Source organism: Bacillus sp. FSL W8-1143 (genome assembly GCF_037965155.1).
Classification (GTDB): domain Bacteria; phylum Bacillota; class Bacilli; order Bacillales; family Bacillaceae; genus Bacillus; species Bacillus pumilus.
This window is the reverse complement of sequence record NZ_CP150182.1, coordinates 692,057-807,399: the sequence shown is the minus strand read 5'-3', so window position 1 is coordinate 807,399 and position 115,343 is coordinate 692,057. Positions and strand designations below refer to the sequence as shown.

Genomic DNA, 115,343 nt, shown 5'->3' with positions numbered 1-115,343 from the left:
ATACCGATTAAATTCTTGATGCAAGGCTGTCAGCTCTGGAGATTCTAATGTCATATGATCACGGTTTCCATCCATTCCGTTTGCAAGCCTGCGGTCAAACGCATAAGCACCATCAGGATTGATTCTCGGGACAATGATGATATTGACATGATTGAGTATACGCTCTCCTTCTTCACCAGCTAATCGTTTTGCGATGACGAGAGCCGATTCACCGGAGGCTGGTTCATTTCCGTGTATTTGTGCTTGAAGCCAGATCGTTGGCTTTTTTGAAAGTGGAGAAATATGACGATCCTTTGTAAAGTAGAGGGCTGGAATGGACCGTCCTTCAATGGATGTTCCAATCTGCTTCTGCGTAGCGTAAGGACTTTTGCGGACAATATCACGTAAGAATTGTTGAAGCTCTTCTTGTGTGGTGAAGGCTTCTCCTTTTTTCTGAAAGGCAGGGGTGACGAACGTCTCGTCAGGCTCAGGGTATAGCTTCTTCACTGAGGCTGGCTGTTCATAACTCTTTCCATAATAAGGGGTATCTGCATGAGCTGAAGCCGGGCTCATCATCGACAAACTTCCTGCTATGAGACATACAGCAGCAAAAAGAATCGTGCCTTTTCGGTTGGACATGCTATCCTCTCCCTTCGTTGATTTGCATTATAAAGAAAAAAACAGTAAAAGTGTCAGTATTTTTCAAAAATATATCTTTTGGAGGAACAAGAGTGTTTTTGTATAGGGCAAATGAATTGAGCTTGCTCGGCAATATGACCTAAAAAAAGTGCCTGCTCACGTAGCAGACACTCTTTTATTTACCAAATGGAGATGGCCCCAATGAGTACCGACATGACCGTCATGGCGACAACTGCAAGCACAGCCCATTTCATGCCAAACTTCTGATGCTGATCCAGTGATACTCCAACAAGTCCAACAAGTAAATGAGTGGATGGAACAAGTGGGCTTAACATATGAATCGGCTGGCCAATAATAGAGGCTCTCGCGATTTCAATTTTATCAACACCGTATGCTGCCGCTGTTTCTGATAGGATCGGCAGGACCCCGTAAAAGTATGCATCATTCGGCATAAAGAACGTAAAGATTCCGCTCGTTAACGCCACAATGACTGGAATGAAGCCGCCAAGCTGCTCTGGAATGGCAGATACAATCGAAATCGCCATTTCATCGACCATTTTTGTGCCTGTTAAGATGCCTGTAAAAACCCCTGCCGCAAATATCATGGAAGCAATCGCTAAAACGTTGGTTGAATGAGCCGCAATCCGCTCACGCTGCTGTTCAAGGTTCGGATAGTTCACGATAATTGCCACACAGAAAGCAAGAACAAATAGAACCGTTAAGCTGACTTTTCCAGAGACAAGAAGGAGCACCAATAACAACGTAAGCGACAGGTTAAACCACCAAAGTTTCGGCCGCTTGATGTCGTCCTGTAGTGCCGCTGCCATTTCATTTGCATGAATCGGCTGTTCGAGCTCAATGACACCAAGACGCTTTCTTTCAGACTTCCCAAGAAAATATGCCACCACAATCATGCTCAAAACCCCTGCACCAATGACTGGAATCATCGGACCAAATAAAAGTGATGGATCAACGCCAAGTGCACTCGCCGCTCTAGGTGTGGCTCCTCCCCATGGAATTGTATTCATAATCCCCATGCCAACTCCGGCAATTCCCGCTAAAATAATCGGTCGGATGCCAAGCAGCGTAAATAACGGAAGCATCGCTGTTGTTGTAATCATGTACGTTGTGGTTCCGTCACCATCAAGTGCAACAAGCATAGTCAGGACAGCTGTTCCGACGACAATTTTTAATGGATCGCCTTTGACGATTTTTAAAATTTTCGCCACCATCGGATCAAATAAACCTGCATCAATCATAATGCCAAAGTACAAAATCGCAAACATGATCATGACCGCTGTCGGTGCGACTTGCTGCACACCTTTGACAATCATGTCTGAAATTTCAGTAAAATGAAAACCTGCGATAAGAGCAAATGCAATTGGTGTTAACACCAATGCCGTTAAAACAGACATACGTTTCGTCATAATCAAAACCATAAATACAACCATCATAAGAAATCCTAAGATTGCTAACACTTTGTTCACCCCTTATGTTGTATACGCTTTCATTAAATGTTGGTATCCCATTTCCAACCCTTTCTGTCATGATATCTGACGCCTGAATTGAAGTAAATATTATGAATTTTAATTCTTTTTCGGTCGATAAATGCTTTTTGTTCATTTTGTTCAAACCTTGGTTTTGATGGATTCCATGAAAAAAAGCGGTCTCACTCGACCGCTTGTTCTCCTTGAATAAACTGCTCATATCGCCTTAATTGCTCTTCCATAAAGATCTTTGCCTCTTTGCTGTTCATATAACGACTTGTCCAGCCCTTTTGCTTTAATTGCTTTTTCCAGGAATTCGTTTGTGTCATTTTTTGAAGAAGCTGATCCCATTCACGAATCTCGTGCTGATTCATTTGCTTGGGTCCCATGACACCACGCCAATGAGAAAAGATGAGCGGGATGCCTTGCTCTTTCCAAGTAGGCACATCTTCAAATCCCGCTAAACGCTGATTGGTTGTGGTCGCTATGAGTTTTAGCCTCTTCTTTTCATAATCATGACGAACCTCTGTAATCGTTGTTGTTGCTGCATCCACCTCATGGTCAATGAGCGCCTGAAATAAATCATCTGCACTGTCAAATTTCAAAAATTGAATACGGTATGGATCAATTCCTGCCATTTCTGCCGCTCGTGCGAATGAGATTTGATCATCATTTCCAAAGTCTGGGGCAAATCCAATTTTTAAGGAATCCGGTTTCTTCTTTAGTGTGTTTAATAGCTCCTTCCCATTTGAAAAGGGAGAATCCACTGGGACTGCGACGACCTGCCACTCTTCCGCAAGAATCGCAAGTGGCGTGACATCATTCATTGTCATGTTACTGCTGCCAAGCAAATTACGGCTTAACAATAAGCTTGAATTTAAACTAATATAGTTGGTATCTCGCTCCAGCATATATGTCCATCCTTTATCCACCGTTCCGCCTCTTTGATAAAGGATATTCACCGGCCGCTTCACCAGCTTTTCCTTCTCGAGCACTGATTTCATCACTTGAGCTGTTTGGTCAAATCCGCCGTCAGGGACACCAGACACCACGATATATAATGGGCTGTGCTGCAGGAAAGAGTCACCTCCCTTTTTTTCATTAAAGGTGAGCGGCATACAAAGACATATTATGATCACGACAAGGCATTTTGCTTTTTTCATCTTTTAAGACTCCGCTTGCTTTTTGGCAGGATAATATTTTCGCTCTGGTCTGCCAATGATTCCGTACGCAAGCTCTGCCCGGCATTCTCCAGTTGTCACGAGATACTCAACATACCGTCTCGCTGTTGTACGTGATGCCCCCATCTTTTCTCCTAGTTCTTCTGCTGTAATTCCATTATTCTCTGATGCCATCAATGTTTTCACCTTGTCCAAAGTCAGCGAATTGATGCCTGTAGGCAGGTCTCTGTCATCCTGTTCCTTTGGCTCTTCCTGCATCTGTCCAAAAAACAAATCAATCATCGTTTGATTGACTTCATCCTTGGAATTGATGATGTCTTTCTTCTCTTTATATTCAGTTAAAACTTGCGCAAACTTTTGTGCGGTCACTGGTTTGATTAAATAATGAACCACTCCGTATTGAAGGGCATCTCTTAAAAGTGTCGTTTCCGTAGCCGCTGTGATAATAATCACATCTATTTCTGGATAGCGTTCTCTTAAAAGCGGCAACAGGTTTGTGCCGAGCTCATCGGGCATATACACATCAAGCAAGATGAGGTCGACTTGTTCCTTTTGAAGCGCCTCCCACATATCCTTTGCACTCTTTGCCTTTCCGGCGACTTGAAATCCTTCTATTTGTTGTATATAAGATGCATGAATGGCTGCGATTCGAAAATCATCCTCCGCAATGAGTACCTTCATCACCATTTATTCCCCCTTTGTGCCTTTCGGTATGTATGCAGTGAAGATGGCACCGCCTTCTTTTTGGTTCGTTATTTCAATCCAGCCCCCAAGTTCGTCCAGCACTTCTTTGACATTGGCGAGTCCATAGCCTCGTCCTTCTCCCTTTGATGAATGTCCTCTTGTGAAAAGTTGTGAAATGGCTCCTTCATTGACACCATCCCCTGAATCAGACACCTCTATGATAATATCAAATCCAATATCTGTGATGAACAAGCTTACTTCTCTTTTCTCCTTATTCAATACAGCCTCAAACGCATTGTCTACGAGATTGCCGATGATGGTAATAAAGTGAGATAGACTTAAATGTGCTGGTAGCGGCTCCAATGAACTATTTTCATCGATGTGGAAATGTACCTTCTTCTCAGAGGCTTTCCCTAGCTTGCCAAGTAGGATGGCTTGTATTTTAGGAGATCGTATTTGCTTCATCAGTAAATCGTGCTGACGGTTTTGCAGCGTATATTCTTCCTTTATTAAGTCAATGGCTTCATCCACTTGCTTCAGCTCAAGCAAACCTAAAATGGCGTACAGCTTATTTGAAAATTCGTGCGTTTGTGCTCTCAGGTCTTCTGAATATTGGCTGACCTCTGTTAATGTATCCAACAGCTTCGTCAGCTCTGTTTTCTCCCTGAAGCTCACAATCCCTCCAAAGACACGGTTGTCCTGCACCACTTTTTTCACATTTAAGACATAGGTTTTATCATTGACAACGGTTTCGATGTTCGGTTCAATTGTCTCTGCCTTTAAATAGAAAAGGAGGTTGGCTTTTGGCAAGACTTGATCAATATGAAGCCGCAGCTCGGATGAAACGCGCAGCATGTGTTCAGCAGATGTATTCATCATCGTAATCGCGCCTTTGCGGTCAAATGCAATAATCCCTTCTTTTATCGCAAGCAGCATCGCTTCTCTTTCTCGAAATAATGAAGCAATTTCATGCGGTTCAAGACCTAATGTATCTTTACGAATACTTCTTGTTAAAAAGATCGCTCCGAATATACCAGGCAGGAGGACAAGAAGAGCAATATAGCTAAGCTTGAATAGTTGATGGGCGGTCGCTTGATCGATTTCCTTTTTTAAAAATTCGACAGTGACTGTGCCAATAATTTCTTCATGCTTGCCTGTTTCTTTCATAATCGGGGCACTGCCTCTGACAACGGTTTCACCATTAGAATCACCCGATGATATGGAGGTTCCCCCAAAAAGCAGGGTACTTCTTCCTCTAAATACACTGATGGTTTTTCCTACATTCTCATGGTTCGTATGAAAAAGGATCTTCCCTTTTTGATTGGTAATGAAGATGGCATGTGCTCTAACTTGATCCTTCATTTGCTCAAGTACTACCTGTTCTTCATTTTTCGATGCAGATGTGGCCACCGATGTTTTAATGGGCGGCATATATGAGATTGTTCTAGCGGTTTGCACCGCCAGCTGTTCTGCTTGCCGCTGCCTTTCTGAGGTCTGCAAAAAACCAAAACAAATGGTCAATAACGCAATGACAACAAGCAAAAGCCCGATTATTAATCCCAAAATTTTCGTTTGTAAAGTGACTTTCCTTTTGCCCATCCTCACCGCCACAACCCCTAATCCAACTAAATTCATCGAATAAGCTCTAAGAAAATCATATCATTTTTTCTTGCGAAGTTAAGAGAAAATTCATTCAAACAAAAAAGGACGACTCAAATTGAGTCATCCCTGTTTCAATTACGTGATGGATAAGCCTGCACTCGCATAGCCTGCTACGGTGTTAATTAAAGATAAGCCTGTTGCAGTCGCAGAGAAAACAACCAGTAATCTTGTTTCTGCTGTAACTGGCACATTCAGACCAGTAGCGATGCCGTTTGAAATAGCACCTATCGATAAAATACCTGTTAAGTCTGGAGCCAATGTGACGCTCGCTACTTGAGTGAAGCTGTTATCTGGTGTCGGTGAAGCAAATAAGCTAGCTGTTACTGTAATATTCGTGCCGACTAAAGCTAATGCTGCCGTGGTACTAAAGTATCCGGCAAATGAAGTAATAGTACCATCTCTTGGTACAGAGAATGCCATATTTAAAAGCGTACCTGCTGCACCTGTTAAGTCGATGATACCACCAAGTATGCTAACGCCTGTTGCAGAGCTACCAAAGCCGACCAAACTAGATGTTCCAACAAGACCGCCTGCAATTGTAGTCAAGACAGCAGGGGTACCTGATGCAAATGGAATAATCGCACTCGATCCAGTTGCTCCGGTGACTCCAGTGGCTCCGGTATCTCCTGTTGCTCCCGTTACTCCAGTCGCTCCGGTGGCTCCGGTGGCTCCGGTGGCTCCAGTGACTCCAGTGGCGCCGGTATCTCCTGTTGCTCCCGTTACTCCGGTCGCTCCGGTGACTCCAGTGGCGCCGGTGTCTCCTGTTGCTCCCGTTACTCCGGTGGCGCCGGTATCTCCTGTTGCTCCCGTTACTCCAGTCGCTCCGGTGGCGCCGGTATCTCCTGTTGCTCCCGTTACTCCGGTCGCTCCGGTGACTCCAGTGGCGCCGGTGTCTCCTGTTGCTCCCGTTACTCCGGTGGCGCCGGTATCTCCTGTTGCTCCCGTTACTCCAGTCGCTCCGGTGGCGCCGGTATCTCCTGTTGCTCCCGTTACTCCGGTCGCTCCGGTGACTCCAGTGGCGCCGGTGTCTCCTGTTGCTCCCGTTACTCCGGTGGCGCCGGTATCTCCTGTTGCTCCCGTTACTCCAGTCGCTCCGGTGGCGCCGGTATCTCCTGTTGCTCCCGTTACTCCGGTCGCTCCGGTGACTCCAGTGGCGCCGGTGTCTCCTGTTGCTCCCGTTACTCCGGTGGCGCCGGTATCTCCTGTTGCTCCCGTTACTCCAGTCGCTCCGGTGGCGCCGGTATCTCCTGTTGCTCCCGTTACTCCGGTGGCGCCGGTATCTCCTGTTGCTCCCGTCGCTCCGGTGGCGCCGGTATCTCCTGTTGCTCCTGTGACTCCAGTGGCGCCGGTATCTCCTGTTGCTCCCGTTACTCCGGTGGCGCCGGTATCTCCTGTTGCTCCCGTTACTCCGGTGGCGCCGGTCGCTCCGATATCTCCTGTTGCCCCCGTTGCTCCGGTCGCTCCGGTGGCGCCAGTATCTCCTGTGACTCCGGTGGCCCCGATATCTCCTGTTGCTCCCGTTGCTCCGGTGGCTCCGGTATCTCCTGTTGCTCCCGTTACTCCGGTGGCGCCAGTATCTCCTGTGACTCCGGTGGCCCCGATATCTCCTGTTGCTCCCGTTGCTCCGGTGGCGCCGGTATCTCCTGTTGCTCCTGTGGCTCCTGTGATCCCGGTTGCTCCGGTAACTCCAGTCGCACCTGTATCTCCTGTCGCACCGGTCGCTCCTGTACCTGTTGCTCCTGTGGCTCCTGTGATCCCGGTTGCTCCGGTAACTCCAGTCGCACCTGTATCTCCTGTCGCACCGGTCGCTCCTGTACCTGTTGCTCCTGTGGCTCCTGTGATCCCAGTTGCTCCGGTAACTCCAGTCGCACCTGTATCTCCTGTCGCACCGGTCGCTCCTGTACCTGTTGCTCCTGTGGCTCCTGTGATCCCGGTTGCTCCGGTAACTCCAGTCGCACCTGTATCTCCTGTCGCACCGGTCGCTCCTGTACCTGTTGCTCCTGTGGCTCCTGTGATCCCGGTTGCTCCGGTAACTCCAGTCGCTCCTGTATCTCCTGTCGCACCGGTCGCTCCTGTACCTGTTGCTCCTGTGGCTCCTGTGATCCCGGTTGCTCCGGTAACTCCAGTCGCACCTGTATCTCCTGTCGCACCGGTCGCTCCTGTACCTGTTGCTCCTGTGGCTCCTGTGATCCCGGTTGTTCCGGTAACTCCAGTCGCACCTGTATCTCCTGTCGCACCGGTCGCTCCTGTACCTGTTGCTCCGGTTGCACCCGTTTCACCAGCAGCTGCTAACAATGTATAATCTGGTGACGTACCTGGCGTACCTGTTGGCGGCGCTGAATTCACCACATACGTACTTCCATCGAATGTCACGACTTGACCTACTGGATAAGTTGGGGCTACCGCTGGATCAAATGCCACGATGCCAGTTAAGCCTACTCCCGTTGGACCTATCGGGCCTGCTGGGCCTACTGGACCTGCTGGACCTGCTGGACCTCTTCTGCCTGGCCGACCTTGAATGACACAAACACAAGGATCTTTTCCGCAGCAAGGATTTTTCACTGGTTTTCCTGACTTTCCTTTCTTACAGCTATCACATTCCCATCCATCATCCTTATACGCATCATACCAGCTTCCTTTTTGGTAATGGCCTTTAGAATGAGAGGGATAGGTTTTTCCGCATTGTCTACATCTTTTCATAGAATCACCCCCATCCATCGTATTCAACCTCATAGTGAAAGGTGTATGTACATTTTTATTTTTATTTGGAAAAGTTGAGAAGACCTTGCGCTCCATACACAAGGTCTTTGTTTCATTGAAATCTCATCGTCATTTTTAAATCTTTTCCTACCATACTATATTCAATATCCGCTGGACGGATCGCCTCTTTTAGTTTTTTCACACCCTCTCCTTCAAAGAAAGTAGGTGCGTCTTTCCCTCCGATCAATAAAGGCGCCATATAGATAACGGCTTCGTTCACAAATGATGCTTCTAAAAATGACGCACTCACACTGCCTCCTGCCTCAACAAGCACTGACATCACAGAGCGCTTCTTCAACATGTGTAACACATCCTGAAGATCTGTCCGATGTTCTCCGCTTGTGACAAATACTTGATGTCCTTTTTGTATCAGCTGATGATACTTTTTTTGATCGTAGTTTTGTGATGTACAAATAATGGTTTTCGCCATGTGATCTGTTAAGCATTTGGCATGAAGCGGAATTCTTAATGTGGAATCTAAAATGACACGAATGGGCTGGGTCATGATTGAATCTTTCACAATAAGACCTGCATCATCTTGAATAATCGTTTCGACACCTGTTATCACAGCATCTGCTTCTTGGCGCAATTGCTGCACTTCTTGCCTCGCTTCGGTTCCTGTGATCCATTTGCTTTCAAGTTGAGCTGTAGCAATTTTCCCATCTAATGAAATGGCTGATTTTAAGATGACGTAGGGAAGGTTTGATTGAATGAAATGAAAAAAAGGCACATTTAAGCGATCCGCCTCCTGTTTACATATTCCTTCATCTACTTCGATCCCTGCTTGTTTCAACACGGTAATCCCTTTCCCTGCTACAAGCGGATTCGGATCTTGCGTCGCAATGACTACCCGTTTCACACCACTTTTGATAATCGCTTCGGTGCAAGGACCCGTTTTCCCATGATGCGAACAAGGTTCGAGCGTTACATACAGATGAGCTCCTTCTGCCTTTTCTCCTGCCATGTGCAGTGCATGAATTTCAGCATGAGGTTCGCCCGCCTTCATATGAGCACCCATTCCAACAATTTCACCTTGCTGCACAATGACTGCACCGACAAGCGGGTTTGGGGAGGTTTGCCCTTTCATTGCCTTTGCGTTGGCAATCGCCAGTTTCATATAAAACACATCGTCTTTCATGTGAGTCTCCTTTCTTCTCTTTCAAGGGAAAGAACTCCTTCAGGAAATGAAGGAGTTCTATTCTCATATTTTTTCCATCCGTTTCTTTTCAGAACGATCATAGTAAGGCAAGGAATAAAAAAGTTTATATGATGCTCGTTGTTTACAAAAACAGCATTTGCGACATTCATATTTATTAATGAGGAGCACATGCGGACAATTGAGTACAGTCAGACCTTTTTTCATATGTTCCTTGCAAACACTTATCATGAGAATCCCCCGCTTACATTCTTTTTCTTAATGAGAGATTACTTCTTTTGGAAATTGTTCAAATAAGCGCAGTACTTCGGTATACGTGCCATCTTCTCGAATATGATAAATCCCACCATCATACGAGCTTGCGTATACATCATTGCCTAATTGTCTGATGGCACTAATTCCATTCTTGGCAATTCTAATTGGGCCGGTATTGACCCCGAGCTCTGGATTCCACACAACGATATAGCCCCAATAATCTCCGCTCACAATATAGCCAGAGTCTGTGACAGAGACCGATTTAATCGAATACTGGTGTTCATTATGCTGGTCTAAAATTCTTCCTGTATGCAAATCAAACAATCTCACATTCTTGTCACGGCTGACAATGGCAATACGATCTCTTTTGCTATCAATGAATACGTCATTTAATAGCTCAGTCGCCCCGATATATTTCGCTTTTAAAGACAAGCTCTTCTTATCTAAAAGACAGATGGTTCCTTCTACCGCAGCTGTGATGATATGATCTCCTTCTACTTTTAGTGCTTTCACAGCACAATCGTGTGCTTTGGAACGGCCAACTTCCTTTAAATGCTCCGTCGAAATGACATGTACATAGCCGCCGTAAGTTCCAATATAGAATTGCCGATCCTCCTCGTGGAAATACACACTGTTGACCGGCCCTGTATTGAGATCAAACGAAACCATTTGCTGTAATGATTCATGAACAATATGCACCTGACTTGCATGATCTCCCCAAGCATAATAGCTTCCATCTCGTGCGACAGCCACTCCATTTGTTAAAACGCCTGTCGATTTAGCGATTTCAATCCCATTCTTTCTGAATTTTCCGTCATCTGATGCTGTGATGATATCTCCCGCATCAGTCAGTGCAATATCATTAATAGATGGTGTCGCCATTTCGATCTCATCTGATACCACTTTCCCCTTTTCAATAGACCATTCACAATACGTTTTTCCAAAGCTGGCTCCTAGGATGGATTTCTCATCCTCCGTCCAGACAAGCGAGCGCTCCCACTGATATTTATGAGGGAGAAGAGTATCAACCAAATCCCCTGTTTCGTAATTCCACAGCTTAATTAAATGGTCATAGCCTGCTGTCAGCAAGTAATTGCCGCTTGGAGAAAAGTTCACACGCTTGACGCCCTGTAAATGAGCTTTGATGATTTTTTTCTCCTGTAAAGTCACCGCATCATAAATAATAACGGTGCCATCGTCTCTGCCAAGTGCGAACACTTCTTTTTGATTGCTGCCGCTGATTGTGTCCAGCTCATAATCAAACGGACCGATCTCCCCTACAATTTCTCCTGTATCATACAGCCACACAAGAACATAGCCATCATCACCTGTTGTATAAGCTTTATCGCCATGTATCCATACAGCTAATACATCCTTGCTATGTCCATGAAATTCTCTTAGGATGGCTCCTGTTTCGATATCCCAGACTAAGCATCGTCTATCTCTAGATACCGATACAAGCAACGTATCCTGCTTCGCAAAAGCAACGGCTTCTACATCATCCGCATGACCAAACAGGGTGCGAATTTGAGTATGAGTACTTGTATCAAACAATTGAATGGTATAGTCTGACGATGCACTCGCTAAATACTTTCCGTTTTCAGAAAGAGATAAAGAGTTAATGATATGCTCGTGACTTCCAATAAACGTTCCTTCTCCTGTCGCCCGGTTCCACTGATAAATACAGCGGTCATAGCCGCCAGTGTAAACAATTTGGTCCTGCTGAGTTGATAAAACAGATGTAATTGGTCCTCTATGCATAGTTTTACACTCCCACCTTTATATGTTGTTTTTGACGAGTCATTACACGAAAGCCAGTAAATCGAAAAACAGGGTCTGGGTGCTTTCCGTGTCTTCTGGCGACTCTGCATAAATCTCCGCCTCTTGCAAAGGAGCCGCCTTTTAAAATGTAGTAATCACTGCCAAGCGTTTCCGTTAAATCATCTACGACCTCAATGCCGCCTTCGTACACATGATATTTGGTGTTGACCCATTCCTCGACGTTGCCCCCCATATCATAAAGACCGAATAAGGATCTGCCCTTTTCGTAATGGCGGACAGGCGTCGTTTTTTCGATATTTGATTCGTACGTATTACAGGAAGAAGGGTCAAACTCATCTCCCCATGGGTATTGATTTCTCGTGTTACCCCGGGCAGCATATTCCCATTCTTCTTCAGTAGGAATCGACACGTCTATCCCAAGTTTCCCGCTCAGCCACTGACAGAATGAGAAGGCTTCCTCAATCTCCATTCCCCACGCCGGATGATCTTTCCCGCCGCCAAGCTCTTGATTCGTTAAGCTCTCCGGGTACGACTGGCCTGTTTCATCACAATAGCTTTGATACCATTCATTGGTGACGACCGTATCTGAAATGAAAAATTCATTGATATACGACTGATAGGATGGAAATTCTTTATACAGCCATTTTTGAAATTTTTTCTCACGGCCGTAAGTTGGATTGAGAAGCTTGTCCTTCCAGAATTCTGATGCCTTTTTCATATCTTCTTCATTACTTCCGATTGTTGCATAGCCGCTTGGGATTTGAATCCAATTGATTTCAGGTTTCACGCTTTTCTCCCGCCTTCTTTAAAGTAAACTCATCTACTGATTAATTAATTTTTTCTCATCGACCATATGCCCTGAGGCTGCTTTTGCTTTTAAATAGGCTTCATTATAGAGAGAGGCTTCGACCGTATGATCAAACCGTAAAACAGGAAGACCGTAAGCAGCAATGGAATCGACTTTATCTGGATTGTTCGTTAGGAGATGCATTGGTTTCCCTTTGTTTAAATAGTGCAGAACAGCCGCTGCCTCCTCGTAATGCCGATCATCATCGCCGCAGCCAATCAGGCGGTTGGCTTCAAAAGTATCCAGCTGCATTTCCTGTAATTTATACGTCAATGCTTTCGCCATTAGCCCAATTGACCGCCCTTCTTGATTGGCCATATAGACGAGCATGCCTTTTCCGTAATCGGTGATTTTCTTCAGCGATAACGCAAGCTGTGGACCGCAGTCACATTTCAGTGACCCAAACACATCCCCTGTTTGGCAGACACTATGAATTCGCACAAGCGGCGGCATTTCATTTTCAAAGTCGCCAAATAAGAGACAAGAGGAAAAGGTTTGCTGCGCGGTACTCATTTGGACAATAGATTCGATCGTTGGTTTTGTCTCCCCTTCAACAGGTGCGAAGGCATACCATTTAAATGGCACTTCTTCATGTTGAATGGAGATTGGCAGGTTCACTGGCCCCACGAGCAAATAGTTTTTTTCTTGAAAGGTAAAATGATGAATCATTGATTGCAATTCATCTACAAACTTGTTCATTTGTCTCCCCCCTATTCATCGCTGCACCCAAATCGACTCCGGTAGCGCAGTGATGGTGATGAATATGTGCCTGCACTAATAGCTTAAAAGAACATGGATGTGCGTTTCCTCTCATCGTTCAAACCTTGATTCCACCTATTCTAGCGATATGTCAATCTAGGTCTTTTCCAGTACAAAGGAGCAGAATTCTTGGTTCATAACGCCTTTCCCTTACATGTTGCGCACAGGCTGTTTCTTAGAATGAACACCTCTGCTACGTTTGAGTGTTCACCTTTGTACTAGATTTTGACGGCAATGACATGATGCTGGCTAATGCCGGCTTTTGCTTTTAATGGTGTAATCGATACAAGCTCCAGACCTGATGAACAAATTCTTTCTCCAAGCTGAGAGTCTGAAAACGAAAAGTGGAAACGGCCATCCTCTCCGATTAATCCTGTTCTCCACTCTTCTCCCCATACAACAAGTGAGAAGACGCCGCCTTCATGAAGCAAAGAGGAAACCTGTTTTAAATAACGCTCATGATCATCAGGGTGCTGGTGATGAAAGCAGCCATGATCTAAAATTAAATCAAACTGCATCCCTCGACCCTGGCCCATCGACCAGGACATAAAATCTTGATGAACAAAATGGACAGGAACCGTTTCTCTTTTCTGTAATCCTACCCACTCCTCATGCTCATACAGGTCGATGCCGACATATGCGGAAAGCCCGCTTAAATGTTCAAGTGCCCGGCCGTTCCCGCACCCGATATCCAGCACAGAAGCAAGTGCATTCTTTTCCCTTGAACGCCATGCCTTTAGTGACACCACGGCTGCATCTGTTAAAGATGGATCAGTAGACCACATATCTGTTCTTTTCTCATAATGTTCTTGAAATGCCATTCGCATTTTTTCTAGATACAACCCACTGTCTTCATGGTATAAAGCCTTTTTCATCACAGGACCTCCTTCTATTTAAAATCGACTTTCCGGGCAAAGGTCATTTTCAAGCCAAACACCTTATGTTAAAATGAAAGATGGATTTTTTAGGAAATCTATTTTCTGAAAAAGGAGAGAAGCATCCCACATGTTCACTCTTCTTTTTCAGCATGCATCCTCATATGCAGCCATTTGACAGCTGCAGCGCCTCAGCTTGTTCTCTCTTTTTTTCATATGAGTTCACCTCCTTCACCGTTCGATCAACTCACTGCCTTTCTTGAAAACGCTTTCTCTATTGTGCAGGAATACGACGTCTTTTAATTATCTCTTGCAAAGTGATCATATTAGAAAGATCATCTACTGTTTAAATCGACTATCATTTCTTCTTCATGTAAAAAACCATTTTCTTGTGTTTTAGTAGAAATTTCCCGAGTGCTTTTACCTTGGTTTTATGCCACCACCTATCACTAGAGTGTGCCTAGAATAAACCCATCAGAAATTTAACAACTACTTCCATAACAACTGGAATAAGCCAAATATATTGTTTTTAGATTATTTTGTCAACAAATTATTTCCTAAACATTAAAATGAATTTTCTAATTGAAAATACAGGTATTTTTCGTGGTTTTTTGACCTCAAAACACTTATTTCTACATAAAAACACAACATAAACCAATAGAACTAAGAAATTTATCTACTAAATTACACAAGATTCCCATTACATTTTGAAACAAAATTGAAAGATACAATAATTATTTCCCGAATAGATTTTTGTGATATTTTGACTATTCCTTTCTCATTTCCTATCATTTTCTTTGGTATATCTGCATTTTCAATTAGATGATTTACTGTTTATTCCAATCTGCTGTTTTTTCTTAATATAGTAAAAAAGATGCATCCTCTCCTTCAGAGATGAAGGCATGAAAAAAAGCCCCTTACGAAAGTAAGAGACTTTTTTCAGTTGGCGATTATGCCCAAGTTTTCACTTTTTCATGGTCTGTCACAAAGAGAAGGACTTTCCCTTCGTCTAAATGTTCTTCAAATGTTTCAGCTTCTTCTTTAGAGAAACCAATTTCATGGATTTTATTTCGGAGCTCATCGCCCTTTTTACTAAAGATGTTCCCAACAGCATGTTTCAGTCCAACTTCTCTTGGACCTATCGTATTGGCATCTGCGTTTCCAGCAATACGCTCTGTACGATCATCGTCATGGGACAGAACATAAATGTCCTCTCTTGCAACACCGAGTGATTTTAATTGCTCTACATCTCTTTGAAGTGTTTCATCATTTGAATACTCTCTTACAACAGGTTTCATTTTATATTCCTCCTTTAGCGTCTTACGAATCTTTTACCCGTCACTTTTATCATTAAACCTTCCTTGAGCACATCCATTTTACATTGTGTACTAGCCATGCCTATTGACTTATTTTTGACAAAAACCCTGTAAAAATGACTAAATTTTCAGAAATATTATGTTCATCCCTGCTATTTTGGTGTACAATTCTTGTACTGGAGGCTAGAAATGAGGTAGAGCTGATGTATTACTTTTCAGCGGAGCAGCAGTTTAATGCTTGGGTTGTCAGTGATTTGGTGAAACAGCTTTTTCAAAAGTGGAATCCTGAAGAAGCAAAAGCAAAGCCGCTTACATTGTTTGCTGAACAGCACTTTCGCATCTCCATTGATTATCTCTTTTCCATCATTATTAACATTGGAGATATCGAGTCAATTGAACAAGATCCACAAGACCTGTTGTCCTCATACTTGAATATCCTTTTTCCTTTTGTGACGCGCGATATGATGAAAGCCTCCATGCAAAATGCGAACGAATATTTATTAAAAGAACGTGATGCGGACGTGTATCAGCTGTTTGGCTGTCTGCCACCGCTCCTCTCTGTTGACTTCCAAAAAAGTAGTCCTCATCTCTGAGATGGCGGCTGCTTTTTTGTATGTGCTTGAAATAGACCGTATGTTTTGAATGAAAAGAAGCATCATGTTAATGTAAATCTAGGTTGCAAGTGAAAGGGAGGATTTGACATGAGTCAACAAAAGCAAATTCAATTAGCCAAACGTCCACAAGGATTACCTACAAAAGATGTTTTTCATTTTGAAACAGTCGATATACCTGTGCCGCAAGATGGTGAAGTCTTGATTCAAACGAAATATGTTTCTGTAGATCCTTATATGAGAGGACGAATGCAGGATACAAAATCCTATACACCTCCATTCAAGCTAAATGAAGTGATTCAGGGCGGTGTTGTCGGAGAAGTTGTCGAGTCTAAATCGTCTCAATTTGAAAAAGGTGATTTTGTTCTTGGATTCCTTGGCTGGCAAGAATATTCTACAGCCAAAGCTGAATCTCTGACTAAAATTGATCCATCCATTGCGCCATTGTCCTATTATTTAGGCATTTTAGGCATGCCAGGACAAACCGCTTATTTCGGTCTTCTTGCGATTGGTCAGCCAAAAGAAGGCGAGACCGTTGTCATTTCTGGGGCCGCAGGTGCTGTTGGTTCCGTTGTTGGGCAAATTGCTAAGATCAAAGGCGCTCACGTCGTTGGGATTGCGGGATCTGATGATAAGCTGGCTTATTTAAAAGAACTGGGTTTTGATGAAACGATTAATTATAAAACAACAAATGACTTAGATGATGCTATTGCAAAGGCATGCCCTAACGGCGTCGATGTGTATTTTGACAATGTAGGCGGCGAAATATCTGATGCTGTGATGAATCATTTGAACCGCTTCGCACGTATTCCAGTGTGCGGCGCGATTTCGTCTTATAATATTAGCGCAAGCGAGGACATCGGACCGCGTGTGCAAACAAAACTCATTAAAACAAGCGCATTGATGCAAGGCTTCATTGTTGCCAACTATTCAGATCGTTTTGAAGAAGCAGCAAGAGATCTCGCACAATGGGTAAAAGAAGACAAACTGACTTACAAAGAAACAATCATTGAAGGCTTTGACAACATTCCTGATGCATTCCTCGGACTATTCAAAGGGGAAAATGTCGGAAAACAGCTTGTCAAAATTTCATAAAAAGAAAGGACCCTCCATGTGGAAGGGTCCTTTTTCTATGCTTGCTTTGGCGCAAGATGCAGCTGGCCTTGCTTATAAACAATTTCCTGAAGCGAAAGATTCAGCTTTTTCGCCATTTTTTTCAGCATTGATTGCTCTTGAGGTGTGACAAGACTGATGACAGCCCCTTCTTTTCCTGCGCGACCGGTTCTGCCTGAACGGTGGATATAGCCTTCTTCGTTTGGCAGGTCGGCATGGATCACATACGGCAGATCGTCAATATCGATGCCTCTTGCTGCGATATCCGTTGCAAGAAGAAGCGGGAATTCACGCTGTTCAAATTCCTTTAAGATGATAGCACGCTCTGCTTTTTTCGCTTCACTATGAAGGACACCGAGGTCGACATGGTGATATGCTAATTTCTCTGCATAAATGCTTAAATTCGTAATATCACGCACAAAAACGAGCGCCTGCATGTCCTCAAGCCGTGATAGCTTTTGCAGTAGTTTCACTTTGTCACGCTGGTCACATAACAGATAATAGTGTCCTACTTTCTGCGCTTCTTCCTCGCTTCTGGCAATTTTCAATACTTCTGGTTCAGTTGTCATTTCTTTAATCAGTTGAACCGTTTCGTCTTTCAGGGTTGCAGAAAAACAAAGAATTTGTCTTTCTTTTAATGTGGATTTAATAATCGCTTGGATCGTTTTCATATGCTCTGGCACAAGAAGCTGATCTGCTTCATCTAGCACGATCGTTTTGACTTCGTGCATTTTCAGTTTCTTGATTTTGATTAATTCTTGTACACGGCCAGGTGTTGCGACAACGATGTTCGGGTGTTTCTTTAGTTTTTCCTGCTGCTTTTTAATGTTCGCTCCACCAATCAAGGAGATCGCTTTGATGTCTGATCCTTGTTTGAACTCTTGCACGACATCAAAAATTTGCATCACAAGCTCTCTTGAAGGTGCCAAGATTAAGACTTGCGGGTGCTTGATATTCACATCGATTTTATTTAAAAGCGGCAACACATACGCCAGTGTCTTCCCCGTTCCCGTAGGCGATTCTGCAATCACATCACGCTTCTCCGTAATCCATTCTGCTGTTTTTTCTTGTATAGCTGTTGGTTTTTCAAAGCCAGCCGCTTGGAAGTTCTCTTGTATAAATGGCTTTGCTTCTTTCAAAAATGCCCAATTTTCTATCATGTCGATCTCCTTTATCCTCATTCAATCTATCCTTTAGTATCTCAAAATCAGCTTTGAAACGCAATTTTTCTTTTGATGCTTTTATCGAGCCGGACAGTTCGATATAATCATGAGAGGCACTAGCCGTTTTGAATCTATTTGAGGTGTAAAAAATGATATTATCTGTTAAAGATTTAAGCCATGGCTTTGGCGACAGAGCCATTTTTCACGAAGTCTCCTTCCGTTTATTAAAAGGCGAGCATGTCGGCTTAATTGGCGCCAACGGTGAAGGAAAGTCAACGTTTATGAATATTATTACTGGCAAGCTGGAGCCAGATGCAGGAAAAGTCGAATGGGCAAAAAATGTCCGTGTTGGCTACCTTGATCAGCACACTGTGCTAGAAAAGGGCAGAACGATCCGCGAAGTCCTTCAGGATGCATTCCACTATTTATTTTCCATGGAAGCAGCGATGAATGACATTTACGGCAAAATGGGTGAAGCCGATCCTGATGAGCTGGAAAAGCTGTTAGAGGAAGTGGGCGTTATTCAAGATGCGCTCACAAACAATGATTTCTATATCATTGATTCCAAGGTTGAAGAAATAGCCAGAGGTCTTGGGTTAACGGATCTCGGGCTAGACCGTGATGTGACGGAGCTGAGCGGCGGGCAGCGTACAAAAGTATTGCTTGCGAAATTGCTGTTAGAGAAGCCAGAAATTCTCCTTCTCGATGAGCCGACCAACTATTTAGATGAGCAGCATATTGAGTGGCTGAAGCGCTATTTACAGGAATATGAAAATGCGTTTATCCTCATTTCACATGATATTCCGTTTTTAAACAGCGTCATTAACTTGATCTATCATGTTGAAAATCAAGAGCTCACGCGCTATGTTGGTGATTATGATCAATTTAAACAAGTGTATGAAGTCAAAAAGCAGCAGCTTGAAGCAGCTTATAAAAGGCAGCAGCAGGAAGTCGCTGAATTAAAGGACTTTGTTGCAAGAAACAAAGCACGTGTCAGCACAAGAAATATGGCCATGTCCCGTCAGAAGAAACTGGATAAAATGGATATGATTGAACTCGCAGCAGAAAAGCCAAAGCCTGAATTCCACTTTAAGACGGCACGGACTTCTGGGAAATTGATTTTTGAAACAAAAGATTTGGTCATTGGTTATGATGAACCGCTCTCTCGTCCATTAAATCTGAAAATGGAACGCGGGCAAAAAATTGCGTTATACGGCGCTAACGGGATCGGAAAAACGACATTGCTGCGAAGTCTCCTTGGAGAAATCTCGCCAATTTCGGGTGAGGTGGAACGCGGAGAATTCCTTCATATTGGCTACTTTGAGCAAGAAGTAAAAGAGCAAAACAGCAACACCTGTATTGAAGAGGTATGGGGCACCTTCCCTTCTTACACGCAATATGAAGTGAGAGCCGCTCTTGCAAAATGCGGATTAACGACAAAGCATATTGAAAGCCGCGTGTCTGTATTAAGCGGAGGAGAAAAAGCAAAAGTCCGTCTTTGCAAGCTGATCAACGAAGAAACCAACTTACTTGTTCTCGATGAGCCGACCAATCACTTGGATGTCGATGCAAAAGAAGAACTAAAACGTGCATTAAAGGAATACAAAGGGAGCGTCTTATTGATCTCTCACGAACCTGAATTTTATCAAGATGTAGCCACTGAAACTTGGAATTGCGAATCTTGGACGACCAAAGTATTATAGGCTTCAGATTGTTGACAAAGGGCTAAAATGATCTTTATTTTAGCCCTTTGTCTTCTTTTCAGCATGATAGAAAACCTTTGAAGTCTAGGAAGGACGAGTACCGGAGTGGAGCGAATTGAACATTCGTGAGCACCGGAACGCAGTCCTGACAAAGAATGCGAGGGTTTGTCTACACGCTGAGCCATAGATGCAGATATATGGCTTTTTCTATTTAATGACCTGCTTGAATATTGATGAGATGCTTACGACCAATCAGCAGGATGATCATGCCTAACAGAACGACAGCCGCCCCAACATAGTAAGGGGTGCTTGCTGTATAAGATTCAGCAAGTACGCCGGCAATCCAAGGAGCAATCGCGCCCCCAATAAACCGTACAGCACTGTAAGAGGATGAAGCAATGGAACGCTCAACCGGTGCTGATCCCATCACAGCGGTCGTGAGCACAGTATTGATCATGCCAAGAATACCCCCAGCAATGACAATTCCGCAGATGACGACGACTACATGTGAAGTCCAGATCCCAATACCGAATAAAATCACAGCAAACGAAGCAAACAGAACCACAAGAGAAGTCAATGTCCCAAGCTTGCGATGAATGACCGGCGCTGAGAAGACGGATGTCACAGCTAAAAATAGTCCCCATCCAAAAAAGACATAACCAAGACCATGCTCATCCAGATGAAGCACAAATGGCGAATATGCTAAAAGCACAAAGAAACCAAAATTGTATAAGAAAGCGGCAGATGCCATCGTTAAAAGCCCTTTATATTTTAACGCCCCGACAGCCTCGAATAATTTCACCTTTTTCTGAGGTTTTTGCATCGGTGGAAGCATAAACGTAATGGCTAAAAGAGCAACAAGCATTAATACCGCAACGCCAAAGAATGGTCCGCGCCAAGAGATCGTCCCAAGCTCTCCGCCAAGCAGCGGTCCAACCGAAATCCCAAGACCTAGTGCAGCCTCGTATAAAATAATGGCCTTCGCACTTCCTCCAACAGACACGCCAACAATGACAGAGAGAGCCGTTGAAATGAATAAGGCATTCCCAATGCCCCATCCGCCTCTAAAGCCGATTAATTCGTTAATCGTTGAAGAGGTACCGCCTAAAGCAGAAAAGACAATAATAAAAATAAGTCCGATTAATAACGTCCATTTCGCACCAATCCGACTAGAGAGAAAGCCGGTAAAAAACATCACAAAGCCGGTCACAAGTAAGTAGCTCGTAAATAAAAGAGAGACCTGACTTGGAGATGCATCTAATTGTGATGCAATGGCCGGCAAAATCGGGTCCACAAGTCCTATCCCCATAAATGAAATCACACATGCAAAGGCAACAGCCCAGACGGCCTTCGGCTGTCTAAGCAGACTTGTACGCTGTTTTAACACTTCTTCTTCCTTCATTCCATCAGAACCTTTCCTTCAAATGTTGACAAAATAAAATAAACACACAGAGGTGTTTATTTTTGTAATTGCTCAATTGCATGAGCCGCTTTATCTTTCATCGTTTCAAGATCCTTTTTAAAGGATTGAATCGTTTCAAGCTTTTTTGTAATCAATTGATGCTGCACAGTCAGCTGCGCATCCATATCTAACAGCTTCTCTAATCGTTCCTTCGGATCAAGCGACAGCAAATAGCCTTCTTTATTTAGCTCTAGCTGTTTTCCTATTTCCATAAACGATTGAAGCTCTTGTAAAGAAAAGCCGAGTACCTCTTTTGCCTGCATCACTTTCTCTAGTTCTTCCATGTCGTCCTCTGAGTACAGTCTGACACCGCCCTCTGTCCGCTTTGGTGCTGATAATAAACCAATCTCTTCATAGAAACGAATCGTCCGTTTCGTCAGCCCGCTTCTTTTCGCCACTTGATCAATTTTCATCCATTCCATTGCCAGTGCCTCCTGCTCATCAATTCATGATTTATTATACACCTTTATAACCTTAACGTAAACGTAAATGTTTGAGTTCTTGATTCTCTCGTATTTTGATGTAAAGCAAAAAACCTGTAGAATGTTCTACAGGTTTCATATTAGGATTAACCCTCTAATTCCTCAATCATGATCGACAGTTCTGTCCAGCGGTCCATTGCTTGTTCTAGTTCTTCAGCAACGGCTTTTTGTTCGTCCATCAGTTCTTGAATTTTCCCAAAATCACTGCCTGCTTCTGCAATGCTGGCTTCAAGCTGCTGATGTTTTTCCTCTAATGCCTGAATCCGGTCTTCAATTCCGTCCCATTCAAGCTGATCTTTATAAGAAAGTTTTTTTCTCTTTTTAGGCGCCGCTTCTACTTGTTTCTCAGCAGGCTTTGTCTCTGTCCGCTTCGCCTCTTTTTCTTGCTCCATGTAATCGCTGTAAGCACCTTGGTAGTGTGAAATGCGGCCATTTCCTTCAAAGACAAGCAGACGGTGAACCACTCGGTCTAAGAAATAACGATCATGCGATACGGTCATGACAACGCCAGGGAACTGTTCTAAATAATCCTCTAAAATGCTAAGTGTCTCCGTATCAAGATCGTTCGTCGGCTCATCTAGAAAGAGAACATTCGGTTCTTCCATTAAGACTTTCAGTAAATACAGTCTGCGGCGTTCTCCCCCTGACAGTTTGCGAATAAACGTCCGCTGCATGGATCTTGGGAATAGGAACCGTTCCAGCATTTGCTCTGCTGTCACTATGGCGCCATCAGATGTCTTAACGATTTCAGCTGTTTCCTTGATGTATTCAATGATCGTCAGCTCTTCATCCATTTCCTTGTGATCCTGCGTGTAATAGCCAATACGAACGGTTTGTCCAATCGTCAATTGTCCTGAAGTCGGTTCAATTTTACCCGCTAGACAGTTGAGAAGCGTCGTTTTTCCGACTCCATTCGGTCCGATAAACCCAATCCGGTCGCCCGGTACGACTAAGTCTGTAAACCGCTCCACAAGGATCTGGCCAGCAAAGGAAATCGACAAGTCTTCTGCCTCTATGACTTGTTTTCCTAGGCGATGGGAACCGATGGCGAAATCCAGCTCTCCCTTCGCATCAGGCCCTTTTTGATCCATCAGCTCTTCGGCTCTGCCGATGCGTGCTTTCTGCTTCGTCGTTCTTGCTTTTGCCCCTCTTCTCAGCCATGCAAGCTCGCGTCTGAGTAAGTTTTGACGCTTCGTTTCTTTTACCTGAGCTTCGGCTTCTCGTTCCGCTCTTTTTTCTAAAAAGACTTCATAATTTCCTTTATACGTATAAAGCTGTCCTTGATTCAATTCATAAATTCGATTGGCCACACGGTTGAGGAAATAACGATCATGCGTCACCAGAATGACAGCACCGCTGTATTGACTCAAATATCCTTCTAGCCATTCAATCGTTGCATTATCGAGATGGTTGGTTGGCTCATCTAAAATCAGCAATCCCGCAGGCTGAATTAAATTTTTAGCAATCGCGACACGCTTTTTCTGTCCGCCTGATAAGGCATGAACAGAACGGCTCACATCTTTGACGCCAAGCTTTGTCAAAATCGTTTTGGCTGACAGGTTCGCATCCCATGCGTCTTCCTGATCCATTCGATTTTGCATGCGCATGAGCGCCTCTTGTTTTGCTTCATTTTGCGGATCATGCTCTAAATCAGCGAGTGCCTGTTCATATGCCTTCATCGTTTGAATCATGGGTGCTGTTCCAGAAAAAATGTAATCGAGAATCGTTTCATCCCCGTTCATTTCAGGGTCCTGCTCAAGAAATTCGATATCAAGTGTCCCTGCCTTCGTGATGTCACCCTCCTCAAACGATTCAAGTCCTGCAATGACCTTTAGGAGCGTTGACTTTCCTGTTCCGTTTGGTCCAATCAATCCGATGCGTTCCTTTGGTTCTATATGAAAAGAAATATGATCAAACAGCGTTTTCTCGCCATAGGTTTTATATAATCCTTCAACATTCAATAAACTCATTTTTATCAGCCCTTACATAGATTCTTCCTTTATTCTAAATCAGCCAGTAGCAGAAAACTAGTTTTAAAAAACCTGCTGCTGAAAAGAATGTTTCCTTTTGCTGCTCGATACACTATGAAGAGGTGATCTAAAGATGGTAACCATTAGCTTATGTATGATCGTGAAAAATGAAGAGGAGGTGTTAGCGGACTGCCTCTCCTCTGTTCAAGACATTGTCGATGAGATGATCATCGTTGATACAGGTTCAACAGATCGTACGAAGGAGATTGCTCACTCCTTTTCAGCACAGGTACTTGATTTCGAATGGGTTCAGCATTTTGCCAAAGCCCGCAATTTCGCTTTCTCACGTGCAACGAAAGAGTATATTTTATGGCTTGATGCAGACGATGTTCTGCTAGAAGAAGACCGTCAAAAATTTCTTCAGCTCAAAGAGACACTCGATCCTTCGGTAGATGCCGTCTCGATGTTTTATCATGTGGGATTTGATGAAGACGGTCGGGTGAATTTTAAATATAGAAGAAATCGCCTAGTGAAGCGTGCCTTAAACTTTCAATGGTACGGAGCCGTTCATGAGTATCTTCAAGTGTATGGCAACATCTTTCCAGCCGATATCGCCGTCACACACCAAAAGCGTAAGAAAACAACCGCTGGTGAGCCTGGGCGCAACTTGCGAATTTATGAAGATATGCTGGCAAAGGGAGAGAACATGACACCCCGTGATCTCTTTTACTTTGCCAATGAATTAAGAGATAACAAGCAGCATGTCAGAGCGATTCGTTTTTATCATGAATTTTTAGCGACAAAACAGTGCTGGATTGAGGATGAAATTCGCGCATGCCAATATTTAGCCGACTGCTATTATGCGGTAGGTTTCGAGGAAGCGGCTTTATCCTCATTATTACGTTCTTTCTTATATGATCAGCCTCGGCCAGAATTTTGCTGCCGGATCGGGGATCATCTAAAAATTCAAAATAAACATCAGGCAGCGATCTTTTGGTATGAGCAGGCGCTGAAGGCTCCTGAAAACGAAGCAGCCTTCACACTCACACAGTATAAAACGTGGTATCCTCACCTTCAGCTTTGCTATTGTTATTATCAGCTCGGCAATTTGGAGAAAGCCAAAACACATCACCTTGCCTCCGCCGCCCATAACCCCACTCATCCAAGTGTGCTGTATAATGAAAAAATATTTACTAAATAGACATAGACTATCTATCGCCACATCCGCCTTCCATCTCTTGGCGGATGTCTCTTTTTAAGCACAAATTCGATTGTGGCGTTTAATACTTTAGTGATTTAAAGCGTTCTCCAACCAATTGACTAAATTATCATTTAAGCATATACTAACACTCGTCTTACGAAAAGATTTATCCATTAGGAGGTCAACATGAGTTCTTTATTTCGAAAAAAGTCTCTCGACCAGCTCATGCTTGAAAGTCAAACGAAGCGGCTCAGCCGATCGTTAAATACGTTTGATTTAATCTTGCTTGGCATTGGCTGCGTGGTCGGGACTGGTATCTTTGTGATTACGGGGGTTGCTGCTGCGAAAGATGCGGGACCTGCGATTATTATATCTTTTATTTTAGCTGCGATCGCATGCGCCCTTGCTGCTTTTTGCTACGCTGAATTCTCCTCGTCCATTCCTGTGTCAGGAAGCGTCTATACGTATTCCTACGCAACACTTGGGGAATTTCTCGCCTTCTTAATGGGCTGGGATCTCATGCTTGAATATGTCATTGCGCTCTCTGCTGTAGCAAGCGGATGGTCGTCCTATTTTCAATCACTGCTCAGTGGATTCGGTCTGCACATACCGAAGGCATTATCAGCTGCACCTGGAGCCGCTGATGGAGCCGTCTTTAACCTTCCAGGCGCACTCATTATTTTGCTCATCACCTTTATCGTCTCAAGAGGCGTCAAAGAAAGCACGAAGCTGAATAACATCATTGTGCTGATTAAAATTGCCATCGTCCTTCTCTTTATCATTTCTGGCTTTGCTTACGTCAAACCTGAAAACTGGACACCTTTTATGCCGATGGGCTTTCACGGCGTGATTGCTGGAGCGGCGACTGTCTTTTTTGCTTACCTTGGATTTGATGCAATCGCTAATGCGTCTGAAGAAGTCAAAAATCCTCAAAAGGCGATGCCAATCGGAATCATCGGTGCGCTCGGTGTTTGTACGATTTTATACATTGGTGTTTCATTCGTCTTAACAGGCATGGTTCACTATACGAAGCTGAATGTCAGTGACCCTGTCGCATTTGCTCTTCAAGTTGTTGGCCTGAATAGTGTGGCGGGCATTATATCCGCAGGTGCTATTATCGGGATTACGACAGTGTTAATTGCACTTGTTTATGCTCAAGTTCGCTTAACCTTTGCCATGAGCCGAGATGGACTCATGCCGAAAATCTTTTCAAACGTTCATCCAAAATCGAAAACACCAGTTGCCAACACTTGGCTCACAGGTGCTGTTGCGGCATGTATCGTTGGATTCGTTAACTTATCTACGCTAGCGAATTTAGTCAGCATCGGTACACTTGCAGCCTTTACGGTGATCTCTATCGCTGTGATCGTACTACGGAAAAAACATCCGAATATGAAGACAGCTTTTAAAGTACCTTTTGTACCTTACCTTCCCATTATTAGTGCGGTCATTTGTATGATATTGGCTGCTACACTGAAATGGGAGACATGGAGAGCCTTCCTGATCTGGGTGGCCATTGGTGTCGTTGTCTATTTCACCTATGCAAGACGAAAAAGCCATCTGAATGAAACAAATTAGAAAAGAGACACGGGATTCCCGGTCTCTTTTTTTTGCTTAAACCACGCTGTTTTTGACTGAATTTGAGTCCACCATATCTGGATCTAACACGCTTGAAATCGGTATGACAAGCGGTGAACAATCTCCATTGTCCTCTCCAAATCCTTGGTTCAATTTCATTGAGAGAAAATAATCGATCTGCTGATAAGGACCTAGCGTCAGTGATGCACCCCGATCCATTGCATTGATTTTAAAAGCACCGACATTGACAACTGAGGGTGAGAATAACATCACACGTCACTTCCTTTGAATGGGTTTAGCTGCTGGTGAAAAAGAGGCAGGTGAGTCCACTTGATCTCGATCATCTACATGGCTTTTTGTCCCGACAAAACCGCTCGCATCTCCAAAATTTTGTCCGTACCCCTGATTTTTTTTATCTGAGTTTTGCCACTCTGCTAACAAATTTTGTCCGACATTCACCGCCGATGCATTTTCAAAGGAATTAATTTTTAACATGAAAATATTAATATTGATATACGGAGTTGGTTGAACCACAGATAAACCTCCTTTTTATAGGTATATGCAAGCACCCATCAAGTATGTTAACAGGAGGTCTTCACATGGACTTCGAAAAAATGAAGCAGTGGATGGATATTGCCCAGCAAATGCATGGGGATGATTTTTGGAAAATGATCTTCGATGATGAGCAAAGATCTCCCTTTATGGCAAATGGTCCGTCTCCCTTTACATTCACTCAGCAGGATCAGCGCGGCCCAGACGCGTCGTTTCCACCAATCGACATGGTGGAAACCGCGACAGAAATTCAGTACTTAATTTATTTACCTGGCTACCGAAAGGAAGATGTACAAGTGTTATCATATGGTGAATATTTGGTTGTGAAAGGACAGCGTCTTTCCTTTTTTAATGAGCAGGATTTTCGCCAAAAGCAGGGGAAGTATGGTCCGTTTGAAAAGAAAATCCGGCTTCCAGAAATGATTCTTGGACAAATGAATGCGGCCTTTAAAGACGGTGTGCTTTATATCAGGCTGCAAAAGGATGAAGGAAAAGCGACTGCTATTATCATAGATGACGAATATTGATACTCACGGCGTCGATTTGATCACGATCATCAATCGATTCAATCGGAAGGATCGTGATCACGCCATCAGCATTCTGTTCCCCAAAGCCATTGTTCCTTTTGATCGTACTGCAATGATTGCGAACAAACGTCGAACCAAACGTCATGGATGATCCTGTGCCTATCGAGTTCGTTTTCATATGAGCAATGTGAATCTGAGTAGGCAGCATGTGCGTCTCCCCTTTCTTGTCATCTCTATAAGTATATATCTCACAGCTTTTCCATAGACTAGATCAAGGCAGAAGAAAAGGTTGTGGTCTACTTGAAACATTTCATTCTATCACTCTTTAAAAAAACTGAATCCAGTCCATCCCCCTCTGTCACCGAGCTGGAGAAAAGGCTCACCGCTCTCGAGCAAAAAATGTCCGCACCAGCTTCTCCTGTCTCAGAGGATACACACATTCATATCGAATCCCTGCATGTGGACAAAATTGATTACCATTTAGAGTTTGGGGAGCTTTCCATTGATCAGCTTCAAGGCAGGCTCAATATTGGGGCAACCTATTACACGCCAAAGGACACGCACATCAAAAAATCAGCACCACCACCGAAGCCAAAAGAAACAAAAACACCAACAGTCTCGATTCGATCAAAGCCATCTTCTTAACCCGCTCAGCTTTTAAGCACAATCGGGAGCCAGAAATACACCGCAAGGACAATCACCACAATACTCATGATATTTAACCAAAAGCCTGCCCTGACCATATCAGATATTTTCAGCACGTCCGCACTAAAGACAGCGGCATTTGGCGGTGTGGAAATCGGCAGCATAAACGCACATGAGGAAGCCAAAGCAGCCGCAGCCATTAACCCATAGGGCTCGATGCCAATCGCAAGCCCAAGCCCTACCGTAATCGGAATAATCATATTGGCAACAGCTGTATTTGACATAATTTCAGTCATAAACAAAATCGCTCCCGTTAAAATGATCAATAGCATGATATACGAAAGCCCATTTAAATGCTGTAGATTTTCCCCGATCCATCCTGTTAGATTGGTTTCTGCAAAGCCCGTAGCGAGTGAAAGCCCACCTCCAAACAAAAGCAACAGCCCCCATGGTAGCTGTTTCATATCCTGCCATTCTAATATTCTCTCTCCGTTTGTTGCTGGAATGAGAAATAACAGCATGGCACCGAAAATGGCGATAGATGTATCAGATACGGTGATCCCTCCAAACAAAAAGAGCTTAAAAATCCACAAAAACGCCGTCATAAGAAAAACACCAAACACCCATTTCTCCTCTTGTTTCATTTTCCCTAAATTCTCTAATCCCTTTCGAATGAACTTTACACTCATTTCACCTGTGTGCTCTACTTTGAACTGTACCTTGGTCAAATACAGAAATAAGAGAATGAGCAGAATCATCGCAACAGGAAAACCAAACAAAAACCACTCAAAAAACATAATTTCCCGATCTAATAGCTTTTTTGACATTGCAGCAAACACAGCATTTGGCACAGACCCAACAAGTGTTGCCAAACCACCAATTGACGCTGAATACGCAACCGACAATAAAATACTTTTACTGAATCGCTCAAGAGATGGACCAGCTAAGATGTCATTAGCCTTGACCTCTTTAATCACAGCCAGTGCCACCGGAAGCATCATCAGGGCTGTCGCTGCATTTGAAATCCACATAGATAAAAAAGCAGTCGCAATCATGATACCTAATACAATGCGGTCACTTCGTGTGCCAATCACCCTTAAAATGTGTAAGGCCATTCTTCTATGCAGATTCCATTTTTCAATGGCAATTGCAATCATAAATCCTCCCATGTACATAAAAACGATCGGATCTCCATAAGCTCTTGATGTCTGTTCCATAGAAAGCCCGCCAAGTGTCGGCAGTAGGATGATGGGCAATAAAGATGTTGCAGGTATGGGCAGTGCTTCTGTCACCCACCATGTAGCCGTCCAAGCGGTAATGCCCAAGACTACCCTCGCAGCATAGGTCAATTCATTTTCAGGTATGAGAAAAAGAATGAGCAAGAAGAGTGCCGGTCCAAGAACAAGTCCAATCACATTCACCTTTTTATAAACGATAACAATTCCCCCTATTGAAAGCGTTAGTATATTTTTCTATTTTTTCACATTCGATGATCTCTTAAGAAATCCTTTAAATCATAAGAAAAAATGAAGATATCTTTCATAGAAACAAGCTATCATTTTCGTCCCTTTCCCAAAACCATGACATCGTGCCTTGGTCTATTTTCATAGGAGAAACTATACAAATCACGACCAATCACTGTAAAATATAGAGGATCTAATCAAAAATTGAGGTGTTTTCATTGTATACGGATCAACGAAAATCATTTTGGAAACAGAAAAAAGTCATGATCCCCATTCTTAGTATCATCGTAGTTGCTGCTGCTTTCTTTTTCTTAAAAGATTCTCTTTTTTCAAAAGAAAAAGAAGCTTTAAAAGCGGCTCAATCCTTTACGAAACAAATGGAGAAGAAAGACTTTACAAGGCTGGCTGATGAGGTAACAAGTGCGTCTTTGAAAGCCAATGACTTCTCAAAAAAACAACTAGCCGAAAAATACGACAATATCTTTAACGGAATTGGTGCTTATGATCTGAACATATCAAAGCTCAATGTTGAAAAACAGGACAAAGGAAATGGGTATCAATTTTCCTATGATGTGACAATGAAAACGTCATTGGGCAAGCTGCACAAGCTTTCTTACAAGGGCGTTCTCTCAGAAGAAGATGACAAATGGAAAGTCGACTGGAAGCCAAATCTCATCTTCCCGCAAATGGAGAAGGGAGATACCATCAAGGTCAAATCAGACCCTGCTGTCCGTGGAAACATCGTCGATCGAAAAGGGCGTACCCTAGCAGAAACAACTGGTGGAAGCGCACTTGGCATCATCCCAGGAAAGCTTGGCACAGGGGAAGAAAAAGAACGCAATATCAAAAAAATCAGCAAGGCGTTTGATTTAGATGAAGAACTAATCGACAATCAGCTGAAACAAGCATGGGTCACAGACGACACGTTTGTCCCGCTCAAATCAATGTTAGAACAGAAGCCGATTCCAAAGGATATAAAAGGCGTCACCTATCAATCGAAGGAAATGCGTTACTATCCTTATAACGAAGCCGCTGCCCATCTCACCGGCTATGTCGGGAAAGCAAATGCAGATGATATCAAAAGAAATCCGGCATTAAAAGCAGATCAAATCATTGGCAAAACCGGTCTTGAATTCACATTTGACAAAAACTTGCGCGGACAAGATGGCGGAAGCATTTTGATCGTCCATGATGAAACAGGCATTGAAGAAACATTGCAAAAGTCAGATCGACAAGATGGAAAAACAGTGAAGCTGACCATTGATGCCTCTTTACAGAAAAAAGCCTATGAACAGCTGAAAGGTGAAAAAGGGGCCGTCACGATCATGAATCCATCATCGGGGGATCTATTAGCGCTTGTCAGCGCCCCTTCCTATGATGTCAATCTTATGACAAATGGGATCACACCTAAGCAATATCAGGCATACAGTGAAAACCCAGATCTCCCCTTCCAAGCCCGGTATGCGAGCCGGTATGCACCAGGGTCCACATTCAAAACCATTACAGCAGCCATCGGGCTGGAAACAGGTGTCACAAAGCCTAATAAAGTACGCACCATCCATGGACTGAAATGGCAAAAGGATCAATCTTGGGGCAATTATCGAATTACACGGGTTCACGATAAAGAGAACGTAAATATGGTTGATGCCCTCGTGTACTCAGATAATATTTACTTCGGACAGGAAGCACTGGAAATTGGCAAAGACACCTATGAGAAAAAAGTGAAAGCATTTGGGTTTGGCGAAGATTTGCACATGCCATTTACAATGAAACCAGCACAAGTATCAAACGACGGCATTCAATCGGACATCTTACTTGCTGACTCAGCATATGGTCAAGGCGAATTACTCATGTCACCGATTGAACAAGTACATGCCTATTCTCCATTTGCAACAGGAGGCAAGCTTGTCTATCCTCGAGTCGTTCAAGATGAGAAAACAGCATCACCAAAACAAATCATCAAAGAAGACTCGGCAAATACAGTGAAAGACGCGCTCACTCAGGTCGTGACGAGTCCAAACGGTACAGCTCACTCCTTACAAATTGAAGGAGCTGACATTGCCGCTAAAACAGGAACGGCAGAGCTGAAAAGCAAACAAGGAGCGACAGACGGTTCTGAAAATGGATTTTTACTTGCTTTTAATCCTAAAAAAGAAGATTACGTCCTCGTCGGCATGATTGAAGGTGTAAAAAATCGCGGTGGTAGTGGACTCGTTATTCAAAAAATGAAGCCTGTCATCGCAACTTTTTATAAGTAACCATTTAGAGACACAAGCGCTTGTGTCTCTTTTTTCTAAATCATGACAATTTGCTATTGTTTTATAGTTCACCTTATGAATAAAATGAGAAGAATGCAAAATAGAAAACAGTTGAATGAAAGGAGGAAGTCTCATTGGCTATTGCTGCTCGTACAAAGGATAAACCTCAAAATTCTGTCACTGGATCAACGGTTTATCCCATTTTATTGATTATTGGCATTTGCCATATGCTCAATGACACTTTGCAAGCCGTTATTCCTGCCATGTTCCCTATTTTAGAACGCTCAATGGGGCTGACCTTTACACAATTAGGGCTGATTGCCTTTACATTAAATATGGTCTCCTCCGTGATGCAGCCCGCTTTTGGGTGGTACACAGATAAAAGGCCGATGCCTTATGCACTCCCGGTTGCTTTATTTTCTAGTGCTATCGGTATATTCGGGCTTGCGTTTGCGCCTTCCTTTGCCACCATTTTGCTTTGCGTTGTCTTTATCGGACTCGGCTCTGCCATTTTTCATCCAGAGGGCTCCCGCGTTGCCAACATGGCAGCTGGTCCAAGACGAGGACTTGCACAATCTATCTATCAAGTAGGCGGAAATACAGGTCAAGCCTTTGCTCCGCTAATCGCTGCTTTAATGCTCGTCCCTCTCGGTCAGCCAGGCGTGGCTTGGTTTACGATTGTTGGAATGATGGCTGTCGGTTTCCTTCTTTATATTTCAAGATGGTACGCAGGAAGACTTCAAACCATTCGAGCTCAAACGAAAAAAGCTCCACCAAAAGCTGCAAGATCTGAACTTCACCGTAAGTCAGCACTCACAGCACTTGGCATTATCGTCTTTCTCATCTTTGCCCGCTCTTGGTATGGAAATGCGATATCAAATTTCTATGCGTTTTATGCGATTGAACAATATGGATTGACGATTAAAGAATCACAGACTTATATTTTCTTATTTCTCATTCTAGGTGCAATTGGGACATTTTTAGGCGGGCCGCTTGCAGACCGCTTCGGCAAGAAAACGGTGATTTTAATTTCCTTATTGGCATCCTTTCCACTTGCCTTGCTGCTGCCATTTGCCGGACCTGTTTTTGCCTATGTTTTACTTGGACTGATTGGAGTCATTCTGACGTCAAGCTTCTCTGTCACAGTCGTTTATGCTCAAGAACTATTTCCCGGGAAAATTGGCACAATGTCTGGTTTAACGGTTGGACTTGCGTTTGGTATGGGTGCCATCGGATCGGTCGCTCTAGGCTTATTCATTGATGCCTTCGGTTTAACGCCTACCATGATCGGAGTCGCCTTTTTACCGATATTAGGCATCCTTGCCTTCTTACTACCTAGCGATCAAACCATCTCCAAATGGAATGAATCATAAAAAGGAGAAAACCGCTCAGTGATTGAGCGGTTTTTTCATATCTCATAAAAATGCGTATCAGGTACATGCTTCTTTGCAATAAACCCTTGCTGGAATTCCGGAAAGACCTTTTGCACCTGTTTGATTTTTTGATGAACCAAATCGGCATATGGAATATATAAATGATCCACAAGCTTTTGTTCTGTCATATAGTAATACCAATTCAGATTAAAGGTATTCTCATCAATGATCGTAAAGGCAGAAAAATGATAGAACAAGAGTGGACATTCGTCGAGATACATTTCCCCTTTCACAACTGAAAGCTTGTAGTTTTCAATATTCCAAATCGCGGCATTGGCTCCTTTAGATGTCACCACATGGACCCCTTCAAAATCATCGATCCATCTTTCAACATACCGCTGATCTCCATACGTCTTATTTTTTGTATCCATTTCGACTGTACAGTGTGCAAGACAGTTTTCCTTCCATTGTGTGACCGCCCGTTTGGCAACGTCTGTGTTGCGGCAGCCGACAAATCCAGTATTGAAGCGGCCAGATAACTCATAAAAGTGATAGAACCGCTTGGAATTCATATGATCCGTCAAAAATAAATGAGCGAGTGGATTCTCTGCAAATATCGCCTCTGGATCATGATAAAAATACAAATCCGTATCCAAATGGGCGAGATAATCCGCTTCTGAGGATTCAAGGATTTTGAGCAAAAAAACGGGCTTTAACGTCCAGCAATACTCATGGAACGTCCGATCATCCTTTGCCTTTCGTAGCGTCTCATCTTCAATATCTTCAAGCTGTTCATATTGAACGTGCGGATGCGGGAATTCACTTAACACCTTGTAAGCCAAAGGATCTGCGCATAAAACTGACAACTTGAATGAATGAGCGGTTTGTTCAAGCGAATGAAGCAGCGCCAAAAGCTTAAAAACATGGGTATTCGACACAATGGTTGTAAAATGATAACACGCCATCTACAACACATCCACTTGAAACAAATCAACGCGTAATAGCTCTTTTGTCAGCCCTTGAATGGCTTCTACAAGCACTGTGCAGCCATATTCCTGCCGTGCAAGCTGCGCTGCCTCTGACAGCTTTTTCAAAGGGACATGTCTAGCGGTCAGCTGATCTTTATTATCGCGTTTGACGCCTACGTTCCGCTCTGTGATCAAATGAAGCAGCTCTAAAAAATAAGAGAGCAGACCATCGAATACCGGATTTTCACGCAGCTGCCGGACTTCTTTCACAATGTCATTTGTGACGGTGTGAGAAAATGGACCAGAGAAAGCCAAATGGACATCAATGGCATCAATATTGTTGTACTTCTCGCACATATACAAAATGTTATATTTGATGTCATCAAATGACGTTAAATTACTTGGATGCTCCTGATGCACGCTCATGATATCCTCTCGCAATTCAAAAGAGAGACCAAGCTGATGCAGACGAATTCCTAAATCATAATCCTCAAACCCGTACCGAACGATCTGTTCATCAAACATCCCGAGCGCGATGACATGCTTGCGTTTGACAGAGGAGTTATTCGTAATAAAAAATCGCCACGGCAGCTCATAAGAGCCTAAATCATAGTTGTACGTGCGCAAAATGTCTTTGAGGATAGCAATAAACTCAGACTGCAAATCGAAGCTTTTCTCTAGAAATGCACCATTTTCAACTTCTTTCATTGATAAAAGAGGCGTTTTATCTTTCATTTTCCGCTTATACAGGCCTTGCTTTTTCAACCGATTGATATGATCCTGATCAAATGCTTCGTAAAAATAACGATAAATCCGCTTCCAGCATACACCACAAATGACAAGGTCCTCATGATCAGCATGTGCCTCCGCATGCTTTTGAATAAATTGCGGCTCTGCCAGCATATCGCTGTCATGGAATATCAGCAGGTCTCCCTCCGCCTCGCGAATGGCATGATTGCGCCCCTTGGCTATCCCTTGATTGACAGGAATACGCACCTTTTTAAACGGGAAATTCACCTCAATGTTCTCGAGCATTTCCATCGTGCCGTCCGTTGACCCATTATCGGCGACAATGACCTCAAACGGAATATTCGTATCCTGAAGCGTTAAGGAAAAAAGACTCCCTTCTAAACGCTCCTTGGCATTATAGCTCGGAATAATGACGCTTACCTTTGGCTTCTCATTCATGCGTCATCCTCCTCCAATTTGGCATAGCCGTTAAACAGCGGATCGACCTGCTCAACAGATTCAATCACATGGCGCAGCACGTTTCGATAGGCTTCTTGGAAAAACGGCAGATCATCTCTCCCTTTTTCATGAATTTGCTGCATCTCATCCTTGCTCACGATGCGAAAGCCGCTGAAATGATAGCAAATGAGCGGTTGCCCATCCTCCAGCAAAATATGTCCATTCTCTTCCCGATAAGAATGCTGTCCATAATTCCAATGACCAATATTCACGCCTTTTGTTTGAATATCTTCCACTTTTTCAAACAGCTTCGGCATATGATCCAGATATCCTTGATCGCCAAACTTGCCTTCTCCCGGTGCATTTTTGCATTCCTTCAAGCATTCTTCCTTCCACCAGCTGAGGCATTTTCGTCCGGCTTTATCTCCTTTAAAATGCAGGAAGCCAGAGTTATAGCGACCTAAAAGCTTCTGAAGCATTTTCACTTCCTCAGGATCGAAGCTCGGAATCACAATATCCCCTCTCGAAAGTAAAACAGAGGCATCCGGCTGATGTTGAAAAATCACTTGCGGGCTCTCATAAAAAAATAAATCCGCATCAAGATAGGTTACTCCTTCTGCCTGCTCCTGTTCAAATAACCACTCAATCCACATCGGTTTTAATGTCCAGCAATATTCCGAGGCATCCCGTTCCTCTTTTTTCTCCAGCAGCTCCGGCGTTTCGAGCTCCCGTACATGAACAAGATCAACATGAGGAAAATTCATTTTTTGAAGCAGATCAAATGCAGCATCATCCATACATAACGTCTTGATGACAGCATCATCTTCTACTTGCTTCAATGACAAGAAAAACGCAATGGCTTGATAAAGTCTTCCACTTGATAGAACCGTACAATATATGCTGTTCATCTACTTACACCTCTATTTTTGAAAGAATTCGCGGTACCATTCAATCGTCTTCTCTAAACCTTCATCAATCGAGTAGTCTGGCTTCCAATCAAGCAGCTTTCTCGCCTTTTCTGCCGACAAATATTGATGCTTTATCTCATGCGTTCCTTGGTTTAAAATACGAGGCTTCAGTTCACTGCCCATTGCCTTTAAAATCTTATCCACGAGCTCAAGAACCGTCAGCTGAATTTCATTACTAAAGTTAAAGGCTTCTCCAGCGAGCCCTTTTTCCTCCATCTTCTCAGCTAGCAGCAAATAAGCCTTAACCGCATCTTCAATGTAGAAATAATCACGAATAAATGTCCCATCACTTCTAATTTCCGGCGCTTCTCCTTCTAGCACAAGCTGGATGGTTTGCGGAATGATTCTGTTGAAATTTAAATCCCCGCCCCCGTATAAATTGCCGCAGCGCGTAATACAAACTGGAAGACCATATGTGTTGTAATACGTATGAGAAATTAAATCTGCACAGCTCTTTGATACATCATACGGATGTTTCCCATTTAGCGGCATGTCTTCATCGTATGGAAGCTGTTCCTGATCGCCGTATGCTTTGTCACTTGATGCCACGATGACTCGTTTGATCAGCGGCTGTCTTCTGCACGCCTCGAGTACATTCCATGTCCCTAAAATATTGGCTTCAAATGTAGAAACAGGGTGTCTATTTGCGACCCCAACAATGGCCTGCGCCGCCAGATGGAAGACAGTATCAATTTCGTATTCTCCTAACGCACGTTCAATCGTTTGCATATCCTCCAATGCACCTTGCACCACATTCATCTTTTCAAATTGACTGCCTTGATATAAATTCGACCTTGGCACCTGATCACGCACAAGTCCCGTCACGTTTGCCCCTTGATCAATCAATTCCTTGACGAGATAGCTTCCCAATAGTCCTGTACATCCAGTCACAAATACGTTTTTCCCATTCCAAAATCCGCTCATGCCGTCACCAAACCTTCCATGGTTGTTTTCCATTTGTCCACATGCCATTGATTTCCTTCAGGTTCTTATACGTATCGATCGCTGTCCAAAATCCGTGGTGCTCATAAACCGCAAGCTCTCCATCATTCGCCAGATTTTGAAGAGGCTCCGCTTCAAACACGCATTGATCATCGTCTGTCAAATAGTCAAATACCTTTGGAGACAACACAAAAAATCCTCCATTGATCATCCCGATACTGTCTGTCTTCTCAGAGAAGGATTGTGCCATCCCGTTATATACCTTCAACGTCCCGTACTGTGACTTCTTTTCAATTCCTGTGACAGTCGCAGCTGCCCCAAGATCCTGATGACGCTTCAGCAGATGAAACATATTGACATTGGCAAGTCCATCACCATACGTCATCATGAATGTCTCATCCCCAATGTAGTCCTGTGCCTGCTTTAACCGTCCGCCTGTCATCGTATTCTCGCCTGTATCTAAAAAGGTGATTTTCCAGTTCTCTGACTTTCCTAAAAGCTTCATTTCCCCTGTCGCCATATCTAGCTTCATGCTGTGATGCCGCCAGTCGTAGTTCAGGAAATACTCTTTGATCTTCTCTCCTTTATATCCAAGCAATAAGATAAACTCATCTACTCCGTAATACTGATAGATTTTCATAATATGCCATAGAATAGGCCGATCTCCGATCATAGCAAGTGGTTTAGGAAGCGCTTGTGTGACCTCACTCATTCTCGTTCCCTTTCCTCCGCAGAGAATGACTGCTTTCATCTTCTCCCCTCATCTCTCTATGAAAAATTTTTGATTGAAAACCTTATCTTTATGCGGAAAATCAGTACATGTACCCTCATACTTTGTCCGACTTCAGGTTTTGAATCTACTCTATTCATATGTCGAAATGAGAGAGGATGCCACCTAGCATTTAACTATTTTTACAAATAAAAAAAGAGCGAGATTTGTATTCTCGCTCTTTCAAAGTTTAAATTGTATATTATCAGGGTAGATGGTATGATAAACATGTGCATCAACAGCACAAACAGCCTCTTTTTATCAAGAGACTACTAGATGGAATGAATTCAAGTGGCAGCTTGCTTCATTCTCAATATGAATCACGGAGGTGAATTCCCATGGCACAAAACGTACTTTGTGAAGTGAACTCTTGCCGTTTTTGGGCTGATAACAGCTGTACGGCTTCTACCATTAAAATTGGTAAAAACACAATGACTGATGTGACTCGCAATGCTGAAACTGATTGCGAAACATTTGAAACAAAATAAGAGGTTTTTCTGAGATGAAGGAACTGGCAGGTTCCTTCTTTTCTTTTATCATTCTATCAAGAATGATAATTATTATCAAGTGTTTTTCATTAAACATTTCTCGGGAAATAATGACACGATATTTCTCCATTCGTTGACGATTTTCACTCCTTTTTCTATACTCAACATATCCGAAGAAGAAAAAGTGGTGACCAATCAATGGATTTTACGATACGTTTTCTATCATTCTTTGTCGTAGAAATCGAAGGCAAAGATGAACAAGCAAATAAACGGTTCAAGCATTATCAAACATTAGATCAAGAGGAATTTGAACAAAGTGAGCTGAAGGACTTTTTAGATGGTGAGCTAAAAAAAATCGTCAAACGAAAAGTGGACAGACACCCTAAATCTGAACAAGTACCAACCAAAATTGGCCGGTTCATTGTCGAACCCGGTCATGAACTCGATTCAAATCCAAACTACAATTTATTTCATCAGACGAGATTTGCCGATACAAAAGAAGTATTTAATGAATGCAGTGAACAGTTTGTTCGCACGTATTTAGATACAAGTGCTGTCAGAGGCGGCGTTTTTTTAGTTGCGTCTGCCGTTCCTAAAAAGTACTTCGATGACTCCTTTGTCTTTATTATGAAATGCGATTTTGAACAGAAAGTTGCTTCTATCGCTGATACATCTACCTTGATCAAAAAAGTAGAAATGGCGATTACAACAAAAAACATGAAATCAATTCAATACCCTTTTATGCCAGAAGAGGGCATGACAGAGGAAGCTGAAGTGAAAATTCACCAATCCTCACATGCTCGTTATTTTGAGGACTTTCTGAAATTCGTCGAATACGGAGAATCTATGCCTGAAATCATGAAATCACAGGTCATGAACATGGTGCAGGAACAAGTATTTGAAACATTACAGGATGAAAGTGAAGAATTAAAGCAGTTCGAAGAGGATCTTGAAATATGGGAAGCGAGTGAAAAACGAGAAATTAGAGAAACACTTGATACAGAACAGGTCACACTAGCAGCTTCTCACATTGTGGAACAAACCCCTGACATCACAATGAAAATGCGTCTAGGTGAAACAGAAATCAAAGGACTTTTAGCCGACTTTGGCCACTCGATCCATATTGCGAAGGTCAACAATCGATATGTCGTGCTCGTCGAAGCAGACCAAATTGTCTTTGAAAAAGGAAGCACACCTGTTGAATTCCATAAACCAAATGGATTAAAAGAGGTTGTCAGCCAGCTCACGCAAAAAGCCTACGATTCAGACTTAGAATAAGAGAATATGACTGCCTCCTGCGATCAGCTGCATGAGGCAGTTTTTTTATATAACGCTTTATTTTTTACACTGCACTAGAAGAAACATGCTGCCCGCCTCTTACCCACATGCTGACAAGCATTAAGCTTATGATGAGCATCAACCAAAAGACGCTGTTTGTTCCGAAAAACTGAATCAACGTATACCCGCACAAAGGCCCTAAAGCAGCCCCCATATCTTGAACAAAAGAATAGCTGGCGAGAAAGCGGTTCTTATCTGTTTGAGCAGAGGCTTTTTGAAAGGCAAGTGTATCGGTGAACGTTGTGACAATCGTTGCCAGCAGCTGAATCAAAAGCAGCATCAATAGGAACCAGCCGCTTACCTTCAGCATGACCCCAAGAAAACTGAGCCCTCCAAATGAAAGAAACATCCAGCATAGCATTCGTTCCTTCATCACAAGCCGATCAAACCATTTGCCCGTTCTCGGTGCTACAAATGGTTCCCATCCCCACCTAATTGCTTGAATCACACCGCTTAAAGCCGAAGCTCCGATGACAAAGCCAAACAGAGTCAATTGATCCTGGTCAATCTTTGCTTCAATGACATGACTCAGCGTGGATGCGAATAAACCTTGAATGATCAGTGCGATCAGCATGCCTGTTATCAGTACTTTTACAACATCTCGTGTAAACCACTTTTGTTTGATGCCATGATACACCTGCGTGCCTTCTCTCTTTTCAATTTCATCCAACGATACATAAAAAATGCATCCCATCAATGTAAGTAAACCAAAGACTAGCGTCATGGACTGGAAGCCGATCAAGCTAGCAAAGATTCCGCCAAATAACATGCCAAATAAACTGCCAAGCCGGTAAAGCCCATTATAAAGCCCCGTCAAATGTCCTTGTGAGCCTTCGTCCATTTCAGCCAAAACCCTCATCCCGCTCATTCGGAGTAATGTCCAAGCGAGACCCCATGCGCAGCGGCAGATAAGCAGCAGCCAAAAGCCGCTCATCCCATATAATATCGTGGTCACTGACGCGATCAAAATCGCGATCAATACACCCGTCTTCATTGGGATATAGCGATAGAGCCACCATACGACAGGTGCTAGCGGGATACGAATGAATCGGTTGATGGACAGCAGTAACCCGACCTCCCAAATGGATGATAAACCAATCTCTTTCCAATAGACCGGGAGAACAATATAGAGCATTGAATCCCCAATAAGTGCAAATGCTGTGATGAGCGATATTGACACAACTTGCTTTTGACGACGATCCATTTTTTCTTCCCCCTTCGCTACCTTTACGATAAGGGATGCCTTATAATAAATCTAATGAATGTTTTTGATTGTTTTATCAAAATAATTGATAGGTGGTGCGAAGTTGAATTTACATGCCCTTCGGATTTTTGCAAAGGTCGCAGAGACAAAAAGCGTCACACAAACTGCCGACGCACTATCTTTGACACAGCCAGCTGTGACGGCTCAGCTTAGAAGCATTGAACGAGAGATCGGGTTTCGCCTTTTTAAACGAAACGGTCGGGGCATTGCGCTCACAGAAATGGGAAAGATGCTGTATCCTTATGCCCGGCAAGTGTTTGAGGCTGAAAAGGAAGTAGAATATCAGATCACGCTATTACAAAACGGGAAGAAGGGGCGCCTCCGCATCGGTTCTACCTATGTACCACTCAACTTTTTACTGCCTGATTGGCTGGCTGCTTTTAAAACGTCATCACCACAGACAGAAATCGAATTAAAAAGCGGAAATTCCGCTCAAGTGATAGAGAGCCTGCTTCAATATGAATCAGATGTCGCCATCGCTGTAATTGAAGATTTGCATCATGAGGAGATCGTTACCTCTCATTTGACGAATTTAAGCTATGATTTTATTGTGCCAGCAGACCATCTGTTGAACGGAAAAACCGTTCCGCTAGAGCACCTGAGTCAGGAGCCCTTTTTAATGCGTGAAGAAGGCAGCTCCACTAGAGATAAGCTCTTTTCCCTGTTCACCTCGAAAGGAATTAAAAAACCGACTGTTGATTTACAATTCAGCGGTGTTCATGAAGCGATTCAAATGATTAAAGCTGGCTATGGGATCACACTTGTTCCCCGTGATGCGGTTCAAGGCAGTCTCAAGCGGAAAGAGATTGGGCGTGTATATATCGAAGGCATAGAAATCGTCAGACCTGTTGTGATCTGCAAACGGGCGAATGATCTTGAAGAGAATAGAACCGTGGATGCCTTCCTGCAAATGAAAGATATCGGTCCATTTAAGGAGCCTACTGCAAATTAAAAAAGTGCCTGCATGAGAAACAGGCACTTTTTTCTATTCTGCTGGCTGCACGATGTCATACGGTACAGCCTTTGAGGCTTTCACTAATTGTTCTGGTGTGATCAGTATTTCATTTCCCCATTCACCTGCTCCAACGCCTAATATTTCCTCCTCTAATAGCGAAGCTTCGATGATGGTGCGGAAGCCTTCTGGCTGCCAGCAAAACGGCGGTATTGAGCCAATTCGGTAGCCTGTCACTTCTAGAACCTTCTCTGGTGATGCCATTTTAATATTACGAGAGCCAGCCGCTTTCTTTAGTTTCCCTGACTTAATATGCTGGTCAGCGCCAACCATCACAAGCAGCTGCTCTCCTTCCCCTGTTTCAAAAATCAATGTCTTAATCATTTGTCTCTCACGAAAACCAAGGGCTGCTGCTACATTTGCGGCTCCCTTCTCTGTTTCGGAAGAAAATGTTTTGATCTCATATGGGATGCTGTGCTGATTCAAGAATTCATGTGCTGGCAGTACTTTCATTGATTTGAACCCCTTTCCTTACGATGTCTTTCATTTAGCTTATCACAATCCTCTCATCCTTAAGATGTATTTTTCAATGAAAAGCCACTGGGTCCTTCTTCACCATGCTATACTGAACTTGTTTTTGAAAAGGAGCCGGTTGGATATGGGAAACAAGTTTTGGTACTATACAGGCAGTAAAAGCCTTCTCATGCTAAGTGATATTCTATTTGTCATGACGATCACATTTGTGATCTATCAAGATACACAATCTGTTGCGTATGCAGCTTTATTTCCGTTAATAAGAACGCTATGCCAGCTATTAGCTGGGCTCATCTCTCCTGTTTTGGCAGATCACTATCAAGCGGGCCGGCTGTTGAAATGGGTCCCGCTTTTACGTCTTGGGATGCTCATCGTGTTTACAGCTCAATTTCATTTCTTTCAGCAGCATATGATTTGGCTGTTTGGTGCGCTCATTCTCATTTCCATCACAGGCGGGTTCATTAGCCCTTTATTGCAGGCCATCATGCCGATGCTTGTGCCAGAAAATCAGCTTGTGAAAGCGAACAGTACAGCCTCCATTTTTCAACAAACGGTTCAAATTGCCGGCTATTCGTTTACTGGAATGCTCGTTCTGTTCATTGGTCCCTTTTATTTAATGTGGATCACTTGTTTGATGATTGTGTTGTCTTATTTATTTTTCATCCCTTTATTTCCTCTTCTTAAGCAAGAAGACACCGTTCGAAAAGCAAATAAGATGAACAGTTTCAAGGATGGCTGGACGATCATTTGGACAAATAAAACAATTCGCACCCTGACCTTTATGGATGTGTGTGAAAATATAGCAGGCGCTGTGTGGATTGGGGCAATTACGCTTGCCTTTGTCACACAAGATTTAAACGAAAGTGAGGATTGGTGGGGATTTATCAATGCCGCTTATTATACCGGCGCCATTCTAGGCGGACTCTTGGCTGCGTGGATAAGCCAGTTCATTCAAAAGCAGCTTCTTCTCTTTATGGCAGCTGGTTCATTCATTTATGCAGTGCTGACCATTGTCTATTCACTGAACAACCTGCCGTGGCTTGCGTTGCTGCTTTGTATTTTGATGGGGCCTGCCTATCAAATTCGTGATGTTTCACAGCAAACCATTCTTCAAACGGAAACGCCCGTCCGAGATTTATCTAAGGTGTACTCGGCTCATTACGTCCTTTCCTCTGTATCTGTCGGTTTATCTATTTTCTTTGTTGGATTGATTGCAGATGCATTTGGAGCGAGGACTGTGTATTTGCTGGGCGGCTTGTTTGTGCTCATCTGTTCCGGGATTGCCATCCTCGCTTTTATGAGGCAGAAAAAAAAGAGCGGCTGATTCATGCAGCGGCTCTTTTACTTTTCCTTTAACATTGCGAACATATCACGCGCCATCGCTTCTAAAATATACACGACTGGCGTCTGTGTCGTGATATTGGCTCGGTGAACCCGTTCGTCTGTCACGTAATAGGCAATATTTAAATCTGAAATGCGCGAAATCGTGCAGTGCTGATTGTTGGTAATGCTAATGATTTTGCTTCCTTCTCTTTTTAACTTCGAAATATGATCAATCGTAATACTGTTCTCCCCTGATACAGACAGCACAATGGTGACACTATTGTCTAAATACTGCATATTCATCGGGAAAAACGGATCATTGATGTAAAATGAAAATTTCTCAAGACTTGAAAAGTACCTTGCCCCATACTGCGCCAAAATACCAGAGCTGCCAGTGCCAATAAACAGCACATTTTTTGCATCGGCAATGAGTCTTGCTGCCTCTTTAATTTTCCCCTCAAAGTCCCCTTTTAGTGTTCGTTCAATAAATTCATACAGAAAGTGCTGGGTGCTTTTTAAAGTAGGTGTCTGCTCTGCTTCTAAATACATTTTAAGCTTCACTTTAAACTCTGAAAAGCCTTCACAATTTACTTTTCGGCAAAAGCGAAGGACAGACGAGGTGGATATATGGGCAGCATCTGCTAAGTCCCGAATTCTCATATACACGACCTTTTCACTGTTTTCCATGATGTATCGGTATAAAGCGCTTTCTAGTTCATTAAAGCTGGAAATAACCTCACTTGAAAACATCTGACTTCCCCTTTCTCCAACAGCATGTCACAATGTGTTTCTTTTATGTAACAAATCTCTAAATAGGGCACCCTTGCCTAAAGACGCTGAAGTCATTTACGCACGAGATGCTCTCACGATAAGCTATAGATGTACAAACAAAAGAATTGGCTTTTCTCTATTATAACATTGCGCGTTACATTATTCGGAGGTGCAGAACATGGCAAAAGGATTAAAGGTTGTCACAATTGGCGGAGGATCAAGCTATACACCAGAGCTTGTAGAAGGATTTATTAAACGGTACGATGAATTCCCGATTAGCGAGCTTTGGCTTGTCGATATTGAAGCGGGAAAAGAAAAGCTTGAAATCGTCGGAGATCTTGCAAAACGAATGGTGAAAAAGGCAGGACTTCCAATCGAGGTTCATTTAACATTAGATCGCCGGAAAGCGCTTGCGGACGCTGATTTCGTCACAACACAATTCCGTGTCGGACTTCTCGAAGCACGTATGAAGGATGAACGCATTCCTTTAAAATATGATGTCATTGGTCAAGAAACGAATGGTCCAGGAGGTCTATTCAAAGGGCTTCGCACCATTCCAGTCATTCTTGATATTGTGAAAGATATTGAAGAACTGTGCCCAAACGCATGGCTTGTGAACTTCACAAATCCAGCGGGTATGGTTACAGAAGCCGTACTTCGCTATTCAAACCATCGCAAAGTCGTTGGACTATGCAACGTGCCAATCGGCATTCGCATGGGAATTGCCAAAGGGCTTGATGTCGACGCAAGCAGAGTCGAGGTCAGCTTTGCTGGATTGAACCATATGGTCTTTGGACTCAATGTATTCTTAGATGGCAAAAGTATCATGGATCAAGTCATCGAAGACATGGCAGATCCAAACTCCACGATGTCGATGAACAACATTCATGCCATTCCGTGGGATGCTGATTTCTTAAAAGGGCTTGGCGTGATTCCATGTCCATATCACCGCTACTACTACAAAACAAGTGACATGCTGGCTGAAGAAAAGAAAGCAGCAGAGAATGAGGGCACTCGTGCAGAAGTCGTTCGTGCACTTGAAAATGATTTGTTCGAGCTGTACAAAGATCCTGATCTTGATATCAAGCCACCACAGCTTGAAAAACGAGGCGGTGCCTACTACAGTGATGCGGCTTGTAACTTGATTGCATCCATTTATAACGACAAGCATGACATTCAGCCTGTGAACACGATCAACAATGGTGCCATCAGTGACATTCCAAATGATTCTGCTGTTGAACTGAACTGTGTCATCACAAAAGACGGCCCTAAACCAATCGCTGTTGGTGAAATGCCAGTCGCAGTCAAAGGACTTATTTCTCAAATTAAATCCTTTGAACGTGTTGCCGCTGAAGCAGCCGTGACAGGCGATTACAACACAGCACTTGTCGCAATGACAATCAACCCGCTCGTCCCATCAGATGCCATTGCAAAAAGCATCCTAGATGAAATGCTAGAAGCACACAAAGAATATTTACCACAGTTCTTCAATAAAGTAGAAGCATAAAACAGAACCGCACTTGTCGACAAGTGCGGTTTTCTTATTTCTCTGTAAACAACTGATCCATCTGAGAGCGGTCATAGTCTAATAGCCAGTACTGTAGATCAAAAGCATATCTGACAATTTTCAAAGCACGATCCCCTGCTTTTTCTAATACAACTGATTCTTCTCCTAATGACCAATCTGCCACTTCAAAGCGAAGCCCAAAAGGCCACCCATAAAAAAGAGGCGGCGTGAGGACAAGATTAGGAAAATGACTTTTTAAAAAACTATCGGTTTGATCGCTCATGTCATATCCTTCCATTGGTTTTATTTCTTATTTTACCGTTGAAGCTGATGGAATTACAATTGGAAATAAACTGTCATTTCTTATATGATAGAAAGAGATGGAGGTGTGACCAATTGAAAAAATGGTTTTTACAGGTGTTCCTCACAGCATTGATCACTATGTGGATACAGGCTGGACTTGATCAGGTGAACATCATTCATATCACCAATGTATGGGTCGATGTCAGCAGCTGGATCTTGATCTTCTTTGTCATCTACGCACTTTTTGAATGGGCAGCTCACGTTTTAGCAAAACGGAAAACCGCTCATCGCTGAACACCTCCTTTCATAGAGATGTTTTTTGTTGAAATTCTTCTTGCACAAGTTCATGGATGACGCCCATTCCTGCTTGGCTACCAGCAGCTGCTGCAAGAACAAGTTGAGCAGGCCCACCTAAATTGTCACCGCATGCAAAGACACCGCTGACGGTTGTACGTCCAAGAATATCTGTTTCAATGCCGGCATTTTTCGTCATTTGACAGCCTAGTTTTTCAGCAAATGGAGCTGACTGCTTGAATTCACTTGCGACAAATCCGCCTTCTCTATTCACCGTTTCCCCATTCGCAAGGTGAAGAGAGTGCATTTGTCCATTCTCATGATGAATGGACATAATTGGTACATCAATGACTTGAATAGAATGTACTGATAGCAGTGCCTTCTCCTCTTCAGCAAACACTTGCTTCCCATTCGTAAACACGATCAAATCCTTTGTCCAATTGGAAAGAAGTTTAGCCATATGCAAGGCGCGTGGATTCTCAGCAATGAGAGCAAGCGGCTTATCCTTTAGCTCCCAGCCATCGCAGAAAGGACAGCTAAACAACGTCTTTCCATACACTTCATGCACCCCCTTGATCTCTGGCAGTATATCCTTTAGTCCTGTTGCCAATATGATTTTCTTCGCTTCGAATCTTTCTCCCTCTTGTGTCAGTAAGGCAAAGTTGTCCTCATTGTTTTGTACCTCAACAATTTTACTTCGTTTGATTTGGATATTGGGGTAGTTTTGAAGATCTGCTTCACCCGCTTTTCTGATCTCAAACGGTGTCATTCCATCGTTTGTAATAAATCCATGTGATTCCTGAGTCACTCGATTTCTTGGCATCTCGTCATCGAATACAATGACCTGTTTTCTGCCTCGCCCCACAACAAGTGCTGCACTTAATCCGGCTGGCCCGCCTCCAATAATGGCACAATCTAATAACATGTCAATCTCTCCTTTTTATTCAAGACTTTAAAGACTCTTAATATCTATAATAGGTTCAAAAAAATCACATGTTGAAAAATGGATTTTTTTCTGTCTGCTCTATTTGACTTGCGATATCAACTAACCGCTTTTGACTTAGCGTTTCCTGCATTTTCGTTTCAACATCCTGCATGACCTGTTCAATCAAACAGCCATCATGAGGCATGAAAGAATCATGTTCTAAGGAACAACGAAATAAATTGGTTTGTCCTTCTACAGCCTGAATCACATCTAAAAACGAAATGTCTTCCTTCTGTTTCATAATGGCGTAGCCACCTTTTGCGCCAGGTGTTGATTCAATCAATCCTGCCTTCACAAGCTTTGTTAAGATTTTGGATAAATAAGTGGATGAAAGGTCTTGCATCTTGGCGAGAGGCTCAACGCCTATTGCTTTCCCGTTTGGTGCAAGAGTTAAAAACACCATCGTATGCAGTGCATAGTTGGTCGCTTTAGAATATTTCATAGGAACATCCCTTTCTATCTATTACAGACCTTTTATATCTGTAATTGATCATAAAAGATTCAAGAAGAAAAAGCAAGTGTTGTGAATCTACTTCTTTTTTCATTCCACATTTCGCATTTCCTTCCGATAATAGAAGTGTAGCAATGATGAATAGTAGAAGGAGTGAAGAAAATGTCAGATCAACAGCACAATGCAGCACACGAAGAAGAAGAGGAATTTAACGTATACGACATGCTTCCGCCCGCAGGAACAATCATTGGAGAAGCAACAGAAGAAGAAATGGAAGCTGCGGCAGCATTAGAAGTGAGACATGTCGCGTTCATGCGCCTTCAAGATATGTTCATTCAATTTGATGGCTCGTCTTACAAAGACTTATTAAAAGACTTCCAAGAATTCGAATTGGATTCAACAAAATTCTGGAGAGCCATTGCTAGACGCCTGCAAGTTCCATACGAATGGCCAATCCGACTCGACCACGCAAACGGCCCTATTTATATAGGTGAAACAGAGGATAGCCGTGAGGTTGAGGAGAGTGCGGAGTAAGGAAATGGTGACCCCCTTTTGATGAGGGGGTCTTTTGCTGAAATGATAGATTTCTCAATAAAAAAAGATGTATTACTCCTCTAAATCAAATTCCAACGCAATCGATATATTAATGGCTATGTCGTGCATTTCATCTATTTCTGATTGATTCAAATGCTCCGCAAAACGACGTGCACTCTCGACAACATCAGAATGCTGCTTAATCATCTCTTCATTCAGTATAAAGATCGTATTGATCGCCCAGCCAGCATTCGTTAACATTTCTTCGTCTTGAATGGAGTTCATGTATGTTTCTACTTCAGAAAAAATCCACTTGATATCATCAATTTGTTCTACTTGGAAATTCGCGATTTTTGAAAGCTGTTCAGGGTCTTTGGTTAAGAAGATATCTTTCACTTCTTCTTTTGATAATGGTTTATTCTGCTTTTCATATTCAGCCTGCCACTCTTCATCTGACATCCCATCTTCTTCGCTATCTTCTGCGGTATAATGCCCAGCAATCAGTTCATCAAACGAATCCGCTAATTTGAAATCCGTCTCATATTCTAGATCAAAGTAATGAACTGTCGGATGCTCCTTTGTTTCTCTGTAATCCAATGCAATCCAAGTATGACCATCCCCACAAATGAGCACAAGTCCCTCAGGCAATTCCCATTCTTCTATTAAATAATCACTATCCATGATGCCTTCATTTTTGGCAATTCCTCTTAAATGATCAAATGACACATGATCCTCTGCCCATCCATTCGGCTGATCCGTTGGAAAAGCATTATGCAGGGTATACCCGCCATTTTGTTCGAGGATAAGTTTCTTATATGTATCAGGCAAGATGACGCCTAGCTTCTTTTCCGCTTTTGCAATGCCTTTCTCATTGATTTTCTTAAATGTTTCTTCGCTTTCTCTATCCCAAAATGGTTTCAAATAAAATACCTCCAATTGTTATTTCTATCTCATTTTACCATTTAAGCGAACTAGTTTAATAGTCCTATTAAATAAAAAAAAGAAGGGTTCTCCCTCCTCTTTTTGGTCATGATTGGTCTTGATTTCTCGCTTCAAATTCATCCAGCATTGCACGCACTTCGTCTGTTGATGATGTGTTCATTAATTGATTTCTTAAGAAACTCGCTCCTCTGAATCCTTTTACATAAATCTTAAAGAAACGGTGCAGTGCCTTGAATGGACGCAAACCTAGTGATGAGTATTGATCATGAAGATCAAGATGTAATCTTAAAAGACCGAGCAGTTCATCACTTGTATGCTCCTTCGGCTCTTTTTCAAAAGCAAATGGGTTATGGAAAATCCCACGCCCAATCATCACACCGTCCACTCCATACTGTTCAGCAAGCTTTAAGCCAGTTTGACGGTCAGGAATATCACCATTGATCGTCAAAAGCGTATCAGGTGCTACTTCATCACGAAGTTTTTTGATTTCTGGAATGAGCTCCCAATGTGCATCCACCTGGCTCATTTCCTTTCTTGTACGAAGGTGAATCGATAAATTCACAATATCTTGCTCCAAAATGTGTCTAAGCCATCCGCGCCATTCATCGACTTCAGTAAAACCAAGTCTTGTTTTCACACTGACAGGTAATCCCCCTGCTTTTGCTGCTTGAATCAGCTCTGCTGCAACGTCTGGGCGAAGAATCAAGCCGCTGCCCTTCCCGTTTTGCGTGACATTTGGGACAGGACAGCCCATATTAATATCAAGCCCCTGAAATCCCAATTCCGCCATTCCAATACTCATTTGTCTAAAGTTCTCAGGCTTGTCTCCCCAAATATGAGCAACAATCGGCTGCTCATCCTCTGTAAAGGTTAAACGCCCTTTCACACTTTGAATGCCATCAGGATGGCAATAACTCTCACTGTTCGTAAACTCTGTAAAAAACACATCAGGTCTCGCCGCCTCACTCACAACATGACGAAACACAACATCTGTCACTTCTTCCATTGGTGCTAATATAAAAAATGGCCGCGGTAAATCACGCCAGAAATTTTTACTCATCTTTCATCCAATTCCTCTCATGACATAGCGCCTTATAGGGCATGTCCTTCTATAAAATATCATTATATACATTAATAATCATTCAACGCAAAAAGAGCATAAAATGATCATTCACAAAATGCTATCACACTTTATAAAATATCAAAAATTTGAGGAGACGTAAACGCCGTTCCTACTAAGAAATGTTTACGCGATGGGCAGTAAGTAAAGCATCCAGCAAACTAATGAAAAAGATATTCAAATAAAAAAAGCCCTATGGAGGGCTTTTTAAATTGTAATTGCCTTTTCTGTTACATGATAAGTGTTAGAAGTAATAATTTTATCAAGTGACCAACCGGCAGCGAATAACACAGAAAAAATTGTAAAACTGATAAATAACTTTTTCATCATAACGCCTCCGCCATTTTTAGTATTTGTTGTTGAGCTTTAATGGTCTTTTTTAGATATTCTCTATTCATTTCAAAATTCCCTTTTTGATAATGATAATCTGCAAGTTTTTCTGATAACTCTGCAACATCTTGCCATAGATGTTTACTTTCTAAATAACCGAGGCTTTCTTTTACCTCCAATTGATTATATTCTTCAAAAAGTGCATAAATGATTTTTAATTTAGCTATATATTCTTGATCGTCTGCGAGGCTGGCTCTATTTATGCCACAAATAAAATATTGATTTCCTTTATCTTTTTTACCTTGATCGTAGAATACCCATGACAACATATAAAGAGTTCTAATTCCCGAAACCGTTTCGGCGTGTTCTTTAATTTGAATTGAATTTTGAAATTCATTTTCTGCAGTTTCAATTTTCCCCGCCCTCTTTTTGACTAACCCTATATTATGATGTATTACACCAATGATTCTTCGTGCTGTATCCTCTTTAAGCTCTTGAGCCAAACTCAAGGCTTCCCGATAATAAGATTCTGCCTCATCTAAACGGTATAAGTCATACATATTCGCTCCAAATTTGATATTACAACCGACTACTTTCGCTTTGTAAAACTCGCTCGTTGAATACATTTCTTTTGCTTTTTCCAAATGATTTAATGATACGAAATGTTGATCAATACGATAATAAGCATCGGCCAGTTTATAATGAAATTCCGCTCTTTCTATATCATCAGGTACATTCTTTAAATGTTCTTCAGCAATCTTATAAAAATTTATAGCAGCAACATAATTCTTGTGATGGAATTCGTGCATACCTCTAAAGAAGTTTGAATAGTAGTCAAGCGTTCCTTTGACATGAGGTTGTTTGTTCTCTATTTCTTTGAGTAAGTTGGGTAAAGTGGGGCGTTGTTGATTCATTTCAATAGGCTCAAGACTCTCAAGCATGAGTCGATGCCTAAACTCCATTAATTGATAATAAAGTAGTAAATCTTGATCCTCTTCCATGTTCTCTAGTTCTCTTTCAACCCGTTCTTTTAAAATCTCTGCATCCGGCACGCTGAATGTTCTTATAAATCTATACCAATCATTTATCAAGATACCAACTTGAGAAGAAAGAATTTTCTCCACTCCTACCATCCCCTTTTCTTGCCATCCCTTATAATGACATATATTATCATTTAAGGAATATTTCCACACCTAAAAGAAACCGCAATTTTTCCATAAAAACAAAATACAATGATATAGATGCACAAATATATAGCATTCTAACAAATACAGTATAAAAATACTATTTACCCTTAATTTGGTTGTTGTTACAATTTTTATTAAATGCGTAGAAAGGAGTGATTATCTTATATAAAAGACCTATAAGGATTTAAGACATATTCCACTGGTTTTTCTCAAAATGTATTTTATAATTGAGGCTTGGACAACAAGGCTTTCTAACATAATAAACAGTCTCTTTATTAATTTTTTTGGAGGCGAAGAACATGACTTTTAGAAAAAAACTTGTTCCTGTACTACTAAGCTCAACTCTATTAACTTCTGGTCTGGGTGCGACTACTACGTTTGCAGCGGAGCCAGCTAAATCAACAACATCAGTACATACGAAGGTGTATAAAACTTCTTTACAACAAGCCGCAACAAATAATAGCACTAGCCCTATTCAGTCAAATGCTTTAGCAACTCAAACAGCCGCAAATGGGGAAGTTTCTACTCAAGGGGCTGTTTCGTGGACATATAAAGCATTCCGAGGTGCTTTACGTTCTGGTGGGTGGTTACTATCAAAAGCATTGAAACCCTTTAATCCAAAGGCTGCTGCTTGGATCAGAAAGAATTCTGCTAAAATCGCAAATGTAATGGATAAGGGCGAAAAGTGGACTGAAAAACAATTCATAAAAGCTTTTACTAAAATGGGTGCACCTAAAGATGTTGCTAAAACTTTGGCAAAATTCATCATTACTCTTATTTAAATAAACAATAAGTGCTATTAGTTTTCTAATAGCGCTTTTTTATGGAGGGGATATATTGTCTTTTTCTTATGTGATTTCATTGACTTTTTTAATACTCCTTTTAGTTTCTATCATATTTTATACTTTTTTAAGGAAAAAAAATGTTGTAGATGAACCCCCAGGTGCTATTGTTGCCGTTCTTCTTATTTTACTAATATGTTTTTCCCTTGGTTTTGTTATTGCTATTCCAACTTTCATGCTTTACCTAGTATCATTGGGAGTGAATTTTCTTTTCGGCGAATACATAACTTATGATTCATTTTTCTCTTTAGTGACCTTTTCTTTGTTAGTTAGCATCATCGTAATTTTTTGGTCATTTATAGTTTTATTTATAGGGAAAGGAATCATTTTTTTGTTGAAGGTTCCAAAATGGATAACTTATATTTTAGAATTTTTTGCTTCGTGGGCTCTTATTTACTTCACGATTAAATATGTACTAAATTTAAAGATAATTGAAGTTTCTATATGGGGGAATGGTGTATTAATTTTATCTTTCTTTGTTAGCTTTTTATACATTGGTCTTGATATCATATCCACTGCGTTGGATCAAAAAAATCAACATATAGAAGAATAACCCCCTATCTAGACAAGGGGGTTATTTATATATAGAATTTTAAATTTATCCAGTTAACATAAAGGTGCGAATATAGATTACACAAGATATCTGATAGTTACTTAAAAGGTCTAAAGGTGTAAAAATGATGTACATAATGGTTATGCAACAACGTCTTACCTTTCCATTAGTTTTTGGCTCAAGGACCTAATTTGACCAAATTGCATTTCGAACATCAAATCCCATATATCAAGACATTCATTTGCGATAACTTTTCTCGCAGGTATAGTTGAGTTAGAGGTTTCGTCATATAATCCAATGATTAATTTAGAAATTTCATCTTCTATTCCCCAAATCCCTTTAAACTTATCAACTTCATTTCCAAGTAAGTGGTAACTCATTGAAAATATAATATCTTTGTAATCAACTATTGATTTTGATTTTTCTTCAAGATAACGAACAAATGCATGTACTATTCTACGGTTTAAACCAGAATTCATTATTTCAATCATAAAATCCTTATCTCTCTTTAAATCAATAAGATCATCATAAAATAATCTTGAAATCGGAATCTCCAAATCTAATTTACTTGCCTTAAATTTAAGCATTATATTTTTTGCGGATGAATTAAATTCATCTTTATTGAAATAATTAGTTGTCATATGGAGAATTGCTTTTGCTTGTACTTCACTCATTTTATCCACATTATTCATTACTTGTGTAAATTCTTTTTTTAGAATAAACATCTCTGAAAGACAATGTCCACCCATTTCAACTAATTTTTCATCTTCAGATTTGTAGCATTTTTTAATAACTTCTAATACTCGTTCGCGATACTTCGGATATAGTAAAAATAGCATTTTTTTCGTACCAAAGAAGCCCGCTAGCCTATAATCTTGTTCATATTGAAGTAAAATTAATTCTGATGCCCAATCCCTTTCAATGTTATATGAAGGCCATAATGCGAGTAAACTAGCAAATTTAACTGGCGGATTTTCATCCAATGCCAGCTTTTCAATTGTATCTTTAAACTGTTTAAACAAAGTTCTTTCATTCCATAATAACTCAGCTATAGCTTGAGCTGAGTTACCTCTTACACAGTTTAATGCATTACTTTGTAGCATACTAAAGCTACGCATTTCTTTATCCTCATTATTAGTTATATTCGATTCTCCTAATTCTGGATTTTTGTGGTTGATCGCAATATCCTTTAGAATGTCTAAAATCCCTTGAGACCATTTTACGTTTTTTCTGTCTCTAATGATTGAGCAAATGTCATTCGCCCGATATGAGGTATAATCATATGGATAGGACAAAATCATTTTTTCCAATAACTCTACCGGCACATTACTCAATGCCTTACTAGATGCAACGCCACTAAATAAGGAATCTACGTATGATTCCAGAACTTTCTCTTTATTTAAAAGAACTAGATTTATCATTCTTTCAGGTTCCTCGGAAACAGCTTTACTAAAACTACTTGCAAATTCTTCAATAGAAGAACTAATAAAACCTTCTGGAACCTCTATCCATCTGGAAGAATCTTTTTGAATAAGTTTTTTATTAGTTAAAATCTCTATCCACTTTTTGTTATTTAATTTTTTCCCCGCCACGGGTGAGCTTATCCATCCGCTGTGCCCATCCGAATATTTATATAAAGTTGACCCTTTAGGGAATTTACGTCTTAAAATACGTAGCAAATCCTTTGCTTGAATACTTAAACGATTATAGGGAAGAATTTCTAGAATTTCTTTTTGGAAATCACCCCAAAAACTCCAATAAACTGTATAACCATTTTTTTCTTTATTATAATCAATTCTTCTTCGATATACATCTTTAGCTTGTGGAGATAGATAACTTAGAATTCGGTTTTCCAATACACTAAAAATAGCTTCACTGCAGTATCTCGCATGCTTTTTTAATATTTGTTTGGCAAAAAATAATTTATCACCATTGCCACTTGTATTATCGAATATGTTACTGTTGAAATCACTGCATAAATAATTAATTACAACATCGCTATAACTTTCTGACACTCTGAATAATCCATCCAATATAATTTCATTAAATAAATCATTACCTTTTCCCATGAATTCTTTATAGCGATCAAAGAATTTTTTTGGTTGTTGAGAAATTATTGCTGCATTCGCTTTTTTTATAATTTGGATAGCAGCCCTTTCTAGCCCTCTTTTATGAATATAATATCCAGACCACTCACTATAAATAAAGCTTGTGTCTTCTTCTATTGGAACGAATGGTAATAATAAATTAAGAACTTCTTCTCCATTATTTTTTAAAATTTTAGAGTCATCATACAGTATTTCATCTTCGTAAGTATAAATTTGTTTCCCCTTGCTTTTAATTTTATTTTCCAACAAAAAAGAAACTAGCCGTATTGTTCTTATTTCATCATTTTTGAGCATCGCCTTAAAATCGAGATAGTCATCAGCCATTGACGGATAACGTTTATAAAATTTCAGTCTTAATTCAAATAACTCATCCGTATCATCATTTATATCGTGAAAAAAACATTTAGAAAATTTATTATCGTCTTCCTGAGAATTAAATGCATATTTTTCAATGAACATAATATCATCAGCCTCAAAATTCGGACTTATACTTACGAACAAATTGATAACCATATCTTTCTTAGATGGGGTGTTAAACCATTTCTCTAAAATACCATTTTGCCTAAGCAACTTAATATAATTGGTCTTAGAAAATATAACGTTATTAATAATATGATTACTGTATATTTCATTTTCGCAGTTATTCACAATAAAATTTTGTATATTTTCATCTATATTATCTATCTGGTTTAACACCTCGAAGAAAACAAATTTGACAAAATACCTGATTTGTTTTGCTTCAAACATTTTTTGTCCAACAGTAATAAAATCATGGCTATCAATTTCAAATAAATTTTGCATAAACATTTGCACTTGATATCTTTTACCAGGTGTTTGTTTATCTTTAGCCCCAATAATATCTACGATATCTTCACCATCATAATATCTATGAAGCATCTTATCTGCTAAAAAACAGTCTAATATAGACTGATGAGCGAATGAAACTTTTCTATCCTGAATTATTAAGAAAGCATTTGAAGATAAGAATTCTAAGGTTGATTTATTTTCGTTTAATATACTTAAAGGAATAAATATTCTACTAGACTTTTCTAAAAAAGTTACCATCTTATCTTTAATCTGAGTTAGATTGTCTTCTCTCAATCCAAACTCAAAACATTTTTCGGACAGCTGTCCCCACCATTCTGAGATCAAATGGCTTGCGGTAGAACATTCTGCATATACTTTGCCAGAGTCTAGCTGTTTCCAAATATATAAATTGCTTGGAATTCTTAGTATCTCTTTCAGTTTACTTGTTAGTTGCTCATAACGCTTTCCAACAATACCCTCAACTAATTCCTCGTCCAACTCATTAACCTGAACCCTATCCCATTGAATAACGTCCTCTTTTGAATCATCTTTTTTAAATAATGCTCTAATATTATTATCGTTTTCCAAATCATGAGTTCGACACACAAAAACAACAGATATCTTGTTTTTTCTATCATTATTCAATGTCTCTACTTGATTAATAATCTGAGAGCATACTAATAAAGCATCTCTAGAATGAGCAAGAGTCCAGCGTAGGGCATCCAACTGATCCAAAATAATTACTGCCTTTTCATTTTTAGAAACACTGTGAATACAATGAGTGATTGATGCAGGTAATCCTAAATCTTCTCCCCACTTCTCGGCAGTCATACTGGGAACTCGTTTATCTAATTTAATTGCCAAATATGGTATCTCATTTTCTTCACAATAATTGATAACATCTTCTGTACATCCACTTTTCCCTCTTCCAGCCTTTCCATGTATTATTAAAGATTTCTCTGAATCTAATGCTTCTCTACATAAAGAAAATTCTTTTCTCTTTATAAGACTATTGTCCAACGGAATAAAAGTTGATTTATATTCGCAATTCAACTCCTCTAGCCTAGGCTTGATTTGTTCATTAGACGAAAGGTGTTTATTCCCTCCTAACAAATAATCGGCCCTTAGCTCCTCAATTGTTCTTATAATTTCCCCTTCTGATTTACCAATTGACTCATCAACCATTGATACAATTGCCTTGTCTTTAATATCTAATAACGACTCTCGAAAATTTACTAGTAATTCAAATAACTCAGAGAAGTACTCTTCAAAATCACTCGGTTTCTTAATAGGTGTATGCTTAAATTCATCTTTTTTAATATTGACAAATTCGACCGCTTCTTGTGCTAGTTTCTTACATATATCTTGGTAATCTTCCTTTGTAGTGTTATATGCATAAAATACTCTTTGTATTATTGTCTCAACAGTCTTGCTCTGTTGAAGAAACTCTATAAAATAGTTACTATCAACCTCAGTATTATCAAACTTACGATTAAATTCATTAACTGTATCTTCTATGTCTTTAATTAATCTCTTTTCACCTCGATTTGTTAAACCTTTTGACAAAAGATAACCCGCAAAATTTGGGGCTATCAAAGTTCCTGCTATATATGCTAAAATGCTCACTATTATTCCCCCCTAATCGACGACCATGATTTTTCTTATATTCCAATAACAAACCTTCTCATCATCCTTTTAATTACCAATTTTACATTTTATTCATATTTCTATTATATCAAAAAGTTAAAATAAATTTTCTGTGAATTGCCTGATTAAGTACAGCAGTTACGGACAAAGAGTTTGAGGGAACTTCAACTAAAACTTTGTTAATCCCCCTACTATAAAAAAAGAAGGCAACACCCATACGGGTTAGTTGCCTTCTTTTAAAATAAGTTGCGCTACACATTCTACATGGTTGGTATGCGGAAACATATCCACAGGCTGCACTTCCTCTGTCACATACCCACCATCTTCAAGAATACGCAAATCACGGGCAAGCGTCCCTGGGTTACAGGAGACGTAAACAACACGGTTTGGTTTCATCTTTAAAATGGTGTCGAGCAGCGCTTCGTCACAGCCCTTTCTTGGAGGATCAACGACTAATGTATCTGCTTTGATGCCTTCTTTGTACCAATTCGGAATAACCGCTTCTGCTTCACCGACTGCGAATTCAACATTATCGATTCCGTTTAAAGCAGCGTTGCGTTTTGCATCTTCAATTGCTTCTGGGACAATTTCAACCCCATATACTCTGCCTGCTTTTTGTGCGAGAAATAAGGAAATCGTACCGATTCCGCAGTAGGCATCGATGACAGTTTCTTCGCCTTGCAGTTCTGCATATTCAAGCGCTTTGTCATAAAGCACCTTTGTTTGAGCTGGGTTCACTTGATAAAATGAGCGGGCTGAAATGGCAAATTTGATGTCGCCAATCGTGTCATAAATGTATTCTTCGCCCCATAAAACGGTTGTTTCGTCTCCGAAAATGACATTTGTTTTCTTTGAATTCACGTTTTGTACAATTGACCGAACATGTGGGAAGCGTGCTATAATCTGCTCAATCACCTGCTGCTTTTGCGGAAAGTCAGCCGTTCTAGTCACAAACACAACCATCATTTCACCTGTTGCAATGCCGTAGCGAACCATCACATGACGCAGCCAGCCTTTGTGCCGCTCTTCGTTATATGCTTTGATGCCAAACGCATTACATATGTCTTTTACTGCCTGTACCACTTCGTCATTTTCTGACTGCTGGATCAAACATTTTTCCATATCGATGATTTCATGGGTACGCTGCTGATAAAATCCTGCAACTAGTCCGCCTTCGCGTTCGCCAATTGGAACTTGTGCTTTGTTTCTGTAATTCCAAGGGTCTTCCATGCCGAGTACAGGATGAACTTTTACACGGCTCATATCAAGCTTGCCGATCCGCTCTAAAACGTCCTTTACTTGTTTCTGTTTAAATAGCAGCTGGCCTTCATAGCTCATATGCTGAATTTGACAGCCGCCGCACTGCTTATAGATAGGACATGGCGCATCTTGCCTATGCTGACTTTCCTTTGTCAGCTCCATGAGTCGCCCAAAAGCAAATCCTTTTTTGACACGTGTGACTTTGATTTTCCCTTGTTCGTCAGGCAGTGCATTCGGTACAAAGACAGGGAATCCTTCAATTTTCGCTACACCTGCACCTTCGTGCGTTAAGTCTTCGAAGGTTACATTGTAGTATTCATTCTTTTCAACAGGCGGTTTCATTTTCACCAATTTTATCACCTCATTTGCAAAGAAAAACTTGGTGCCATAAGGAACCAAGTTCAATCTCTACCCTATTTTTTCAGCTGTTGCTTTTGGCACTATAAATTCAATATGACGATACAGGTTTTCAAATTCACCTGGCAGCATGCCGCCGAATTCGCCATCTAAATTTAATTGCATTTTATCTTTTACATCTACCTTCACGCGATTCGCTTTTGTGTAGATGACATTGTTATCATGAATATGCTCGCCTCGCAGTGCAAGGCTGACTACTCGAATGGCTTCTGCTAAATTGACCTTCTTTAAAATAATCAGGTCAAACATTCCATCATCTAAAACAGAATCTGGCGCTAGCTTTTCAAAGCCGCCTACTGAGTTTGTGAGTGAAACAAGAAACAGCATGATTTCTCCATGAAACAATTTGCCGTCATATTCAATTTCGACTTCTGTCGGGCGGATCGAAGGAAGCATCTCCATGCCTTTTAAATAATAAGCAAGCTGTCCAAGCATTGTCTTCAGCTTACTAGGCACTTCATAGGTGAGCTCTGTTAACCGGCCGCCGCCTGCAATATTAATAAAATAATGGCCATTGACTTTACCGATATCAAGCGGCTTCGCTATACCATCTATAATGGCATCTGTTGCTTTTAAAACACCTTCTCGTGGAATTCCAAGTGCTCTTGCGAAGTCATTTGTTGTTCCAACCGGAATAATTCCTAGTTTTGGTCTTTTTTCAAGCGGTGCTAGTCCATTGACGACTTCATTGATCGTGCCGTCTCCACCTGCTGCTACAATTAAATCAAAGTCTCTCTGTGCGGCATTCTCAGCTGCTTGTGTCGCATCTCCTGCACATGTCGTTGCATGACAAGATGTTTCATAGCCGGCTTGTTCAAATTTTTGCAAAACCTGCGGCAAATTCTTCTTGAAGAGTTCACGCCCAGATGTCGGATTGTATATAATTCGAGCACGTTTCATTCATCATCATCCTATATTCATTATGCAATCTATTTTCACCACTAACAACCTTTAATTATACTATGAGATTTGAAAATGGCAACAGAACAACACCCTAATATGACAAATCTCCTGCCACATTTCCCTCAGCAAGAAAGCATTCTGATAAGATAAAAGAAAACGCTGTAAAGGATGATTTGCGATGAAAAAGCCTGTCTATTTTAATCATGATGGTGGTGTTGATGACCTCGTCTCGTTATTTCTTCTCCTTCAAATGGAACATCTGAAAGTGATTGGGACGTCTGTGATTCCTGCTGATTGTTATTTAGAGCCTGCTCTCAGTGCGTCTCAAAAAATCATTGATCGATTTAGCCCATATGAAATTGAAGTCGCTGCTTCAAATTCTAGAGGCGTCAATCCCTTTCCAAAAGAGTGGCGCATGCATGCTTTTTATGTAGACGCCTTACCTATCTTAAACGAGAAAGGCACTGTTGATACAAAAGTGTCCAAGCTTCCAGCACATCTTCATTTAATCGAAACTGTTAAAAAGTCTGCAGAACCTGTCACGCTGCTCTTTACAGGTCCGCTCACAGACCTTGCACGCGCCTTAGAAGAAGATCCTTCAATCTCTAATAAAATTGAAAAATTGGTATGGATGGGCGGTACATTTCTTGAAAAAGGGAATGTGGAGGAACCCGAGCATGATGGGACAGCAGAATGGAATGCATTTTGGGACCCTTATGCTGTCAGCACCGTCTTCAAGGAACGCTTTCCTATTGAAATGGTCGCACTTGAGAGCACAAATCAAGTTCCGCTTACACCTGATATTCGTCAGCGGTGGGCTTCCCTTCGTTCTCATATCGGGATTGATTTTATTGGGCAGTGTTACGCCTTTTGCCCGCCTCTCATTCATCACGAAACCAACTCGACTTACTACTTATGGGACGTGCTGACAACGATCACTCTTGCTTTCTCATCATTTACTCGTTCAAAGGAAATGAATGCGATCGTTTACACCGAAACGCCAAAGCAAGGACGTACCGAAGAGCATACAGATGGAAAATCAATTCAAGTGATTGATCATGTCGATCGTGACGCATTTTTCCAAGCATTTGAAGAGCTTATGAAAAGAGCTGTTTGTCAGATTTCAACATAAAAAAGCCCCGCCATCAAAGCGGGGCCCCATCTCAATCTTCTTCTACGTATTTCTTTTTGCGTTTAAATTTGCTTAACACTTCGTATACGATTGGTACGATAACCAGTGTTAACAATGTTGAACTTGCGAGACCACCAATGACTGTGACGCCAAGTCCTTTTGAAACAATTTGGCTTCCGCCTTCAAATCCTAATGCTAATGGAAGAAGTGCCCCAATTGTCGCAAGTGCCGTCATTAAGATTGGACGTACTCTTATTGTACCAGCTTCCAGTAATGCCTCTCTTGTTGAGAGTCCTTCTTTCTCTTTATGAATGACTCGGTCAATTAAGACGATCGCGTTTGTCACAACAATTCCGATCAGCATGAGCAATCCAATCATGGCGTTTAAGCTGATGGTTTCTTTTGCTAAAAACAATCCAACGAGCGCGCCAATAATTGTAAATGGAAGCGAGAAGAGAATTGCAAATGGTGCAAGACCTCCGCCAAATGTGATGACGAGAACGAGATACACAATGGCAATCGCTGCGAGCATTGCGAGCCCAAGCTGTGTAAAGGATTCCTCAATATCCGCACTTACGCCGCCTGTGTCAATCGTTACGCCAGATTTCAGATCAAGCTTGTCGACTTTTTTCTGAACATCCTGTGTCACACTTGAGACATCATCTGTTGTCATGTCTCCAGACACTTCTGCGTAGATTTTTCCATCACGTTTTGTCACCGTATTCGCTGTCGTACCATTTCTTACTTTTACGACATCACCAATTCGGACTTCTTGCCCTGTTGGTGTTGTGATCTTTTTATTTTCTAAATCTTTTTTGCTCTTATATTCATCTTTTTCCGTTTGAAGATTCACATCAAGTTCTTTGCCGTCCTCAGTTACTTTCGTCAGTGTTGTTTCACTATTTTGAGGAGCAATCGCTTGAGCGATTTGTGAAGCAGTTAGACCCAGTTTCGCCAGTTTTTCTTGATCTGCATTAAACGTATATTCGTCGTATTTCTCAGATAAGCTTGTGCTGACATTTTTCAGGTTTTTCTCATCTTTTAAGATGTTCTCGACATCTTTTACTGTGCCTTCAATATCGCTTACTTTGTCACCGTAGACATAGTACGTTACTGTATTGCTTGCGCCAGCAGATGAGAAGTCTTGTGATTTCCATTCCCCTTTAGACGTTTTGTCTTGCAGGGCTTTGACCACTTTATCTTTTTCTTTATCAAAGTTTGGTGTGTCTTCATCATATTGTACGAAGAATAACGCACCGTTAGAATTGCCGCCTACACTTGCTGTCAGGGCATTTGAAGAGCCTAGTGAATATTGAACAGTATTGACATGGTCACGTTTGATCAAATATTCTTCTGCTTTTTTCGTTTCATCGATAGCTTGTTCTCTCGTTTGTCCAGGTTCAGGTGTATAAGTCACCATCGCCGTCTTCTCTGCTTCCTGTGGTAAGAAGCTGACACCGACAAGTGGTGCTAAGAATAAGCTTCCGACAAGCATAAGAATGGCAATTCCTGATGTGATCCATTTGTGGTTCAATGTCCAATTGAGTACACGTCTATAACCGCCAGCAAGCTTGCTTGGTTTATGTTCTTTTACCTTTTTCGCTGTGCCGTACAGGTTCTTTTTAAATAGACTGTGTGCCATCATTGGAACAATCGTAATGGCGACAAGGAGTGAAGCCATTAAAGCAAACACAATCGTTAATGCAAATGGGATGAATAGTTCACCAATCATTCCACCCACAAGTGCTAGCGGTAAGAAGACCGCAATTGTGACGATCGTCGAAGACATGATTGGAATAAACATTTCTTTTGTGGCTTCTTTAACGAGTTCTTTTCCTTTTAATGGCTCATCCTTTAATGCCATTCGTCGATATATGTTTTCTATGACAACAATGGAGTCATCAACAACACGCCCAATGGCGACGGTCATGGCACCAAGTGTCATGATATTTAGTGTGATATCCAGCTGATTTAATATTAAAACAGCAATCAACAGAGATAACGGAATGGAGATGACCGAAATTAAGGTTGATTTGATATCTCGAAGGAACAACATAATGATAATGATCGCAAAAATCGCTCCGATGATAGCCTTATTCAGCATTGTGCTAACGGACTCTTTAATCGGTTCTGCTTGATCATATGTGGTACTTACTTTGATTCCTTTGTTATCTTTCTTAAACTTCTCAAGTTCTTTTGTGACTGCTTCTGCTACACTTACTGTGTTGGCATCAGAGCCTTTGACAATTTGCAGACCGATACTGTCTTTTCCATTTGTTCTAGAGATCGATTCTGCATTCTTGACGACTTTAATATCCGCAATCTCAGAAAGCTTAATTGTCGGCAGCTCTACAGATTGACCGCTCGCTGCACTTCCACTAGGTTGCTGCTGGGCTGCTGCTTGCTGCTGACTTGCATTTCCAGCCTGCTGCTCCGCACCTTGCGCACCTGGATTTTCAGCGCCGCTAGATGGTGCTCCAGCTCCACTGCTTGCACTTGGTGTGACAGGAATTCGCATGTTTTTCAAATCTTTGACGCTTAAAATATTGCCGTCCACGACAACTGATTTTTGTTTGTTGCCAAATGTGTATAAACCTAATGGCACATTCACATCAGAGCCTTTGATCATGTTTTGGACGGTTTCTTCATCTAAACCGTATTCTTTCAATTTTTTTTGTTTAAACGAAAATTCTACTTCTTTGATTTGCTGTCCAGAAGCTTCGACGGAAGATACACCGTCTAATCCTTCAAGTGAAGGGACAAGGTCACCTTCCACTTTTTTCGTCAGGTTTTCTAATGATTCTTTATCACCAGATACACTGAGTGCTAATATTGGAACCGCATTGATACTAAAGCGTGCGATTTTTGGTTTTTCTGCATTTTCCGGAAAATTGATGTTGTTAACCGCATCTTCAATTTCCTTTTTTGCTTCATCCATGTCTTTGTTATAATCGTACTCGACTTGAATCGATGAAGCATTTTCAAAAGAATTGGATGTGACCACATTGACTCCGTTTAGGTTTTGAATAGACTTCTCAATTGGATCGGTCACCTTATCTGATACTTCGTCCGGCGTTGCGCCAGGATACGTTGTAGAAACCGTAATGACTGGAGTGTTGATATTCGGGATTGATTCTTGTTTCATATTCAATCCAGCATATAGACCAGCAACTGTTACGATAATTGTCATGAGCCATACAGCGAACTTATTCTTTAATACAAAATTGATGATCGAATTCATTATGTCCTCCATTTTCCTTTATGTATTGACTGACTGGTCATTCTATATCATAATAAACGGTGATATACAATGCCGTCAACCATTTCTCTTGCGTTTGACGTAACATTCTAAAGCTGAAGGGGCCTTATTTCATGAACGAAAAAAAAGAAAAAATCATTAAAGCAAGCATCCAGTTGTTTGCGAAAAAGGGTTTTTCTTCTACGACCATTCAGGAAATAGCAGATGAGTGCGGAATATCGAAAGGCGCGTTTTATTTGCATTTCAAATCAAAAGAACAGCTTTTCAACCGAGCGTTCGAATATTATATCGACACTTCTATGCAAACTATTGAAACGATTCGAAAAGAGAATCAGCATCTCGCACCGAGAGAAATCTTCCAGAAGCAAATCGCTGAACAGTTTCAGCATTTTGCTGAGAACAAGGATTTTATCATTTTGATCCTCAGCGAGAACATTATTCCAGAAAACCAGCAAATTAAAAAGTATTCAAAAACTGTGAAAAAGCAAATGAATGATGAAATTCAAATTTCCATCTTGACCACTTATGGACAGGAGATCGAACCATTTATAACTGACCTGTCAGTCATGATTCAAGGAATCATCCAATCGTATGTGCAGGTGCTGCTTTTACAAGATCAGATGCAATTATCATTTGATGAGCTCTCTTCCTTTATACTCGAACGATTAGATGATTTGGTTCAAGGTATGCTTCGTTCTCAGACGAAACCGATCTTAAAGCCAACCATTTGGGACGATGAAGCGCCGAGCGCTGCATCCCTAGAAGAGGAGCTTCGTTTGTTAAAGCTTGAGCATTTGCTTTCTGATGATACCCTTGTATCCATTGAAGTCATTGAAGAAGAACTGGCGAAAGCTGAGCCTCGTAAGCCAGTCATTCAAGGGATGCTGACGAATTTAGAAAAGTGTGAGGACCCTGCTGTCATAAGAGTAGTCGAACAATTGAAGCTGTTTCTTTCATAACTTTACGTGCTGTTTTTCCGGTTCGTTCACCTTTATCCCCCTTCGAATGTGCACTTTCGCTTATACTTCATTATAAGAAAAGAATCTCCGAATTGATATACGGCGGTGGTCTGAATCTATTATAAGACCCTGTCAGTTCAAGCAAAAAAAACCGCCTCTTCTCATGAGGCGGTTTTTGCTATTGTTCATTAGCGTTTTTTGATTTCTTCTAGGAGAATCTTGTTGACCATCGGCGGGTTTGCTTGTCCCTTCGATGCTTTCATGATTTGTCCGACTAAGAAACCAATCGCGCGGTCTTTTCCGTTTTTAAAGTCTTCGATGGATTGCGGGTTGTTATCAAGTGCTTCTGTGACAAGTTTGAGCAGGGCACCTTCGTCAGAAATTTGGACAAGTCCTTTTTCTTTGACGATTGTTTCTGCGTCTCCCCCATTTTCAATCAGCTCTTTGAATACCTTTTTGGCAATCTTAGAAGAAATCGTTCCTTTTTCGATGAGATTGATCATGCCAGCCAGGCCTTGCGGCGTTAGCTTTGTATCTTCCAGCTCTTTTTGAGCTGAATTTAAGTAGGCAGATACTTCTCCCATCAACCAGTTTGAAGCTTGCTTCGCTTCTGCACCTTCTGAAATGGTTGCTTCAAAGAAATCAGACATTTCTTTTGTCAGCGTCAGCACCATCGCATCATATGCAGGAAGCCCAAGCTCATCGATGTAGCGTTTGCGGCGCTCGTCTGGAAGCTCTGGAATCGATGCTCTTACGCGTTCTTTCCACTCGTCATCAATGTACAGCTCCACCAAATCTGGTTCTGGGAAGTAGCGGTAATCATCTGAGCCCTCTTTGACACGCATGAGGATCGTCTTTTTAGACGCTTCGTCATAGCGGCGAGTTTCTTGTTCGATCAAGCCGCCAGAAAGCAATACTTGCTCTTGACGTTTCTCTTCGAATTCAAGACCTTTTTGTACGAAAGCAAATGAGTTCAAGTTCTTGAGCTCTGTTTTCGTTCCAAACTCTTCACGGCCAATCGGACGAAGTGAAATATTGGCATCACAGCGAAGTGAGCCTTCTTCCATCTTACAGTCAGATACGCCTGTATATTGAATAATAGATTTTAGTTTTTCTAAGTACGCATACGCTTCTTCTGGTGTGCGAATGTCTGGCTCAGATACGATTTCAACAAGCGGTGTGCCTTGACGGTTGAAGTCAACAAGTGAATATCCGTCGCCTGTGTGTGTCAGTTTACCTGCATCCTCTTCCAAATGGAGACGCGTAATACCGATTCGTTTCGTTTTGCCTTCTACTTCAATTTCAATCCAGCCGTTTTCACCGATCGGTTTATCAAATTGAGAAATTTGATACGCCTTTGGGTTATCAGGATAGAAGTAGTTTTTACGGTCAAATTTTGTATCTGTTGCGATCTCACAGTTTAGAGCCATTGCTGCTTTCATTGCAAAGTTCACCGCTTCTTTGTTCAATACAGGCAGTACGCCAGGATATCCAAGGTCGATGACACTTGTTTGCGTGTTGGCAGCTGCACCAAAAGGTGTCGGCGAGCTGGAGAAAATTTTTGATTGTGTTTTTAGCTCAACGTGGACTTCAAGTCCAATTACCGTTTCAAAGTTCATTCTGATTCACCCCTTACAGTTCAGGTTTTGCTTTATGATGATCTGTTGCTTGCTCGAAAGCGTGAGCCACGCGGTAAACCGTTCCTTCATCAAAGTGCTTACCAATGATTTGCAGTCCTAACGGAAGACCGTTTGCAAATCCACAAGGCACACTGATTCCTGGAACGCCTGCAAGGTTCACAGGGATCGTTAAAATATCGTTCGCGTACATCGTCAGTGGATCGCTTGTCTTTTCACCAATGTTAAATGCAGGAGTTGGCGTTGTTGGCCCTACAATGACATCATACTTTTCAAAAACATCTTCGAAGTCTTTTTTGATCAATGTACGGACTTTTTGCGCCTTTTTATAGTATGCATCATAATATCCTGAGCTAAGAGCGAATGTGCCAAGCATGATGCGGCGTTTCACTTCGTTTCCAAAGCCTTCAGAACGAGTATTTTTGTATAAATCAATCAGGTTTTCTGCATTATCTGTACGGTAGCCATAGCGGATGCCGTCAAAACGCGCAAGGTTTGCAGATGCTTCTGAAGAAGACAGTAAGTAGTAAGTCGCAAGCGCATATTTAGAATGCGGAAGAGACACTTCTTCCCATGTGGCACCAAGTCCTTCTAATACTTTTAACGCTTGAAGAACAGACTCTTTTGCTTCCTCGCCAACACCTTCTCCAAGGTATTCTTTTGGCACTGCAATTTTCATGCCTTTGATGTCTCCAGTTAATGGAGAAAGAAAATCTGGGACGTCGACATTTGCACTCGTTGCGTCCATTTGATCGACTCCAGCAATCGCTTGAAGAACGTATGCATTGTCCTCAACGTTACGCGTAATCGGCCCGATTTGATCTAATGAAGAAGCAAATGCGATTAAGCCGTATCTAGATACACGGCCATACGTCGGCTTCAGGCCCACAACGCCGCAGAATGATGCCGGCTGGCGAATCGAACCGCCCGTATCTGATCCAAGTGAGAATGGTACTTCACCTGCTGCAACAGAGGCTGCTGAGCCACCACTTGATCCACCTGGAACAGTGTTTAAATTCCAAGGGTTTTTCGTTGCTTTGTAGCCTGAGTTCTCTGTAGAAGATCCCATTGCAAATTCGTCCATATTTAATTTACCGATTGTGACTGCTTCCGCATCTCTTAAACGATTGACAACCGTTGCATCATAAATAGGATCAAAGTTTTGCAGGATTTTACTAGATGCTGTTGTACGTAAATCCTTTGTGACGATGTTATCTTTCACACCGATTGGCATACCGAACAATAGACCAAGCTCGTCCTTTTCACCAACTGCCTCGTCCAATTCCTTTGCATACGCACGAGCTTTCTCTTCGTCCAGTGCAAGGAATGCTTGTACTTTCCCGTCTACTTCATTGATTCGTTTATAAGACTCGTCCACTAAATCAGAAACAGACAGTTCCTTTTTATGTAAAAGCTCTTTTAATTCAGAAATTTTGTGATCAAACAGTGACATGCCTCAGGCCTCCTTTAGTCCAAAATTGATGGCACACGAATATAGCCGTCTTTATGATCAGGCGCGTTTTTGATGACTGCCTCAATGGAAAGACCTTTATTCGGAACATCTTCTCTCATGACGTTTTTCATTTTTAATACGTGTGTTGTTGGTTCAACGTTTTCCGTATCTACCTCGTTTAACTGCTCTGCAAATGAAATGATGCTATCAAGCTGTTCAGTAAACATTTCAGCTTCTTCTTCTGTAATTGCAAGCCGTGCCAAATGCGCCACGTGCTTTACTTCTTCTATTGAAATTCTAGACATGCAGGTTCACCTCCAAAAATGATACGTGTTCGTGGTCATGATCATAAGTCATATACACTTTATCATATCAAATTTTACTGTTCTAAAGCAACTTTACACAGGCGCAGCAAGAGCCCTTTTCTCTCGAAGCATCATAGTGATCCAACAGATAAAGAAAATAGTCATGCAGACCACCTTTTATTTTCAGAAAATTTTTACTTTTATTTACTTTTGTAAGCGTATACAAACTGATTCGTATCACCGATCTGTCCATTTTTTCTTCAAAATGAGGAGGTTTAAGAAGGTTGATCACTTGGGAATACTCTGTTAGGTTAAGTAACCATAGCAGTGAGAAGGGCATTCAATCAAAAAACTAGCCCTGACACTTCTGGATATTTTGATTGAGGTGATGTCAAATTTATACGAAAAAGGTGAGAACACAAAATGAGTATTGAAGTTACAATTTCCTTATCTATTTATTTTATCGGGATGCTTGCCATCGGTTGGTATGCATTCAGGAAAACACATGATTTAAATGATTATATGCTTGGTGGACGCGGACTTGGTCCATTCGTTACAGCTCTTTCAGCAGGTGCTGCGGATATGAGCGGCTGGATGCTGATGGGTGTACCAGGTGAAATGTATAAAACAGGTTTATCGACTACCTGGCTTGCGATTGGTCTCATCGTCGGTGCTTACTTAAACTATCTCATTCTTGCACCCCGTTTACGTTCTTATACAGAAATTGCTGATGATGCCATTACGATTCCTGATTTCTTTGATAAACGATTCAAAGGATCATCTTCTTTATTAAAAGCTGTATCAGCTGTCATCATTTTAATATTCTTTACGCTGTATACATCGTCTGGGATGGTATCAGGCGGACGTTTATTTGAGTCAGCATTTGGTGCACACTACATGTTTGGACTGATTTTGACGTCAAGTATTGTTATTTTGTATACATTGTTTGGTGGATTCCTGGCAGTGAGCTTAACGGACTTTGTCCAAGGAGCTATCATGTTTTTAGCATTAGTGCTCGTGCCGATCGTTGCCTTTACACAATTAGGTGGACCTGTTGCCACATTCCAAGATATTCAACAGATTGATCCTAAATTGCTTGATATTTTTAGAGGAACGAGCGTCATTGGCATTATATCCTTCCTCGCTTGGGGACTAGGTTACTTTGGACAGCCGCATATTATCGTGCGCTTTATGGCGATTACGTCCGTCAAAGACTTAAAACCAGCACGCCGCATCGGAATGAGCTGGATGATTATTTCAGTAATTGGTTCACTATCTGTCGGTTTAGTCGGTGTTGCCTATGTTCATGAAACGGGTATGAACCTTGCTGACCCTGAAACGATCTTTATCGTCTTTTCTAAGGTGCTGTTCCATCCATATATCACTGGATTTTTACTTTCTGCCATTTTAGCGGCGATTATGAGTTCAATTTCGTCTCAGCTGCTTGTCACAGCAAGTGCGATGACAGAGGATTTATACAGAACGTTCTTTAGAAAAAAAGCATCTGATAAAGAGCTCGTGATGATTGGCCGTATGTCTGTACTCGTTGTCGCTGTAATTGCCCTTTGCCTTTCACTTAATCCAAGTGATACCATTCTTGACCTTGTCGGTTATGCGTGGGCTGGATTTGGTTCTTCATTCGGTCCAGTCATCTTACTTTGCCTATACTGGAAGCGAATGAATCATCATGGTGCCCTTGTTGGGATGATTGTTGGTGCGATAGTCGTTCTCACATGGATCACGACAGGCCTTAACCATGCAACAGGTATTTATGAAATGATTCCTGGCTTTACGTTAAGTGGATTAGCTGCCATTATTGTGAGCTTATTGACAAGTAAGCCGTCAAAAGCATCAAAACAGCTATTTAACAAAATGGAAAATCATCTTGAAGAAGAAACAAAATAAAGAACATGAAGGGTCGTCTGCCTTATGCGGATGACTCTCTTTTTAAATTAAATAAAAAGCTTTTCTTTCTTCCGATTCTGAATAAAATAAGAGTTGTGCAGCCATATGGGCTATGAGAAGATCATATACATGATGTGAAACGTACATGAAGTGAAGGAGCGATACGCATGTTTTGGACAATTGAATGGGATACAGTCTTAAAATTAGCCGTGGCCACCTTAATCGGTTTGATTATTGGGCTTGAACGCGAGCTGAAGAAAAAGCCGCTCGGCTTAAAAACGTGTATTGTCATTGCTGTCAGCTCCTGCGTGTTAACCATCATCAGCATTGATGCAGCCTACAATTTCCCTCGAGTCTCTAGGCTTCAAATGGACCCACTCAGGTTACCGGCGCAAATTATATCTGGTGTTGGTTTTATTGGAGCAGGTGTGATTCTGCGAAAAAGCAATGATGTCATCTCAGGTCTTACGACTTCTGCGATGATCTGGGGAGCAGCAGGACTTGGGGTTGCAACAGGTGCAGGATTTTATAAAGAAGCCTTCCTCAGTCTTTTCTTTATTCTGGTTAGTGTCGAATTTCTACCATGGCTCTTCCAGCGGATCGGACCGATTCGCTTACAGGAAAAAGAAATCCGCATCAGAATGTCTCTTTCTGATCGAAACCGTATGACGGATATTTTAAAAGAAATGAAAGCCCTCAACATTCGCATTCATTCTGTTCGTATTGATGATTTAACAGAAAAGAACTATCCGATTATGGAAGTACGCGTACGCGTGCATAAAGATCGCTATACAACCGATGTGTATTTTGATATTAAAGATCTAGAAGGCGTCGTTGGCGTCAAGTGTGATACGGTATAAAAGGTGATGAGGCAAAAGTCTCATCCCTTTTTTTATGGGAAAAGGGGTTGAACCATTGCCCTCATTCAAATAAAATACAAATTATGAAATAAATGATAAAAGGGGATTTTTCATGGGCTCTATGGATCGTAAAAAACGTATTTTTCTTATGAGTGGGATTCTAGCGGTACTCGTATTCGCTGCTTTATTGACCTCACATTATGTCACTCCCGTCTCAACAAATGCAGCAGACAAGAAACAAACGAAAACACCAAAAAATGTTATTTTTATCGTTGGCGATGGAATGGGGATGCCCGTGATCAAAGCCTACCGCACATTCAAGCAGGAAAAGCTTGGTTCTCCAAAAGCACAAACCGTCTGGGACCCGTATTTAGTCGGGATGCAGACCACACACCCAGATGATCCTCGAGATAATATTACCGACTCAGCTGCCGCAGCCACGGCCATGGCGACTGGAAAAAAGACATACAATGATGCCATCGCCGTCAACCAAGAAAAAGAACCTCTTAGAAGTGTCGTTGAAGCAGCAAAGGAAGCACAAATGAAAACAGCCTTTGTTGTCTCATCTGACATCACCGATGCTACACCTGCCGCTTTTGGCACACATAACGTCTCCCGAAAAAACAAAGAACAAATTGCAGACCACTTTTATGATGAGAAAATAGACGGAGAGCACAAAGTTGATATCCTTCTAGGTGGCGGCATGCAATATTTTGACCGAAAAGACCGTGATCTTGTGAAAGAATTTGAGAAGAGCGGTTATTCCATACTAAGGTCAAAAGATGATTTAACCTCCCAATCATCTTCGAAAATGCTCGGCTTATTCCAGGAGGACGAACTGGATCGAGCCATCGATCGTCCAAAGCATGTGCCTACTTTAAAAGCCATGACGCAGTCAGCATTAGCCCAATTAAATCAAGACAATTCGCATGGGTTTTTCATGCTGCTTGAAGGTAGTACCATTGATTCTGCTGGACATGAAAATGATGTGGTCGGCGCAATGAGTGAGATGGAGGATTTTGAGAAAGCAGTCCAAGCGGCTCTTCAATTCGCTAAAAAGGATCAAGAAACACTCGTTGTCATCACAGCAGATCATGCGACTGGCGGCTTTTCGTTTGGTGCAGACGGCATGACAAGTGAAACTGGCTATAAATGGGACCCAGCACCTATTTTAGCTGCTAAGAAAACACCTGTGTATATGGCAAAGAAAATCGCAGGCGGACAATCGGTACGTGATGTCCTTCACACCCATATTGATTTCTCGCTCACAAATGAGGAAATCTCACAGGTGGAGAAAGCGGCACAATCAGGGAAAGCCAGTACAATTCAACTCAGCATTCAACACATCTTTGATCAGCGTTCTTTCTCAGGCTGGACAACCTTTGCTCATACAGGTGAGGATGTCCCTGTCTATGCATATGGACCTGGTAAAGCAGCATTTCAAGGCTGGATCGATAATACAAAGCAAGGAAAGAACCTGTTTCATATCATTGAATCACCGTCCACCTATCGCCCATAAAAAAACAATCCCCGCCTCATCACATAGGCGGGGATTTTGATTTTAAGATTGACTTAGCTTTGTAAAGTCAAACGTCGTAATCGGTGCTGCTTGCTCAATGTCGGAGCGGAAGCTAGCGAGCATGGCCTTCTCTTCTTCTCCGATGGTAGCCAAATCAAATGCTTGATGCAGCAAGCCATAGATTAGCACGTGACGTAAGCGAAGGAAGTCAGGAATGTAGGCAAGCCACTCATCCCCAAGCTCATTCTCTTCACGATAGCCTTTAAGGAACTGCTTCATAAAGTTTCCTGCAAAAGCTGCTTTGTCTTCGTATGGAATGACTGGGTACCACAACACATTGTATAGCAAAATGCTAATGTCATTCATAAACCAATTGTACCCGATATCATCGAAATCAAAGGTCGTAATTTTGCCTTGATCCCAGTGGAAGTTTCCGTGATGAAGATCCGCATGAACCAATCCGTACGTATCCTGATTTTTCGGAAGCTTTGCCAGCTTTTCCATCAACCGATCCGCTTGTTCGAATACAAGCGTCTGATCGGCTGGGACATACTTACGCAATTTAAGCTGCTCCTCTTCATCCCACTCTTGTCTTTTATATCGCAGATCTGACAGCTGATAGCTTTTTGTCAGTTTATGCATGCGGCCTGTGTACTGTCCAAGGGCATAAAATAATTCATCGTTCCAGTCTGCCTCTTCGACTTTATGGCCTGGTGCTTTTTCATAGACCCGCAGTAAAAATGAACCGCCTTGCCCATCGTCTACTTGCTCGATATCACGGCCATTTAATGAAGCAATTGGTTTTGCAACCGAAAGTCCGCCCTTCGCTAAGTGATGGAGCCATTCCATTTCACCTAAAATATAATCAGGTGATCTGCGGATGGTATGGGTAATTTTTAAAATGAAAGACTCTCCGTCTTTTTTAAGTTCATACACATAGTTTTCTGCATCTGCGATAAAGTGGATGTCACTTCGCTGGACTCCGTATAAATGAGTTGCCTCATCTAAAATTTTTGATTCTTCATATATGGCTTTTACATCTTTATGCATGCTGATTCTCCCTCTTCATATATTTTGCTAATTCTCGAATGGTGTGTTTTTCAGCAAAATTCAAATCATCAACATACCAACCCTTCTTTTCAATCTCTACTTCCATTTTGACAGCAAGTAAAGAATTTCCTCCTAAATCGAAAAAGTCGTTGTCAATTCCTACTTTTTCCACATGAAGAATGTCACACCAAATCTCAAGAAGCAATGCCTCGCGTTCATTGGTTGGCTGTGCGTAAAGTCCCTGATCCTGCGTTAGTTCCGTCTTTAATAATGAACGAAGACCTTCTTGATCATGTACCTTAAGGGCTTTTACATACCCGCTGTGCAGCGTTTGATCTGTTTGAACCGTTTCCCATGTGTAACCTTCAGAAGCTGAATGACTTGCTGTCTCCACCTTTTGACCCTCTATTTCTTCAGCCGGGTGCTGACGAGGTGACAGGTGGTCGACGATCTGAATGTGATCGCTCAGTGAACCGATTTCTTCCACTTGTATCCGGTATGTTTGCTGCTCCCCCATCTCCTGCATCTGGTGCTCTTTCATAAATGACTTGAATAGCTCATTACGTCCAGTCGATGCAAATGTGAATTCAATAGAAGAAAGCTGGTGCTGACGGCTATATTCAGCGAGCCATGTCAGACATTTTTGCTCAATCCCTTTCCCTAGAGCACGGCAGCTTAGCATCCATGCATCAATGATCAAGGTGTCGCCTACATGATGAGCCAAGATCGCCCCTACAATTCCTTCATGACTGAAGCGATCCGCTGCCTCGATAATCCAGCCCTGAACATGCTCATTTTCCATCCGCTCTCTCAGCTGCTGTTCATCAAAGCGCTGATCATTTAAGCGGAATTGGTTAATGCGACTGCTCATTTGCGCCACGCGGGCAAGGTGCTTTTCTCCCCACTCTGTTACACTCATGTTCAAATTCAAATCTTGTAAAAATTGCTCCATTGACGGCGATTCTGCTTTCTCTTTTTGACGAGCTTTTTCAGCCTTGTAGCTCGTTGTTCGCCCTCTATCTTCTTCTGTGACATCATAGCGGTCAAATGCCCAAGCATGCTGAGCGAATAATGGGATCGCTTTTTCATTGGCAGGTAGTAGCATTGTCATCACTTCAGGCAGCTCTTCATTCATACGCAAGCACTGAGCAGGATCATCGTCTAAGAAAATAAACTGAGATAATGAAAGATTCAGTGAATCTGCCATCTCTTTGAGATGTGCCGGTTTACTTTCCCAATTGATCCGCCAGTCGACAATATCATCTTTTTGCAGGATCATATCTGGGTGGTTTTCAAACACGCGCCACACATCTTCTTCATTATTCCTGCTGCTTAAGACAAGCAGGAGACCTTCTTTTTGCTTTTGTTTTAAAAAGCGCTGAAGCATTTGATGTTCTGGCGTAATATCGATGCCTTCTATACCGTCTTCTGAAACGACACCTCTCCAAAGCGTGTGATCACAATCAATGGCCGCCACCTTAAATGGTGCACCTTGCCATGCAATGAACTCGCGTGCGACTTTTGTACCGATGGCTCCACAAAAGACTTCAGTGAATGGGAGATGTGCGGCTTGCTCTCCTTTTGCATCAAAGATGTCATCTATCTGATAGTGCTTCGCAAGCTGACGGCAGTCGATTAATTGAACACCGTCTATCTCAGATAATTGAGCAATCCACTCTCGTTCCACATCTTGCAGCGTGTCTTTAAGAGCAGCACTTATCGGCAGAATCCCAACAAAATATAGGTTATGTTTCGTTTTTGATTTCAGAACGTTTGCAAGTTCTTCAGCATGCTCTGCAGCCAGTTTTTTCTTTTCTTCCAGTGAAAGATGAGCTGGACCCGTGATATCCTCTAATCGAATGAGCAGAAGGTTCGCACCGTTTTTCTTCTGTGAGATAAGGCTGCGCTCATTTAGTAATTCCTGATATACCTGCCCATACGGTGCAAATTGAACATCAAGCTGCACATCAAACTGCTTGGTCCAGTACTGAATGTAAGGTGCGATTGGATCTGCTGTAAATGTCGAGCTAACTGTAAGTACGAGCGGTGCTTTTTCCTCTGCACGCTCCCTTTTCTCCTTTGCTGCCTGTTCTTCTTCCTCTGTAAGCACATCGAAATCCTTGAGCAGTTGATCAGGTGTTTGAACAGCCTGTTCGACCAAGTGCTCGAAGTGCTTGACGAACGCTTGCATTGTCTCATGTTTAAACAGCGCAAGATTGTATTGAAGGACGCACTTTAACTCCCCCGTTACTTCTCTGACAACATCCATTTTCATATCGAGTTTGGATATTCCCTTTGCAAACTCATGTGTTTCGAAGGTTAGTCCATCGGCTTCGATTTTAATATTCGGATCGTACTCATTATGGTAGATGAGCATTGTATCAAAGAATGGATTGCGATGCGGTCTTGTTTTTGGATTCAGATGCTCAACCATTTGGTCAAATGGGTACTCTTGATGGTCATACGCATCCAGCAATACTTGCTTTGTCTGCGCCAGTTGCTCTGTAAAGGTTGATTCTTGTACCATGTCTAGTTTAATTGGCAGGAAGTTTGTAAACATGCCAATTGTATGCTCGATATCTGCATGACGCCGTCCAGCCACAAGTGAACCGACAATCAGCTCCTCTTGATCTGCATAACGTGAGAGCAGTAGCCCATAGAGCTGGAACAAGATAACGTTATTTGTCAGCTGATACTGTTCAGCAAGCTGTTCAATTTTCTCAACGATGTGCGGTTCAATATTGAATTTGATCGCTCTTCCTAAGAAGGATTGTTCCTTCCGTTCAAAATCATATGGCATTGTCAAAGTTGGCACATTTGAGCCAATTTGCTGCTTCCAATAATCCTGCTGCTTTTGAAACATCTCGCTACGGAAATATTTGTCTTGCCATTCTGCATAATCTTTATATTGAACAGTGAGTTCCGGCAAAGTTTCCCCTCGATAGAGCTCAGTAAATTCTTTAATAAAGATGTTCATGCTCGCTCCATCCGCCACAATATTATGCATATCGACTAATAAGAGGTGATCGTTAGCTGCGATTTTCACAAAACGCACACGGATCAATGGTGCAGCCTTTAAATCAAATGGACGAATGAATTCATCGATTTGTGCTTCTAATCCTTCTTCATCAGCCTCTGTCAATTCAACAGCAAATTGGAAGTCATCATGGACACGCTGAACTGGTTCACCATCTTTTAATTCAAAGGTCGTTCGCAAGGTTTCATGACGATCAATTAATTGCTTGAAGGTCTGCTCAAAGCGCTCGACGTCAATTTCACCTTTACACCTTAGTGCCATCGGCATGTTGTAAGAGGTCACTTGACCAATACGCTGATGAATAAGGAATGTCCGTCTTTGAGCAGCAGATAATGGATATGTGTCTTTCTTTTCGACTGGTTCAATCTTGAAATATTGATGCTTCTCTGCCTTTTCGATGAATGCTTGGAGCTTTTCAATTGTCGGATTGTTAAACATGTCTGTGAGCGTTAGCTCTACACCAAACTCTTTGTGAATTTGAGAAATCAGACCGGTGGCATTTAACGAATGTCCGCCAAGCTCAAAGAAATGGTCGTCTCTTTCCACCTTTTCAATTCCTAAAATGTCTTTCCACATCCGCTGTAACGTTGCCTCAATGTCATTCGATGCGGCGGCATGGACTTGATTGTTTTCTTCTATTTCCTGCCCTTTGTTATCCTTTGGCACCACCATTTGCACACCTGAGGATGAAGATAATGCAGATGTATCTACCTTTTCAATCCAATATCGTTGTCGTTCAAACGGATAGGTCGGCAAGGATACTTTTTGATTTGATGTCTGATTTCGCAATTTTGTCCAGTCAACCGGCACCCCTTGAAGCCAGATGTCACCCAATCTTCCCAGCAGGTAGCGGTCGTCGGCTGCCTCTTCTTTTGGATGACGCATCAATGGAATCGGCTGCTGATGATGTTCCTTTGAAGCTTGGCGAATAAAGGCACTTAACGTATTCCCCGGCCCGACTTCAACGAAAATAGGATCAAGCTCCGTTAATAATGTCTCTGCTCCATCACGGAAACGAACCGCTTGCCGCAAATGATTAGCCCAATATGCCGGGTCTTGCACTGCTTCATGGTCAATCCACGTACCTGTGACGTTAGAAATATACGGGATAGACGGCGCATTCAATTGATACTCGGCTACCTTTTCTTTAAATGATGGCAGGATGTCATCCATCATTTTAGAATGGAAGGCATGAGAGGTGTGAAGCTTCCTGCACCCATGTCCAGCAGCCTCCAGCTTCTCAGCAAGTGCATCAATGGCTACGGTCTCACCTGACACTACGCACAATTCAGGACCATTTACTGCTGCAAGTGAAAGATCATCTGTTAAATATGGCAGCACGTTCTGTTCACTCAAAGGAACACTCAGCATAGAGCCTTTTGGAAGCTGGCTAATGAGCTGTCCGCGATAAGCCACAAGATCTACAGCATCTTCAACAGATAGTAAACCAGATACCGCAGCAGCCGTATATTCTCCAATACTGTGACCGATCAGTGCCTGCGGTTTGACGCCAAAATGAATCAGCAATTTAGCCAAAGCATATTCCACACTAAACAGAAGCGGCTGCGTATATTCTGTTTGATTGATCAGCTGACGATCATCACTTGCTTCTGTTGAGAATAAAATACGAAATGGGTCAACTGAGACATGCTGTTTGAATTGATTCAAGCATTGATCCAGCGCTTCTTTAAAGACTGGATATTTGTCATAAAGCTGACGCCCCATGTCTACATACTGAGATCCTTGGCCTGGGAAAAGAAAGACGACTGGACGGCTCGATGTTTGGGAGCTGGCCGTCTTGACCACCTCTTTTGACCTTTGATTCAGCGCCTGTAACATATCCGCCGTGTTACTTCCAAGAATGACACGTTTATGCGGGAAATGATGGCGCCCTGTTTGCAGCGTATAGGCAACGTCACTTAGACGAACATGCTGCTGATGCTGAAGTAAGTAGTCCGCAAGGCGATCCGTCATTTTTTCAAGAGCTGCTGGTGTTTTGGCAGATAATAAAAGAAGTTCACTATCCTCAGGGCTATCAGCGGCAACACGTGTAGCAGGTGCTTCTTCTAAAATGACATGAGCATTTGTTCCACCTATCCCAAATGAGCTTACACCTGCTCGGCGAGGAGATTCCTGCGTGCTCCATGGCGTCAAGTCTGTGTTTACAACGAAAGGCGAATTGGTAAATTCAATTTTTTCATTTGGCGTTTCAAAATGAATGGTCGGCGGAATCACTTGATGCTTTAAGCTTAAAACGGTTTTAATAAAGCCCGCGACACCTGATGCATCATTCAGATGACCAACATTTGATTTGACAGAGCCAATGCGGCAAAAGCCTTTTTTATCTGTATCAAATGCTTGCTTGAGCGCTTCAATTTCGATCGGATCTCCGAGGGTTGTCCCCGTTCCATGTGCTTCAATGTACGAAATGGTTTCAGGTTCCACCTCAGCCATTCGAAGTGCTGTCTTAATCGCTGAAACTTGACCTTTCGTACTCGGCGCTGTATATCCTACTTTTCTATTTCCATCATTATTAATAGATGACCCTTTGATGACAGCATAAATGTGATCGCCGTCTTCAATGGCATCCTCTAAATTTTTTAAAATAACGGCTCCTGCACCATCACCAAAAACGGTTCCATCGGCTTTGTTATCAAAGACGCGGCAATGCCCGTCAGATGAATGGATCATGCCTTCTTGATACAGATAGCCCGATTTTTGCGGCAGACGAATGGACACGCCACCTGCAACAGCCATATGACAGTCGCCGCTTAATAAAGCCTGAACGGCTAAATGAATCGACACCATCGAGGTCGAGCAGGCGGTTTGCACCACCATACTCGGTCCCTTCAGATTTAATTTATATGAAATCATCGTCGCTAAATAATCACGCATATTCAGAACGGCAGCTTCCAGTGTTTTCGAATCCTCACCTTGAGCCGCCCCTTGAAGTGCTCTCATGACCCATTCTGTATTGATCCCTGCACCTGTATAAAGACCGATTTGCCCTTTATATTCAAACGGATCGTACCCAGCGTCTTCAAGCGCTGTCCACACACATTCATGAAACAGTCTAAACTGCGGGTCCATCATGGCCGCTTCCTTTGGTGTATAGTCAAAGAAATCTGCATCAAATAAATCAACATCATCTAGCATCCCTTTTGCTTTAACAAAACGGGGATTTTTTAATAAAGCTTCATCTGTACCTTCACACCGTAACTCTTCTTCTGTAAAAAAGGAGATTGTTTCTTTTCCCTTTTTCAGATTCTCCCAGTACTCATCTACATTTTTGGCCCCTGGAAAACGACCTGCAAGACCGATAACAGCAATTTCTGCGCCATGATAGTGATTCGTTGTATCATTCATTCTCGATTCCGCCTCTCAATCTTTTATTCCGTTGCTGTTTAAAACGAGCTCTTCGATCACCGGAAGTGACGACGGCTAGTTCTTCTTCCATCGCTTCTTCCTTCGAGTCCTCAGAAGGCTGGATATATTTCGCAAGCTCTGCAACAGAAGGGTACGTAAACAACGTCACAACCGCTTCATTTGTTTGAAGTGCTTGATTTAACCGATTGGTGACTTGGACAATATCCAGTGAGCTTGCGCCGAGATCGAAGAAATTGTCGTGAATGCCCACTTGTTCCATGCCCATAAAATCCTGCCATACTTGGCAGATCGCTTTTTCAGTTTCATTTCGAGGCGCCACATATGGATTGCCCAGCTCTGGTCTTTCGTGCTTAGACACTTCATACGAATTCTCATCCGCTACGGTCTTAGGCTCTAGTGACAGCCATTGATCTATCCGTTCATCAAGATTTCCTGTGGACACGAGCATGTGTCGATTCTGCCGGCTAGACAGAACATACTGGAACAGCTCAGCACCCTCTTCTGGTAAAATTGCAAGCTCATTGATCGATTCACCAATTGTGGATTCTAGTTCACCCCAGAAATTCCACGCATCCCAGTTCACACACATCCACGGGGTTTGACTATGTTGATTAAGTCTAGCTGCAAATGCATCCATATATAAGTTAGCCGCTGAGTAAGCAGAGAATCCTAAGCCCCCAAGCAATGCACTAATGGAAGAAAAGAGAAGACAAAAGTCTGCTTGTTCTTGTTCCAGCAGCTGCTCTAGCACATCGAGCCCTTTCACCTTTGATTGGAATTGATCCTCTCCCTGCGCCAGTGTAGAAGGGATATCTTTGATTGCACGGAAGGATGTACTTCCTGGTAATCCTGCTGCATGGAATACACCATGAACGCCGCCATGCTTTTTGCGAATGGCATCAAATACATGTTTCATCTGATCCAGATCTCCTGCATTCGCCTGCACCGCTTCTACTGTTGCACCTAATCGTTCGAGCTCAAGCACCTTCTCAATTCTCGTGCGCTGCGCTTCATCGGCATTTGCTTGTTGAACATATGACGCCCATTCATTTCTTGGCGGCAATGCCGTTCTGCCAGTTAAATAAAGATGTACATTTCCTTCCTTCGCCAGCATCTTTGATAGAACAAATCCGATACCGCCTAAACCTCCTGTGATCAGATACACACCATTTGGCCTGATCATCTTCGGAAGTCCATCTTCTTTTTGCAGCGGCAAATGCTTGTAGCTTTGCACCCAGCGCTTTCGATGACGATACGCCACAAGCTGGTCCTTTCCAGGCTGCATGATTTCCTGCACAATAAGATCGACAAGGACTTGTTCCTTCCAAGACATGACTTCTGGCACGTCTTCCACATCGATATTCCAGCACTTAATATGATGGTATTCCTGTGAAATGACTTTACATGGTCCAAGCATTGCACTTTTCTCTGCACATATCGTCTCATTGCCTGTAACTGGCTGGATTCCGCTAGTGATCGTAAACAGACGGCATTCTAGAATATTTTTTTGGGCAGCAATCGCTTGAGATAAGAAAATTAAACTGTAATAGCCTTTTTCAATGTGCGCCTGAAAAGCGGCTTGACGATTCGAGTTGTCATTTTCTTTCGCAGCTTCCCATAAATGCAGAATCCGCTGAATATTGATGCCCCTATTAGACAATGAATCTAGCATGTTTCGGTAGTGCTGGCCTTCTGCCGGATTGATCGTAAACGACTCATCTTGCTCTTGATAAGCTTCACCCTTTGTGACAGAAATGACCTTGATACCTTGTTGCGTAAATGAATGGGTAAACAGTTCATGAAAAGCATCCTGTTCCTTGAAAATGAGCCACGTTTGTTCTTCTGTTTCTTTTTTGAAAACTGGTTTTAGCGGCTGCTGCTCCCAAGAAGGCAGGTAGAACCATTCTTCCATCTCTTTTTTCTTCGTTTCTTTAGGAGCGGATAGCTGCGGAGACGCGGGCTTTCCTGCTTCAATCCAATATCGTTTCCGCTCAAATGGATAGGTCGGTAGCGATACGAGCTGACGTTCCTCTTGAGTTGGATGTTGCTGCGCTTTGACCTCGTAGCCCCCTGCCCATAGCTCTCCTATTCTCTTTAAGAAATATGCATGGTCATCCGCTTGTTCTCTCGTATGCCTCACCATATTCAGGACATCATGATGAGACTCTTTGTTTTCATGACGTTTCGCTAATGCCGTCAAGCTGTTTCCAGGTCCAACTTCAATGAGTGCTCGTACTTCATCGGTTAACAGCTGAGATAGACCTTCATGAAAACGAACGGTTCCACGCAGGTGGTTCGTCCAATAAGATGCTGTCATCACCTCTTCGCTTGTCGCCCAGGTGCCTGTGACATTCGATATAAACGGAATCGCCGGCTCGTGCAATTCTACTTTCTCTACGAATCGTTGAAACGCCTCAAGCATCGGCTCCATCATGTAGGAATGAAAGGCATGAGAAGTATGGAGCTGTCTTGTGACAATTCCTTTGTCTTGCAGTTTCATTTCAAATGCAGCGATATGCTCTTCTCTTCCAGAAACGACACAAAGGTCTTTTGCATTGACAGCAGCAACAGAAAGCGATTCATCGATCATTGAGACGAGCTCCACCTCGGGTAATTGCACACTAAGCATCGCGCCTTTTTCCATGTCTTGCATCAATCTTCCTCTTGCCATCACGAGTGTTAATGCAGACTCGAGAGAAAAGACCCCTGACAAACAAGCGGCAACGTACTCGCCGATACTGTGTCCAATCATTGATTCTGGCTCAACACCGCTATGCTGAAGCAATTTGGCTAATGCATACTCAAATATAAAGAGAAGCGGCTGGGCATTTGACGTTTTTGTGATGTCTTCGTTCGTTTCATTCTCGGAAAAAACAATGCTCTTTAAATCCACTTGCTCCGTTTCCATTACATATTTAAAGCATCTATCTACTTCCCATTTGAACACTGGCTCTGCATCATATAATCCGCGCATCATACCAGCATACTGAGCGCCTTGACCCGAAAACATAAAGGTCGCTTTACGCCATTTTTTGCTTCGGAACACACTCGTTTCAAGCTGTTTCTGCTGCATCCATTCATCAGCAGACGCGAGTACGATCGCTTTTCGGTATGGAAATTGCTTTCTGCCATACCGTAATGTATAAGCAATATCTTCAAGCGGGACTTGAGGATGCTGGATCACATACTGCTTTAATCGCTCTGTCATTTCCGCCAAAGCAGTATCTGTTTTTGCAGATAAGACGAGCAGCTGCTTTTGGTTAGAAGCTGGCTTCTGCTTCGCCTGTATGCCCTCTTCTATGATCATATGGGCATTCGTTCCGCCGATACCGAAAGAGCTAACTCCCGCTCTTCTCGGACCATCTGCTTCCTTCCAATACAACGCCTTTTGATTCACATAAAACGGTGTATCTTTGAAAGGAATCTCCTGATTGGGTGATTCATAATGAATGGTTGGCGGAATCGTTTTATGCTGGAGAGCCAAAATGGCTTTAAACAGACCTGCAATCCCTGCCGCACTATTTAAGTGTCCGACATTACTTTTCACAGAACCGATCGGAATCGTCAGCGGATCTGTCCCTTTGAACACTTGACTAAGAGCAGATACCTCAATTGGATCTCCCATGTTTGTCCCCGTACCATGAGCTTCTACATAACCAATGGACGCGGGGTCGATACCTGATTTTTCATACGTTTCTTTTAAAACCTCTGCCTGTCCTTCCACACTCGGAGCGGTAAAACCAGCTTTTCGGCTGCCATCATTGTTCACACCAACCCCTTTGATGACCGCATGAATCGGGTTACCGTCTCTCATCGCATCTTCATAACGTTTTAGCAGAACAATCCCCGCTCCATCTCCGAAAATGGTTCCGCTCGCCTCTTGGTCAAACGGTCGGCAATGTCCATCCTTTGATTGAATCATCCCATCTTGATAGATGTAGCCGATATTTTCTGGAGAACTAACCGTCACACCGCCTGCCAGTGCTGCATCACATTCTTGATTCAATAATGCTTGACAGGCCATGCCAATATTGACAAGTGAGGTCGAACAAGCTGTTTGCATGGTCACACTAGGCCCGTGTAAATTCAATTTATAAGAAAGCTGTGTACTAAAGAACTCACGATCATTTAACAGCATGGCGCTGAATTGCTCAGTTGCTTCCATTTGATGGGCAAAGCGCGTCAGCCACTCATGGTTTGGACTCGTTCCTGTATAAACGCCAATTTTCCCTGCCATTCGATCAGGGTCACAGCCAGCATCCTCCAGCGCTTCCCAAGCACATTCATGCAAGAGCCTGAACTGCGGATCCATTAGCTCTGCCTCTCTAGCAGAATAGTTGAAGAAGTCTGCATCAAAGCCTTCGATTTCTTGTAAACGACCTTTTGCTCCAATGAAATTCGGATGCTGGTAGACAGACGCATCCAGCCCTGCTTTCTTGAGCTCTTCTTCTGTGAAAAAGTGAATCATTTCCTCGCCATTCACAAGACGCTGCCAAAAGTCTTCTAGCGATGAAGCTCCCGGGAATCTTCCAGCCATTCCGACAATCGCAATATCCGTTTGCTCATGGGACGTGTTTTTTACTGGGCGAGAAGCAGGCGTTTGAATCTGTTCTGACTGTTCTTCAAACAAATATTCAGCAAGACTTGCCACTGTCGCAAACCGATACAATTGCACAGTGTCAATTTGCTTGTCCACATGCTCAGATATTTTCGCTGCAAGCTGAGAAATATCAAGGGATGTCGCACCAAATTCGAAAAATGGCGATTCATCATCTATTTGATCAAACCCAAAATGAGTTTGCACAATGTCGTGAATGTCTTTTTGTAAAGAAGCGAGTGAAGCAAAGACACGCTGTTCATTCTGCGGCTTTTGTGGTTCAATGGCTGCCATCGTATTTGTTTGTGCAGAGAAATCAGTTTTATGAAATGGGTACCCAGGTAGCGGAATACGCTGTCTGTTCTTCTCATCTGTTATTGGGAAAGCTAAGCCGACCCCCATTTCCCAAAGAACACCTGCGATTTGAAGCATGTCTCCATCAAGTGGTTCGGTTGTTTTTTCTGCTCCCTTTTCAACTACAATCCCTTGTTTCGTTGAAAGGTCAATGATCAAAGCTGGTGATTCTTGCTCAACTATTGGTGATTTTACAGGCTGATCCATAGTAAGAAGACCCTTTACAGACGATGGGTCGAGAGTGGTTAGTTCCTCCCCAGTTTGCTGCAAGTAAACAGGCTGTTGGAGTGTCCTCTGAGGCAGGGAAGCCAGCCTTTGATTAACCGTCTCGGTATCATGAAGTTGGCACACAATAGATGCCGCATCGTTTAGCTCAAGACCGCCTGCTGCATATAAAGCTGTCCAGACGCCGCTTCCTTCTCCAATCCAGCCATCTGGTTCAATTCCGAGTGATCTTACCATGCTGGCAAAAGCCGATGTCATGATCAGCATCACCACTTCTGATTGACTGCTTTGTTTAGGATGGAACAGCTCGTCTTTTTTGATAGGTACTGCGGATTGGACGAGGCTTATGATTCGATCCACTTCTATTTTGAAAGAAGGATCTTTCTCATACAGCTTGATGTAATCACGTAAACCTGACTCATGATAACCCGTTAGCTTCATGCTGATCCGTTTATAAAGATGACTTTCTCTGCCTGCTGTCTCTTCATTCAGCAATTGCAGCTCCGCTAGTAACTCTTCCCGCGTGGAACAGACAAACGCCTTTCGATATTTGAAAGCCTTTCTTCCACTTTGTAAGGTATAAGCTGCTTCACCAAGTGAGAGATCAGGATGTGAGGAGACATATTCCTTTAAGTTTTTTGTCACGTTCTTCAGATCATGCGTTGATCTAGCTGACAGCACGATTAATTCTTTGGACGAGGCGTTGCTGTTTGCTTTTCTCGGCTTTGCCTCTTCTAAGATGACATGAGCATTGGCTCCCCCTATACCAAAGGCACTGACACCCGCTCTCCTTGGCAATTGAGATGTCTTCCACTCCTCTTTGTCTGTCCCAACATAAAATGGGGTTTGATCAAAAGAAATGCGGTGATTCGGTTTCTCAAAGTGCGGCATCGGGGCAAATTGACGATGATGTAGCATCATGACTGTTTTGATAAAACCAGCTACGCCGCTTGCGGCATCTAAATGCCCAATATTGGCTTTGACTGATCCAATTCGGCAATAGCCTTGTTGATCTGTTTGAAAAGCACGGGTAAGCGCCTCAATCTCAATCGGATCTCCAACAGGCGTCCCCGTTCCATGCGCTTCGATATAAGAAATCGTCTCTGGTTCTGTCTCAGCCATTTCTAACGCAGATTCAATAACACTTGCCTGTCCACTCACACTTGGGGCTGTATAACCGACTTTATTGCTCCCATCATTGTTCGTTGCAGATCCTTTTACGACAGCATAAATAAAATCTCCATCTTCTATCGCATCTTTTAATCGTTTTAGCACAACAACGCCTGCACCTTCACCAAAAATGGTTCCTTTTGCTTTTTCATCAAACGGACGGCAATGACCATCAGGAGAATAAATCATTCCTTCTTGGTATTGATAGCCTGTGATTTGCGGCTGATGGAGTGTGACACCTCCTGCTAACGCAAGGTCACATTCACCGCCGATTAATCCTTGGCAGGCCATATGGATAGCAACAAGCGATGTGGAGCAAGCCGTTTGCACCGATACGCTTGGACCTTTTAGATTTAATTTATAGGCAATCCGAGAAGCAAAGGATGGGTCATTGAGATGCATGATTTGAAACACATCTTCGTTCTTTGCAAGTGACGACATATGCTGCCCCATCCACGATAGATTGCTAGATGCGCCGGCATAAAGTCCAATTAATCCTTCGTATTGCTCGGGCTCATAGCCTGCATCCTCTAGCGCATGCCATGTGCATTCATGCATCAATCGAATTTGCGGGTCCATAATAGATGCCTCTCGCGGAGAGTAGCCAAAAAAGTCTGCATCAAATGATGATACATGTTTTAAATATGGCTTTGCCTTGACATAATCAGAACGTTTTAGCAGCGTTTCATCTACACCCGCTGCCTTTAATTCTTCATCAGTGAAAAACGTAACGGATTCTTTCCCTTGCGATACATTTTCCCAAAACGCTTGCACATTCGGTGCCTCGGGAAATGTACCTGCTAATCCTACAACTGCAATTTCAAGTCCAGATTCGCTCCATTGCTCTTGATCAGACATACGCTGCATTTCTCCCATCTATTTTCGTTTTAATCTCTGTTTACGGCGGTTCTTTCCATCTGCCATCGCCTGTTTGCGGAGATTAGATGACTCAGTGACAGCTTGCTTTTCTTCCTTCACTCCATGTATCTTCTTCAGTTCTGCAGCCAATGACGCAATCGTTGGATGACTATACATCATGACCACTGGAACCTCTATACCATAAATTGATTTAATATGACCGCTCATCTGCAGTAAATCAAGGGATGTCGCACCCATTTCAAAGAAGTTCTCATTTACATCCGGTTCATGAGGAAAAAAGGAGCTGAGTACATCACTCAATGATGCTTCTAGACGATCATCTATGACCTGCGATATTTGTTGAGTCGGCTCTTCTTCCTGCTGCATAGGTGTTAATCGGTGTTTCATTCTCTCACCCATGTCTCGAACAGAAACAAGAATTTGCGGATAATCTAAACGCAGTACTTCCTGAAAGGCCTTGATTCCTTCATCTGGTGAAATTCCCGCCTGCTCCTCGAGCGTCATCATGTCATTGACTTTGGCCGCTAATGCTGAGTTGTGTGCCATACCGACTTTTTCCCATCGATCCCAGTTTAAAGAAATCACTGGCTTTCCTTCCTGCCTCTTCTCATGAGCAAAGCTGTCCATAAAAGCATTGGAAGCGGCATAAGCCACTTGTCCAGCCGCTCCAAGAAAGGACACTAGGGATGAACAAAGTAAAAAGAAGTCGAGCGTTTCATCCTTGAGTGTTTCATCCAGCACATAGGTCCCGTTGATTTTTGGCAGACACATGCGAATTTCATCGTCTGCTGTTCTTGCTTGGATGATCTTCCCATCTGCCTCTCCTGCCGCATGGATGACACCATGTAAATCACCAAATGATGTATGAGCCAGCTGGATCGCTTTCTGCACGGCGTCTTTATCTGACACATCACCGTGTACAGTTAGTACATCAGCTCCTAACTCTTCAAGAGTCATCAGCTTTTTCACGGTTTCAGCTTCTTTCCCATCCGCATCACGCAGTTCATGCCATGCAGAGCGTTCACGTATTTGTGATCGGCTGAGGAACACAAGTTTTGCTTGATACGTTTCTGCTAAATGTTGAGCTAGTGTGAAACCAATGCCTCCCATACCGCCGGTCAGGAGGTAAACACCATGAGTCCTGATAGGCTGTGTGGACGATTCCTCTTTGCTTAAAGGTGTACTTGAAGCTTTTCGAACCCACCTACTGTTCCCCCGATACGCCACGACTGCCTCTTGATCGTGCATTGCCACCTCATATGAAAGAAATAGCGGCCAGTCCGCCTTTGTTTCCTGACATAAATCAATGTGCTGACACGCAATATGCTGATATTCTTGAGGAATGGTCAGAGCTAGTCCAGTGCATGTTGCTTGAAGAGGATTGACCTTCTCCATCCCGATAACATCATGCGCTTGGTTTGTCACAAGGTGAAGACGGATGGTTGTGTTATGATGCTGACTGATCAGCCTGACGAGATCAAGTACAGATAAGTAGTTCGGCTGATCACCTGTATCTTCTGTTAGTTCATCATGCATCCAGATGATCTCTTCCGGTATAAATCCAGATTGCTGCAGTTCAGCCATCACCCACTCTAAGTGTGACAGCATATGAACGTCAGCCTTCATCACCTGGTCATTTTCTTTGATCGTATGATCACTTTGACAGACGCTGACAACCTCTGCATGCCGCTCTTTCAAATAAGCGGCAATATGACCATTTTTCTCAAAAACCAAGATACGCTTCCCTTGATGATTCTGCTCTTTTAGTACAGGTGCAGAGCGCTCCCATACCGGAATGTAAAACCAGTCTTGAAAATCAGCGGAGAGTGTCTCCCCCATTTCTGATGGTGCTAAATTGCTCATCAGCTGATCCGCTTTAAACTGCGGAGAGGGGAATATTTGATGCTCAAATGGATATGTTGGCAGTGACACTCGATATGGGGTCTTTTCTTTTCTGACAGCGCTCCAGTTCGGCTCCACTCCAAAACTCCACAGCTTCCCTATAGCCTTTTTCATATATTCATCATCAGCAGCTTGTTCTTTTGGATGTCTCACCAATGAAACAGCCGCTGCTTTGTTCACATCATAGTCATCATGTCGTCTCACAAATTGAGTCAACATATGACCTGGTCCCACTTCAATGAAAACCACTTCACCAAGTCCAAGTAACGTCTCTAATCCTTGACTAAATAAAACAGGCTGCCTAATATGAGATGCCCAGTAATCAGGCGATGAGGCTTGCTCATTTGTTAACCAGCTTCCTGTCACATTCGAAAGGATCGGAACCTCGCCCTGCTGATAGGTGATCTCTGAGAGAGCGTTCTTAAACTGTACGGACGCTTCAGCCATCATACTCGTATGAAAGGCGTGAGAGGTTTTCAATGTTTGGACAGAAGCTCCTCTTTTTTCAGCTTGTTCGAGATAGATCTGTAACCGTTCTGGAGGACCGGAAACAACAGATAATTGTGAGCTATTCACCGCAGAAAGCTCGACACCCTCAGGAAGATCATGTTCAATCTCTTCGGCAGAGAGTGACACTCCGGCCATTTCACCCCGAGGCATTTTTTGCATCAAACTGCCTCTTTTTAAAACGATCCGGATTGCATCTTCAAGGTGTATGATACCGGCCACGCAGGCAGCTGTTATTTCTCCAATACTATGACCAATGAAATAATGCGGACGTATGCCTAGTCCCATCAGCTTCGATGCGAGCGCATACTCAAAACTAAACAAGATGATTTGTGTATATGATGTTTGCTGTATGAGTTGTTCTGCTTTTATGAACTCTTCTTCGGTTGTTGGATATAACACGTTCTCGATCTCAACACCTGATAAAGATAAAATGATGGCAAAACATTTCTGAAGCGTTTGTTTAAATTCAGGATCTTTCTCATATAAATCCTTGCCCATATTCACATACTGAGCACCTTGTCCAGAAAACATCCAGACAACTGCCGGCTGTTGAAAGGCCTTTTGCGGCTGTCCAGCTGACTGGAATGTGCGGTCAGGCCCTGCAAGAAAAGCTTGTCGATAAGGAAAATGCTTTCGTCCCTCTTGCAGGGTAAAGGCAGCCTCGGATAGTGTGACACGCTTTTGTTCTTTTAAATAAGATGTCATTTGTTCAGCCGATTTTTGAACCGCCTGCTTCGATCTTGCAGAAATCACCATTAGTTCATGATCTCTTTCTAATGACGGTTTGTCGGCGGCGGGTGCCTCTTCCATGATCAGGTGTACATTCGTTCCACCGACTCCAAACGAACTAACTCCAGCACGCAGCGGCTGCCCTGTTTTCATCCATGGTACGGGTGTTGTATTGACATAAAATGGACTTGATTCAAAATCAATTTTCGGATTCGGTTTTTTATAATGAAGGCTAGGCGGCAGCATCTGATGGTACAGACTAAGCGTTGTCTTGATAAAACCTGCAACCCCTGCGGCTGAGTCAAGATGACCAATATTGGTTTTCACAGACCCAATCGCACAAAACTGTTTTTTATCCGTTTGAAAGGCTTTCTTTAGTGACTCAATTTCAACCGGATCTCCAAGAGTTGTACCGGTGCCGTGTGCTTCAATATAAGAAATACTCTCAGCTTCTACACGACTGATGTTGAGTGCCTTTTTAATCACTTCGCTTTGTCCTTCTATGCTTGGTGCTGTGTAGCCAACCTTCCGCCCGCCGTCATTGTTATAGGCTGACCCTTTAATCACGCCATAGATATGGTCCTTATCTTTTAGTGCCTGCTTTAATGATTTGAGCACAACAACACCGCAGCCCTCACCGCCAACAGTGCCTTCTGCCTGTTCATCAAAAGCCCGGCAGTGCCCATCTGGCGACATGATCATGCCTTCTTGATACATGTATCCTTTTTTGTGAGGGGTCGTAATGGTGACGCCGCCGGCGAGTGCCATTTTACATTCTCCAGTAATCAGGGCACGCGCCGCCATATGAATGGCAGTCAAAGAGGAAGAACAAGCTGTATCAACAGCTACGCTCGGCCCCTTCAAATTCAATTTATAAGATACCTTTGTGTTCATGAAATCTTTATCTGTTAACTGAACAGCCGCAAATTGTTCGGATGAGTGATTCGTTCTCATCAGCATGGATGCAGCTTGCCAATATAAATTAGCAGAAGCGGCTCCAAATAAACCAATCGGTTCCTGATAGGTTTCAGGGTTATAGCCTGCATCTTCAAGTGATTCCCACGCCACCTCATGAAACATGCGGATTTGCGGGTCCATTACTTCTGCTTCACGCTGTGAATAACCAAAGAAATCTGCATCAAAATGATCATGCTGATCAACTGCTCCTTTGGCACGTACATATTGCTCATGATCCAATGCTTCTTTCTCAACCCCTGCCTCAAGCAGCTCTTCCTTCGAAAAGAACGTAATGGACTCTCTTCCATTTGCAAGGTTGTCCCAAAAGTGATGAATATTCTTTGCTCCGGGAAAACGGCAGGCCATCCCAACCACTGCAACCTCTAATCCTGTGAACTTACTCATCTATCATCCCGCCTAACAGTTGAGCGGCACTTTCTAAGTCATCCGCTTCATTTTCTCCATCATCATCGATCTGTTTCTCTTGCCCTGATGCTTTGTTTTTTAATTGCGTAGCTATTTGCGAAACAGTTGTATATTGGAACAGCTCCATCACTGTCAGCTCCTGCTGAAATTCCTCTTTCACTTTATTGGACAACTCAACGATATTAAAAGAGTTCCCGCCTAAGTCAAAAAACGGTTCATCTATACGAATCTGCGAAGCAGGGACTTGTAAAATAGAGGCGAAAATGCGAACAAGCTTCTGCTCTGTTTCATTATGTGCTTGAATGGTCACAGGCTCTTGATTGTTTGACAGCTGATCTTCTGGATTCGGTAGTGCTTGGATATCCAATTTCCCTGATAGATTCAAAGGAAATTGCTCTATTTGGATGACATGTCTCGGCACCATATAACCTGGTAATCTTTCACTTAAAGACTGACGAAGCGCACGCTGATCTATCACTTGTTTTGCCATCATGTATGCGCAAATGTATTGGTCCTGATCCTGCGTTTCCTTAGGAATGACAATGACATCTTGAATCAGTCCTTGCATATGCGGGTCATCAAGAATCGCTCTACGGATTTCCTCTAGCTCAATTCGATATCCCCTAATTTTCACTTGACCGTCGTTTCTCTTGGCAAATTCTAATAAACCATCAAACCGCCATCTTGCAAGATCTCCCGTACCGTATAACATCCCGCTGCTCAGCTCTGGTTTTTTGATAAATTTCTCCTTGCTCAGATCAGGGTGATTGATGTACCCACGACCTACACCATCGCCTGCTATATATAACTCTCCAAAGACGCCAATCGGAACTGGCTCTCCTTGCGCGTCACATATGAAAATATGCTCATTCGGCATCGGCTGCCCAATAGGAATGACTTGCTCATCCCAGTCTTGGGGAATCAAAAAGGATGATGACTGAACCGTACATTCAGTCGGCCCATACGCATTTATCATGATTGGTTTTTCACCTGATATATGCTGTAAAAATTGATCCATCAGCTCTTTTGTGAACACCTCTCCGCCCACCAGCATCATCTTCAACGCTGGCAAGTCTTGTTTTGATTGCGCTGCTGCCTTGTTCATCAGCTTTAAATGAGAGGGGGTCACATCAGACAGCTGGATGTGATGTTCTTGGTAAAACGACCATAACGCATGCCCATCCATACGGACTTCATCTTTGGCAATATGCAGCGTATGCCCGAAGAGCAATGCCGGAAACAATGTTTGAACAGACGCATCAAAAATGTGAGAAGCCAGCATCCCTACTTGCAAAGGATTAGGGAGCAGATCAAAAAAGCGCGTTTTCATTCCATATACCAAATTAATGACATGACGATGTTCGATAACGACACCTTTCGGATGCCCTGTCGTACCTGATGTATACAGGACATACGCCATATCCGAAGGCGAGATAGACCAAGTCATATTCTCTTTTATTGATGGTTCTTGAAGCATGTCTTGAATCACATGGACCTCGACATCCAATCCTTCGTGTCCTTCTGCATCCGAGACAATAGCTGTAGCGCCGCTGTTTTTGAGCATATACCGAATTCTTTCAATCGGCAGATGAACATCAATCGGTAAATAAGCATAGCCAGCCTTTAAGATGCCAAGAATGGCAATGACAAGTTCAGCAGATCGATACATTCTGAGTCCAACAGGAGCCTCACGTGTTATCTGGCTTTGAGATAGTCTAAGCGCAATGCGATCTGATAAATGATCAACCTCTTCATATGTATAGGAGGTGGTGCCAAACACAACAGCCGTTCGCGCTGGATGCAATTGGACTTGTTGTTGAAATAACGACACAATATCACGATCCACTGGATAAGCGAGCGACTCCCCTTGAAACGAATCAAACAGCTGATTTTTCTCTATATCAGATAAAAATGAGTGTGTGCTCATCGTTTGCTCAGACGTTTCGAGACATTGCTCTGTGAATCCCATGAAATGATTGGAGAACTGCTCCATCATGTGGTCATCATAAATGGAAGCATCCCAGTGAACTTCAGCATGAAGGTGATCTTGTTCTTTCTTCCAAACAATAAGCACATCCGCATGCAGCTGCTCTCTGTCAACTTGCCCATGCAATGTCTCAAATGCACATGCCAGATTGACACGCTTCTTGTCTTCTCCTGCTGAATGCCAAAGCTCATCTATTAAAATATAAACAGGATAGTTTTGATGACGCACTGCCTCCTGAAACGATTGTTTCACTGCCTCTAGCCCTGCGCTAAAGCTCATATGAGGCTCAATCTCTGCCTTCAGCGGCAGCATATGATTGATGGCGGATTGATTAGCAGACTGTTCCATTGTAGGAACAGTCACCATCAACTCAGTTTTTCCGCTATAACGTTGAAGCAAGCCAAAAGCTGCTGTGGTTAGCACGATAAACAGGCGCAAATCAGAATCTCCACATAATTGCTTTAACGAATGATTCATAGCCACAGGGAAGGACGAATGAAGCGATCGGTTCATTGCAGCAGGCTTGGCATGTGAAACAGTATGAGGAATGCGGCCATCAAGCTGGACACCTGATAAGATCGATGTCCAGTAGGCTCTTTCTAACGCCCTTTCCTTCGCCGCTGCTTTCAGTTGAAAATCATCATGTTCAATCACTCTTCCATTCACCTCTTTACTTATATTTTCAAGTCATCTAATTCGAAAAGAGATACGTCATCTAATTGCTTGAATGAAGAGGTCAGTTCGATCTCCTCTATTCTTACAGCATCTACTGAAACAGCCCTCATGATGTCTTTCAGCAAGCCCGCAATCCGCTCGATGGTTTCCTCTGTGAAAAGCTCAGTATTATATTCAATCGTTGAAGAAAGACCGTCTTCCTGCTCATACGCAATCCAGAGTAAATCAAAGCGTGACGTTCCTGTCTCATACGGATAATCACTAAAGGTTAAACCGCCTACCTTCAGTTCTGGCTGATTCATATTTTGCAAGGCGAACACAGCATCAAACAATAGATTCCGGCTGACACTCCGGCTTAACTGGAGGTCTTGAACCATTTGTTCATATTGATAGTCTTGATGTCCGAAATCATCGATGACATGTGCTTTCACATCCTGCAGGAATTGCTGGTACGTCAGCTCTGCTTTAGGATACAAACGAAGTGGCAGCATATTGACAAAAATACCGATCACTTGCTGCAGCTCCTCTTGTTTTCTCCCTGCTACCGGAACTCCGACCGTGATATCTGATTGTCCACTTAATTTATGAAGTAAAATCTGATATACACTTAACAAGCCCATAAACAGTGTGGCGTCTTCCTGTAAAATCACCTGCTTAAACGCGTTCAGCTCCGCTTCTTCTATACGGAACGTATAATGTCCGCCGCGAAATTGTCTCACTTCTGGCCGATCGAAATCTGTTGGCAGATCAAGTAGCGGGGCACTTTCTAACCGGTTTTTCCAGTAATCACTCGATTCTTTCAGTGCTTCTGATGCAAGCAGGTCATTTTGCCATTCTGAAAAATCTTTATATTGCAGAGCAAGAGGCTCGAGCGTCCTGCCGTCATATAACTGCATAAAGTCATTGACCAAAATATCTTGAGAAAGACCGTCTGAGATAATGTGGTGCATGTCCAGCATGAGTACGAATTCCTCATCTGCCAGCTTCATCACACCGACTCTCATCAATGGAGCCTCACTTAACGTAAAGGCAGTCAAAAATTGTTCAATCACTTGTTTTTGATCTTCCTCAGATCCTTGTTTCGATCCGTTAGTGAGGTCAAATAATGTGACTGCAAATGGTACCTCTTCTTCAATCTTTTGATAAGGGACGCCATTCTCTAGTACAAACGCTGTCCGCAAACTTTCGTGTCTCTTAATGAGCTGCTGAAATGCCCATTCCAACCTGCTAATATCGAGTTTCCCTTTGATTCGTCCCGCTTTAAACTCGTTGTATCCTGTGCTGTTTACATCCATTTGCTGCATGAGATACAACCGTTTTTGCGCAGACGACAGAGGATAATGCTCCTTCACTTCGGCTTTTTCAATCGCATGATAAGCAGCAGTATCTGCTTGATCGATATATGCTGCCATTAATCGTATCGTAGGGATTTGGAAAAATTGTGGCAGCGTCAGCTCTACACTAAATGCACGATGAATGATGCCAATGAAGGTAATCGCCTTTAGAGAATCTCCACCCATTTCAAAGAAATGATCATCTATGCCAATTTCATCAATCTTAAAGAATGCTTGCCAATGTTGACTTAATGCCTTCTCCAGCTCCGTTTCTGGTGCCGCATAATTCGTGGAAAGCGCTGGTCGAGAATACAGGTTGCCATCTTGTTCATGCTCTCCGCCGCTCTCTTCCTCAAGGGATAAACGGTCTACATATCGGTGAATACGATCATGTAAAGATGTTGTTGAAATAACCATTTGTTCCACTTGATCCAGCGAAAGCAATCGTTCAAAGATCATTCTTCCTTCTTTTTCTGTAATTAACGTTTCGGTGACATCATCTCCGATTGGAAGATCAAGCTGCTTCCCTTGCTCAAATTCCCAGCCGTCAAAGCTAATGACAGACCACTGTGTTTCTGAACGTAGATTGCGTTCATACACGTACGCATCGATGAAATGATTCACAGCTGTATAGGCTGTAAAACCGAGTCCGCCCAAGATCGGTGACAAAGATGACAGGACAAAACAGAAATCAAGGGATCGATCACTTAAGGCAGCATCAAGATGAAGTACACCATTCATCTTCGCTTCAAAATGCGGCTCCGAAAAAGTGACATCTGTTTGCTCCATCACCTGGAAAGATTGGTCGCCTGTCACTCCAGCTGCATAGATCACGCCATCGATCTGCCCATATGATGCATCCACCGTGTTGATCAATTGCTGGATATCTTCCTTGTGACGAACGTCTACTTTCTGAATGAGAACATCTGCACCTGTCTCTTCCAGCGCCATTACCCTTTGGATTTTTTTCTTTGTTGGATCCTGTTCATCATGCTTAGACAGCCATTCTTGCCACTTGCTTCTATCAGGGAGTCCAGATCTGCTCGTTAAGATCAATGTTCCCTTCGTTTGCTCGGCCAAAGTCTGGGCGATATTCAATCCAATAAACCCAAGTCCGCCAATTAAAATGTATACACCATCTTTTTTAGCCAAATGAGCCTGTCTTGTTTCAGGAACTGAACTATTCGCATACTTTTTCACATATCGCTTATTTCGTCGATAGACCGTGAGAAGCTGTCCATACGCTCGATCTAGCTCATCGCTTATTTGCTTTAGCAATCTCTTTTCTTGAACCCCATTTTCCACTGGGCGATCAATATCAAGAATGCGGTAGCGTAAGTTCGGTGTTTCCTGTGAAATCACCATCGCAGGTCCTAGATGGATCGCTTTTTCAGGATAAAGTACAGGCTCACCGCCAACGGCATACGTCAATGAGGAAAGAACTGTAATCGATACCTTTTGGTCCAACACATATTTTTTCAGTGCCTGGCCGATATAAAGCAAGGAGTAATAAGCATCTTGCTGCGTTTGCTTCACCCATTCTTCTTCCGTGTCAGATAGCTGTCGTTCTGAAAGCCCCCATAGATGACAAACTTTCGACACGTTGATTTCATCATCTGCCAGATTTGATATGAGCCTTTCATAATCAGATGGCTCATGTGACCGAATGGTATAGCTTTTTTTGTCATGCTTCGTAAATTCATTTCCTTTACGAACCACTACGGACTCGTTCCGTTTCGTCAGGAGCTCAGCCGCAATCTTCTCTCCAAAAGCAGATGGATCTGCAAACAAAAGCAAGGCTCCGCCAGACGTATCTTCTGATGGCACGCAAGGTAAAAGATCCGCTTCCCAATGAGGGGTATAGAACCATTCATCCATTTGCTGCTTTCGTCCAGACTGCTTTGGTTTTTCTTGCTTCACACGATCTGCTGCATCATACCAATAGGAGGTTTGATCAAATGCATACGTTGGCAGCGGCATTTTCCGCGGCTGACGGTCTAGATGGAACCTGTCCCAATCAATGGATAATCCGTTTGTCCATAGACGTCCCATTTGACCAAGTAAAAATTCAGTATCCGTCACATCTTGTTTTGCATGTCTTAACACATGACATACATGCTGGTTCAGGCCGTTCAGCGACCGGTTGACCATCACGCTTAAATCTTGTCCTGGACCAATCTCAATTAGTTGAATATTGTCCTCTTGTAAAATATTTGTGATGCCTTCAGCAAAGCGAACTGTATCGGTCATATGCCTTTTCCAATAAGACATATCCTTCGCACTCGTATCTGTCATCCAATCTCCTGACAGATTCGAAATGAATGGAATACGAAGCGACTTGGCGTTAATATGCGTTAATTTTTCTCCGAATTGCTCCGCTGCCTCCTTCATGACATGTGAGTGGGCGGCAATGGTTCCACCTAATCGCATACACATCAATCTGTTGCTTTTTAGCTCTTGTTCAAATTCACCTATCGCCTCTTCTAGACCTGACACGATACATGATGAATCATTGACAACCGCGAGAGAAATATCGTTTGGAAGCATCGGTTTTAGCTCTGCCTCAGGTAATGGAACACTCATCATGACGCCAGCTGGTGACGACTGCATCGCATTCGCACGATAGGCGACCATGGACATTGCGTCCTTTAAGCTGAATAGCCCTGATATGGCGGCTGCCGTTAATTCGCCAAAGCTATAGCCGATCATTGCATCAGGACGAACGCCCCATTCAATGAAAAGCATGGATAAGGCATATTCAATGGCAAAAATGGCTGGCTGTGCATATTGAGTACTTGCCAATTGTTCACGTGCCTTTTCTGTTTCAGCTGCTAATGGGTACAGAATACGGGCAAGACTTCGTCCCGTTGCTTCTTCATATGCTTGAAAACAAGCATCCATTTGCTTCTTAAAGTAAGGCTCTTCCCGGTACAAATCTAATCCCATATTGAGATATTGATTGCCTTGTCCAGAAAACATAAAAATAATCTTTTGCTTTTCCACATGCGAATGCATGAGCTTTCCAATGCCTTTGCCTTGCTTTTCTGTTAATACTCTTAGAGCATCTTCTCTGTTTGCCGCAACAAATGCCTGACGAAAACCAAAGGATTGTCTTCCTGTTTGCAGCGTATAAGCTGCGTCTGCCAAATTGATAGAAGGTGTGTTTTCTATTTGGCTTGCGAGTTTGTCTTTCATTCGTTCCAAGCTCGTTTTGCTCTTGGCTGAAAGAACAAGCAGCTCAGCAGAACGAGGCATTTGCTGACGATCTCTTTGTGGTGCTTCTTCTAAGATGACATGTGCATTCGTTCCACCCATTCCAAATGAGCTCACCCCCGCCCGCCGCAAATGGGAAGCTGGCTGCTTCCAGTCGGTCAACTCAGTGTTTACAAAGAAAGGACTGTGCTCAAATGCAATGTTTTCATTGGCTTTTTTGAAGTGAAGACTAGGTACAAATGTGTGATGCTGAAGCGAAAGCACAGCTTTGATCAAGCCAGCTGCTCCTGCCGCTGCATCTAAATGTCCAATATTTGTTTTCACAGACCCAATGCGGCAAAATTGTTTTTTCTCTGTGTCGAAAGCCTTTGTGAGCGCCTCTATTTCAATCGGATCACCAAGTGATGTGCCAGTTCCATGTGTTTCCACATATTCAATCGTATCTGGTGAAACATCTGCTTGATGCAGGGCATCCTGAATGACACGTGTCTGTCCTTCGACGCTCGGAGCATTGAAACCAACCTTTTGATCACCATCATTGTTGATGGCAGAGCCCTTAATAACCGCATAAATATGGTCACCATCTTCTATGGCTTCACTAAGTGCTTTTAAAGCAACAAGACCAACACCATCTCCGCCAACAGTTCCATCTGCTTGATCATCAAAGGCGCGGCAGTGGCCATCGCTTGATTTCACCATATTCTGCTGATAAACGTAGCCTGATTTCACTGGGTGCAGGATCGACACACCTCCCGCAAGAGCTACATCTGAATCACCATTTGCAATGGATTGACAGGCCAAATGCAAGGCGACCAAGGAAGTTGAACAAGCGGTTTGCAGCGTAAGCGCCGGTCCTTTCAAATTCAATTTATGGGCAATTCTTGTACTGACGGTATACGTATCATTGAGTGAACCCACTTCAAACAGCTCTGACATGCTGCTATCAAGGGAAGCGGCAAAACGCTGAATCCATTGGAAGTTCGAAGTGGACCCAGTAAACAACCCGACCTTCCCCGTATAATCTTCTTGTACATACCCCGCATCTTCCAGCGCCTTATAGGCGTATTCATGCAGGAGACGTATTTGAGGATCCATCATTTCTGCCTGACCTGGCGAATAGCCGAAGAAGGATGCATCAAATAAATCAGGTCCATCAATGACACCCTTTGCCCTCACATAATCGGATCGCTCGAAGGTTTGGCGGTCAATACCAGCTTCAAGCAGTTCTTCATCGGAAAAGAAGGAAATTGATTCTTCTCCATTCTTCAAATTTCGCCAAAATGCCTCAACATTTTTCGCACCTGGGAATTTACCAGCCATTCCAATAATGGCAATCGGCTCATTGGCTTTTCTTATCTTTTGTTTTACAGGCTGCGCGCCTGCCGCTGTCTGCTCTGAATCGCCGCTTAAATATGCGGCAAGCTCTCTAATCGTTGGGCGGCGGAACATTTCGACCATTGGAATGCTTTGATTCAATTGCTTAGCGAGCTGTTGATTGACGTGGATCAAATTGAGTGAATGCCCGCCAATGTCAAAGAATTTGTCATGAACACTTACCTCATCTAAGCCGAGCACCTTTTTCCAAATGTCTTGAATGACTTTCTCCGTATCAGAAAGATAGTCAGAGCCCGCCTGTTTTTTCGTTTGCTGCGCCTGTTTTAAAGCAGGTAAAGCTCGTTTATCTAGTTTGCCATTGGCAGTCAGCGGCATATCTTCTAATTGAACAAAGTGAGTTGGGATCATATAATCCGGCAGTTGATCAGCCAACGCTTGTTTTATTGCCGCTTGATCAAGTATGGCTGTCGTGACAACATATGCGGCCAAACATGGTGTACCAGAAGCATCTGGCTTTACAACAACAGCTGCTGCTTTTATTCCTGGCTGTTCATTCAACCAAAATTCAATTTCACCAGTTTCAATCCGGTAGCCTCTCAGCTTCACTTGATCATCATTTCGACCTAAAAATTGTATGAGCCCATTAGGGAGAATGCGCGCTGCATCACCTGTTTTATAAATTTTTTCTCCTGGCTGGAAAGGGTGATCGACAAATCTTTCTTCGGTTAGTTCTGGGCGATTCAAATAGCCTTTTGCGACACCTTTTCCGCCAATATATAATTCACCGACGGCTCCTTCCGGCATGAGATTCATATGTCTGTCAAACAGAAGAATATCTGTATGCTGTGCTGGCTTTCCAATCGGTACATACACGTCTTGATCAAGATCCTGATCATATCGATGAATCATGCAGCCAACGACCGTTTCAGTTGGTCCATATTCATTCACAATTTCAATTGGCTGCGGAAAGGACTGCTGAATGGATTTCGCTAAAGATGTTTCCAGCTGCTCTCCGCCTAAAATGAAACATTTCATTTGGCTGTCTGGGAAAGACAAATGCTTAATAAACTGTAAATGAGATGGTGTCAGTTTCATCACATGTACACGGTTGTCTTTTATGATGTCTTCGACAAGTAGCTGCCGGTTTTCATGGTGATAAATCATGATGGTATTTCCTGAAATGAGCGGCGTGAAAATAGAAGTAACCGTCAAGTCAAAGGACAGTGAGGTATACAAAGCAAAATGCCTTGTTTCTCCTCGAACATATACTTGCTTCGCCCAATCAATATAGTTGGCTAAGCCAAGATGATGAATGAGTACTCCTTTTGGTCTTCCGGTCGTTCCTGATGTATAAATGCAGTAGGCTGTTTGGTCTGAGGTGATGGCTTGTGCCAAGTTGTCTGATGGTCCGGTGTATAGATCCGGCTGCGTGATATCAATTTTTTCTCCATGATAGGCATAGGTGAGCCCTTTCATTGGATGAGTTAAGAGCCATTCTACTCCGCTGTCTTCTAATAGATATTCTATTCGTTCCTGCGGATATTCAGGATCAATCGGCACGTAAGCACCGCCAGCTTTTAAGATCGATAAGCATGCTATCACCATTTCAATGGAATGCTCTGCTAAAATGCCGACACGCTGCTCCTGTTTGACCCCTTTGTTTTGTAAATAATGTGCGAGCTGGTTCACTCTCTTATTGAGTTGTTCATATGTAACCGTCGTATCGCCAAACTCAACTGCGACTGCCGCTGGCGTCCGCTCCACTTGTGCTTCAAATAGATCAATCACCGTTGGCTCATGGCTAGGTGTTGCTCCGCCGTATTGCTGAAAGACCGCTAACTGCTTTTCTTTCTCTTCTTCTGATAGCAGCTGTAGTTGAGCAGCAGATTTGTGCGGATGTGCACAGGCATCAGACAGGAGATGAAGAAAATGCTGACACCACTTTTCGATTTGCTCAGCTGAAAAGCTGACAGGGTTATACACCAATGAAAAGTGCAGCTGATCATCAAACGCCTGAACACTAAGCGTGAGATCGAATTCTGTCTGCTCAGTCATCTCAAATCCACGAATACGAATTGGCTGATCGTTTTTCGTGAGCATTTGATCTAGTGGATAGTTTTCAATGACGACGATTGAATCGAATAATGATTGCTCTGCAGTCATTCCTGCATATTTTTTTAAGTCAGATAGTGGGGTATGTTCATATTCATTTCTTACAGCGATCTCACGGCTCACTTCCTGCATCTGTTCAAGAATTGGCCGCTCCTGTTCGAATGAGACTCGCAGCGGTAAAGTGTTAATGAACAGCCCAGTCATCTTTTCAATATGAGGGACATCCGCATTTCTCCCTGATACTGTTGTCCCAAAGACAATATCATCTTGGTTCGCATACTTAGATAGTAAAACTCCCCACAGCGTATACATCACAGATGCCAGCGTCACGTCATATTGATTTGTGAATTTGCTCAAGCTCTCCGCAATGGAAGTATCCACTTGATGTTCATATTGATGAAACACTTCTGAAGGTTCATATGCGCCGCTTGACTTCGGAAGCAGTTCTGCATAACTCCATCCGTTGAAAACATTTTTCCAATAGGCGGCTTGTGCTTCTGTCTGTTGAAGGTTTTTCTGCTGCCATTTGACAAAGGATTGGTAGGACGGTCTTTGTTCCAGAAGAGGTTTGTCCCCATTCGATAAGCGCTCATATGCACTCATCCAATCGCTTAATACAATCCCAAGGCTCCATCCGTCCAATAAAATGTGATGGAAGCTAATGAGAACCCAGCTGACTTCATCATTCACTTCACATAACGTCAGGCGGAATGGGACTTCCTGCAGATCAAAGCGTTCTTCTCGGTTCTGTGCCGTCACCTCTTCTTTCAGCACATGAAGAGGCTCCTTCGCTTGCGTGAAATCACGATATCGAATGTCTGGCTGATGCTCCTTCAGCACAATTTGTACTGGCTTTGCCAGTTCCTGCCATCTGAACAATGTTCTAAGCATTTCATGCTGTTTGGTGACATTCGTCCATGATTGTTCAAAAATGTCTCGATCTATTGGTCCGTCTATTTCGATCAGCAGTTGTTCAAAATAAGCTGTTCCGTTCGGTTCCATTAAATGATGAAACAGCAGTCCTTCTTGGATCGTAGTGACACCTAACATATTTTCAATGTTCTGTTTATCCAGCTTCTGCGGCTGTAAAGCCATGGGATCATCTCCTTTCTCTCTAAGAATGTTTCACAAAATAATGGCGTAAACCATAGTTAGCAATAACCTGCTGCTGAATTTGCGAAGTTCCTTCAATAATTTCAAGCACCTTTGCTTCACGATATAGTCTTGAAGCTGAGTTTTCCCGGCTAAATCCACTTCCGCCATGAATTTGGACATTTGTATTTGTAATGTCAACGGCAATTTTAGAGGTGAAATATTTTGCGATGGATGTTTCAGTGATCGCATCAGGATGATTCGCTTCTCTCATTTCCCCAGCCTTTAGGCATAAGGCTCTCGCTGCATGGAGCTGGGTCACCGCATCTCCGATCATGCCTTTGATCATTTGATGCTTGTACAATTTTTCATTAAACTGTGTTCTTTTACGCGAATACGTGACAAGAGAATCAACGGCTTCTTGTGCGATGGCAAGCCCTGCCCAAGCGACACTGTATCTTCCATGGTCTAATGCGAGTGACACCACATGGTTAAATCCGCCTCCAACTGGTCCTAAGACACAGTCTTCATGAACCTGAACATGATCGAGGGTGATTTCCGCTAAATATGACGCTCGGTTGGCCATCATTCCTGTAATCCTCTCAATCTCTACACCCGGCTGATTTCGATCGACAAGGAATGCCGTGACTTGTTCACCGTCTCTTGCAATCACAATAAAGAAATCGGCAATCGCTCCAAAGGAAATCCACTTTTTCTTCCCATTTAATACATAGGATTGCCCTTCCTTTTGATAGCTTGTTTCAACATGATTGGCATCTGAACCAATATTCGGCTCTGACAAAGCAAAGGCTCCGATTTTTTCTCCCTTGGCTAATTCAACGAGCCAGCCTTGTTTTTGCTCTTCTGTTCCATAACGAAGAATGGCTTCTCCTACAAGTGAATTCACTGTCAATAATGTGCGTACATTACAGCAAGCTTTTCCCACTTGTTCTGTGAACTGTCCATATGCGATTGGATCAAGCCCTAGCCCTTGATAGGAAGACGGGATACCTGCTGCCAAGTAGCCTCTTTTTGCCATATCTCGAATCAGTGACTCTGGCAAATGTTCCGTCTCATCGAATTCATTGGCAAACGGACGGATATGTTCATCGCAATACTGGCGAATTTCTTCAACGGCATTGATCGTTTGTTCAGCTGTTTTCATGAAGAGCCGCCCCCTGTTGTTTTCTCTCAATTAAGGCGACAATGCGATTGACCGTACTAAAATGAGCAATGTCGAGGTCTTCGTTATCTAATTGGAATTGAAAGTCTTGCTCGATATAGTTCACTAGTTTCATCGCAAATAGAGAATTCACAAAGCCTTGTTCAAAAATATGATCATCATTTCCAAGCTCAATTTCCTCATCAAATACCACTAGGTTTTGCTCGATATAAGCTCTTACTTGTTCGTGTAGGTTCATGATTTAATCTCCTCGCTTTTCGCTTTTTTATTGTTTGGCTGGGTCTTTCTGATTTAATTCAATATTGACATCTACGTATTCTGGGAAAGGCTGAATCATGCTTAAATCATTTTCAAACAAGATATAGCCGTCCTCCCCTTTCTCTATTTCTTTGAAATTCGCAAACTTATATGTGATGTACATCATGCGGTTTCGGTCGGTTTGTTTAAAGTCAGCGACAAGCCGCTTTCCTCGCTTTTTCGCTTCTTGCAAAATCGTTGTGAGTAAGATGGTCCCAACACCACGAGACATGACGCGGCAAGACATAAGCAGCAGTTTGACATGCCATGTGTCACCTGTTTCTTCTATTAATGAGAGTCCAATTTTTCCATAGGAACCGAATTTATCTTCAAGTTCACAGACAAGCAGCAAGTGAGAATCTGATTGACGGAAGAAATCAAGCTCTTCATAATCGTAGGTTTTCCCGCTCGCATTTAATTGATTGGTACGGACGGTCAATTCTTCAGCACGCTGGAGGTCTTGTTCTCCTGCTTCTGATATCACGAATTTCATATGTAAAGACGCCAAGAATTTCTCAGGCGGCCCTTCATATTTCTCTTCTTCCTGCTGCCTTTTGTCCGCTTCTAAGTACATTCTTCTGCGTCGTCTAGCATCTTCTGTGATAAAGACTGGACGCAGCCGATCATCAGTGAGTAATGACAGATAATCCACTGCATCCCAGCACGTAATCTCTGGATGAACAGCCTTCACTTCTTCTCGTTCAAATGGCTGATCATCAATAAAGAGAATGGTATCTTTATGAATATTTAGGCGCTCGCTGATTCTCTCTAATGAACTAGATTTGGCATTCCAATGAATCTCTGGATAGAGAAAGAAATGTTCGATTCCGAAGGCAGAAAGCTTTTCCTTCACGGCTGCTTCATCGTTCCGGCTTGCTATAGAAAGAAGGATGCCGCGCTCATCTAACTCTGTTAGTACTTCCTTCATCGATGGTTTTAACGTCACTTCATCTGACTCAAGTAAAATTCCATCCCATAATGTATGATCTAAATCCCAGACAACACACTTAATTTGCTTAGCCATTGGTTATTCTCCTCTCACATGTCATATTGGAAAAAGCCCTTGCCTGATTTTTTGCCGTACTCGCCTGCATCAACCATTTTGACAAGCAGAGGACATGGACGGAACTTCGGATCTTTGTAGCTCTCGTATAAAACAAGCAATGAATTCAAAATCGTATCAAGCCCAATTAAGTCTCCTGTCGCAAGTGGTCCCATTTTATGACCGAAACCTCCGCGGAAAATTTTATCGACATCCGCTGGCGTAGCGACTTGATCTTGCACCGCCCAAATCGCTTCGTTGATTGTCAGCATCAGCACACGATTGGAAACAAATCCCGGAAAATCATGCACCACAACTGGTGTTTTATCAAACGATTTCAAGAAATCTTTTGCCGTTTCCACTGTGTCATCAGAAGTTGCTTTACCTCTAATGACTTCAACTAGCGCTTTAAGAGGAACAGGGTTCATAAAGTGCGCCCCAATGACATTCTCAGGGTGATGCATAAGAGACCCTACCTTTGTGATGGAGATACAGCTTGTGTTTACAAAATAGATGGTTTCTTTCGCACAAATATCTCGTAGCTCTTCATAAATAGGTTTTTTAATCTCCCAATCTTCCGTCACATTTTCGATGACGATATGCGTGTCATGTAGTCCTTCAAGTGAAGTTGACAGCTGGATTTGAGACAATACATCTTCTAAAGACAATGAGATTTTCTTCTTTCTCACAAATTGAACCAATTGATAGGTCTTCTTAATTTTTTCTAGCGCTTCGTTTAACTTTTCTTCTGTGACATCAACTAATGTGACTTGATAGCCATTTGCTGAAAGGTCTAATGCCATATCAGCCCCCATGACACCTGCTCCAATCACGCCTACGTGCTTCGTGTTCATTTCTCCAACACTCCAATTCGCTTTAAAATGACATTGATTTTTTCAACGACTTCATTTGTGAATGAATGAATAAAAAAGTGATCTCCATCGAATTCGAAAAACGCACAATCTTCACTTGTATATTGATCCCAATCGTCTAAATCGAACAGCACAGAAGGCAAATCACGTGTACCATAAAAAATAGAAATTGGACAAGCAGCTGGAACGACTTCATCACATAAATAGGTCTCCAAAAGCTGAAAGTCTGCTCTTAAAATCGGCAGAAAGAAATCAAGCACTGCATGGTTATCAGCAAGTTCCTCAGGAACGCCTCCCATCGCAATGATCGCTTCTTTTAATTTGGAATCTGACAGCTGATGATAGACTTTCTTTTCTGGAATATGTGGCGGGAAGCGCCCAGAATAAAAGACATGAACAGGCTCTCTGTTTAACCTTGTTTTCATTCTTTTTTGTAATTCATATGCAAGGACGGCTCCCATACTATGACCGAAAATGGCATAGGGCTCTCCTTCTTTTAAGGAGGAGGACGCCTGTACATAAAGATCATCTGCGACCTGCTGTAAATCGGTTAGTACAGGCTCTGTCATTCTTGTCCCGTGCCCAGGGAGTTCAAGGGCATGAATTTCTATCGACCGGTCTATATAAGATTTCCACGTACTGAATACGGTACTGGCTCCACCTGCATACGGTAAGCAAAATAACTTCACGACACGCCACACTCCCTTTTGCATTTGATTGCCAACGCTTCCAGCCAGTGTTTTTCATCCTGGATGATCTGTTCTAAAGAAGCTTTGATATTGGCTTGGTACCTACTAGACATCTCACCTGAAAAAAGGAGTTTTGCTGCCTGATGCCTTGCTTTCTCCCATTCTGCTAAAATACGTTCCATCCATCCCACCAGCTCAGGTAGATCGCCTTTGATGAGATTCAGCCGATACAGCTCTACTTTCTTCGTATTGATGATCTGATTGAACGACGCCACGAGCTTCTCGATATCATCCCATTGCGGAAGCTGCTCATAAAATGTTTCAAGAGCTGCGATTCCTTTTTCTATTACGTCTATCTGACCATGCATATTTCTCAGGAAATAAGTCGTTTTTTGATCAAATAACTCAGTCGAGAGCTTGTCCGGATCAAAGTAGAAGGCCGCATAGGAATGAAATTGATCATTCGGCTGAAAATGATCATGAAAGGTGTCATACCCTTTCTGTACATCTTTAAATGACAGCACTTGATGCTCATAAGACAAATTATCTAAATGCCGATTCTCTAATACGTGAAAGATTTGCTGATTTTCATCGAATCCCGTAATTAAAATGGAATGACGGCTATGGGTTGTCAAATACTCTTTTCTACCTCGCTGAACGTAAGGGTCTACCCATACAATTACCGGGCGGTCACACGTCACATCTTGCTTGACCTTTTCAATGAGGTTGGGACAATACGTCATTTTTTCTACTTGAATGCCTTGTAAATTCATAATCTTTTCTGGATCGTGTGCCGACATCCAGTCAATCTGCAGCAAGCCGTGCTCTGTAAGCCCGTAGGCAAATTGATCATTTAATAAGTATGGAGAAACTTCTTGATCATGCAGCTTCACAATTGGAAAAAAGCAATTGAAAAAACAGCTGCGATAAAACAAATCATTATAAGGATGAATGCCCGAAATCTGTTTGACGGTCATCTTTTTTTCCTCTCTTTCCAGCAGGAGATGTCACCATAAATCCTTTGATGAAACCAATCGTACAAAACCAAATGAAAAACAAATAATAAGAAATCGCTAATTCAATGAGAGAGGAAGGTCCCCATACAAAAGTCATTTTCCAAGGCAGCCCATTAAAGGCTAGCTGCGCAACAATGATTGGCAGGATCAATATCCCAATTAGCAGTAGCACCCAGCCGCTACTTTTCAGCCAGACGCGAAGTGACATGTCCCTGCGAACGAAAGCGCCGTTTCTTACACGCTTTTTCCACTTGATAAAACGAACGATAGACACTATTTGCAGCAAAATAAAAAGACATGTGGCACCAAGACTCAACTGATCAATGAGCTGAAAAGGGTCCATTGATGACTCTACTTCCTCATTTGTACCCGTGATCGTTTTGGCAATAAGACGTACCGTTTGCTCTGTGTAGCTGCTATTCATATTTGCTAACACTCCGATCGCAACCTCTTCTTTTGGCTGGATCAGAAAAAATGATGAATAGTTAGGGTTAGAGCCCGCATGAAAAAGCGAGTCTACCTGCTCATGTGCCTTTTCTATATACCAGCCGGCATTGTAATAGACATGCTTCCCTTCTTCTGGGACATTCACAGTTAAGTGATCAGGATTTTTTACAAAGCGAGACCAAGTTGAATCGGTCAATTGATATTGCAGCCAAGTCCCCACATCCTGACTATTCATCACAATATAGCCTGCCGGAGTGTTGCCTCGATATTCTGGTGCTTTATAAGCATGCGGAGCAAGGAATTGCAATTTAAACCCTTCTGAGACAGCGCCGGATTTCATCCGTTTTAGCCCAGCCTCCGTTTGGTCAAGATGATGCCTTTTAAACAGTCCTTTCATATAAGCCTCATACGATGTTCCTGTTACATTTTCAATGATGAGACCAAGGACATCATAGTTGATGGTCGCATATTCAAAGGAACTGCCTGGCTTACGATTAAGCTCGATTGATTTCAGCTGATCAACTGTTTTTTTCAACGCATCCTTTGTAGTATCTGGCTGGATAAGCGCAATGGATTGAAAGGGAATGCCGCTTGTGTGATGCATTAATTGCTCCACCGTTAAACGCTGAGGCTTTCCATTGTATGTTGGAAAAAAACCTGGAATATAGCTACTCACCGGATCTTTTAAATGAAGTTTCCCGTGCTTCTCTAACTCCACAATCGCAAGAGCGGTAAACGCCTTTGATGTAGATCCAATTTCAAAGAAAGTGCTGGCTGTCACTTGCTTCTTTTTCTTTCGATCCGCATAACCAAAGCCTTTTTGGTACACCACTTCGTCCTTTTTCACAACCACAACGGACATGCCTGGAATGCGTCCAAGCTCCATCTGTTCCTCTATCACTTGATCAATGGCTTTAGGTGAAATCACTGCTTTTGCATGTGTCCAACCGGCAAAGCTGCTTATCCATAAGACCGCTAATAAAAATGAAATGTAGATAACATGCTGATTTTTCCTCATGTAAATAATGAATCCATTTCTTCAAGAGACATATCCACTGTTTCAAAATCAGACGGTGTAAATTCGATTCCTTCTTTCTCTAAGCAATGCTGTACAAGACGCTCAATTTGCTGCTCTACCGCTTGCAATAGCTGCATCATGTCTGTTTCACACAGCTGTTTATCGCTGAAAGAAAGATGAAAAATCAGCTGACCGCCCTTGATGGTAGCGACCATATCGATGACGGTTGTTAATGGATTATCCAATGACGAATCCATCCCCGATGTAAAGTAAGACATCTCATAATCAGATGATTGTTTCAGCACTTGATCAATTTCACCTAGATAGTTAAAGCGTAATTGCGGCGCTGAATGAGGAGGAAGCTGCTTATTGATGAGTGACAACAGCCCATAGTCTGCACCTTTATTTGGCACTTCACGTATCGTTTCTTTGACAGTTCGTATGTGATCCGAGAGAGATTCAGACACATGAACATTCACAGGATACATGGTGGTGAACCAGCCAAACGTTCTAGATACATCGATCTCATCCTCTACTGCATCCCTGCCATGACCTTCTAATTCCAAAGAAATCTGCTCTTGATTCGTTTGCTGATAACAGGCTTGCGTCAAGGCTGAAATTAACAGTTCATGCGGCTGCGTTTGATACGCTTGATTCGCTTGATTGAGCAATTGATTCGTGAGTTCCACTGATAATGCGTTGGTTAATTTGATTTCGTCTCTGACATATCCCTCATTTGAGGAAACTGGATACAGAGGCTGTATATTTTGCACCGCTTTTTGCCAATAGCTGACCGACTCTTTTACACCCTCTGATACTGCATACTGATTCACCCGCTCGGCAAATGTTTGATAGGAATGGGTTTTAGACGGAAGTACTTCTGCTGTAACCTTCTCTGCATGCAATAATTGAATCAAGTCCTCCACAAGAATTTGCCAAGACATACCATCAGCTAATAGATGATGGGCGGCAAAGATGAGATGTGATTGAGAATCAGTTTGACAAAGCGCAGCCTGAATCAATGGTCCTTGATAAAGATGAGTCCTTTGCTTGATCCGATATCCTACTTCTTGTAACGCTTCTTCCACATTCTCTTCTGACAATGCCGTGAAATCGTGTATCATCAGCGGAATATCTTGAATGTCTTCATCATAATAAAGTGTGTTTGTTGCCTCATGTACTTTTAACCTTAGTCCATCATGGTGAATGACGAGCTCTTTGAGAACATCCTGCACGATGGTTTCATCCATCTTTTTCTTTGAATGAACAATGATGGATTGATGCCAGAAATGTTCATCTTTTAACCGCTGGGACCAGAACCATTCGATAATTGGAATCGATTTCACATCACCCACAGCTTGCTCTTGTGAGATATGTATGACAGGTTCCTGCTGAACGACTTGTGCCATTTCTCTAAAAATGGGATAAGTAAAAAGATCCTTGGTTTTTAAATAGAGTCCTTTGTCTTTTAATTTCGCAATAAATTGAATCGCCTTAATGGAATCTCCGCCAAGCTGATAAAAATGATCAGCCGGTTCGATTGTTTCATGCCCTAAGATGCCTTTTGCTGTATCTAGGATGATCTCTTCAATGTCCGCTGTTTCCTTGGACCACTCAACAGCTGTTTCTTGAGACAGCAATGGATCAGGCAGTGCCGTCCGATTGATTTTTCCGTTTTGAGTGAGCGGGAGCTCGTCTAGTACAACAAAATAGGCAGGTACCATGTAAGCTGGAAGCTGATCTGATAATTTCTTTCTAAGTAAAAAGGACGTCATCTGTTTTTCTTTCAATTCAATATAGGCTGCCAGCTGTTTTTCTCCAGATTCATCGGTTAGATCAATAACCGCTGCTTTATCAACTTCTTCAAGTGCCATCAGTGCAAGTTCAATTTCACCGAGCTCAATCCGGTAGCCTCGCAGCTTGATTTGATGATCAATTCTGCCAATGTAATCAATCTTTCCATCATTTGCTCGTTTGGCAATATCACCTGTTCGATACATGCGGCGACCATTTACAAATGGATTGGGCAGAAAGCGTGATTCCTGCAAATCAGGTCTTTGCCAATACCCTCTGCCAACACCTGCACCTGAAATATAGATTTCTCCTACTGTCCCAGGCAGCACGGCTTGCTGATGCTCATCTAAAAGGTAAATCTCTGTATTGGGCATTGGCACACCAATTGACACAGATGCCCCTTCATCATCTTGATGGAATTGATGAATCATACAGCCAACGGTTGCTTCAGTTGGTCCATATTCATTAAAGATAGATATCCTTCCATCACTTGCCTCTGTGATTCTTTTAGCCAAAGCGGTCGATAATTGTTCTCCGCCCACAATCATCCGTTTCACAACTGATTGAGAAAGTGCAGCATCTGTTAGCAGTGCCATATGAGCTGGTGTCAGCTTGATGACTTTCGCTTTTTGATCAAACAAAATATGTTCTAATAAAAAGCCTGACTGATCCTCTTGACGATAGATTATCACGGTACTGCCAATGACCAATGGCGTATAAATGGATGTCACGGTTAAATCAAACGCAATGGATGAATACAAGGCAAAATGATCATCTGATGAATCAGTATAGTGTGTTTTGGCAGACATGATATAGTTCACTAAGCTTCGGTGCTCAATCATGACTCCCTTTGGCTGTCCTGTAGAGCCAGACGTATAAATCATATATGCGACATCTTCAGCATCTCCAATGAATGGATGTTCCGCATTATACTGAGCGAACTGATCCCACACGTTGTAGATATTGTACGTATCGCCATTAAAATGGTATGCAGATGCGTCATCTGTGAAAAACAGCTTTGCCTGGCTGTCATCCAAAATAAACTGAATACGTTCCTCTGGATACTCAGGATCAATCGGCACATATGCGCCTCCAGCCTTTAAAATCCCCAGCAGCAGCACAATAAGTTCTGGTGAATGATTCATACATACGGCAACAAAGTCATGTCTTTGTAAGCCATGTGTTTGTAGAAAATGCGCCATTTGATTGGTTTTTCTCTCAAGTTCACCGTATGTCATGCTATGAGATCCGTCCTGAAGTGCAATTCGATCAGGAGAAGACGTTGACATGTCTGTGATCAATTCATGGATTTTTTGTTTCTGTGGAAACAGCATGCCTGTGTCGTTCCAGTGATATAGCTCTCGATGTGTCTCGACTTCTGTCATGAGAAGTACGTCTTTTAACAGTTGCTTTGGCTGAGCGAGTATCGTTTCGACAAAGAGAAGCATTCTTTCGTGTAGAAAGTCGATATCTTCATTGCTGTAATCTGAGATCTTGTAATCATATTGAAGCTCGATTTGCCCTTTTTCATCCCATTCTTTCACAGCAACTTGTAAGCCATATGGCTGGAAGCCATTGTAAAGCTCTATGTATTCAACCTTGTATCCTTCCATCTCCTGCACCATATTTGTGCTGTAGGAATTGATATAGATTTGAAAAAGTTGATCATACCCTGCTTTTGCAAGCTCTAAATCTTTGACAAGTGCATCATAGGGATAACGCTGATGCAGGAAGTAAGCCTTATAGCTTTTTTGAACGTCTGTTAAACTTTCTAACAAAGAGAGATGAGGATCGATCTTCATTCGAT

At 42.5% G+C, this 115,343-nt stretch carries 78 protein-coding genes (2 of these 78 running past the window's edge); 23 read left to right on the top strand and 55 right to left on the bottom strand.

Annotated elements, in window-relative coordinates; all coding sequences use genetic code 11:
• The 12 genes from NSQ36_RS03835 to NSQ36_RS03780 all read right to left on the bottom strand — a co-directional run.
• Positions 1-618 carry the start of a M14 family metallocarboxypeptidase gene (locus tag NSQ36_RS03835; RefSeq protein ID WP_339206824.1) on the bottom strand. 1,014 nt of this gene lie to the left of the window's left edge, so the window shows 618 of its 1,632 coding nt (coding positions 1-618); its start codon is at positions 616-618; its stop codon lies beyond the left edge, outside the window.
• Between the two features lie 179 nt (positions 619-797).
• Positions 798-2,096, bottom strand: a complete 1,299-nt coding sequence (locus NSQ36_RS03830) for a citrate:proton symporter (protein ID WP_050944809.1) — start codon at positions 2,094-2,096, stop codon at positions 798-800.
• 191 nt (positions 2,097-2,287) lie between these two features.
• Positions 2,288-3,268 (bottom strand): tripartite tricarboxylate transporter substrate-binding protein, encoded by a 981-nt coding sequence (locus NSQ36_RS03825; protein WP_339206822.1) that lies wholly within the window; start codon positions 3,266-3,268, stop codon positions 2,288-2,290.
• A gap of 3 nt (positions 3,269-3,271) precedes the next feature.
• The gene (locus NSQ36_RS03820; protein ID WP_170966035.1) at positions 3,272-3,970 is read right to left on the bottom strand and encodes a response regulator; all 699 of its coding nucleotides are present in this window, start codon (positions 3,968-3,970) and stop codon (positions 3,272-3,274) included.
• Positions 3,971-3,973: 3 nt separating this feature from the next.
• Positions 3,974-5,569, bottom strand: coding sequence for a sensor histidine kinase (locus NSQ36_RS03815; protein ID WP_339207317.1), 1,596 nt, complete (start codon positions 5,567-5,569; stop codon positions 3,974-3,976).
• A gap of 138 nt (positions 5,570-5,707) precedes the next feature.
• On the bottom strand, positions 5,708-8,332 hold the full coding sequence (locus NSQ36_RS03810; protein WP_339206820.1) for an exosporium glycoprotein BclB-related protein: 2,625 nt from the start codon (positions 8,330-8,332) through the stop codon (positions 5,708-5,710).
• Between the two features lie 112 nt (positions 8,333-8,444).
• Positions 8,445-9,530: a bifunctional diaminohydroxyphosphoribosylaminopyrimidine deaminase/5-amino-6-(5-phosphoribosylamino)uracil reductase RibD gene (gene ribD / locus NSQ36_RS03805; RefSeq protein ID WP_339206818.1), complete on the bottom strand. Its 1,086-nt coding sequence runs from the start codon at positions 9,528-9,530 to the stop codon at positions 8,445-8,447.
• Positions 9,531-9,806: 276 nt separating this feature from the next.
• Positions 9,807-11,564, bottom strand: coding sequence for a WD40 repeat domain-containing protein (locus tag NSQ36_RS03800; protein WP_050945775.1), 1,758 nt, complete (start codon positions 11,562-11,564; stop codon positions 9,807-9,809).
• Positions 11,565-11,568: 4 nt separating this feature from the next.
• Positions 11,569-12,372 carry an SUMF1/EgtB/PvdO family nonheme iron enzyme gene (locus tag NSQ36_RS03795; RefSeq protein ID WP_050945774.1) on the bottom strand — a complete coding sequence of 268 codons (804 nt, stop codon included), beginning with the start codon at positions 12,370-12,372 and terminating at the stop codon, positions 11,569-11,571.
• 33 nt (positions 12,373-12,405) lie between these two features.
• Entirely contained in the window at positions 12,406-13,131 is a 726-nt protein-coding gene (locus tag NSQ36_RS03790; protein ID WP_052465529.1) for a GTP cyclohydrolase II, read from the bottom strand.
• A 278-nt stretch (positions 13,132-13,409) separates the two neighbouring features.
• A complete protein-coding gene (locus NSQ36_RS03785; protein ID WP_003214095.1) occupies positions 13,410-14,066 on the bottom strand; it encodes a methyltransferase domain-containing protein in 657 nt (218 codons plus the stop codon).
• A gap of 950 nt (positions 14,067-15,016) precedes the next feature.
• Positions 15,017-15,364 (bottom strand): general stress protein, encoded by a 348-nt coding sequence (locus tag NSQ36_RS03780; protein WP_003214326.1) that lies wholly within the window; start codon positions 15,362-15,364, stop codon positions 15,017-15,019.
• A 221-nt stretch (positions 15,365-15,585) separates the two neighbouring features.
• On the opposite strand from NSQ36_RS03780, the gene NSQ36_RS03775 reads away from it, so the two are divergent.
• Positions 15,586-15,975: a YfmB family protein gene (locus NSQ36_RS03775; RefSeq protein ID WP_003214189.1), complete on the top strand. Its 390-nt coding sequence runs from the start codon at positions 15,586-15,588 to the stop codon at positions 15,973-15,975.
• Between the two features lie 108 nt (positions 15,976-16,083).
• Positions 16,084-17,088: an NADP-dependent oxidoreductase gene (locus NSQ36_RS03770; RefSeq protein ID WP_003214060.1), complete on the top strand. Its 1,005-nt coding sequence runs from the start codon at positions 16,084-16,086 to the stop codon at positions 17,086-17,088.
• 35 nt (positions 17,089-17,123) lie between these two features.
• On the opposite strand, the gene NSQ36_RS03765 is transcribed toward NSQ36_RS03770, so the two are convergent.
• A complete protein-coding gene (locus tag NSQ36_RS03765) occupies positions 17,124-18,266 on the bottom strand; it encodes a DEAD/DEAH box helicase (protein WP_003214170.1) in 1,143 nt (380 codons plus the stop codon).
• 152 nt (positions 18,267-18,418) lie between these two features.
• On the opposite strand from NSQ36_RS03765, the gene NSQ36_RS03760 reads away from it, so the two are divergent.
• A complete protein-coding gene (locus tag NSQ36_RS03760; RefSeq protein WP_044141251.1) occupies positions 18,419-19,972 on the top strand; it encodes an ABC-F family ATP-binding cassette domain-containing protein in 1,554 nt (517 codons plus the stop codon).
• A gap of 211 nt (positions 19,973-20,183) precedes the next feature.
• Here the strand turns inward: NSQ36_RS03760 and NSQ36_RS03755 are convergent, their stop codons facing one another.
• The 3 genes from NSQ36_RS03755 to NSQ36_RS03745 all read right to left on the bottom strand — a co-directional run bounded on the left by NSQ36_RS03755 (position 20,184) and on the right by NSQ36_RS03745 (position 23,886).
• A complete protein-coding gene (locus NSQ36_RS03755) occupies positions 20,184-21,374 on the bottom strand; it encodes an MFS transporter (protein ID WP_003214465.1) in 1,191 nt (396 codons plus the stop codon).
• 56 nt (positions 21,375-21,430) lie between these two features.
• Positions 21,431-21,856 (bottom strand): MerR family transcriptional regulator, encoded by a 426-nt coding sequence (locus tag NSQ36_RS03750; RefSeq protein WP_003213966.1) that lies wholly within the window; start codon positions 21,854-21,856, stop codon positions 21,431-21,433.
• Positions 21,857-22,002: 146 nt separating this feature from the next.
• Entirely contained in the window at positions 22,003-23,886 is a 1,884-nt protein-coding gene (locus NSQ36_RS03745) for an ABC-F family ATP-binding cassette domain-containing protein (RefSeq protein ID WP_003214335.1), read from the bottom strand.
• A 133-nt stretch (positions 23,887-24,019) separates the two neighbouring features.
• On the opposite strand from NSQ36_RS03745, the gene NSQ36_RS03740 reads away from it, so the two are divergent.
• Both NSQ36_RS03740 and NSQ36_RS03735 read left to right on the top strand, forming a co-directional pair.
• Positions 24,020-25,087, top strand: coding sequence for a glycosyltransferase family 2 protein (locus NSQ36_RS03740; RefSeq protein ID WP_003214241.1), 1,068 nt, complete (start codon positions 24,020-24,022; stop codon positions 25,085-25,087).
• 186 nt (positions 25,088-25,273) lie between these two features.
• Positions 25,274-26,665 carry an amino acid permease gene (locus NSQ36_RS03735; protein ID WP_050945768.1) on the top strand — a complete coding sequence of 464 codons (1,392 nt, stop codon included), beginning with the start codon at positions 25,274-25,276 and terminating at the stop codon, positions 26,663-26,665.
• A 36-nt stretch (positions 26,666-26,701) separates the two neighbouring features.
• Here NSQ36_RS03735 and NSQ36_RS03730 read toward each other — a convergent pair whose 3' ends face one another.
• Together NSQ36_RS03730 and NSQ36_RS03725 are read right to left on the bottom strand one after the other, a co-directional pair.
• Positions 26,702-26,935, bottom strand: a complete 234-nt coding sequence (locus NSQ36_RS03730) for a hypothetical protein (protein ID WP_024424583.1) — start codon at positions 26,933-26,935, stop codon at positions 26,702-26,704.
• Positions 26,936-26,941: 6 nt separating this feature from the next.
• Positions 26,942-27,199 carry a hypothetical protein gene (locus NSQ36_RS03725; protein ID WP_003213975.1) on the bottom strand — a complete coding sequence of 86 codons (258 nt, stop codon included), beginning with the start codon at positions 27,197-27,199 and terminating at the stop codon, positions 26,942-26,944.
• Between the two features lie 65 nt (positions 27,200-27,264).
• On the opposite strand from NSQ36_RS03725, the gene NSQ36_RS03720 reads away from it, so the two are divergent.
• On the top strand, positions 27,265-27,744 hold the full coding sequence (locus tag NSQ36_RS03720; RefSeq protein WP_137055408.1) for an Hsp20/alpha crystallin family protein: 480 nt from the start codon (positions 27,265-27,267) through the stop codon (positions 27,742-27,744).
• On the opposite strand, the gene NSQ36_RS03715 is transcribed toward NSQ36_RS03720, so the two are convergent.
• On the bottom strand, positions 27,725-27,952 hold the full coding sequence (locus NSQ36_RS03715) for a hypothetical protein (RefSeq protein WP_050945766.1): 228 nt from the start codon (positions 27,950-27,952) through the stop codon (positions 27,725-27,727). The genes NSQ36_RS03720 and NSQ36_RS03715 overlap by 20 nt on opposite strands.
• 83 nt (positions 27,953-28,035) lie before the next feature.
• Here NSQ36_RS03715 and NSQ36_RS03710 point away from each other — a divergent pair, with 83 nt between their 5' ends.
• Positions 28,036-28,389 (top strand): hypothetical protein, encoded by a 354-nt coding sequence (locus NSQ36_RS03710; protein WP_137055410.1) that lies wholly within the window; start codon positions 28,036-28,038, stop codon positions 28,387-28,389.
• A 5-nt stretch (positions 28,390-28,394) separates the two neighbouring features.
• Here NSQ36_RS03710 and NSQ36_RS03705 read toward each other — a convergent pair whose 3' ends face one another.
• Positions 28,395-29,810: a DASS family sodium-coupled anion symporter gene (locus NSQ36_RS03705; RefSeq protein ID WP_251191551.1), complete on the bottom strand. Its 1,416-nt coding sequence runs from the start codon at positions 29,808-29,810 to the stop codon at positions 28,395-28,397.
• Between the two features lie 260 nt (positions 29,811-30,070).
• On the opposite strand from NSQ36_RS03705, the gene NSQ36_RS03700 reads away from it, so the two are divergent.
• Both NSQ36_RS03700 and NSQ36_RS03695 read left to right on the top strand, forming a co-directional pair.
• Positions 30,071-32,110 (top strand): penicillin-binding transpeptidase domain-containing protein, encoded by a 2,040-nt coding sequence (locus NSQ36_RS03700; protein WP_212046302.1) that lies wholly within the window; start codon positions 30,071-30,073, stop codon positions 32,108-32,110.
• Between the two features lie 134 nt (positions 32,111-32,244).
• Entirely contained in the window at positions 32,245-33,483 is a 1,239-nt protein-coding gene (locus NSQ36_RS03695) for an MFS transporter (RefSeq protein WP_339206810.1), read from the top strand.
• A 35-nt stretch (positions 33,484-33,518) separates the two neighbouring features.
• Here NSQ36_RS03695 and NSQ36_RS03690 read toward each other — a convergent pair whose 3' ends face one another.
• From NSQ36_RS03690 to rfbF, 5 genes are read right to left on the bottom strand one after another with little or no spacing between them, the layout of a single operon-like run.
• Positions 33,519-34,448 (bottom strand): putative nucleotide-diphospho-sugar transferase, encoded by a 930-nt coding sequence (locus NSQ36_RS03690; protein WP_251191549.1) that lies wholly within the window; start codon positions 34,446-34,448, stop codon positions 33,519-33,521.
• Positions 34,449-35,639 (bottom strand): glycosyltransferase family 2 protein, encoded by a 1,191-nt coding sequence (locus NSQ36_RS03685; RefSeq protein ID WP_251191548.1) that lies wholly within the window; start codon positions 35,637-35,639, stop codon positions 34,449-34,451.
• Complete coding sequence (locus NSQ36_RS03680) at positions 35,636-36,547, bottom strand: putative nucleotide-diphospho-sugar transferase (protein ID WP_251191547.1); 912 nt, start codon at positions 36,545-36,547, stop codon at positions 35,636-35,638. The genes NSQ36_RS03685 and NSQ36_RS03680 overlap by 4 nt, the downstream gene beginning before the upstream one ends.
• A gap of 12 nt (positions 36,548-36,559) precedes the next feature.
• Complete coding sequence (locus NSQ36_RS03675; RefSeq protein WP_041816148.1) at positions 36,560-37,531, bottom strand: GDP-mannose 4,6-dehydratase; 972 nt, start codon at positions 37,529-37,531, stop codon at positions 36,560-36,562.
• Positions 37,532-37,535: 4 nt separating this feature from the next.
• Positions 37,536-38,300 carry a glucose-1-phosphate cytidylyltransferase gene (gene rfbF, locus NSQ36_RS03670; RefSeq protein ID WP_050945759.1) on the bottom strand — a complete coding sequence of 255 codons (765 nt, stop codon included), beginning with the start codon at positions 38,298-38,300 and terminating at the stop codon, positions 37,536-37,538.
• A 356-nt stretch (positions 38,301-38,656) separates the two neighbouring features.
• Here rfbF and NSQ36_RS03665 point away from each other — a divergent pair, with 356 nt between their 5' ends.
• Together NSQ36_RS03665 and NSQ36_RS03660 are read left to right on the top strand one after the other, a co-directional pair.
• Positions 38,657-38,806, top strand: coding sequence for a DUF1540 domain-containing protein (locus tag NSQ36_RS03665; protein ID WP_003213883.1), 150 nt, complete (start codon positions 38,657-38,659; stop codon positions 38,804-38,806).
• A gap of 198 nt (positions 38,807-39,004) precedes the next feature.
• Positions 39,005-40,084, top strand: coding sequence for a DUF3900 domain-containing protein (locus NSQ36_RS03660; protein ID WP_012009211.1), 1,080 nt, complete (start codon positions 39,005-39,007; stop codon positions 40,082-40,084).
• Between the two features lie 64 nt (positions 40,085-40,148).
• Here the strand turns inward: NSQ36_RS03660 and NSQ36_RS03655 are convergent, their stop codons facing one another.
• The gene (locus NSQ36_RS03655; RefSeq protein WP_113386819.1) at positions 40,149-41,348 is read right to left on the bottom strand and encodes an MFS transporter; all 1,200 of its coding nucleotides are present in this window, start codon (positions 41,346-41,348) and stop codon (positions 40,149-40,151) included.
• A 103-nt stretch (positions 41,349-41,451) separates the two neighbouring features.
• Between NSQ36_RS03655 and NSQ36_RS03650 the strand changes: the two genes are divergently transcribed.
• On the top strand, positions 41,452-42,360 hold the full coding sequence (locus NSQ36_RS03650; RefSeq protein ID WP_106030039.1) for a LysR family transcriptional regulator: 909 nt from the start codon (positions 41,452-41,454) through the stop codon (positions 42,358-42,360).
• 33 nt (positions 42,361-42,393) lie between these two features.
• On the opposite strand, the gene NSQ36_RS03645 is transcribed toward NSQ36_RS03650, so the two are convergent.
• Positions 42,394-42,873: a YbaK/EbsC family protein gene (locus tag NSQ36_RS03645; RefSeq protein WP_106032782.1), complete on the bottom strand. Its 480-nt coding sequence runs from the start codon at positions 42,871-42,873 to the stop codon at positions 42,394-42,396.
• 145 nt (positions 42,874-43,018) lie between these two features.
• Between NSQ36_RS03645 and NSQ36_RS03640 the strand changes: the two genes are divergently transcribed.
• On the top strand, positions 43,019-44,218 hold the full coding sequence (locus NSQ36_RS03640; protein ID WP_113386818.1) for an MFS transporter: 1,200 nt from the start codon (positions 43,019-43,021) through the stop codon (positions 44,216-44,218).
• A 17-nt stretch (positions 44,219-44,235) separates the two neighbouring features.
• Here NSQ36_RS03640 and NSQ36_RS03635 read toward each other — a convergent pair whose 3' ends face one another.
• On the bottom strand, positions 44,236-44,967 hold the full coding sequence (locus tag NSQ36_RS03635; protein ID WP_003213997.1) for a MurR/RpiR family transcriptional regulator: 732 nt from the start codon (positions 44,965-44,967) through the stop codon (positions 44,236-44,238).
• Between the two features lie 199 nt (positions 44,968-45,166).
• On the opposite strand from NSQ36_RS03635, the gene NSQ36_RS03630 reads away from it, so the two are divergent.
• Complete coding sequence (locus NSQ36_RS03630; RefSeq protein WP_050945753.1) at positions 45,167-46,495, top strand: 6-phospho-beta-glucosidase; 1,329 nt, start codon at positions 45,167-45,169, stop codon at positions 46,493-46,495.
• A 34-nt stretch (positions 46,496-46,529) separates the two neighbouring features.
• On the opposite strand, the gene NSQ36_RS03625 is transcribed toward NSQ36_RS03630, so the two are convergent.
• The gene (locus tag NSQ36_RS03625) at positions 46,530-46,778 is read right to left on the bottom strand and encodes a hypothetical protein (RefSeq protein ID WP_251191545.1); all 249 of its coding nucleotides are present in this window, start codon (positions 46,776-46,778) and stop codon (positions 46,530-46,532) included.
• A 113-nt stretch (positions 46,779-46,891) separates the two neighbouring features.
• Here NSQ36_RS03625 and NSQ36_RS03620 point away from each other — a divergent pair, with 113 nt between their 5' ends.
• On the top strand, positions 46,892-47,092 hold the full coding sequence (locus tag NSQ36_RS03620) for a hypothetical protein (protein WP_251191544.1): 201 nt from the start codon (positions 46,892-46,894) through the stop codon (positions 47,090-47,092).
• A 10-nt stretch (positions 47,093-47,102) separates the two neighbouring features.
• On the opposite strand, the gene NSQ36_RS03615 is transcribed toward NSQ36_RS03620, so the two are convergent.
• Both NSQ36_RS03615 and NSQ36_RS03610 read right to left on the bottom strand, forming a co-directional pair.
• Positions 47,103-48,017: an NAD(P)/FAD-dependent oxidoreductase gene (locus tag NSQ36_RS03615; protein WP_251191543.1), complete on the bottom strand. Its 915-nt coding sequence runs from the start codon at positions 48,015-48,017 to the stop codon at positions 47,103-47,105.
• Positions 48,018-48,081: 64 nt separating this feature from the next.
• A complete protein-coding gene (locus NSQ36_RS03610) occupies positions 48,082-48,519 on the bottom strand; it encodes an Rrf2 family transcriptional regulator (protein WP_251191542.1) in 438 nt (145 codons plus the stop codon).
• Between the two features lie 171 nt (positions 48,520-48,690).
• Here NSQ36_RS03610 and NSQ36_RS03605 point away from each other — a divergent pair, with 171 nt between their 5' ends.
• Entirely contained in the window at positions 48,691-49,062 is a 372-nt protein-coding gene (locus tag NSQ36_RS03605; RefSeq protein WP_003214092.1) for a hypothetical protein, read from the top strand.
• A gap of 72 nt (positions 49,063-49,134) precedes the next feature.
• On the opposite strand, the gene NSQ36_RS03600 is transcribed toward NSQ36_RS03605, so the two are convergent.
• The 3 genes from NSQ36_RS03600 to NSQ36_RS03590 form a co-directional block, all read right to left on the bottom strand.
• Positions 49,135-49,983, bottom strand: a complete 849-nt coding sequence (locus tag NSQ36_RS03600; RefSeq protein ID WP_327840052.1) for an SMI1/KNR4 family protein — start codon at positions 49,981-49,983, stop codon at positions 49,135-49,137.
• Positions 49,984-50,089: 106 nt separating this feature from the next.
• A complete protein-coding gene (locus NSQ36_RS03595) occupies positions 50,090-51,064 on the bottom strand; it encodes a tRNA-dihydrouridine synthase (RefSeq protein WP_095407913.1) in 975 nt (324 codons plus the stop codon).
• A 386-nt stretch (positions 51,065-51,450) separates the two neighbouring features.
• Entirely contained in the window at positions 51,451-52,587 is a 1,137-nt protein-coding gene (locus NSQ36_RS03590; protein ID WP_339207316.1) for a Rap family tetratricopeptide repeat protein, read from the bottom strand.
• 353 nt (positions 52,588-52,940) lie between these two features.
• Between NSQ36_RS03590 and NSQ36_RS03585 the strand changes: the two genes are divergently transcribed.
• Positions 52,941-53,423, top strand: a complete 483-nt coding sequence (locus tag NSQ36_RS03585) for a hypothetical protein (protein ID WP_339206802.1) — start codon at positions 52,941-52,943, stop codon at positions 53,421-53,423.
• Between the two features lie 55 nt (positions 53,424-53,478).
• Complete coding sequence (locus NSQ36_RS03580; RefSeq protein ID WP_326136733.1) at positions 53,479-54,036, top strand: hypothetical protein; 558 nt, start codon at positions 53,479-53,481, stop codon at positions 54,034-54,036.
• A 155-nt stretch (positions 54,037-54,191) separates the two neighbouring features.
• Here the strand turns inward: NSQ36_RS03580 and NSQ36_RS03575 are convergent, their stop codons facing one another.
• The 3 genes from NSQ36_RS03575 to NSQ36_RS03565 form a co-directional block, all read right to left on the bottom strand.
• Positions 54,192-58,577 (bottom strand): hypothetical protein, encoded by a 4,386-nt coding sequence (locus NSQ36_RS03575; RefSeq protein WP_339206799.1) that lies wholly within the window; start codon positions 58,575-58,577, stop codon positions 54,192-54,194.
• Between the two features lie 243 nt (positions 58,578-58,820).
• A complete protein-coding gene (gene rlmD, locus NSQ36_RS03570) occupies positions 58,821-60,206 on the bottom strand; it encodes a 23S rRNA (uracil(1939)-C(5))-methyltransferase RlmD (protein WP_339206797.1) in 1,386 nt (461 codons plus the stop codon).
• A 60-nt stretch (positions 60,207-60,266) separates the two neighbouring features.
• Positions 60,267-61,175: a diacylglycerol kinase gene (locus NSQ36_RS03565; RefSeq protein ID WP_050945745.1), complete on the bottom strand. Its 909-nt coding sequence runs from the start codon at positions 61,173-61,175 to the stop codon at positions 60,267-60,269.
• A 181-nt stretch (positions 61,176-61,356) separates the two neighbouring features.
• Here NSQ36_RS03565 and NSQ36_RS03560 point away from each other — a divergent pair, with 181 nt between their 5' ends.
• Positions 61,357-62,310 (top strand): nucleoside hydrolase, encoded by a 954-nt coding sequence (locus tag NSQ36_RS03560; RefSeq protein ID WP_339206795.1) that lies wholly within the window; start codon positions 61,357-61,359, stop codon positions 62,308-62,310.
• A gap of 31 nt (positions 62,311-62,341) precedes the next feature.
• Here NSQ36_RS03560 and NSQ36_RS03555 read toward each other — a convergent pair whose 3' ends face one another.
• The gene (locus NSQ36_RS03555) at positions 62,342-65,551 is read right to left on the bottom strand and encodes an efflux RND transporter permease subunit (protein WP_003213881.1); all 3,210 of its coding nucleotides are present in this window, start codon (positions 65,549-65,551) and stop codon (positions 62,342-62,344) included.
• A gap of 131 nt (positions 65,552-65,682) precedes the next feature.
• Here NSQ36_RS03555 and NSQ36_RS03550 point away from each other — a divergent pair, with 131 nt between their 5' ends.
• Positions 65,683-66,528 carry a TetR/AcrR family transcriptional regulator gene (locus NSQ36_RS03550; protein ID WP_003214065.1) on the top strand — a complete coding sequence of 282 codons (846 nt, stop codon included), beginning with the start codon at positions 65,683-65,685 and terminating at the stop codon, positions 66,526-66,528.
• A gap of 188 nt (positions 66,529-66,716) precedes the next feature.
• Here the strand turns inward: NSQ36_RS03550 and gatB are convergent, their stop codons facing one another.
• From gatB to gatC, 3 genes are read right to left on the bottom strand one after another with little or no spacing between them, the layout of a single operon-like run.
• A complete protein-coding gene (gatB, locus tag NSQ36_RS03545; RefSeq protein WP_003214292.1) occupies positions 66,717-68,147 on the bottom strand; it encodes an Asp-tRNA(Asn)/Glu-tRNA(Gln) amidotransferase subunit GatB in 1,431 nt (476 codons plus the stop codon).
• 13 nt (positions 68,148-68,160) lie between these two features.
• Positions 68,161-69,618 carry an Asp-tRNA(Asn)/Glu-tRNA(Gln) amidotransferase subunit GatA gene (gatA, locus tag NSQ36_RS03540; protein ID WP_251191460.1) on the bottom strand — a complete coding sequence of 486 codons (1,458 nt, stop codon included), beginning with the start codon at positions 69,616-69,618 and terminating at the stop codon, positions 68,161-68,163.
• Positions 69,619-69,632: 14 nt separating this feature from the next.
• The gene (gene gatC / locus NSQ36_RS03535; protein WP_003213898.1) at positions 69,633-69,923 is read right to left on the bottom strand and encodes an Asp-tRNA(Asn)/Glu-tRNA(Gln) amidotransferase subunit GatC; all 291 of its coding nucleotides are present in this window, start codon (positions 69,921-69,923) and stop codon (positions 69,633-69,635) included.
• Between the two features lie 423 nt (positions 69,924-70,346).
• Here gatC and putP point away from each other — a divergent pair, with 423 nt between their 5' ends.
• The 3 genes from putP to NSQ36_RS03520 all read left to right on the top strand — a co-directional run bounded on the left by putP (position 70,347) and on the right by NSQ36_RS03520 (position 74,207).
• Positions 70,347-71,828 carry a sodium/proline symporter PutP gene (gene putP, locus NSQ36_RS03530; protein ID WP_126741168.1) on the top strand — a complete coding sequence of 494 codons (1,482 nt, stop codon included), beginning with the start codon at positions 70,347-70,349 and terminating at the stop codon, positions 71,826-71,828.
• 161 nt (positions 71,829-71,989) lie between these two features.
• On the top strand, positions 71,990-72,688 hold the full coding sequence (locus NSQ36_RS03525; protein ID WP_170966033.1) for an MgtC/SapB family protein: 699 nt from the start codon (positions 71,990-71,992) through the stop codon (positions 72,686-72,688).
• A gap of 112 nt (positions 72,689-72,800) precedes the next feature.
• The gene (locus NSQ36_RS03520; RefSeq protein ID WP_339206792.1) at positions 72,801-74,207 is read left to right on the top strand and encodes an alkaline phosphatase; all 1,407 of its coding nucleotides are present in this window, start codon (positions 72,801-72,803) and stop codon (positions 74,205-74,207) included.
• Positions 74,208-74,249: 42 nt separating this feature from the next.
• On the opposite strand, the gene NSQ36_RS03515 is transcribed toward NSQ36_RS03520, so the two are convergent.
• The 14 genes in view from NSQ36_RS03515 to NSQ36_RS03450 are tightly spaced (at most 27 nt apart) and all read right to left on the bottom strand, a layout consistent with a single transcriptional unit that may run on beyond the window.
• Complete coding sequence (locus tag NSQ36_RS03515; RefSeq protein ID WP_339206790.1) at positions 74,250-75,257, bottom strand: phosphotransferase enzyme family protein; 1,008 nt, start codon at positions 75,255-75,257, stop codon at positions 74,250-74,252.
• Positions 75,250-81,660 (bottom strand): HAD-IIIC family phosphatase, encoded by a 6,411-nt coding sequence (locus NSQ36_RS03510; RefSeq protein ID WP_339206788.1) that lies wholly within the window; start codon positions 81,658-81,660, stop codon positions 75,250-75,252. Before NSQ36_RS03510 ends, NSQ36_RS03515 begins: the two co-directional genes overlap by 8 nt.
• Complete coding sequence (locus NSQ36_RS03505; protein WP_339206786.1) at positions 81,653-88,885, bottom strand: SDR family NAD(P)-dependent oxidoreductase; 7,233 nt, start codon at positions 88,883-88,885, stop codon at positions 81,653-81,655. The genes NSQ36_RS03510 and NSQ36_RS03505 overlap by 8 nt, the downstream gene beginning before the upstream one ends.
• 18 nt (positions 88,886-88,903) lie before the next feature.
• Entirely contained in the window at positions 88,904-93,409 is a 4,506-nt protein-coding gene (locus NSQ36_RS03500; protein ID WP_339206785.1) for a type I polyketide synthase, read from the bottom strand.
• Positions 93,402-96,071 (bottom strand): non-ribosomal peptide synthetase, encoded by a 2,670-nt coding sequence (locus NSQ36_RS03495; protein ID WP_339206784.1) that lies wholly within the window; start codon positions 96,069-96,071, stop codon positions 93,402-93,404. Before NSQ36_RS03495 ends, NSQ36_RS03500 begins: the two co-directional genes overlap by 8 nt.
• Before the next feature lie 20 nt (positions 96,072-96,091).
• Positions 96,092-105,181 carry an amino acid adenylation domain-containing protein gene (locus tag NSQ36_RS03490; protein ID WP_339206783.1) on the bottom strand — a complete coding sequence of 3,030 codons (9,090 nt, stop codon included), beginning with the start codon at positions 105,179-105,181 and terminating at the stop codon, positions 96,092-96,094.
• Between the two features lie 19 nt (positions 105,182-105,200).
• Entirely contained in the window at positions 105,201-106,343 is a 1,143-nt protein-coding gene (locus NSQ36_RS03485) for an acyl-CoA dehydrogenase family protein (protein WP_310026702.1), read from the bottom strand.
• The gene (locus tag NSQ36_RS03480; protein WP_050945733.1) at positions 106,330-106,599 is read right to left on the bottom strand and encodes an acyl carrier protein; all 270 of its coding nucleotides are present in this window, start codon (positions 106,597-106,599) and stop codon (positions 106,330-106,332) included. Before NSQ36_RS03480 ends, NSQ36_RS03485 begins: the two co-directional genes overlap by 14 nt.
• Positions 106,600-106,626: 27 nt before the next feature.
• Positions 106,627-107,682 (bottom strand): HAD-IIIC family phosphatase, encoded by a 1,056-nt coding sequence (locus tag NSQ36_RS03475; protein ID WP_137055435.1) that lies wholly within the window; start codon positions 107,680-107,682, stop codon positions 106,627-106,629.
• Positions 107,683-107,696: 14 nt separating this feature from the next.
• Positions 107,697-108,554: a 3-hydroxyacyl-CoA dehydrogenase family protein gene (locus NSQ36_RS03470; protein ID WP_137055436.1), complete on the bottom strand. Its 858-nt coding sequence runs from the start codon at positions 108,552-108,554 to the stop codon at positions 107,697-107,699.
• Positions 108,551-109,261 (bottom strand): alpha/beta fold hydrolase, encoded by a 711-nt coding sequence (locus NSQ36_RS03465; protein WP_050945731.1) that lies wholly within the window; start codon positions 109,259-109,261, stop codon positions 108,551-108,553. The genes NSQ36_RS03470 and NSQ36_RS03465 overlap by 4 nt, the downstream gene beginning before the upstream one ends.
• Positions 109,258-110,238: a C39 family peptidase gene (locus NSQ36_RS03460; protein WP_050945730.1), complete on the bottom strand. Its 981-nt coding sequence runs from the start codon at positions 110,236-110,238 to the stop codon at positions 109,258-109,260. Before NSQ36_RS03460 ends, NSQ36_RS03465 begins: the two co-directional genes overlap by 4 nt.
• Positions 110,201-111,742 (bottom strand): serine hydrolase domain-containing protein, encoded by a 1,542-nt coding sequence (locus NSQ36_RS03455; protein WP_339206779.1) that lies wholly within the window; start codon positions 111,740-111,742, stop codon positions 110,201-110,203. Before NSQ36_RS03455 ends, NSQ36_RS03460 begins: the two co-directional genes overlap by 38 nt.
• Positions 111,739-115,343: the 3' portion of an amino acid adenylation domain-containing protein gene (locus NSQ36_RS03450; RefSeq protein ID WP_339206777.1), read on the bottom strand. Its footprint extends 862 nt past the window's final position; 3,605 of the gene's 4,467 nt are visible here — the last part of the coding sequence; the start codon falls outside the window, past its right edge; the stop codon is at positions 111,739-111,741. Before NSQ36_RS03450 ends, NSQ36_RS03455 begins: the two co-directional genes overlap by 4 nt.

Excerpts from the sequence above, each read along its gene's own strand:
- NSQ36_RS03825 (WP_339206822.1), bottom strand. The coding sequence starts at position 3,268 with ATGAAAAAAGCAAAATGCCTTGTCGTGATCATAATATGTCTTTGTATG.
- NSQ36_RS03815 (WP_339207317.1), bottom strand. The coding sequence starts at position 5,569 with ATGGGCAAAAGGAAAGTCACTTTACAAACGAAAATTTTGGGATTAATA.
- NSQ36_RS03810 (WP_339206820.1), bottom strand. The coding sequence starts at position 8,332 with ATGAAAAGATGTAGACAATGCGGAAAAACCTATCCCTCTCATTCTAAA.
- ribD (WP_339206818.1), bottom strand. The coding sequence starts at position 9,530 with ATGAAAGACGATGTGTTTTATATGAAACTGGCGATTGCCAACGCAAAG.
- NSQ36_RS03800 (WP_050945775.1), bottom strand. The coding sequence starts at position 11,564 with ATGCATAGAGGACCAATTACATCTGTTTTATCAACTCAGCAGGACCAA.
- NSQ36_RS03790 (WP_052465529.1), bottom strand. The coding sequence starts at position 13,131 with ATGAACAAGTTTGTAGATGAATTGCAATCAATGATTCATCATTTTACC.
- NSQ36_RS03785 (WP_003214095.1), bottom strand. The coding sequence starts at position 14,066 with ATGAAAAAGGCTTTATACCATGAAGACAGTGGGTTGTATCTAGAAAAA.
- NSQ36_RS03780 (WP_003214326.1), bottom strand. The coding sequence starts at position 15,364 with ATGAAACCTGTTGTAAGAGAGTATTCAAATGATGAAACACTTCAAAGA.
- NSQ36_RS03775 (WP_003214189.1), top strand. The coding sequence starts at position 15,586 with ATGTATTACTTTTCAGCGGAGCAGCAGTTTAATGCTTGGGTTGTCAGT.
- NSQ36_RS03770 (WP_003214060.1), top strand. The coding sequence starts at position 16,084 with ATGAGTCAACAAAAGCAAATTCAATTAGCCAAACGTCCACAAGGATTA.
- NSQ36_RS03765 (WP_003214170.1), bottom strand. The coding sequence starts at position 18,266 with ATGATAGAAAATTGGGCATTTTTGAAAGAAGCAAAGCCATTTATACAA.
- NSQ36_RS03760 (WP_044141251.1), top strand. The coding sequence starts at position 18,419 with ATGATATTATCTGTTAAAGATTTAAGCCATGGCTTTGGCGACAGAGCC.
- NSQ36_RS03755 (WP_003214465.1), bottom strand. The coding sequence starts at position 21,374 with ATGAAGGAAGAAGAAGTGTTAAAACAGCGTACAAGTCTGCTTAGACAG.
- NSQ36_RS03750 (WP_003213966.1), bottom strand. The coding sequence starts at position 21,856 with ATGGAATGGATGAAAATTGATCAAGTGGCGAAAAGAAGCGGGCTGACG.
- NSQ36_RS03745 (WP_003214335.1), bottom strand. The coding sequence starts at position 23,886 with ATGAGTTTATTGAATGTTGAAGGATTATATAAAACCTATGGCGAGAAA.
- NSQ36_RS03740 (WP_003214241.1), top strand. The coding sequence starts at position 24,020 with ATGGTAACCATTAGCTTATGTATGATCGTGAAAAATGAAGAGGAGGTG.
- NSQ36_RS03735 (WP_050945768.1), top strand. The coding sequence starts at position 25,274 with ATGAGTTCTTTATTTCGAAAAAAGTCTCTCGACCAGCTCATGCTTGAA.
- NSQ36_RS03730 (WP_024424583.1), bottom strand. The coding sequence starts at position 26,935 with ATGTTATTCTCACCCTCAGTTGTCAATGTCGGTGCTTTTAAAATCAAT.
- NSQ36_RS03720 (WP_137055408.1), top strand. The coding sequence starts at position 27,265 with ATGGACTTCGAAAAAATGAAGCAGTGGATGGATATTGCCCAGCAAATG.
- NSQ36_RS03715 (WP_050945766.1), bottom strand. The coding sequence starts at position 27,952 with ATGCTGCCTACTCAGATTCACATTGCTCATATGAAAACGAACTCGATA.
- NSQ36_RS03690 (WP_251191549.1), bottom strand. The coding sequence starts at position 34,448 with ATGGCGTGTTATCATTTTACAACCATTGTGTCGAATACCCATGTTTTT.
- NSQ36_RS03685 (WP_251191548.1), bottom strand. The coding sequence starts at position 35,639 with ATGAATGAGAAGCCAAAGGTAAGCGTCATTATTCCGAGCTATAATGCC.
- NSQ36_RS03680 (WP_251191547.1), bottom strand. The coding sequence starts at position 36,547 with ATGAACAGCATATATTGTACGGTTCTATCAAGTGGAAGACTTTATCAA.
- NSQ36_RS03675 (WP_041816148.1), bottom strand. The coding sequence starts at position 37,531 with ATGAGCGGATTTTGGAATGGGAAAAACGTATTTGTGACTGGATGTACA.
- rfbF (WP_050945759.1), bottom strand. The coding sequence starts at position 38,300 with ATGAAAGCAGTCATTCTCTGCGGAGGAAAGGGAACGAGAATGAGTGAG.
- NSQ36_RS03665 (WP_003213883.1), top strand. The coding sequence starts at position 38,657 with ATGGCACAAAACGTACTTTGTGAAGTGAACTCTTGCCGTTTTTGGGCT.
- NSQ36_RS03660 (WP_012009211.1), top strand. The coding sequence starts at position 39,005 with ATGGATTTTACGATACGTTTTCTATCATTCTTTGTCGTAGAAATCGAA.
- NSQ36_RS03655 (WP_113386819.1), bottom strand. The coding sequence starts at position 41,348 with ATGGATCGTCGTCAAAAGCAAGTTGTGTCAATATCGCTCATCACAGCA.
- NSQ36_RS03645 (WP_106032782.1), bottom strand. The coding sequence starts at position 42,873 with ATGAAAGTACTGCCAGCACATGAATTCTTGAATCAGCACAGCATCCCA.
- NSQ36_RS03640 (WP_113386818.1), top strand. The coding sequence starts at position 43,019 with ATGGGAAACAAGTTTTGGTACTATACAGGCAGTAAAAGCCTTCTCATG.
- NSQ36_RS03635 (WP_003213997.1), bottom strand. The coding sequence starts at position 44,967 with ATGTTTTCAAGTGAGGTTATTTCCAGCTTTAATGAACTAGAAAGCGCT.
- NSQ36_RS03630 (WP_050945753.1), top strand. The coding sequence starts at position 45,167 with ATGGCAAAAGGATTAAAGGTTGTCACAATTGGCGGAGGATCAAGCTAT.
- NSQ36_RS03625 (WP_251191545.1), bottom strand. The coding sequence starts at position 46,778 with ATGAGCGATCAAACCGATAGTTTTTTAAAAAGTCATTTTCCTAATCTT.
- NSQ36_RS03615 (WP_251191543.1), bottom strand. The coding sequence starts at position 48,017 with ATGTTATTAGATTGTGCCATTATTGGAGGCGGGCCAGCCGGATTAAGT.
- NSQ36_RS03610 (WP_251191542.1), bottom strand. The coding sequence starts at position 48,519 with ATGAAATATTCTAAAGCGACCAACTATGCACTGCATACGATGGTGTTT.
- NSQ36_RS03605 (WP_003214092.1), top strand. The coding sequence starts at position 48,691 with ATGTCAGATCAACAGCACAATGCAGCACACGAAGAAGAAGAGGAATTT.
- NSQ36_RS03595 (WP_095407913.1), bottom strand. The coding sequence starts at position 51,064 with ATGAGTAAAAATTTCTGGCGTGATTTACCGCGGCCATTTTTTATATTA.
- NSQ36_RS03590 (WP_339207316.1), bottom strand. The coding sequence starts at position 52,587 with ATGGTAGGAGTGGAGAAAATTCTTTCTTCTCAAGTTGGTATCTTGATA.
- NSQ36_RS03585 (WP_339206802.1), top strand. The coding sequence starts at position 52,941 with ATGACTTTTAGAAAAAAACTTGTTCCTGTACTACTAAGCTCAACTCTA.
- NSQ36_RS03565 (WP_050945745.1), bottom strand. The coding sequence starts at position 61,175 with ATGAAACGTGCTCGAATTATATACAATCCGACATCTGGGCGTGAACTC.
- NSQ36_RS03560 (WP_339206795.1), top strand. The coding sequence starts at position 61,357 with ATGAAAAAGCCTGTCTATTTTAATCATGATGGTGGTGTTGATGACCTC.
- NSQ36_RS03555 (WP_003213881.1), bottom strand. The coding sequence starts at position 65,551 with ATGAATTCGATCATCAATTTTGTATTAAAGAATAAGTTCGCTGTATGG.
- NSQ36_RS03550 (WP_003214065.1), top strand. The coding sequence starts at position 65,683 with ATGAACGAAAAAAAAGAAAAAATCATTAAAGCAAGCATCCAGTTGTTT.
- gatB (WP_003214292.1), bottom strand. The coding sequence starts at position 68,147 with ATGAACTTTGAAACGGTAATTGGACTTGAAGTCCACGTTGAGCTAAAA.
- gatA (WP_251191460.1), bottom strand. The coding sequence starts at position 69,618 with ATGTCACTGTTTGATCACAAAATTTCTGAATTAAAAGAGCTTTTACAT.
- gatC (WP_003213898.1), bottom strand. The coding sequence starts at position 69,923 with ATGTCTAGAATTTCAATAGAAGAAGTAAAGCACGTGGCGCATTTGGCA.
- putP (WP_126741168.1), top strand. The coding sequence starts at position 70,347 with ATGAGTATTGAAGTTACAATTTCCTTATCTATTTATTTTATCGGGATG.
- NSQ36_RS03520 (WP_339206792.1), top strand. The coding sequence starts at position 72,801 with ATGGGCTCTATGGATCGTAAAAAACGTATTTTTCTTATGAGTGGGATT.
- NSQ36_RS03515 (WP_339206790.1), bottom strand. The coding sequence starts at position 75,257 with ATGCATAAAGATGTAAAAGCCATATATGAAGAATCAAAAATTTTAGAT.
- NSQ36_RS03510 (WP_339206788.1), bottom strand. The coding sequence starts at position 81,660 with ATGAATGATACAACGAATCACTATCATGGCGCAGAAATTGCTGTTATC.
- NSQ36_RS03505 (WP_339206786.1), bottom strand. The coding sequence starts at position 88,885 with ATGTCTGATCAAGAGCAATGGAGCGAATCTGGACTTGAAATTGCAGTT.
- NSQ36_RS03500 (WP_339206785.1), bottom strand. The coding sequence starts at position 93,409 with ATGAGTAAGTTCACAGGATTAGAGGTTGCAGTGGTTGGGATGGCCTGC.
- NSQ36_RS03490 (WP_339206783.1), bottom strand. The coding sequence starts at position 105,181 with ATGGCTTTACAGCCGCAGAAGCTGGATAAACAGAACATTGAAAATATG.
- NSQ36_RS03485 (WP_310026702.1), bottom strand. The coding sequence starts at position 106,343 with ATGAAAACAGCTGAACAAACGATCAATGCCGTTGAAGAAATTCGCCAG.
- NSQ36_RS03480 (WP_050945733.1), bottom strand. The coding sequence starts at position 106,599 with ATGAACCTACACGAACAAGTAAGAGCTTATATCGAGCAAAACCTAGTG.
- NSQ36_RS03475 (WP_137055435.1), bottom strand. The coding sequence starts at position 107,682 with ATGGCTAAGCAAATTAAGTGTGTTGTCTGGGATTTAGATCATACATTA.
- NSQ36_RS03470 (WP_137055436.1), bottom strand. The coding sequence starts at position 108,554 with ATGAACACGAAGCACGTAGGCGTGATTGGAGCAGGTGTCATGGGGGCT.
- NSQ36_RS03460 (WP_050945730.1), bottom strand. The coding sequence starts at position 110,238 with ATGACCGTCAAACAGATTTCGGGCATTCATCCTTATAATGATTTGTTT.
- NSQ36_RS03455 (WP_339206779.1), bottom strand. The coding sequence starts at position 111,742 with ATGAGGAAAAATCAGCATGTTATCTACATTTCATTTTTATTAGCGGTC.